General features: G+C 40.4%; 117 protein-coding genes and 11 pseudogenes (1 of these 128 running past the window's edge). 62 read left to right on the top strand and 66 right to left on the bottom strand.

Annotation, left to right across the window (positions count from 1 at the left end):
* Nucleotides 1–575, top strand: the 3' portion of a protein-coding gene (locus tag HEQ19_22590) for an aminotransferase class IV (GenBank protein ID WYM01885.1). Its footprint begins 217 nt before the window's first position; 575 of the gene's 792 nt are visible here — the last part of the coding sequence; its start codon lies off the left edge, out of view; its stop codon occupies nt 573–575.
* Nucleotides 576–660: 85 nt separating this feature from the next.
* Nucleotides 661–2,499, top strand: coding sequence for an ATP-dependent zinc metalloprotease FtsH3 (gene ftsH3 / locus HEQ19_22585; protein ID WYM01884.1), 1,839 nt, complete (start codon nt 661–663; stop codon nt 2,497–2,499).
* 163 nt (nt 2,500–2,662) lie between these two features.
* Here ftsH3 and HEQ19_22580 read toward each other — a convergent pair whose 3' ends face one another.
* From HEQ19_22580 to smpB, 3 genes are all read right to left on the bottom strand, one after another.
* Nucleotides 2,663–3,268, bottom strand: a complete 606-nt coding sequence (locus tag HEQ19_22580) for a hypothetical protein (protein WYM01883.1) — start codon at nt 3,266–3,268, stop codon at nt 2,663–2,665.
* A gap of 116 nt (nt 3,269–3,384) precedes the next feature.
* Nucleotides 3,385–3,678 (bottom strand): helix-turn-helix domain-containing protein, encoded by a 294-nt coding sequence (locus tag HEQ19_22575; protein WZI66986.1) that lies wholly within the window; start codon nt 3,676–3,678, stop codon nt 3,385–3,387.
* Nucleotides 3,679–3,874: 196 nt separating this feature from the next.
* A complete protein-coding gene (gene smpB, locus HEQ19_22570; protein WYM01882.1) occupies nt 3,875–4,342 on the bottom strand; it encodes an SsrA-binding protein SmpB in 468 nt (155 codons plus the stop codon).
* A gap of 944 nt (nt 4,343–5,286) precedes the next feature.
* On the opposite strand from smpB, the gene HEQ19_22565 reads away from it, so the two are divergent.
* Nucleotides 5,287–5,970: a response regulator transcription factor gene (locus tag HEQ19_22565; GenBank protein WYM01881.1), complete on the top strand. Its 684-nt coding sequence runs from the start codon at nt 5,287–5,289 to the stop codon at nt 5,968–5,970.
* A 115-nt stretch (nt 5,971–6,085) separates the two neighbouring features.
* Here HEQ19_22565 and HEQ19_22560 read toward each other — a convergent pair whose 3' ends face one another.
* Nucleotides 6,086–6,658: a Uma2 family endonuclease gene (locus HEQ19_22560; GenBank protein WYM01880.1), complete on the bottom strand. Its 573-nt coding sequence runs from the start codon at nt 6,656–6,658 to the stop codon at nt 6,086–6,088.
* Between the two features lie 207 nt (nt 6,659–6,865).
* On the opposite strand from HEQ19_22560, the gene thiL reads away from it, so the two are divergent.
* Nucleotides 6,866–7,879: a thiamine-phosphate kinase gene (thiL, locus tag HEQ19_22555; GenBank protein ID WYM01879.1), complete on the top strand. Its 1,014-nt coding sequence runs from the start codon at nt 6,866–6,868 to the stop codon at nt 7,877–7,879.
* A 53-nt stretch (nt 7,880–7,932) separates the two neighbouring features.
* Here thiL and HEQ19_22550 read toward each other — a convergent pair whose 3' ends face one another.
* Both HEQ19_22550 and nadD read right to left on the bottom strand, forming a co-directional pair.
* The gene (locus tag HEQ19_22550) at nt 7,933–8,946 is read right to left on the bottom strand and encodes a type I glyceraldehyde-3-phosphate dehydrogenase (protein ID WYM01878.1); all 1,014 of its coding nucleotides are present in this window, start codon (nt 8,944–8,946) and stop codon (nt 7,933–7,935) included.
* 116 nt (nt 8,947–9,062) lie between these two features.
* Entirely contained in the window at nt 9,063–9,689 is a 627-nt protein-coding gene (gene nadD / locus HEQ19_22545) for a nicotinate (nicotinamide) nucleotide adenylyltransferase (GenBank protein ID WYM01877.1), read from the bottom strand.
* A gap of 404 nt (nt 9,690–10,093) precedes the next feature.
* Between nadD and murC the strand changes: the two genes are divergently transcribed.
* From murC to HEQ19_22530, 3 genes are all read left to right on the top strand, one after another.
* A complete protein-coding gene (gene murC / locus HEQ19_22540; GenBank protein WYM01876.1) occupies nt 10,094–11,554 on the top strand; it encodes a UDP-N-acetylmuramate--L-alanine ligase in 1,461 nt (486 codons plus the stop codon).
* Between the two features lie 124 nt (nt 11,555–11,678).
* Complete coding sequence (gene murB, locus HEQ19_22535) at nt 11,679–12,677, top strand: UDP-N-acetylmuramate dehydrogenase (GenBank protein ID WYM01875.1); 999 nt, start codon at nt 11,679–11,681, stop codon at nt 12,675–12,677.
* Nucleotides 12,678–12,840: 163 nt separating this feature from the next.
* Nucleotides 12,841–13,188, top strand: coding sequence for a YbaB/EbfC family nucleoid-associated protein (locus tag HEQ19_22530; protein ID WYM01874.1), 348 nt, complete (start codon nt 12,841–12,843; stop codon nt 13,186–13,188).
* A gap of 664 nt (nt 13,189–13,852) precedes the next feature.
* On the opposite strand, the gene HEQ19_22525 is transcribed toward HEQ19_22530, so the two are convergent.
* Nucleotides 13,853–15,007, bottom strand: a complete 1,155-nt coding sequence (locus tag HEQ19_22525; GenBank protein ID WYM03549.2) for a peptidylprolyl isomerase — start codon at nt 15,005–15,007, stop codon at nt 13,853–13,855.
* Nucleotides 15,008–15,388: 381 nt separating this feature from the next.
* Between HEQ19_22525 and efp the strand changes: the two genes are divergently transcribed.
* From efp to HEQ19_22500, 5 genes are all read left to right on the top strand, one after another.
* Nucleotides 15,389–15,946: an elongation factor P gene (efp, locus tag HEQ19_22520; GenBank protein ID WYM01873.1), complete on the top strand. Its 558-nt coding sequence runs from the start codon at nt 15,389–15,391 to the stop codon at nt 15,944–15,946.
* 61 nt (nt 15,947–16,007) lie between these two features.
* Entirely contained in the window at nt 16,008–17,156 is a 1,149-nt protein-coding gene (locus HEQ19_22515) for a transposase (protein ID WYM01872.1), read from the top strand.
* Nucleotides 17,157–17,274: 118 nt separating this feature from the next.
* On the top strand, nt 17,275–17,817 hold the full coding sequence (gene accB / locus HEQ19_22510) for an acetyl-CoA carboxylase biotin carboxyl carrier protein (protein ID WYM01871.1): 543 nt from the start codon (nt 17,275–17,277) through the stop codon (nt 17,815–17,817).
* A gap of 396 nt (nt 17,818–18,213) precedes the next feature.
* Nucleotides 18,214–19,497 carry a transposase gene (locus HEQ19_22505; protein ID WYM01870.1) on the top strand — a complete coding sequence of 428 codons (1,284 nt, stop codon included), beginning with the start codon at nt 18,214–18,216 and terminating at the stop codon, nt 19,495–19,497.
* A 105-nt stretch (nt 19,498–19,602) separates the two neighbouring features.
* Nucleotides 19,603–19,950: a metalloregulator ArsR/SmtB family transcription factor gene (locus tag HEQ19_22500; GenBank protein ID WYM01869.1), complete on the top strand. Its 348-nt coding sequence runs from the start codon at nt 19,603–19,605 to the stop codon at nt 19,948–19,950.
* A 233-nt stretch (nt 19,951–20,183) separates the two neighbouring features.
* Here the strand turns inward: HEQ19_22500 and HEQ19_22495 are convergent, their stop codons facing one another.
* Nucleotides 20,184–20,792, bottom strand: a complete 609-nt coding sequence (locus tag HEQ19_22495) for a GerMN domain-containing protein (GenBank protein ID WYM01868.1) — start codon at nt 20,790–20,792, stop codon at nt 20,184–20,186.
* A 340-nt stretch (nt 20,793–21,132) separates the two neighbouring features.
* Complete coding sequence (locus HEQ19_22490; protein WYM01867.1) at nt 21,133–22,941, bottom strand: proline--tRNA ligase; 1,809 nt, start codon at nt 22,939–22,941, stop codon at nt 21,133–21,135.
* Nucleotides 22,942–23,096: 155 nt separating this feature from the next.
* Here HEQ19_22490 and HEQ19_22485 point away from each other — a divergent pair, with 155 nt between their 5' ends.
* Nucleotides 23,097–24,488 carry a 1-acyl-sn-glycerol-3-phosphate acyltransferase gene (locus HEQ19_22485; GenBank protein WYM01866.1) on the top strand — a complete coding sequence of 464 codons (1,392 nt, stop codon included), beginning with the start codon at nt 23,097–23,099 and terminating at the stop codon, nt 24,486–24,488.
* Between the two features lie 273 nt (nt 24,489–24,761).
* Here HEQ19_22485 and HEQ19_22480 read toward each other — a convergent pair whose 3' ends face one another.
* The 8 genes from HEQ19_22480 to cysE all read right to left on the bottom strand — a co-directional run bounded on the left by HEQ19_22480 (nt 24,762) and on the right by cysE (nt 30,443).
* A complete protein-coding gene (locus tag HEQ19_22480) occupies nt 24,762–25,337 on the bottom strand; it encodes a Uma2 family endonuclease (GenBank protein ID WYM01865.1) in 576 nt (191 codons plus the stop codon).
* A 777-nt stretch (nt 25,338–26,114) separates the two neighbouring features.
* Complete coding sequence (locus HEQ19_22475; GenBank protein ID WYM01864.1) at nt 26,115–26,654, bottom strand: (2Fe-2S) ferredoxin domain-containing protein; 540 nt, start codon at nt 26,652–26,654, stop codon at nt 26,115–26,117.
* Nucleotides 26,655–26,848: 194 nt separating this feature from the next.
* The gene (gene nifT, locus HEQ19_22470) at nt 26,849–27,052 is read right to left on the bottom strand and encodes a putative nitrogen fixation protein NifT (GenBank protein ID WYM01863.1); all 204 of its coding nucleotides are present in this window, start codon (nt 27,050–27,052) and stop codon (nt 26,849–26,851) included.
* Complete coding sequence (locus tag HEQ19_22465) at nt 27,027–27,314, bottom strand: nitrogen fixation protein NifZ (protein WYM01862.1); 288 nt, start codon at nt 27,312–27,314, stop codon at nt 27,027–27,029. The genes nifT and HEQ19_22465 overlap by 26 nt, the downstream gene beginning before the upstream one ends.
* Complete coding sequence (nifV, locus tag HEQ19_22460; GenBank protein WYM01861.1) at nt 27,301–28,434, bottom strand: homocitrate synthase; 1,134 nt, start codon at nt 28,432–28,434, stop codon at nt 27,301–27,303. The genes HEQ19_22465 and nifV overlap by 14 nt, the downstream gene beginning before the upstream one ends.
* 489 nt (nt 28,435–28,923) lie before the next feature.
* Entirely contained in the window at nt 28,924–29,121 is a 198-nt protein-coding gene (locus HEQ19_22455) for a DUF2949 domain-containing protein (protein ID WYM01860.1), read from the bottom strand.
* Between the two features lie 310 nt (nt 29,122–29,431).
* Nucleotides 29,432–29,677 (bottom strand): Asr1405/Asl0597 family protein, encoded by a 246-nt coding sequence (locus HEQ19_22450; GenBank protein ID WYM01859.1) that lies wholly within the window; start codon nt 29,675–29,677, stop codon nt 29,432–29,434.
* A complete protein-coding gene (gene cysE, locus HEQ19_22445) occupies nt 29,667–30,443 on the bottom strand; it encodes a serine O-acetyltransferase (protein ID WYM01858.1) in 777 nt (258 codons plus the stop codon). Before cysE ends, HEQ19_22450 begins: the two co-directional genes overlap by 11 nt.
* 773 nt (nt 30,444–31,216) lie before the next feature.
* Here cysE and HEQ19_22440 point away from each other — a divergent pair.
* From HEQ19_22440 to HEQ19_22425, 4 genes are all read left to right on the top strand, one after another.
* A complete protein-coding gene (locus tag HEQ19_22440; protein ID WYM01857.1) occupies nt 31,217–31,363 on the top strand; it encodes a hypothetical protein in 147 nt (48 codons plus the stop codon).
* A 945-nt stretch (nt 31,364–32,308) separates the two neighbouring features.
* A complete protein-coding gene (nifB, locus tag HEQ19_22435) occupies nt 32,309–33,751 on the top strand; it encodes a nitrogenase cofactor biosynthesis protein NifB (protein WYM01856.1) in 1,443 nt (480 codons plus the stop codon).
* Between the two features lie 31 nt (nt 33,752–33,782).
* Nucleotides 33,783–33,947: a hypothetical protein gene (locus HEQ19_22430; protein WYM01855.1), complete on the top strand. Its 165-nt coding sequence runs from the start codon at nt 33,783–33,785 to the stop codon at nt 33,945–33,947.
* A 2-nt stretch (nt 33,948–33,949) separates the two neighbouring features.
* Nucleotides 33,950–34,267 (top strand): 4Fe-4S binding protein, encoded by a 318-nt coding sequence (locus tag HEQ19_22425; protein WYM01854.1) that lies wholly within the window; start codon nt 33,950–33,952, stop codon nt 34,265–34,267.
* 154 nt (nt 34,268–34,421) lie between these two features.
* On the opposite strand, the gene HEQ19_22420 is transcribed toward HEQ19_22425, so the two are convergent.
* The 15 genes from HEQ19_22420 to HEQ19_22350 form a co-directional block, all read right to left on the bottom strand.
* Complete coding sequence (locus HEQ19_22420; GenBank protein WYM01853.1) at nt 34,422–36,527, bottom strand: protein kinase; 2,106 nt, start codon at nt 36,525–36,527, stop codon at nt 34,422–34,424.
* Nucleotides 36,528–36,609: 82 nt separating this feature from the next.
* Nucleotides 36,610–38,811 (bottom strand): dynamin family protein, encoded by a 2,202-nt coding sequence (locus tag HEQ19_22415; protein ID WYM01852.1) that lies wholly within the window; start codon nt 38,809–38,811, stop codon nt 36,610–36,612.
* Between the two features lie 28 nt (nt 38,812–38,839).
* Nucleotides 38,840–40,696 (bottom strand): protein phosphatase 2C domain-containing protein, encoded by a 1,857-nt coding sequence (locus HEQ19_22410; protein WYM01851.1) that lies wholly within the window; start codon nt 40,694–40,696, stop codon nt 38,840–38,842.
* Between the two features lie 197 nt (nt 40,697–40,893).
* Nucleotides 40,894–41,466, bottom strand: a complete 573-nt coding sequence (locus HEQ19_22405; protein ID WYM01850.1) for an FHA domain-containing protein — start codon at nt 41,464–41,466, stop codon at nt 40,894–40,896.
* Between the two features lie 172 nt (nt 41,467–41,638).
* A complete protein-coding gene (locus HEQ19_22400; protein WYM01849.1) occupies nt 41,639–42,922 on the bottom strand; it encodes a VWA domain-containing protein in 1,284 nt (427 codons plus the stop codon).
* Nucleotides 42,923–42,944: 22 nt separating this feature from the next.
* Complete coding sequence (locus HEQ19_22395) at nt 42,945–43,340, bottom strand: hypothetical protein (GenBank protein ID WYM03548.2); 396 nt, start codon at nt 43,338–43,340, stop codon at nt 42,945–42,947.
* A 24-nt stretch (nt 43,341–43,364) separates the two neighbouring features.
* Nucleotides 43,365–45,146, bottom strand: a complete 1,782-nt coding sequence (locus HEQ19_22390; GenBank protein WYM01848.1) for a vWA domain-containing protein — start codon at nt 45,144–45,146, stop codon at nt 43,365–43,367.
* 58 nt (nt 45,147–45,204) lie between these two features.
* A complete protein-coding gene (locus tag HEQ19_22385; GenBank protein WYM01847.1) occupies nt 45,205–46,131 on the bottom strand; it encodes an IMS domain-containing protein in 927 nt (308 codons plus the stop codon).
* Between the two features lie 7 nt (nt 46,132–46,138).
* A complete protein-coding gene (locus HEQ19_22380; GenBank protein WYM01846.1) occupies nt 46,139–47,413 on the bottom strand; it encodes a vWA domain-containing protein in 1,275 nt (424 codons plus the stop codon).
* Nucleotides 47,355–48,413, bottom strand: coding sequence for a hypothetical protein (locus HEQ19_22375; GenBank protein WYM01845.1), 1,059 nt, complete (start codon nt 48,411–48,413; stop codon nt 47,355–47,357). Before HEQ19_22375 ends, HEQ19_22380 begins: the two co-directional genes overlap by 59 nt.
* 64 nt (nt 48,414–48,477) lie before the next feature.
* Nucleotides 48,478–50,937: a hypothetical protein gene (locus HEQ19_22370; protein WYM01844.1), complete on the bottom strand. Its 2,460-nt coding sequence runs from the start codon at nt 50,935–50,937 to the stop codon at nt 48,478–48,480.
* Between the two features lie 103 nt (nt 50,938–51,040).
* The gene (locus tag HEQ19_22365; protein WYM01843.1) at nt 51,041–51,961 is read right to left on the bottom strand and encodes a hypothetical protein; all 921 of its coding nucleotides are present in this window, start codon (nt 51,959–51,961) and stop codon (nt 51,041–51,043) included.
* Nucleotides 51,951–52,772, bottom strand: coding sequence for a hypothetical protein (locus HEQ19_22360; protein ID WYM01842.1), 822 nt, complete (start codon nt 52,770–52,772; stop codon nt 51,951–51,953). The genes HEQ19_22365 and HEQ19_22360 overlap by 11 nt, the downstream gene beginning before the upstream one ends.
* Before the next feature lie 8 nt (nt 52,773–52,780).
* A complete protein-coding gene (locus HEQ19_22355) occupies nt 52,781–53,533 on the bottom strand; it encodes a hypothetical protein (GenBank protein WYM01841.1) in 753 nt (250 codons plus the stop codon).
* Nucleotides 53,534–53,581: 48 nt separating this feature from the next.
* Nucleotides 53,582–54,922 carry a hypothetical protein gene (locus tag HEQ19_22350; GenBank protein WYM01840.1) on the bottom strand — a complete coding sequence of 447 codons (1,341 nt, stop codon included), beginning with the start codon at nt 54,920–54,922 and terminating at the stop codon, nt 53,582–53,584.
* A 380-nt stretch (nt 54,923–55,302) separates the two neighbouring features.
* On the opposite strand from HEQ19_22350, the gene HEQ19_22345 reads away from it, so the two are divergent.
* On the top strand, nt 55,303–55,905 hold the full coding sequence (locus HEQ19_22345) for a hypothetical protein (GenBank protein ID WYM01839.1): 603 nt from the start codon (nt 55,303–55,305) through the stop codon (nt 55,903–55,905).
* A gap of 211 nt (nt 55,906–56,116) precedes the next feature.
* On the opposite strand, the gene HEQ19_22340 is transcribed toward HEQ19_22345, so the two are convergent.
* Entirely contained in the window at nt 56,117–56,323 is a 207-nt protein-coding gene (locus HEQ19_22340; GenBank protein ID WYM01838.1) for a hypothetical protein, read from the bottom strand.
* Nucleotides 56,324–56,569: 246 nt separating this feature from the next.
* Here HEQ19_22340 and HEQ19_31255 point away from each other — a divergent pair, with 246 nt between their 5' ends.
* Nucleotides 56,570–56,698, top strand: a complete 129-nt coding sequence (locus tag HEQ19_31255) for a hypothetical protein (protein ID WZI66985.1) — start codon at nt 56,570–56,572, stop codon at nt 56,696–56,698.
* On the opposite strand, the gene xisF (HEQ19_22335) is transcribed toward HEQ19_31255, so the two are convergent.
* Nucleotides 56,695–58,239, bottom strand: coding sequence for a fdxN element excision recombinase XisF (gene xisF / locus HEQ19_22335; GenBank protein WYM01837.1), 1,545 nt, complete (start codon nt 58,237–58,239; stop codon nt 56,695–56,697). The genes HEQ19_31255 and xisF (HEQ19_22335) overlap by 4 nt on opposite strands.
* A 419-nt stretch (nt 58,240–58,658) precedes the next feature.
* Between xisF (HEQ19_22335) and nifS the strand changes: the two are divergent.
* Nucleotides 58,659–59,865, top strand: a pseudogene (nifS, locus tag HEQ19_22330) (cysteine desulfurase NifS).
* 59 nt (nt 59,866–59,924) lie between these two features.
* Here the strand turns inward: nifS and HEQ19_22325 are convergent.
* Nucleotides 59,925–60,116 carry a hypothetical protein gene (locus HEQ19_22325; protein ID WYM01836.1) on the bottom strand — a complete coding sequence of 64 codons (192 nt, stop codon included), beginning with the start codon at nt 60,114–60,116 and terminating at the stop codon, nt 59,925–59,927.
* Between HEQ19_22325 and nifU the strand changes: the two genes are divergently transcribed.
* From nifU to HEQ19_22310, 3 genes and pseudogenes are all read left to right on the top strand, one after another.
* Nucleotides 60,115–61,011 carry a Fe-S cluster assembly protein NifU gene (gene nifU, locus HEQ19_22320; GenBank protein ID WYM01835.1) on the top strand — a complete coding sequence of 299 codons (897 nt, stop codon included), beginning with the start codon at nt 60,115–60,117 and terminating at the stop codon, nt 61,009–61,011. The genes HEQ19_22325 and nifU overlap by 2 nt on opposite strands.
* Before the next feature lie 211 nt (nt 61,012–61,222).
* The gene (locus HEQ19_22315) at nt 61,223–61,579 is read left to right on the top strand and encodes a group 1 truncated hemoglobin (GenBank protein WYM01834.1); all 357 of its coding nucleotides are present in this window, start codon (nt 61,223–61,225) and stop codon (nt 61,577–61,579) included.
* Between the two features lie 337 nt (nt 61,580–61,916).
* Nucleotides 61,917–62,351: pseudogene (locus HEQ19_22310) on the top strand (AAA family ATPase).
* Between the two features lie 320 nt (nt 62,352–62,671).
* Here the strand turns inward: HEQ19_22310 and HEQ19_22305 are convergent.
* On the bottom strand, nt 62,672–63,274 hold the full coding sequence (locus HEQ19_22305) for a hypothetical protein (protein ID WYM01832.1): 603 nt from the start codon (nt 63,272–63,274) through the stop codon (nt 62,672–62,674).
* 253 nt (nt 63,275–63,527) lie between these two features.
* Here HEQ19_22305 and HEQ19_22300 point away from each other — a divergent pair, with 253 nt between their 5' ends.
* Nucleotides 63,528–63,674, top strand: a complete 147-nt coding sequence (locus tag HEQ19_22300; GenBank protein WYM01831.2) for a hypothetical protein — start codon at nt 63,528–63,530, stop codon at nt 63,672–63,674.
* A gap of 553 nt (nt 63,675–64,227) precedes the next feature.
* On the opposite strand, the gene HEQ19_22295 is transcribed toward HEQ19_22300, so the two are convergent.
* A complete protein-coding gene (locus HEQ19_22295; protein ID WYM01830.1) occupies nt 64,228–65,655 on the bottom strand; it encodes an integrase in 1,428 nt (475 codons plus the stop codon).
* 110 nt (nt 65,656–65,765) lie between these two features.
* On the opposite strand from HEQ19_22295, the pseudogene nifH reads away from it, so the two are divergent.
* The 4 genes and pseudogenes from nifH (at nt 65,766) to HEQ19_22275 (ending at nt 68,649) form a co-directional block, all read left to right on the top strand.
* Nucleotides 65,766–66,239: pseudogene (gene nifH / locus HEQ19_22290) on the top strand (nitrogenase reductase).
* 182 nt (nt 66,240–66,421) lie between these two features.
* Nucleotides 66,422–67,213: pseudogene (locus HEQ19_22285) on the top strand (nitrogenase component 1).
* A gap of 564 nt (nt 67,214–67,777) precedes the next feature.
* Nucleotides 67,778–68,011 (top strand): hypothetical protein, encoded by a 234-nt coding sequence (locus tag HEQ19_22280; protein ID WYM01829.2) that lies wholly within the window; start codon nt 67,778–67,780, stop codon nt 68,009–68,011.
* A 38-nt stretch (nt 68,012–68,049) separates the two neighbouring features.
* On the top strand, nt 68,050–68,649 hold the full coding sequence (locus tag HEQ19_22275; GenBank protein WYM01828.1) for a hypothetical protein: 600 nt from the start codon (nt 68,050–68,052) through the stop codon (nt 68,647–68,649).
* 412 nt (nt 68,650–69,061) lie between these two features.
* Here the strand turns inward: HEQ19_22275 and HEQ19_22270 are convergent, their stop codons facing one another.
* The 3 genes from HEQ19_22270 to HEQ19_22260 are packed head-to-tail and all read right to left on the bottom strand — an operon-like array spanning nt 69,062 to nt 71,167.
* The gene (locus tag HEQ19_22270; protein ID WYM01827.1) at nt 69,062–69,445 is read right to left on the bottom strand and encodes a hypothetical protein; all 384 of its coding nucleotides are present in this window, start codon (nt 69,443–69,445) and stop codon (nt 69,062–69,064) included.
* The gene (locus HEQ19_22265; protein ID WYM01826.1) at nt 69,442–69,591 is read right to left on the bottom strand and encodes a hypothetical protein; all 150 of its coding nucleotides are present in this window, start codon (nt 69,589–69,591) and stop codon (nt 69,442–69,444) included. The genes HEQ19_22270 and HEQ19_22265 overlap by 4 nt, the downstream gene beginning before the upstream one ends.
* 37 nt (nt 69,592–69,628) lie before the next feature.
* Nucleotides 69,629–71,167, bottom strand: a complete 1,539-nt coding sequence (locus HEQ19_22260) for a transposase (GenBank protein ID WYM03547.2) — start codon at nt 71,165–71,167, stop codon at nt 69,629–69,631.
* Nucleotides 71,168–71,251: 84 nt separating this feature from the next.
* On the opposite strand from HEQ19_22260, the gene tnpA reads away from it, so the two are divergent.
* Nucleotides 71,252–71,671 (top strand): IS200/IS605 family transposase, encoded by a 420-nt coding sequence (tnpA, locus tag HEQ19_22255; protein WYM01825.1) that lies wholly within the window; start codon nt 71,252–71,254, stop codon nt 71,669–71,671.
* Nucleotides 71,672–71,940: 269 nt separating this feature from the next.
* Here the strand turns inward: tnpA and xisF (HEQ19_22250) are convergent, their stop codons facing one another.
* On the bottom strand, nt 71,941–73,233 hold the full coding sequence (gene xisF, locus HEQ19_22250; GenBank protein ID WYM01824.2) for a fdxN element excision recombinase XisF: 1,293 nt from the start codon (nt 73,231–73,233) through the stop codon (nt 71,941–71,943).
* Nucleotides 73,234–73,334: 101 nt separating this feature from the next.
* On the opposite strand from xisF (HEQ19_22250), the pseudogene HEQ19_22245 reads away from it, so the two are divergent.
* Nucleotides 73,335–74,000 (top strand): annotated as a pseudogene (locus tag HEQ19_22245) (nitrogenase component 1).
* A gap of 296 nt (nt 74,001–74,296) precedes the next feature.
* Here HEQ19_22245 and HEQ19_22240 read toward each other — a convergent pair.
* Nucleotides 74,297–75,502 (bottom strand): ISL3 family transposase, encoded by a 1,206-nt coding sequence (locus HEQ19_22240; GenBank protein ID WYM01823.1) that lies wholly within the window; start codon nt 75,500–75,502, stop codon nt 74,297–74,299.
* 594 nt (nt 75,503–76,096) lie between these two features.
* Here HEQ19_22240 and HEQ19_22235 point away from each other — a divergent pair.
* The 4 genes from HEQ19_22235 (at nt 76,097) to HEQ19_22220 (ending at nt 77,377) form a co-directional block, all read left to right on the top strand.
* A complete protein-coding gene (locus HEQ19_22235) occupies nt 76,097–76,336 on the top strand; it encodes a CopG family transcriptional regulator (protein WYM01822.1) in 240 nt (79 codons plus the stop codon).
* Nucleotides 76,336–76,695: a type II toxin-antitoxin system PemK/MazF family toxin gene (locus HEQ19_22230; protein ID WYM01821.1), complete on the top strand. Its 360-nt coding sequence runs from the start codon at nt 76,336–76,338 to the stop codon at nt 76,693–76,695. The genes HEQ19_22235 and HEQ19_22230 overlap by 1 nt, the downstream gene beginning before the upstream one ends.
* A 140-nt stretch (nt 76,696–76,835) precedes the next feature.
* Nucleotides 76,836–77,066 carry a hypothetical protein gene (locus tag HEQ19_22225; GenBank protein ID WYM01820.1) on the top strand — a complete coding sequence of 77 codons (231 nt, stop codon included), beginning with the start codon at nt 76,836–76,838 and terminating at the stop codon, nt 77,064–77,066.
* Nucleotides 77,063–77,377 carry a PIN domain-containing protein gene (locus tag HEQ19_22220; protein WZI66984.1) on the top strand — a complete coding sequence of 105 codons (315 nt, stop codon included), beginning with the start codon at nt 77,063–77,065 and terminating at the stop codon, nt 77,375–77,377. The genes HEQ19_22225 and HEQ19_22220 overlap by 4 nt, the downstream gene beginning before the upstream one ends.
* Here the strand turns inward: HEQ19_22220 and HEQ19_22215 are convergent.
* The 4 genes from HEQ19_22215 to HEQ19_22200 are packed head-to-tail and all read right to left on the bottom strand — an operon-like array spanning nt 77,367 to nt 78,973.
* Nucleotides 77,367–77,762, bottom strand: a complete 396-nt coding sequence (locus HEQ19_22215) for an ACP S-malonyltransferase (protein WYM01819.1) — start codon at nt 77,760–77,762, stop codon at nt 77,367–77,369. The two genes, HEQ19_22220 and HEQ19_22215, sit on opposite strands and share 11 nt — an antisense overlap.
* Nucleotides 77,759–78,133 carry a DUF433 domain-containing protein gene (locus tag HEQ19_22210; GenBank protein WYM01818.1) on the bottom strand — a complete coding sequence of 125 codons (375 nt, stop codon included), beginning with the start codon at nt 78,131–78,133 and terminating at the stop codon, nt 77,759–77,761. Before HEQ19_22210 ends, HEQ19_22215 begins: the two co-directional genes overlap by 4 nt.
* 54 nt (nt 78,134–78,187) lie before the next feature.
* The gene (locus HEQ19_22205) at nt 78,188–78,346 is read right to left on the bottom strand and encodes a hypothetical protein (GenBank protein ID WYM01817.1); all 159 of its coding nucleotides are present in this window, start codon (nt 78,344–78,346) and stop codon (nt 78,188–78,190) included.
* Nucleotides 78,347–78,394: 48 nt separating this feature from the next.
* Nucleotides 78,395–78,973, bottom strand: coding sequence for a hypothetical protein (locus HEQ19_22200; GenBank protein ID WYM01816.1), 579 nt, complete (start codon nt 78,971–78,973; stop codon nt 78,395–78,397).
* Nucleotides 78,974–79,510: 537 nt separating this feature from the next.
* Here HEQ19_22200 and HEQ19_22195 point away from each other — a divergent pair.
* Nucleotides 79,511–80,050, top strand: coding sequence for a DUF2267 domain-containing protein (locus HEQ19_22195; GenBank protein ID WYM01815.1), 540 nt, complete (start codon nt 79,511–79,513; stop codon nt 80,048–80,050).
* Between the two features lie 164 nt (nt 80,051–80,214).
* On the opposite strand, the gene HEQ19_22190 is transcribed toward HEQ19_22195, so the two are convergent.
* From HEQ19_22190 to HEQ19_22175, 4 genes and pseudogenes are all read right to left on the bottom strand, one after another.
* Nucleotides 80,215–81,012 (bottom strand): hypothetical protein, encoded by a 798-nt coding sequence (locus HEQ19_22190; GenBank protein WYM01814.2) that lies wholly within the window; start codon nt 81,010–81,012, stop codon nt 80,215–80,217.
* Nucleotides 80,975–82,114: an AAA family ATPase gene (locus HEQ19_22185; GenBank protein ID WYM01813.1), complete on the bottom strand. Its 1,140-nt coding sequence runs from the start codon at nt 82,112–82,114 to the stop codon at nt 80,975–80,977. Before HEQ19_22185 ends, HEQ19_22190 begins: the two co-directional genes overlap by 38 nt.
* Nucleotides 82,115–82,227: 113 nt before the next feature.
* Nucleotides 82,228–82,557, bottom strand: coding sequence for a UPF0175 family protein (locus HEQ19_22180; GenBank protein ID WYM01812.1), 330 nt, complete (start codon nt 82,555–82,557; stop codon nt 82,228–82,230).
* A gap of 98 nt (nt 82,558–82,655) precedes the next feature.
* Nucleotides 82,656–84,074 (bottom strand): annotated as a pseudogene (locus HEQ19_22175) (site-specific integrase).
* Between the two features lie 627 nt (nt 84,075–84,701).
* On the opposite strand from HEQ19_22175, the gene nifK reads away from it, so the two are divergent.
* Nucleotides 84,702–86,006, top strand: a complete 1,305-nt coding sequence (gene nifK, locus HEQ19_22165) for a nitrogenase molybdenum-iron protein subunit beta (protein WYM01810.1) — start codon at nt 84,702–84,704, stop codon at nt 86,004–86,006.
* Nucleotides 86,007–86,252: 246 nt separating this feature from the next.
* The gene (locus HEQ19_22160) at nt 86,253–86,402 is read left to right on the top strand and encodes a hypothetical protein (GenBank protein ID WYM01809.1); all 150 of its coding nucleotides are present in this window, start codon (nt 86,253–86,255) and stop codon (nt 86,400–86,402) included.
* Nucleotides 86,403–86,517: 115 nt separating this feature from the next.
* Here HEQ19_22160 and HEQ19_22155 read toward each other — a convergent pair whose 3' ends face one another.
* The 6 genes and pseudogenes from HEQ19_22155 to xisF (HEQ19_22135) form a co-directional block, all read right to left on the bottom strand.
* Nucleotides 86,518–86,694 carry a hypothetical protein gene (locus HEQ19_22155; protein WZI66983.1) on the bottom strand — a complete coding sequence of 59 codons (177 nt, stop codon included), beginning with the start codon at nt 86,692–86,694 and terminating at the stop codon, nt 86,518–86,520.
* Nucleotides 86,681–87,017: pseudogene (locus tag HEQ19_31250) on the bottom strand (transposase). The gene HEQ19_22155 and the pseudogene HEQ19_31250 overlap by 14 nt, the downstream one beginning before the upstream one ends.
* Nucleotides 87,018–87,420: 403 nt before the next feature.
* Entirely contained in the window at nt 87,421–87,852 is a 432-nt protein-coding gene (locus tag HEQ19_22150) for a hypothetical protein (GenBank protein ID WYM01808.2), read from the bottom strand.
* A gap of 145 nt (nt 87,853–87,997) precedes the next feature.
* Nucleotides 87,998–88,795, bottom strand: a complete 798-nt coding sequence (locus HEQ19_22145; protein WYM01807.1) for a toll/interleukin-1 receptor domain-containing protein — start codon at nt 88,793–88,795, stop codon at nt 87,998–88,000.
* Between the two features lie 26 nt (nt 88,796–88,821).
* Nucleotides 88,822–89,319, bottom strand: coding sequence for a hypothetical protein (locus HEQ19_22140; protein WYM01806.1), 498 nt, complete (start codon nt 89,317–89,319; stop codon nt 88,822–88,824).
* A gap of 729 nt (nt 89,320–90,048) precedes the next feature.
* Nucleotides 90,049–91,596, bottom strand: a complete 1,548-nt coding sequence (gene xisF / locus HEQ19_22135; GenBank protein WYM01805.1) for a fdxN element excision recombinase XisF — start codon at nt 91,594–91,596, stop codon at nt 90,049–90,051.
* A 220-nt stretch (nt 91,597–91,816) separates the two neighbouring features.
* Here xisF (HEQ19_22135) and HEQ19_22130 point away from each other — a divergent pair.
* The 16 genes and pseudogenes from HEQ19_22130 to HEQ19_22055 all read left to right on the top strand — a co-directional run bounded on the left by HEQ19_22130 (nt 91,817) and on the right by HEQ19_22055 (nt 103,299).
* Nucleotides 91,817–92,083, top strand: a pseudogene (locus HEQ19_22130) (nitrogenase component 1).
* Between the two features lie 350 nt (nt 92,084–92,433).
* On the top strand, nt 92,434–93,813 hold the full coding sequence (gene nifE, locus HEQ19_22125; protein WYM01804.1) for a nitrogenase iron-molybdenum cofactor biosynthesis protein NifE: 1,380 nt from the start codon (nt 92,434–92,436) through the stop codon (nt 93,811–93,813).
* The gene (nifN, locus tag HEQ19_22120; protein ID WYM01803.1) at nt 93,813–95,132 is read left to right on the top strand and encodes a nitrogenase iron-molybdenum cofactor biosynthesis protein NifN; all 1,320 of its coding nucleotides are present in this window, start codon (nt 93,813–93,815) and stop codon (nt 95,130–95,132) included. Before nifE ends, nifN begins: the two co-directional genes overlap by 1 nt.
* Before the next feature lie 109 nt (nt 95,133–95,241).
* Nucleotides 95,242–95,655 (top strand): nitrogen fixation protein NifX, encoded by a 414-nt coding sequence (nifX, locus tag HEQ19_22115; GenBank protein WYM01802.1) that lies wholly within the window; start codon nt 95,242–95,244, stop codon nt 95,653–95,655.
* Nucleotides 95,652–96,125, top strand: coding sequence for a NifX-associated nitrogen fixation protein (locus HEQ19_22110; GenBank protein ID WYM01801.1), 474 nt, complete (start codon nt 95,652–95,654; stop codon nt 96,123–96,125). Before nifX ends, HEQ19_22110 begins: the two co-directional genes overlap by 4 nt.
* A 20-nt stretch (nt 96,126–96,145) precedes the next feature.
* Nucleotides 96,146–96,346 (top strand): hypothetical protein, encoded by a 201-nt coding sequence (locus tag HEQ19_22105; GenBank protein WYM01800.1) that lies wholly within the window; start codon nt 96,146–96,148, stop codon nt 96,344–96,346.
* Between the two features lie 73 nt (nt 96,347–96,419).
* Nucleotides 96,420–96,620 (top strand): CCE_0567 family metalloprotein, encoded by a 201-nt coding sequence (locus HEQ19_22100; protein WYM01799.1) that lies wholly within the window; start codon nt 96,420–96,422, stop codon nt 96,618–96,620.
* Complete coding sequence (nifW, locus tag HEQ19_22095; GenBank protein ID WYM01798.1) at nt 96,617–96,934, top strand: nitrogenase-stabilizing/protective protein NifW; 318 nt, start codon at nt 96,617–96,619, stop codon at nt 96,932–96,934. The genes HEQ19_22100 and nifW overlap by 4 nt, the downstream gene beginning before the upstream one ends.
* 10 nt (nt 96,935–96,944) lie before the next feature.
* Nucleotides 96,945–97,745, top strand: coding sequence for a HesA/MoeB/ThiF family protein (locus tag HEQ19_22090; GenBank protein ID WYM01797.1), 801 nt, complete (start codon nt 96,945–96,947; stop codon nt 97,743–97,745).
* Nucleotides 97,746–97,900: 155 nt separating this feature from the next.
* Nucleotides 97,901–98,272: an iron-sulfur cluster assembly accessory protein gene (locus HEQ19_22085; protein WYM01796.1), complete on the top strand. Its 372-nt coding sequence runs from the start codon at nt 97,901–97,903 to the stop codon at nt 98,270–98,272.
* 180 nt (nt 98,273–98,452) lie between these two features.
* Nucleotides 98,453–98,752 carry a 2Fe-2S iron-sulfur cluster-binding protein gene (locus HEQ19_22080; protein ID WYM01795.1) on the top strand — a complete coding sequence of 100 codons (300 nt, stop codon included), beginning with the start codon at nt 98,453–98,455 and terminating at the stop codon, nt 98,750–98,752.
* Between the two features lie 24 nt (nt 98,753–98,776).
* Nucleotides 98,777–99,109: a FeoA family protein gene (locus HEQ19_22075; GenBank protein ID WYM03545.2), complete on the top strand. Its 333-nt coding sequence runs from the start codon at nt 98,777–98,779 to the stop codon at nt 99,107–99,109.
* Nucleotides 99,110–100,117: 1,008 nt separating this feature from the next.
* The gene (locus HEQ19_22070) at nt 100,118–100,714 is read left to right on the top strand and encodes a CBS domain-containing protein (protein ID WYM01794.1); all 597 of its coding nucleotides are present in this window, start codon (nt 100,118–100,120) and stop codon (nt 100,712–100,714) included.
* Nucleotides 100,715–101,168: 454 nt separating this feature from the next.
* Nucleotides 101,169–101,657, top strand: a complete 489-nt coding sequence (locus HEQ19_22065; GenBank protein WYM01793.1) for an ankyrin repeat domain-containing protein — start codon at nt 101,169–101,171, stop codon at nt 101,655–101,657.
* Nucleotides 101,620–102,906 carry a nitroreductase family protein gene (locus HEQ19_22060; GenBank protein ID WYM01792.1) on the top strand — a complete coding sequence of 429 codons (1,287 nt, stop codon included), beginning with the start codon at nt 101,620–101,622 and terminating at the stop codon, nt 102,904–102,906. The genes HEQ19_22065 and HEQ19_22060 overlap by 38 nt, the downstream gene beginning before the upstream one ends.
* An 18-nt stretch (nt 102,907–102,924) precedes the next feature.
* Nucleotides 102,925–103,299: a hypothetical protein gene (locus HEQ19_22055; GenBank protein WYM01791.1), complete on the top strand. Its 375-nt coding sequence runs from the start codon at nt 102,925–102,927 to the stop codon at nt 103,297–103,299.
* 22 nt (nt 103,300–103,321) lie between these two features.
* Here the strand turns inward: HEQ19_22055 and HEQ19_22050 are convergent, their stop codons facing one another.
* Nucleotides 103,322–103,789, bottom strand: coding sequence for a hydrogenase maturation protease (locus HEQ19_22050; protein ID WYM01790.1), 468 nt, complete (start codon nt 103,787–103,789; stop codon nt 103,322–103,324).
* A 242-nt stretch (nt 103,790–104,031) separates the two neighbouring features.
* Between HEQ19_22050 and HEQ19_22045 the strand changes: the two genes are divergently transcribed.
* The 3 genes from HEQ19_22045 (at nt 104,032) to HEQ19_22035 (ending at nt 104,829) form a co-directional block, all read left to right on the top strand.
* Entirely contained in the window at nt 104,032–104,238 is a 207-nt protein-coding gene (locus HEQ19_22045) for a hypothetical protein (protein WYM01789.1), read from the top strand.
* A 151-nt stretch (nt 104,239–104,389) separates the two neighbouring features.
* Nucleotides 104,390–104,614, top strand: a complete 225-nt coding sequence (locus HEQ19_22040; protein ID WYM01788.1) for a type II toxin-antitoxin system HicA family toxin — start codon at nt 104,390–104,392, stop codon at nt 104,612–104,614.
* On the top strand, nt 104,611–104,829 hold the full coding sequence (locus HEQ19_22035; GenBank protein WYM01787.1) for a type II toxin-antitoxin system HicB family antitoxin: 219 nt from the start codon (nt 104,611–104,613) through the stop codon (nt 104,827–104,829). The genes HEQ19_22040 and HEQ19_22035 overlap by 4 nt, the downstream gene beginning before the upstream one ends.
* Nucleotides 104,830–104,904: 75 nt before the next feature.
* On the opposite strand, the gene HEQ19_22030 is transcribed toward HEQ19_22035, so the two are convergent.
* Nucleotides 104,905–105,327, bottom strand: a complete 423-nt coding sequence (locus HEQ19_22030) for a hypothetical protein (protein WYM01786.1) — start codon at nt 105,325–105,327, stop codon at nt 104,905–104,907.
* A 307-nt stretch (nt 105,328–105,634) separates the two neighbouring features.
* On the opposite strand from HEQ19_22030, the gene HEQ19_22025 reads away from it, so the two are divergent.
* Entirely contained in the window at nt 105,635–106,324 is a 690-nt protein-coding gene (locus HEQ19_22025) for a cold shock and DUF1294 domain-containing protein (protein ID WYM01785.1), read from the top strand.
* A gap of 56 nt (nt 106,325–106,380) precedes the next feature.
* Here the strand turns inward: HEQ19_22025 and HEQ19_22020 are convergent, their stop codons facing one another.
* The 3 genes and pseudogenes from HEQ19_22020 to HEQ19_22010 all read right to left on the bottom strand — a co-directional run bounded on the left by HEQ19_22020 (nt 106,381) and on the right by HEQ19_22010 (nt 108,340).
* Entirely contained in the window at nt 106,381–106,959 is a 579-nt protein-coding gene (locus HEQ19_22020) for a Uma2 family endonuclease (GenBank protein ID WYM01784.1), read from the bottom strand.
* 5 nt (nt 106,960–106,964) lie between these two features.
* Nucleotides 106,965–107,147 carry an antitoxin family protein gene (locus HEQ19_22015; GenBank protein ID WYM01783.1) on the bottom strand — a complete coding sequence of 61 codons (183 nt, stop codon included), beginning with the start codon at nt 107,145–107,147 and terminating at the stop codon, nt 106,965–106,967.
* 92 nt (nt 107,148–107,239) lie between these two features.
* Nucleotides 107,240–108,340 (bottom strand): annotated as a pseudogene (locus HEQ19_22010) (nickel-dependent hydrogenase large subunit).
* Nucleotides 108,341–108,454: 114 nt separating this feature from the next.
* On the opposite strand from HEQ19_22010, the gene HEQ19_22005 reads away from it, so the two are divergent.
* From HEQ19_22005 to HEQ19_21995, 3 genes are all read left to right on the top strand, one after another.
* Nucleotides 108,455–109,915: a site-specific integrase gene (locus HEQ19_22005; GenBank protein ID WYM01782.1), complete on the top strand. Its 1,461-nt coding sequence runs from the start codon at nt 108,455–108,457 to the stop codon at nt 109,913–109,915.
* A 393-nt stretch (nt 109,916–110,308) separates the two neighbouring features.
* Nucleotides 110,309–111,145: an EcoRI family type II restriction endonuclease gene (locus HEQ19_22000; protein ID WYM01781.1), complete on the top strand. Its 837-nt coding sequence runs from the start codon at nt 110,309–110,311 to the stop codon at nt 111,143–111,145.
* Nucleotides 111,146–111,157: 12 nt separating this feature from the next.
* Nucleotides 111,158–112,186, top strand: coding sequence for an adenine-specific methyltransferase EcoRI family protein (locus tag HEQ19_21995; GenBank protein ID WYM01780.1), 1,029 nt, complete (start codon nt 111,158–111,160; stop codon nt 112,184–112,186).
* Nucleotides 112,187–112,239: 53 nt separating this feature from the next.
* On the opposite strand, the gene HEQ19_21990 is transcribed toward HEQ19_21995, so the two are convergent.
* On the bottom strand, nt 112,240–112,428 hold the full coding sequence (locus HEQ19_21990) for a DUF433 domain-containing protein (protein ID WYM03544.1): 189 nt from the start codon (nt 112,426–112,428) through the stop codon (nt 112,240–112,242).
* Between the two features lie 81 nt (nt 112,429–112,509).
* Here HEQ19_21990 and HEQ19_21985 point away from each other — a divergent pair, with 81 nt between their 5' ends.
* Nucleotides 112,510–112,710, top strand: a complete 201-nt coding sequence (locus HEQ19_21985; protein WYM01779.1) for a hypothetical protein — start codon at nt 112,510–112,512, stop codon at nt 112,708–112,710.
* Nucleotides 112,710–112,970: pseudogene (locus HEQ19_21980) on the top strand (hypothetical protein). The gene HEQ19_21985 and the pseudogene HEQ19_21980 overlap by 1 nt, the downstream one beginning before the upstream one ends.
* Nucleotides 112,971–113,191: 221 nt before the next feature.
* Here the strand turns inward: HEQ19_21980 and HEQ19_21975 are convergent.
* The 4 genes and pseudogenes from HEQ19_21975 to HEQ19_21960 form a co-directional block, all read right to left on the bottom strand.
* Nucleotides 113,192–113,560: a hypothetical protein gene (locus HEQ19_21975; GenBank protein WYM01778.1), complete on the bottom strand. Its 369-nt coding sequence runs from the start codon at nt 113,558–113,560 to the stop codon at nt 113,192–113,194.
* Nucleotides 113,561–113,584: 24 nt separating this feature from the next.
* The gene (locus HEQ19_31245; protein ID WZI67239.1) at nt 113,585–113,797 is read right to left on the bottom strand and encodes a papain fold toxin domain-containing protein; all 213 of its coding nucleotides are present in this window, start codon (nt 113,795–113,797) and stop codon (nt 113,585–113,587) included.
* Nucleotides 113,798–114,066: 269 nt separating this feature from the next.
* Nucleotides 114,067–114,291: a hypothetical protein gene (locus tag HEQ19_21965; protein WYM01777.1), complete on the bottom strand. Its 225-nt coding sequence runs from the start codon at nt 114,289–114,291 to the stop codon at nt 114,067–114,069.
* A gap of 69 nt (nt 114,292–114,360) precedes the next feature.
* Nucleotides 114,361–114,524: pseudogene (locus HEQ19_21960) on the bottom strand (ATP-binding protein).
* Between the last annotated feature and the right edge of the window lie 572 nt (nt 114,525–115,096).

Raw genomic sequence — 115,096 nt, 5'->3', positions numbered from 1 at the left:
AAGGTGCCCAAATTCTCTTGGCACATTTCCCGGTTCTGCGAATTACTCTCTTTCCTGATGGACGAGAATGGATAATTGGCAGGTTTTTACCACCCAATTTGACACAATTACAAAAAAATGGTATAATGTGCGCCGTTTCTAGCTGCGAATTAACTCGCAATTTACCGAGTCACAAAACAGGCAACTATTTGAGTGCGTGGTTAGCAAAGAATAGCGCTCACAAGTTAGATGCTCAAGAGGCGATTTTAGTTGATACTGGGGGAAATTGGCTAGAAACTAGCACAGGCAATCTTTGGGGATGGCGGGATGGTTGTTGGTGGACACCGCCGGTAGCAAATTCAATTTTGCCAGGAATTATGAGAAAGCAGATTGTAAATTGGTTAAGAATCCAGCAACACCAGGTAAAGGAGGAACCTTGGACAATGGAGTTAGTCAAGGGATTGGAAGCGATCGCCTACACTAATAGTGTGGTGGAAATCATCCCCATCCATACCGTTAAGCACCCCACAGGGTCGCTAGAATATAATCCCGACCATGCTAGTTTTCAGCAACTCAGGAAGCTTTTTCTACCATAAACGACACAATATTATGTTATACCTTAAGATAAGTTAACATAATTCTTAATAATGCCCGCGCACAAATACAGGAGGATTGACCTCAGTGAATAAAAGATGGAGAAATGCGGGGCTGTACGCGCTGCTATTTATTGTTGTCATTGCGCTAGGAACAGCATTCTTTGACAAACAACCCCAAAGTAGAGAAACATGGCGATACAGTCAATTTATCCAAGAAGTGGAAAAAGGCACAGTAGATAAAGTCAGTCTGAGTGCAGACCGTACTACAGCCCTGGTAACATCCAGAGACGGTAACAAGAAAATAGTAACTTTAGTCAACGACCCTGACTTAATCAACACGCTCACCGCAAAAGGTGTTGATATCTCTGTTTTGCCCCAAACCGACGAAGGATTTTGGTTTAAAGCACTTAGCAGCTTATTTTTCCCTGTATTGCTTCTAGTTGGCTTATTTTTCTTGCTCCGCCGCGCTCAAGGTGGTCCAGGTAGCCAAGCGATGAACTTTGGTAAGTCTAAAGCCAGAGTGCAAATGGAGCCACAAACCCAAGTAACCTTTGGTGATGTCGCTGGTATTGACCAAGCTAAATTAGAGCTAAACGAAGTCGTAGACTTTCTCAAAAATGCCGATCGCTTTACCGCAGTTGGTGCAAAAATTCCTAAAGGTGTCCTGCTAGTAGGTCCTCCTGGTACTGGTAAAACCCTCCTCGCTCGTGCTGTCGCAGGTGAAGCAGGTGTACCCTTCTTCTCCATCTCCGGTTCTGAGTTTGTAGAAATGTTCGTCGGTGTCGGTGCTTCCCGCGTCCGGGACTTGTTTGAACAAGCCAAATCTAATGCTCCCTGTATCGTCTTCATCGATGAAATTGACGCCGTAGGTCGTCAACGGGGTGCAGGTTTAGGCGGTGGTAACGATGAACGGGAACAAACCCTCAACCAGTTGCTCACCGAAATGGATGGTTTTGAAGGTAACACTGGTATCATCATTATTGCTGCTACCAACCGTCCCGATGTCTTAGACGCAGCATTATTGCGTCCTGGTCGCTTCGACCGTCAAGTTGTCGTAGACCGTCCCGACTACGCAGGGCGCAGTGAAATCCTCAAGGTACATGCCCGTGGTAAGACCTTAGCCAAAGATGTAGACTTGGATAGAATCGCCCGTCGTACCCCAGGGTTTACCGGTGCAGATTTGTCCAACCTGCTGAATGAAGCCGCAATTTTAGCAGCACGGCGAAACTTAACCGAAATCTCGATGGACGAAATCAACGACGCTATCGACCGGGTATTAGCAGGGCCAGAAAAGAAAGACCGAGTAATGAGCGAAAAGCGCAAAACCTTAGTAGCTTATCACGAAGCTGGTCACGCCTTAGTTGGTGCCTTAATGCCCGACTATGACCCAGTACAAAAGATTAGCATCATTCCTCGTGGTCGTGCAGGTGGTTTAACTTGGTTTACCCCCAGCGAAGACCGCATGGACACCGGTTTATACAGCCGCGCTTATCTCGAAAATCAGATGGCTGTAGCTTTAGGTGGTCGCATCGCTGAAGAATTAATCTTCGGTGAAGAAGAAGTCACCACAGGCGCTTCCAACGACCTACAACAAGTAGCCCGTGTTGCTCGTCAGATGATAACACGATTTGGCATGAGCGATCGCCTAGGCCCAGTTGCCCTTGGTCGTCAGCAAGGTAATATGTTCCTCGGTCGCGATATCATGTCAGAGCGTGATTTCTCCGAAGAAACCGCCGCAGCCATTGATGAAGAAGTCCGCAAACTAGTAGATGTCGCCTATACACGCGCCAAAGAAGTGCTAGTTAATAACCGTCATATTCTTGATCAAATCGCGCAAATGCTGGTTGATAAAGAAACCGTAGATGCAGATGAATTGCAAGAAATTTTGGGAAATAACGACGTGAAAACCGCTGCGTTTGCCTAATTAAGTCAGGAGTTAGGAGTTATTAATTCCTAACTCTTTAAATATCACAACGAAATCATGATATAGCACTTCCTATTCAGATGAGGTACAAAATTGTATCACGCGATGTAGGGGCACGGCAGTGCCGTGCCCTTACCGATGTACCTCACTAGGGCGAGAAACGCTATAGCCAACTTGCTAATATGCCAAGAATTACAGATATGTTATTTAAAGAATATTCTTCTAAATCAATTTTAACGGTCTGAGCATTTAAAGACAAAAACTGCCAAACAGTTCCTGTTGTAACTACACCATAAACTATCTCAATCTGATTTTGTCCCCGCTGATTAAAAATTTGTGCAGCCAACATTTCTCCTAAACATTGTGCTAGTCCTGATTTGAGATTATCATTTTTAGCTTCTACTAAGGTAATCACAGGTGCTTGGACAAATAACTGCTCCGCAGAAAGACTAATGAGAAAATCACAAACCCCTATTAATCCTTTTTCTGGTTCTATATTAAATTCAATTCCTGAAAATAAACTAATTTGTTTCTGGAAATGTTTTCTTAAAGCCACTAATACAGGAGCGACAATTAATTCAGAACGAGCTTTTTCTGTGCCAATAGAAATAGCTAAAGGGACATTATCTATTAAATTTTCTTGGAGTAAATTAGAAGGCTGAAGTTCTGGTATATTGTGAAATATACCAACTTCTTCGATAAAAACGGCTCTTGCGTGTGTAGCGTGCTTAATTATTAATGAAAGTCGATTAAATTGCTTTAATAACAAGGCTTACAGGCGTTTATAATTTGATTTTTAGTAACAGTAGCTCAAATACAAAAAATAATGGCTTTTATCGGAGCCACACAAGGGTTTCAAACTTATTTTTTAACAAATTCAGCACGCTAAGTACGGAAGAGCCGTTTTTCAAAGAAATTCAAAAACGCACTAGACAAGTCCAAAGCTACTTGTTGTAAACATTGAGAGGGGGGTTCTGTTAACCATTCATGTTCTTTTTTCAATGACGGTAACAGATTAATGATGTCATTACGACTTAACCCCTTACCTGTTGCTTTATATGTTTCGCTAGTTAAGTTAAGCGCATAGTTGTAAAACCAGCGTACACATCCAAACGACTTGGCAAGCAATATCGCTTGCTCACTGGTTGGATAGATTCTGTACTTGTAGGCTTTTAACATTGTGCTTACCAAACTACATTGACTATGGTAAGCTAAAGCCGTACTAATGTAAAGTCCCCATAGAAGGGGGAGGTTTTAAACCCATTTTTCTGATAAGACATTTAAATCACCTGCCTTTATTAACTCTGGGCTACTTTGTGTTTGAGCCGCCGAATAAAGACGCTATAGTAGCCGTGAGGTTTCTGACTCCGATTAATTAATAATTTTTCATTGCCCGTTGCATATCCCGTTTATCTTGGCGTTTTTTCAAGTCTTCTCGCTTATCGTGGAGCTTTTTACCTTTACCAAGGGCTATAACCACTTTTACTCTACCGCGTTTGAAATACATCTTCAAAGGCACTAGAGTTAAACCCTGTTGTTCCACTTTACCAATGAGCTTGCGGATTTCTTGGCGATGCAACAACAGTTTACGCGTGCGGCGTGGTTCATGATTAAAATAGCTTCCACTAGCATTGTAAGGGGAGATATGCGCGTTAATTAACCATGCTTCACCATCGCGAATCAAAGCATAGCCATCTTGGAGATTGACCTTACCCGCACGAATTGACTTCACCTCGGTTCCTACCAACTGAATTCCAGCTTCGTAGGTTTCCAGGATTTCATACAAATAACGGGCTTGACGATTTTCGCTAATAACTTTGTAACTTTCGCTCTTGTCGCTCATGGAAAATTATACGTATATTAAATATTTTTATTTACACTGATGTGACTTCGATTCAGGAGATTCTACATTCATCAGAGTCTTCACTTCGTGACGCTACGCGAACGCGCTGTGGAAGCCCCTGCATTTATGCATGGGGGTAAGGCGTATTTGCGTATTTATTCGCTGTGAGTAGCCTAAAAGGCTATGGGATTCTCGGACTGAACTGGCCTCCGTCGGCTTGCCCCTATTATAGGTCTTATGGTTCATCAAACTCTTTGGGTCTGAAACCCCGTCCTTATAGGACGGCTTTATATTGAATGAATTTAGATACCATTATCGCCTTGGGATTGGTTAGTTCGGTGTGCTTTTGTGTTGCACTTTCAACGGGACAGTTACCGTTTCAAACGTCCCAATCCTGTACGCATAATGTTTGGACTTTCGTCCCTCCCTTTCGGGGTAATGTTAGCTTCGCCAATGTTTTAAGAGCTTTTTAGACTAGCAGCACTGTTCCAGTGACCTTAGAACTGTTTAACCACTAATGACAGAGCGAGGAACTAGCTTCGCATTCTCCGGTGTCGTGACTCAAAAAACGTAGTCAATTAAGACATAGGCTGGTCAGGACGGCTTGCTTGATTTCTCTTACAAGCCTCATGCCTTTAGGCTGAGGTTCCTGACGCTTGTCCGAGCCGAATAATCTAAGCAGTAAATGCTGTATTGTATCGCTTATTTGTTACGAAGTACAAATTTATTGGGATTTTCTACCCTCTAGGAGTTGAAGTTACGTTACACTTCGTTAACCGTTTCTAAAGATTTAAGATTTTCTTTATAAATCAACCCTCAGACAGTAATTAGCAGGTAATCCTGTCATAGTATGAAACATAAGGACACTATTCTTGCCTGTGTTCACTAATAGCGCTCAGAGAAAACAATATCTTAGTAACAAAAATGCTAGGGGTGTACTGTCCATGCCCTTGACGATCCTTGTAGTGGATGACGACCTGGGTACTCGTCTGTCAATTAGCGATTATCTTGAACTGTCTGGCTACTCAGTGATCACAGCTAATGATGGTCAAGAGGCGTTGATGATGGTAGAAGAGTATCGTCCTGATTTAATTGTCACCGATATTGTGATGCCGCAAATGAACGGCTATGAATTGGTGCGCCGGGTGCGTCAACAACCACCGTTCCGTTTATTACCTGTGATTTTATTAACCGCACGTACAAAGACCCAGGAAAGAATTCTGGGCTACCAGTCAGGGTGTGATTTATACTTGCCTAAGCCTTTTGAGTTAGAAGAATTAGCAGCAGCTATTCGCAATCTATTAGAGCGATCGCAAATTATTCAATCTGAGTATCGCTTTTCTCATCAAGGGAATGTGAACAATTCTCCCCAACCAAAAGCGGTGGAAGCACATCACCCTCAATATAATCATATTCAGCAATCGCAAATCATCTCATCCCTGACTACCAGAGAACAGGAAGTGCTAGATCTGTTGACTCATGGTTTTTCTAATGCGGAAATGGGTCTTCAGCTACACTTGAGTGCGCGGACAGTCGAAAAGTACGTTAGCAGTTTATTGAGAAAAACAGACACCAGTAACCGAGCCGAACTTGTCCGCTTCGCGATTAAGCATGGTTTAGTTGAATAGCAGTCAGCAATCTCCTAGACCACAGATCATCGTAGGGGCGCAAGGCCTTGCGCCCCTACCACGTTGTTTATTTACAGGAAGGTGAAGATTTTTTTATTTAATTAATTGTCAGTCCCTAGCCAAGATTCCCAGCGTTCAACACCTGCTCAACGGTAATACTTAACTCTGGAAACGTCCGCGATCTAATATTTTGGCTATTAGTAAAAACTGTTTCTTCGTACAGTCCTTCCTCTAGTAATAATACAGAAATCTTACCTTCGAGTGGGTCTACAATCCAATACTCAGGAACCTCTAACGCCGCATATTCAGACCGCTTATAGCGATAGTCCCGTTTCACAGACTCTGGACTGACCACTTCGACAATTAGTAACGGGGGCGACTGAAATACTGCTGACACCTTCATCAATTCTTTTGCTTGTTCCAGCGTCACCACACACAAGTCCGTCAACCTAGATTTATTTTGCCCCGTTCTCACGCCACTCTCTCGAAAAGATAGCCAAGGTAAATTTAACCGCTGGATTTCTCCATCCAGTAATTGTTCAAGCCATTTGGTAATCAGAAAATGTTCAATAGTAGGTGGATTCATTAGTTCTAGTCTGCCATCCACCAGTTCATAATGGAACCCTGTACCATCATCATAAGTTAGGTACTCCGCAAACGTGACGCTGGTTACTGGTGTTGTTAGCATCCCCACAGCCTCCTAGACGATACTCTTATCCTAACCTCAGTGAGTGCTGAGTTAAGAGTCAAGGGTCAAGAGTCAAGAGTCAAGAGTCAAGAGTCAAGAGTCAAGAGTCAAGAGTCAAGAGTCAAGAGTCAAGAGTCAAGAGTGATGTTGCTTGACAAATGACAAATGACAAATGACAAATGACAAATGACAAATGACAAATGACAAATGACTAACCAAGTTAAAGATATTGGCGAACAAGGTCTTTTAGAAAGATTACAACGCTTTTGTCCCCCAGAAATTATTGGGGATGATGCAGCGGTATTGTTAACAGCACCAGGGACATCTTTAGTAGTGACGACAGATTTACTGGTTGATGGGGTGCATTTTAGTAATGCTACCACTTCCCCAGAAGATGCAGGCTGGCGAGCTGCTGCTGCTAATTTATCTGATTTAGCAGCAATGGGTGCTTCTCCTGTGGGAATTACTGTCGGATTAGGACTACCTGGAGAACTTAGCGTGAGTTGGGTAGAACGTTTGTATCAGGGCATGACAGAATGCCTGCAAAAGTACAATACCCCAATTGTGGGGGGAGATATTGTGCGATCGCCTATAACTACTTTGGCAATCACCGCCTTCGGTCAAGTTAGCCCTAATCATATTATCCGCCGTGGATCTGCTCAAGTTGGGGATGCGATTGTGGTTACGGGTATTCATGGAGCCTCCCGTGCGGGCTTAGAACTGCTGTTAAATCCCACATTAGGACAAAACCTTAATGATGCAGAAAAGGCGGCTTTAATCGCAGCACACCAGCGTCCCCAAGCACGATTAGATGTCTTACCCATCCTCTGGCAAATTTTTGATTCCTATTCTCCTTCCCCCCCTCATATAGCTGGTATGGACAGCAGCGACGGTTTAGCAGACGCAATTTTACAAATTTGTCGCGCCAGTAGTGTTGGGGCTATTATCGAATACAGGAAAATTCCTTTACCAAAAGTTTTTGAAAGCTTACTGACAAAACAGCAAACCCTAGAATATGGTTTATACGGTGGCGAAGATTTTGAATTAGTGCTGTGCTTGCCACAACAGCCAGCATCTGAGTTAGTCAAACAATTAGGTCAAAGTGCAGCAATTGTAGGAAATATAACAGCAAGCTCAACCGTACTGTTATACGATGAGAACAGAGAAATCCCCGACCAAGTTCTCAACCTTAGCCAGGGATTTCAACATTTCCAGAGTTAGGAGTTATAAGTTATGAGTTATGAGTTTTAATTCCTCACTCCTAACTTGATCGTTTAAACCCACTTTTGGGCGACCAATTCTGCTAAATCCAGAACTCGCTGGCTGTAGCCCCACTCATTGTCATACCAAGCCATAACTTTTACCAGGTCATTACCCAAAACTAAAGTCAAGGAGGCATCAACAATCGAAGAAGCGTCAGCGCCTTGATAATCAGATGATACTAATTGAAGTTCGCTGTAGTCCAAAATGCCTTTTAGAGGGCCTTCTGCGGCATCTTTGAGTGCTTGGTTAACTTCTTCAGTAATAGTACGCTTCTCAACTTGTACCACGAAATCTACCATTGAGACGTTGGGGGTAGGTACACGTAAAGCAACACCATTTAATTTACCTTTGAGGTCTGGGATGACCAGTGCTACTGCTTTTGCCGCACCAGTGGAGGTGGGGACAATGTTGATGGCGGCTGCCCTTGCCCGACGCAAATCACGGTGAGAAGCGTCTAGTAAACGCTGGTCGCCGGTGTAGCTGTGGGTGGTGGTCATCGTACCTTTGATGATACCAAATTTCTCGTGCAACACCTTAGCGATGGGAGCCAAGCAGTTGGTAGTACAGCTGGCATTACTGATGATGTGGTGTATGTTGTGGTCATAGTCGTGATGATTCACACCCACGACAAAAGTGCCATCTTCATTTTTACCAGGAGCGGTGATCAGAACCTTCTTGGCGCCTGCATTCACATGCTTGAGTGCCCCTTCTTTGCTGGTAAATACCCCGGTTGCTTCGATAATTAGGTCAATCCCCCAATCTTTCCAGGGCAAGTTTTCTGGATTGCGGTCAGATACGCATTTAATGGTTTTACCGTTAACCGTTATCGAGTTATCATCGGCCTTAATGTCAACATCCTTTAACTTCCCTAGCATCGAGTCATACTTGAGCAGGTGAGCATTCGTTTTTGGATCTGATGTGTCATTAATAGCCACCAGGTCGATATTGCTATTCTGTCTACCTACCCAGCAACGTGCAAAGTTACGCCCGATTCGCCCGAAACCGTTGATTGCAACTCTAATCACAGTATCTTGCCCTCTGTATTTATGCTTATAAGTTGATATCGTTGACCCCAATCATATCGCAAAGGGGGGAAGTATTCATAACCTTCAAGTGATGTAGCTAGAAAAAAATACATGATTTATTCAAGATTGTTGAGGTAGAGATTGTGGGCAGTAATGTACAACCTCACAGGTTCGGGGACTAAATAACGAATTGACCGACCTTCGCGAACAAATTTGCGAATTAGACTTGACGAAACCCCTAGTAAGGGTATATGCAGGTATTGCCAGTGAATGGTAACTGACTGTTTCTGCAGTTGTTGTTCCACTTGCTTGCAGATCAGCTCACTTTGAGCTATAGTCTCACCACCTACAAGTCTGGGTGCAATTAACCAATCACACATTTGTGCTAGTTCGTGTCCACGGTACCACCGGGGTAAGGTTTGGAATGTATCCAAACCAACAATGTAGTACCAGTGAGTGTTTGGGTAAAAAGCAGATAAGTCGATTAAGGTATTGATGGCATAGGATATTCCAGAGCGATTTTCCTCAATTAATGAGACAGTAAATGCAGGGTTGTCTTTTATAGCTTGTTGCAGCATTTCTAAGCGATGCCTAAACAAAGCTGTTTGTTTGTGTGGAGGATTGAGCGATGGTACCCAAATTATCTTTTCTAGGGATACTTGATGCAATGCTGTCTCAGCGACAAGCAGGTGTCCCCAATGAATTGGATCAAATGTGCCACCAAATATTGCTAGTTGCTGCATCCAGTTACAAAATGGGTGTATTCAATTGCAAAATATTTTTACTACGAATGTACTATTGTAGTCAATTCTAGACTAGACTTGATGCAATTAAAAATCTGTTTGACGACAAATCTACTATTTAAGCCAATTTTTAGTCAGGGAATGCAAAATATGTATTTGACACTACAAGAATTTCTTTCCCGATGTGGCAGAAATTTTCAGAATAGTCAAATGATACCGCTCAGAAATAGTAAAAACCTCTAACCAAGGTAAAATCTTTCTGAACAAGGACAACAAGAGAGGTAAAATCGACGAAATATCCGATGATAAATGATACAGGAGCAGTTCCAGTAATAATCAAATTCCTGTTATGATACGCGTGTCTATTGTGATTATGGTGTGGTGTGGTTTAAGAGGAGTAGTCAATGAGTAATTCTATAGATTTTAGCGGTAGACCATTTCATTTCATTGGGATCGGCGGCATAGGGATGTCCGCCCTGGCATATGTTCTGGCCAAACGTCAATTGCCAGTTTCTGGTTCGGATCTTCGTCCTAACCACATTACCCGAAAGTTAGAATCTATCGGTACTAGAATTTTTAGTAGACAAGAGCCAAGTAATCTCGAATTCTTTCAACCCAACCTATCGGCTGGGCTAACATCAAATTCAAAAGTAGAATTACCTGTTGAATCTAAGTCAATACTACCCCAAGTAATTTGTTCAACAGCAATTAATACAAATAATTTGGAATACAAAGCAGCAGTGGAATTGGGTTGCCCAATTTTACATCGTTCGGATGTCCTAGCTGCTTTGATTGCTGATTACCACAGTATAGCTGTTGCTGGAACCCACGGAAAAACTACAACAAGTAGTATGATCGGTTATATGCTACTGGAAGCTGGTCTAGACCCAACTATCATTGTCGGTGGCGAAGTGAATGCTTGGGAAGGTAATGCTCGACTAGGAAAAAGTGAGTATCTAGTGGCAGAGGCAGATGAATCAGATGGTTCTTTGGTGAAACATGCCCCTGAGATTGGCATCATCACCAATATAGAACTAGATCATCCAGACCACTATCAGACATTAGAAGAAGTGGTTGATATCTTCCAACAATTCGCCAAGGGTTGCAAAATTTTGGTAGGTAGCATTGATTGTGCAACAGTACGCGATCGCCTGAAACCAACAATTAGCTATAGTCTACACTCAGACACCCAAGCAGACTACTACGTGACCAACGTAGAATATAGTGCCGATGGCACCAAAGCTGCTGTTTGGGAACGAGGTAAAGCCTTGGGGGTGTTGAAGTTACGTTTGTTAGGTCAGCATAACCTCAGCAATGCCCTAGCTGCAGTGGCTGTTGGTCGAGCTTTAGGCTTAGAATTTGGAAAAATCGCCGAAGGTATTGCCAACTTTGACGGCGCAAGACGCCGCTTTGAGTTTCGGGGTGAAGTCAATGGCATTACCTTCATTGATGACTACGCTCATCACCCAAGCGAAATTCGTGCTACTCTAGCTGCAGCCCGCCTCCAGGCTAGACCAGGGCAAAGGGTCGTTGCTATCTTCCAACCTCATCGTTATAGCCGTACACTTACCTTTTTAGCAGAATTTGCTGAATCCTTTATTCATGCTGATTTGGTGGTGCTGACTGATATTTATAGTGCAGGGGAAGCCAATTTAGGGCAGATCAGTGGTGAAATGTTAGCAACAGCTATTGCCAAACATCACCCACATGTGGTTTATCAACCAACCATGCCTTCGGTCTGTGAATTCTTACTGCAAAAGCTAAGTCCTGGTGACTTAGCGCTGTTTTTGGGTGCTGGGAACTTGAATCAGGTGATCCCCGAAATTATCGCCACACTTCGCGAATCGGCAAAAGCCACATCGTAAGTGAACTTACAGGCGTTGTTTCGGTGCTGAACAAAGTAACCGTAGAGCCACGGTTCCATTGATTCACGCATTGCCATATTGTTACGACCGAATAAATGTAAAAACTTCACCCATTGACCTAAAGATGACAATCTCCCAGGCCGCTGGAAACGTCAGCACAATTCCTACTTTGGCTGTAAAGGAACAGGAAACGGCTAATTCCTTGAATAGTCAGATAATTTACTTACCAGGCACTGATTGTGTGATTAAAGCCCATGCTTCTCTGTCAGCGTTTACTTCCTATAGAGTTGGTGGCGCAGCTGAATTATACGTTGCTCCGCGTAACTTAGAAGCCCTGCAAGCAGCTAGTAGGTATGCACAAGAACATAGCACTACAGTAACAGTACTGGGAGCCGGGTCTAACTTATTAGTGAGCGATTGCGGTCTACCAGGCTTAGTCATCAGTACTCGTCATCTCCGTTATAGCTACTTTGACCAAGCTACAGGGCAATTAACAGTTGCTGCGGGAGAATCAATCCCTGGCTTGGCATGGCAAGCAGCAGATCTGGGATGGGAAGGATTAGAGTGGGCTGTAGGTATCCCTGGAACCGTCGGCGGGGCTGTGGTAATGAATGCTGGGGCACACCATAGCTGTATCGCAGATATGTTAGTCAGCGCCCAGCTACTTTCACCCGATGGTACACTGGAAACTCTGACTGCTGGTGATTTAGGTTACAGCTACCGAACTTCATTATTGCAAGGGGGCGACCGGATAGTTACCCAAGCTACCTTCCAACTCCAACCAGGCGCCGATCCAGCACTAGTTTTGGCAAGAACCAAACAACACAAACAGCATCGGCTGACTACCCAACCCTACAACTTCCCCAGTTGTGGTAGTGTGTTCCGTAATCCCAAACCTTACTCCGCTGGCTGGTTAATTGAAGAAACAGGACTCAAAGGCTTCCAAATCGGTGGAGCGCAAGTAGCACAACTTCATGCTAATTTTATTGTTAACCGTGGAGGGGCTAAGGCTAGCGATATTTTCTGTCTCATTCGTCATATCCAACATCAGGTACAAAACCGTTGGTCAATTTGGTTAGAGCCAGAAGTGAAAATGCTGGGCGAATTTCAACCTGCTTGTTAATGGAGTGGCGACTGGGGACTGGGTAGGACAATTCTTCCCCAATACCCAACAGCTATCTTCTAGCAAAGGGTGTATTAATTATGAGTAAAAAAACGGGCAAATTGCCCACTGCATCTATAATTGAATTTGATTTGTAATTCAACGCACACGCGAACAATCCATTATGACAGAAAAAGGACAGGGATTCGGCTTTGGCTTGGGAAAAATGAAAGAACTAGCCGAAGCATTCAAAAAAGCGCAGCAAGTTCAAGAAGGTGCGAAGCGACTCCAAGAAGAATTGGAGGAAATGGAGATTATCGGCGAGTCTGGCGGTGGTCTAGTCAAGGTGATTGTCAGCGGGAACCAAGAACCCAAACGGGTGGAAATTTCAGCGAATGCGTTAGGAGAGGGTGCAGAAGTCCTGTCCGATCTCGTAACAGCAGCAATGAAAGACGCCTATACCAAGTCCACAGCAACAATGCGGGAACGCATGGAAGATTTGACCAGTGGGTTGGAACTACCAGGGTTTTAGTCAGTTGTCAGTTGTCAGTTGTCAGTGGTAAAAAACTACTAACGACTAACTATTGACAACTGACACGCAAAGTGAAAGCATTTATTCCTTATGACTTACCGAAAGTTTGGGTCTAGAGCCACCGTGCTTCTAGGACGGCTTTTTGGTAAAATAGTGGCAACAGGCAGGGCATTGTCTGTCGTTGCTCAGTGATGTAAGACGGGCTATGCCTGCTATTGCTGTTTGAATCCAGAATCCCTGAACTTTCAGATCAGGGAGTGTGTCAATCGTCGATGCTTGTGAAGGTCTGCTGAAATACGTTATCACTCAGCAACAAAGGGTGTGAAACTGTAACTTAATTTCTGCCCAGATATGTACAAATATTAATGATTGTCACAAGAGGCAGGGGAGCGGGGAGCAGGGGGCAAGGGGGAGGTAGTAACGGAGCTTGTACTCCGACCAATCGAGAACGCCCTCTTATGGGCGGGGCTTGATACCCATGTTCCGCTCCGCTTCACGGCTTCTCTACGAGACGCTCCGCGAACGGGACAGGGATTGCTCCCCCTGCTAAGATCCCCCTGCCCCTCCGCCTCTTCGGTCATCCTCAGACCACTGTGAAACAGGAAGTTAACACCAAAACTACCAATGTCCAGTTAAGTCTAGACTTGGGTAGTTTTGGGTAAGTTTAACCGAGCGGCTGAACTAAATTTTCTATTCCTTGGACTACGGTTGCGGATTCAATTTTGTCACCAGCTTTGAGTTGATCCAAAATCTCTTGTCCCTCGGTAAGATAGCCAAAAACGGCGTAACGACCATCTAACAGGTTGCGTCCAGCGGGGGTGAGTTCCGGTTCAAACAGGAAGAAGAAAAATTGCGATGAACCGCCATTTGCTTCGCTTTCGGGACGAGCCATGACTACTGCACCAAAGGAAGAAAAAGGCAGAACTGGCAGATCAAGGTAACGGCCAGCATCTTCTAGAGTAATGCCGTAGGTAGGTTTTTTATCGCCTTCAGCGAGAATTTCTAAGGGAATGGCGCGGTATTTACCAGTATTGGGGTCAATGAATCCGACTTCCTTACCTGGTGGATCTCCAGTTTGCAAGAAGTAAGATTCTTCAGAACGGGTGAATTCGATACCGTTATAAAAACCGCGTTGTACCAAATCCACAAAATTACCAGCGGTGACAGGGGCGCTGTAACCGTCTAGCACAACCCGGAGGTTCCCTTTGTTAGTTTTGATGTCTACAGTAGCACGACCTTTAAGTTGGGGCAAATTACTGTATTCTGGAGGCACTTCAAAGGGGAAAGCCTTCACCATAGCTTCTTCCAACTGGCTGACGCGATCAAGCAGTTTATTTCGTTCTTCCAGGATTTTGGCTTTATCCTTGACTTTCACCAATTCTTGGACTGCAGTCACACCAGATTTCAAATCAGCAATCCAAGCTTCGGCTTGGGGTTGGCGTTCTTTAGGAACGCTTGCTAGGATTTGGGAGGGTTTATCGAGAACCCGCGATGCTTTGCTCAGATCTCTGGAGATAGCGCCCCAACGCCGATTTGCTCGCAGTTGGTTAGAGATATCTTCTAAACTGGCTTGTAGCTCCCGCACAGGTTTATTGTCTATCGGGAGTGCATACCGCAAAAGCGCTCTACCCTCAGTAATCGCATTCCCAGATGGTAGGCTAGCGCTACTGGAGGGAGTCCACCCAGCTGTACTTATGCCTAAAAATATTGTTACCAGCAGTATTGCCATGAGGCTGTTCTTCAGCCAGGATTTTAATAGGTTCATGGATTGGCTCAAATGCAGCATCAAATTGTTGACTGGGCGTAACCCATCTATCATCTTCCCACAGTAGGAGTGCTGAGTGAGGAGTCAAGGGTCAAGACTCAAGAGTCAACCGATTTTGGATTTGGGATTTGGGATTTTGGATTGACCCCGACCACAAGGGTACCTTGCTCAAGGATTTTGGATTAAATCTAAAATCTAAAATTCTGCGGAGCCTGCAAGGTATCGAAACCACCTAAAATCTAAAATCTAAAATTGGCTTGGGTCATAGGTCATGGGTCATGGGTCATGTTGGTGAACTAATGACTAATGACCATTGACTCTTGACTAATGACCATTGACTCTTGACTAATGACAACTGAGTAAAAGACAAATAACCAATGACTCCTCTGGAGGGGTACAATAAATGCCGATTGTCTTCCAAAATTTTAAAGCTTCATGATCTCCAGTAACGACTTTCGACCCGGTGTTTCAATTGTATTAGATGGGTCTGTATGGCGAGTGACTGAATTCCTCCACGTTAAGCCAGGTAAAGGTGCGGCTTTTGTGCGGACAACACTAAAAAATGTCCAGAATGGTAAGGTTCTCGAAAGAACTTTCCGCGCTGGGGAAACAGTACCGCAAGCGACTCTTGAGAAAATCACGATGCAGCATACCTATAAAGAGGGTGATGAATTCGTGTTTATGGATATGGAATCTTACGAAGAAGGCAGATTGAGCGCAGCACAGATTGGCGATCGCGTAAAGTACCTCAAAGAAGGTATGGAAGTTAACGTCATCCGTTGGGACGAACAAGTGCTAGAAGTAGAACTGCCCAATTCTGTGGTTCTGGAAATTATCCAAACAGATCCAGGTGTCAAAGGTGACACAGCTACTGGTGGTACTAAACCAGCAACTCTAGAAACAGGGGCAATTGTCATGGTTCCCTTGTTTGTAGCTCAAGGCGAACGTATCAAAATTGATACTCGCGAAGATAAATATCTAGGCAGGGAATAATTTACCAAAGAAATGGGTTTAAAGCCTCGCCCTTCTAGGGCGACTTTGATATAATATTGCCATGATTACACTAAAGTTTAAGCTGTACGAACACAAAAGGAATAGACACCTGAAACGGATGATCAACGCCGCAGGGGTGATCTATAACCATTGTATTGCTCTACATAAACGGTACTATCGCATGTGGAGCAAACACTTAAACTGTGCAAAACTCCAGTCTCATATTGCCAAATTAAGAAAACGTCATCAATTTTGGCAATCAATAGGTTCTCAAGCAGTGCAAGATATCTGTCAACGCATAGAGAAAGCCTACCAATTATTTTTTAAACATAATAAGAAAGGAGTCAGACCACCGAATTTTAAAAAGGTTAAAAAATACAAATCATTCACGCTTAAACAAGCAGGTTATAAACTTTTAAATGGGAATAGAATTAAAATTGCCAATCGAGTTTATCAATTTTGGAAATCAAGAGATGTAGAGGGAAAAATCAAAACATTAACCATTAAACGCACTGCACTAGGTGAGTTATTTATGGTGATTGTAGTTAATAATGAGTTAGAACCAGAAATTAAATCAACGACTGGTAAAATAGCGGGGTTTGATTTCGGATTGAAGACATTTCTAACTTGCTCTGATGGAACTTTAATTGATTCTCCACAATTTCTCAAGCAATCTCTGAATGCTATTAGGAAAGCTAGTAAGAACCACTCCAAAAAGGTAAAACGGTCAAATAATCGTGAAAGAGCTAGAAAAAATTTAGTTCGTCAACATGAAAATGTTTGTAACCGCCGACGTGATTGGTTCTGGAAATTAGCTCATGAATTGACAGACAAATTTGATGTTTTATGTTTTGAAACCCTAAACCTCAAAGGTATGCAACGTCTTTGGGGTAGAAAAATATCAGATGTGGCTTTTGGAGAATTTCTCCAAATATTGTCATGGGTAACTAAAAAGAAAAACAAACAACTTGTTTATATAGATCAATGGTATCCATCTAGTAAAACTTGTTCTCATTGTGGGCATATTTTAGAAAATCTAGATTTATCCATAAGACAGTGGCGTTGTCCATCTTGTCAATCAATTAATGGACGTGATGAAAACGCCGCGAGAAATATTCAAATGGTTGGGGCATCAACCATTGGGTTAGGTGATGTTAGACTGGCAAGAGCCAGCAATTGCTGTTTGACTCCAGAATCTCCGCCCTTTTAGGGCGGGGAGTATGTCAAATCTCATCTGAGTGCAAATCCTGATTTCAATCCCTTTATAGGGATTAAATCCCTGCCAAACTTAAAATTCTTTTTACGGACAGGTTGAGGTAATAAAAACTGTGCCATTGGACTTTAATGAAATCCGCCAGCTGTTGGCAACGATCGCCCAAACAGATATTGCCGAAGTAACGCTCAAAAGCGACGATTTTGAGTTAACGGTACGTAAAGCTGTTAGCTTCAACAATCACCTTGTGTCAGCGAGTCCAACAGCCTTCGGCGGTGTAGTTGGTTCGGGATTGACATCTGGTTCACCGATTGGAAACCAGATAGTATCGACTGCGGGAACGGAAACACGCATTTCAGATAATGGGGGCGCTGGCGTCCAGTTGTCAGGTAATGCTCCCTCCACGATTGACAAGAGATTAGTAGAAGTACCTTCGCCGATGGTAGGAACGTTTTATCGCGCTCCAGCACCGGGAGAGGCGCCATTTGTGGAAGTGGGCGATCGCGTCCGCAATGGTCAGACGGTCTGTATCATAGAAGCCATGAAGCTGATGAACGAAATTGAAGCCGAAGTATCGGGACAAGTGATGGAAATTTTGGTGCAAAATGGTCAACCTGTAGAATATGGTCAACCTTTGATGAGAATAAACCCTGATTAAGTATGATAAAACTTTAAACAAAATATAGTCTAGCATAGTCAGATATAGTCTAAAAGACAGTCCTAATGAAATTATCTGATTATGCTAAAACCTTGGGGATTTCGTACCTTACCGCTTGACGACATTACAAAGCAGGTAAAATACCATAACAGAGCAACTGCCCACGGGTACGGTAATTGTTGATTACGACCCGAAAAAGATATCAGGGGGTGTTGTTAGGGTGGCAATTTATGCTCTTTGTATCAAGCGCTGAAAACAAAGATAATTTGGATAGGCAAGCTACTAGGCTAACTCAATATGCAATTGCCAAAGGATATCAAATCTTACTGTATCTTGAATGATATACTAATTTCATTGCCAAAGTTGATCAATACTTTGACTACGCTCAGTATAAATATGCGTCAAGTAGAAAAGCACATAATCAAAGAAGGACATGACTGGTTTGATTATTGTAGTGACATTACCACTATTTCCCGACAGCTTTATAACACTGCTCAATTCACTCAGCGTCAAAGTTTTTTCTACGGATGGGGAACTCAATCACAAGCTAGCTTAGACACTTTATTTAAACAAAACGAGAACTACAAAGCAATAAGCGCAAAAGTAGCTCAACTCGTATTAAAACAGAATGCAGATGCGTGGATTGCTTACTACAAAGCATTAGTGGCTTATAAACTTGAACCAACTAAGTTCACTGGTAGACCAAAACCACCTAATTATGTTGATGATAAGAACCTGATTAAGTTTAACAATCAAGCCATTGGCAAAAAAGAATTTAGTAAAGGTTCGGTTGTCCCGTCAATGTCGCCAATCAGAATCCCGATAAAGCCTGGACTAAGATTTGACGACTTGTGCGAAGTGCGAATTGTCCCAAAGACGGGATGTTTTGTGATCGAGGTAGTCTATGAAATTCTGCAAAAAAATGAGTTCTTCTGTAGTTTGAATCCTGAACTTAATGCGGCGATAGATATTGGTTTAGATAATCTAGCGACGATTGTTTTCAATGATCTAGCAATACAACCAATTATTGTAAATGGTAAACCATTGAAATCAGCCAACCAGTTTTATAACAAGCAGATTGCCAAGTTTCGAGGTTTTCTGCCTCATGGTAAAGGTAAATCAAGGCGAATCGCAAACATCGTCCGCAACCGTAATCAATTTATAGATTCATATTTGCATCAAGCCACAAAAATGATTGTGGATGAACTTCTATCTCTTGGTGTAACTCACGTCTCAATCGGGAAAAACGAACAATGGAAAACACGTCTTAATTTAGGTAAACGTACAAACCAAAGCTTTATTCAAATACCACATGCTAAATTTATCGAGATACTGACTTATAAATTAGTTAGAGTCGGTATTACCGTTAAGGTAGCAGAAGAATCTTACACAAGTAAGGCTTCAGCGATTGATTGGGACATCATCCCAACTTATCAACCTAACAACAAGATCAAGCATGTATTCTCAGGAAAACGTGTCAAACGTGCGTGGTATATCAGTAAAAATGGTTTGAAGATTCATGCCGACGTGAACGCAGGGTACAACATCGGCAGAAAAAGTAATCCTGAAGGATTTGACTGTCTCCAGTCTATTCTAAGGGATAGGGGGTGTCTGGTAGTACATCCAAGGCGGATAACTCCACTATTTAAGCGTGTCCATGCTGAAAGTAGAGTCGCTTAAAGCTAAATTGCATAAGTCTGACCATATTTGACTATGTGATTTGGAACTATTAATGTTATGAGATGACTAATTGTTAAACTTGTCAGATCTCGCGGGTTAATCCTGATGAAACAAACGTTGCCTGTGCCTCCAGAAGTTGTGCAACAAGTAGCTGAATACTTCAGCCTGTTAAGCGAGCCGATGCGTCTGCGGCTGTTGCACTTACTACGGGATGAAGAAAAGTGTGTGCAAGAATTGGTAGAAGCCACACAAACTTCCCAGGCTAACGTGTCAAAACACCTGAAGGTAATGTGGCAAGCTGGAATTCTCAGCCGTCGTAGTGAAGGAACTTGTGCCTATTACCGGGTGGAAGATCAAATGATTTTTGAATTGTGCAATCGGGTTTGCGATCGCCTCGCTACTAGGTTAGAACAGCAAGCCCGTAGTTTTCGGGTGTTGAATGGTAAGAATTAGTCAAGAGTCAAGAGTCAAGAGTCAACAGTCAACAGTCAACAGTCAACAGTCAACAGTCAAGGGTCAACAGTCAACAGTCAACAGTCAACAGTCAGAAATATGCAATACTTTTGACCTTTGACCTTTGACCTTTGACCCTTGACCCTTGACCCTTGACCCTTGACCCTTGACCTTTGACCCTTGACCCTTGACCTTTGACCTTTGACCCTTGACCTTTGACCCTTGACCTTTGACTAAAGTGGATAATTTTTGTGAAACTTTTCACGGGTTAATGGCTGTTCTAATTCCACGCCTTCACCACCTAAAACATCCAACTGTTTACCGTTAACCTCAATGTAAACTTTGGCATTGGGATTTAAGGTTGTAGCTGTGTAGACAACTTGGCCAATACGACCCAGCATGGAGCTACTACCGCCCCCGCTGGTAAAATCTTCAGATAAATTAACATGAACTTCATCTCCATCTACCTTCAATCCCAGCAGCTGGGTTCCTTTGGGGATAGTGGTAGAGTCGGTTCCTTCTGTGGGGCCTGCTAACAAACTTTGTAAAGCTTTTTCTAAAACTTGGTTGGGTTGGACTGCGGCTATTTTAACTGGATGGGGAACTAAATCAAAACTTTTATCGGTTGGTTTGAGCCAATAAATATTAGCGCTTTGTTCGTTACCTTGCTGGGCTGTAGTTGTATTCCCCGGTTGTTTGATGGTTTGAGAGGGGTTTGAGGGTGTGGGAGCGCCGGAGTTCCATGTCACCCAAGCTACGCCCCCACTGACGGCGACAACAGCAGCAGAGACGGCTGCTATTACACTTGAAGAAATCCTGTTAGATCCTTGTTGGTCTTTCATTTTCCAAACCTTCCTGACTTAGGGCTGAGATCGTTTTTGTGTGAAGAGCAGCCTGTTTATAGACGATACTTACAATTAGAGAGTTTCCAAACACTTACAGTATGGCTATTTTAGTGAAAATACTGCCATTGTTGATTCTGTATTTCTCATCTTCAATTTTAGAATTTAAATTTCTAGTCCGTCAGCATTCAACTGATGTATCTTTAATCTTTGATGGAGATGATTAAAATATGAAGTTATATCACGCAGAGGCACAGAGGCGCAGAGAGTAACAGAGTGTAGAAGTCAAGTATTTCTCTGCGAACCTTTGCGTTACCTTTGTGTCCCTCTGCGTTTAATTTTACACCTTTATCGCTGCGGTAATCCACTGTTTGAGCGTGGTTGTCACTTCTTGAATGCCAATTTCTTGAGTTTTGCGGGTGGCTCGTTCTACGACTTCGACTTTACCATTGGCGATCGCTCGTCCGGTGACTATTCTGTAAGGTATGCCGATTAAATCGGCGTCTTTGAATTTTACTCCCGCCCGTTCATCTCGATCATCAAGTAAGGTTTCGATTCCGGCTTGATTTAGTTCTTGGTAAAGTTTTGTAGCAATTTCCACTTGTTGTGCATCATTTATGTTAGGGATTGTGACGATAGCGTGATAGGGGGCGATCGCGACTGGCCAAATTATGCCGTCTTTGTCGTAGGATTGCTCTACGGCTGATTGTGCCAAGCGTGAGACGCCGACGCCATAACAACCCATGACTAGGGGTTTTTCTTCTCCCTGTTCGTTGGTATAAGTGGCTCCCATTGCTTGGGAATATTTTGTACCTAGTTGGAAAATATGTCCTACTTCAATTCCACGGGCACTTTTTAAGGTTTGTTCTGGGTTGTGGATGGCGCGATCGCCTGGTCTGGCTTTCCGCACATCTACTACTAAGTTTTGTATTTTAAATTGCTCACCCCAATTTGCCCCGACTACGTGATAGCCCGTCTCATTCGCGCCTGTAATGAAGTTTTTTAACTCAGCGGCTGTTTGATCGACCAACCGCAAAAACTGGGAATGTATCTGTTTATCGGCTTTAATATACTCATCGGCAATATCAGGGGAAATATAGCCTAAAGGCAGAGATTTGGCTGCCCATGTTTGCTGTGCTTCGGCATTGGGTACATTTAAAGCGATAATAGATTTACCACCGTATTGGGGAGCTACTTTGGTCAATTCATTTTGTAATTTGACCTCATTAACTTCCTGGTCGCCTCGGATGCTCACGAGAACCAAGAGGGTGCCACCATTGTCATAAACTGTCTGATAAAGGACGTTTTTCACGACTTGGGTGCCAGAAGCATTGAGAAACTGGGTCAAGGTTTCTATTGTCTCTGTTCCTGGTGTATGACGTTTCTCGTAGGTTGTAAACGGTGAGGGGACTGCATCAGCAGGTAAAGAAACGGCTTTTTCGACGTTGGCAGCGTATTTGCCATCTTCAGTATACAGTACTTCGTCTTCTCCAGCTTCCGCCAGCACCATAAATTCTGTGGAACCTGAACCGCCAATAGCGCCAGAATCAGCTTCTACTGCGCGAAAAGCTAAACCAGAACGCCGCAGCATATTGCTGTAGGCTTGGTACATATCTTGGTAAGTGGCTTTGAGGCTTTCTTGATCGGCATGGAAGGAATAACCATCCTTCATGATAAATTCTCGTCCACGCATTAAACCAAAGCGGGGACGAATTTCATCGCGGAATTTGGTTTGAATTTGGTAGAGATGTAGAGGTAATTGACGGTAGGAGCGAATCATATCACGTGCGATGACGGTGATGACTTCCTCATGAGTCGGACCTAATCCCAATTGTTGCTCACGACGGTCAATTAGGGAAAACATAATTCCCTCAGCTTTGGTGTAGGTGTCCCAGCGTCCTGATTCCTTCCACAGGTCAGCAGGTTGTAATTGGGGTAACAAAGTTTCTTGTGCTAATGTGGCGTTCATTTCTTCGCGCACAATTTGGGAAACTTTTTGTAACACTCGCCACATCAGGGGGAGATAAGCATATATACCACTACCGATGCGACGAATATAACCTGCACGTAGTAATAATTTATGGCTGGGAATTTCCGCATCAGCCGGATCATCTCGCAGTGTAACGAATAACATTTGTGACAGTCGCATTTTTGATTCCTATAGGAGAATTGCTAATTTTTATCTGAGATAAACAAAACTATATTGCAAAACGTAAATATACCTGAAACCTTTACCAATGACAAATAACAAATGACAAATGACGACCAACGCCTGTACACTTTATTTTTGCCCACCTATTTATCATGTATCAACCACAACCCCCCCTAGAATTTATTCCTCCGGCGTTTAACCCGTTGTTTCTACGATTTGTCCATCTGTTGCTACCGAGTTTTATTAAGTGGCAAACAGCGATTACTCAAATTGAAGCAGACAACGTGGAGGTTTTGGCGGATCTTTATCGCCAGTTTCAGGATAATAAAATCCGTTTTTTGCTAGCATTTCGCCATCCGCAAACGGAAGATCCATATTCTTTGGGCTATTTGCTGTCTCAACTCGTGCCCAAGGTAGCACAAGAGCGGAACATAGGGCTAGAGTCTCCGATCCATGCTCATTTTATCTATGATCGCGGCATTCCTCTATGGGCTGGTAGCCATATCACTTGGGTTCTTTCTCGTTTAGGGGGTACTCCCATTCAGCGGGGTAAGGCTGACTGGACGGGATTACGTTCGGCGCGAGATTTGTTCGCCAATGGAAAATTCCCGATAGCGGCGGCGCCAGAAGGTGCTACCAATAGTTTATCGGAGATTATCAGCCCCTTAGAACCTGGAATTGCCCAATTAGGCTTTTGGTGTGCGGAAGATTTGCTCAAAGCAGGACGCTCTGAGCAAGTTTTAATTGTACCAGTTGGGATTAAATATAGTTACGTTCATCCTCCTTGGAATGCGATCGCCCAGCTTTTGGGTGAGTTAGAAGGGTCTGCTGGTTTACCTGTGAATGCAGCTGGACAAGGTAATCCTACATTAGAGTCGCTATATCCCCGATTATTGACTTTAGCAGAACATTTGCTGTCTTTGATGGAACAATTTTACACGCGATTTTATCATCAAAAACTGCCAGATAGCAAAATTACCTCTGGAGAAATCAGCGATAGAAATGAAGCTTTAGCAGTTCGTTTACAAGCTTTGATGAATGTCGCACTACAAATATCAGAGCAATATTTTGGTTTACTATCAAAGGGACAATGGAATGACCGTTGTCGCCGGGTAGAACAAGCTGGTTGGAATTATATATTTAGAGAAGAGTATAAGGATATAAAATCATTATCTCCTATAGAAAGGGCGCTAGGTAATCGCATTGCGGAGGAAGCAAATTCTCGGATGTGGCACATGCGATTAGTAGAAAGTTTTGTGGCAGTTTCTGGCAATTATATTCGACAAAAACCAACAGCAGAACGATTTGCGGAAACTACTTTAATTTTATGGCAAATGATGGCTAAACTCAAGGGTGAAAAAACTTTTCCCCGTCCCCGATTGGGTCAGCAACGAGTTAAACTTACAGTGGGTGATCCGTTATCTGTTTCTCAGCGTTTTCCCTGTTATCAAGGAGGTCGCTTGGGCGCCAGACAGGCTGTGATTGATTTGACAAATGATTTACAGCAGGCGCTGGAAGGGTTGATTGTCAAGGGTAATGGGTAAGTAGGGGCACGGCAATGCCCATTGGTGTCAATTTACAGCAATTTTCGCGCAATAACCACAGATCTTCGTAGGGGCGCAAGGCCTTGCGCCCCTACAGAGTGGTCTATTTAGCGGAAAATGGCTGTAAACCGGAAGCATTGAAAAATCAACCTTTTGCGCCAAATATCAAAACCCCTCTGGGCTGAACCACAGATCCTCGTAGGGGCGCAAGGCCTTGCGCCCCTACAGAGTGGTCTACTTAGCGGAAAATGGCTGTAAACCGGAAGCGCAGCATCAACCTGGAAACACTTTAGATAAATCTAGAATTAAATCAGGAAAAGATGGTAATTTAACAGATTCATTAGGCAGAAAAATCGACTTGCGGCGATAACCAAATTTACTTTGCAAATATTGATAAGGCTCGGTGTAGCACTCCAGATAATTATCGGCTAAATTAAATATCCAATAATCAGAGATACCCGCTTGTGCATAAAGCGGTAATTTTACCTCTTGGTCATATTTTAAAGAAGAATCGGCAATCTCAATTAACAATAATATATCTTCTGGGCTGGGATGAGCAGAAAGGTAGTTATCATCGACATTACGAGCGATCGCTAAATCTGGTTCAGGTTGACTGTATTCAGGGATGATAACTGGTTGTTGTCCTCTTACTAGAGCGCGATCTCCCAAAAGCTTGATCAGATCTCTAAATAAAAGAGTTTCACAAACAGAATGCGGTGTACCTTTGGCTACCATATTGACGATTTCACCCTTGATTAGCTCAACTCGGTTATCTTCCGCAAAGAAGCCGAGTTCTATGAGACGGTGATATTCATCTATGGTGAAGCGTTTAGCAGTGGTCAGGCTCATAGAACCTCGCGGGATGTGGGAAACTCAGTGACTTTAGTGCTGAGAGGGAAACCGCACGGGGGGTTTTAACCGCAGTCAGTCTTTTTTGTTCATCTGTTACCGCCTTGGAGTTGTTCGATTTGGTGTGCTTTTGTATTGCACTTTCAATGGGACAATTACCATTCCAAATTCCACAACCCTGTACGCATAACGGTTTCGCTCAGTTCGCGCAGCGTGGCGCAGCCAAGAGCCTCCCTTTCGGGGTGATGTTAGCTTCGACCTGTTATAAGAGCTTGTTAGGCTAGCAGCACTGTCTCAGTGACCTTAAGACTGTTTAACAACTAGCGACAGAGCGGGGAACTAGCTTCGCATTCCGGGGTGTCGTGACTCAAATAACGGCTACCCTTCTCTTCGAGACGCTCACGCGAACGACTACGCTCAGGGTGGTCTGGTCAGCACAGCTTGCTTGATTTCTCTTACAAGCTCAGTCCCTTAAGGGCTGGGTTGCTGACAACAACTACGGGAATGCAGAGTTATTTGTATCTTACAGTAGTTTTCCAGCAATAACCACATATATTGTCAGGGTACGGCGATGATGGTGCGTTACGGATTTCATCCTAACGCACCCTACGATACTAAAGTTATGAACAAATGTCGTAGCGTTATGAACAAACGTCGTAGCGTTATGAACAAATGTCGTAGCGTTATGAACAAATGTCGTAGCGTTATGAACAAATGTCGTAGCGTTATGAACAAACGTTATAATTTTTGTAACACTTGATACAATTTACACTCCGGTTAAGCAAAGTGATTTTCTAACAAAGATGCGATCGCCTGTGGATGGACTTTTTTATATTGCTTTTTACCAATATGTAATATACAGTTAGGTGCGCTGCTACAGCGTTTTTGACAGTCGGTATGCTCAATTGTCACTTTGTCTAACAAACCGCGATCGCACAAAGTCTTCTCTAAATCTGATAATAATCCTTTACCACCCCGCTTGAGGCAACCAGATTTTTGACAAATTTGAATCTTAGCTTTAGGTTGGGATGGCAAATTTTGAATTGGGCAAAATCCAACTTGTTGCACTCCATCAGCCTTGAGTTTAATTTTACCTGTTTGCGGGTTTAACTTACAAATACCATCAACACGAATTTGTTCACCAGGTACTAAAGATAAACCAACAGAAACGCGCAATTCCTGAGAAAGTTTAATTTTCACCTTTCCGGATGGAGTCGCCAAATGCATGTATTTAAATTTTTGGGGTTTATCGCCTACAAAACCCAGAAATTGTCCCTCAAAGTTCAATTCCGACAACTTCAGATATTTTTCGCCCATGTTAGGAGTGAGGAGTGAGGAGTGAGGAGTGAGGAGTGAGGAGTGAGGAGTGAGGAGTGAGGAGTGAGGAGTGAGGAGTGAGGAGTGAGGAGTGAGGAGTGAGGAGTGAGGAGTGAGGAGTCAGTTAAATATACCACGCGGTCGGGGGCACGGCAGTGCCGTGCCCCTACAATATATGTGGTTCAATACTCTAATTACGAGAGGCGTTTAGCTTCTACAGTTTGGGGTAAATTTTGGGGTTCTGGTAAATTGGTAAATTCCAGTTCCCAACCATTTGCTAATGTTAAAACCTTCCCTGCATCGCTGTCTGTTTGTTTGACTACTTCTTCCTCAAGGTCTTTTTTAGCAACGTAAACAACCAAATGTCCAGCATCATTCATCCGCAGCATTACTTTCATGCGTTTCCTCAACAGATTCTAGTTCTTTTTTTCGACAACCGATGACAAACCCCGTGTCCAAGAAATGCACAGCATAGATATAAAACCGCTGCAAATATGTGCCGATACTAGCAACGTAACCAACCTCTCCCTTTCTCGCTAAAACTACCCCAATTTCTTGACCGGGAAATGTACCATCATTTTTCACCAGCTTACGAAGTCGGACTTTTTCGCCAATTTCAAAAACGGGTGGTAAGTCAACTTCTAATTCATCGGGTTGCATGAGAATACCTCTGTTCTCGTACTAAATTCAGCAGTTCTTCTGTAGTCAAGCTGCGTTTTTTCTCGATGGATGTGTGGCGCACAGCGTTTAAAACAAATTGGGTTTCTTCCGAGTCTAGAAAAATACCGTGCTGTTCTAAAACGTTAGAAACTACATGGCGACCAGAATGTTTACCAATTACTAAACGCCGTTCCCAACCGACTTCTTCTGGAGCAAATGGTTCGTAGGTGACAGGGTTTTGTAGCACGCCATGAGCATGAATACCAGATTCATGAGCGAAGGTATTTTCTCCCACAATTGCTTTCCAGGGTGGTACATTGCAACCTGATGCGGATGCGACAATTTGAGATAGTTCTAGTAAGCGAGGAGTGTCAATACCCAAATCTATACCGTAGATGCGTTTGATGGCCATGACAACTTCTTCTAAAGCTGCATTACCTGCTCTTTCACCCAAGCCGTTAACGGTGGTATTTACTGATGATGCTCCTGCTTTAATACCAGCAAGGGCATTAGCAGTTGCTAGACCGAAATCGTTGTGGGTGTGGATTTCCAGGGGAATCATCAAAGCTGAGGATAATCGCTTGACTTTATTGTAAGTAGTAAATGGATCAAGAACCCCGACGGTATCGCAGAAACGAAACCGCGATGCACCCCAGTCTTGAGCATAAAGCGCTACATCTAAGAGAAAGTTTTCATCAGCTCTTGAAGAATCCTCTCCCCCGACTGCTACCCAAAGACCGCTATCAACGGCGAAACTGACGCAATCTTTGAGTTTTTGTAAACTTACCCGCCATTGTCCATGAAATTTGGCGGCGATTTGGATACCAGAGACAGGAATTGCAATATGTACCCGCTGTAAACCACAGGCGATAGAAGCCTTAATATCTGACATCACAGCGCGGTTCCAGCCTAGGAGTTTAGCTTCTAAACCTAAGTTAGAAATTGCCGAAATCGCTCTTATTTCTTCCTCTCCCATCGCTGGGATACCAACTTCTAATTCCGGGACGCCGATAGCATCGAGAAATTGTGCGATCGCTACTTTTTCCTCTAAGTTAAAAGCAACACCAGCGGCTTGTTCGCCATCACGTAATGTAGTGTCATTAATTAGGATTTGACTCATTTCAAGTAACTCTCTATGGGAATTATTCTTAATATCGTTCTTGATTGCAAACCAATAGGAATGCAATACCTGGTAAGGGTAAATGCTTATATAAATTCTGAAATTAAACGGTAAATGCTAAAGAATCTCATAACTCACGATTCTTGATATTTCATTATGACTGAAACAATGCAATTATATCTGTATGAAAGCGAACAAAAATCAGGTATAAATTACAAATGCTCTGAACCCTTGTCAATTGACATGTTTTCGAGTAAATAGCCATCATCAACTGCGTACACCAGGACACATGAAAAAAAGTTCGCGCTTCCCCTCTATCTCGTGGTGGAGGGGTTAGGGATGGTGTCTTATTTTTCAGTCAGTTGCAATCGAAACAAATCAAAGTCATTGGTTATTGCTAAAGGACAAATGACAAATGACAAATGACAAATGACTAATGACAAATGACTAATGACAAATGACAAATGACTAATGACAAATGACTAATGACTAAATTTGCTCGTCTAGCCAATCTAAAATTTGCTCAAGTTGCTGTAAGTCAACTAGACCATATTGCCAGAGAAGCATCGGTAAAGGTCCATTTTTTAACTCCCGGTGTCGGAGGGCGACAGAAATATCTGCTGTAGAAAGTTTGAGTTCATTTTGCAAAAAATTGAGTAATTCTATATTGCTGTTACGGATTACCATAATCTAATTTTCAACTTCTTGGTGCAGAAAAGAAGTAAAGATTTGAAATTCCCATTTTCGCTGGGTAATTTCGCATTTTTAATTGCTGGGATATGTCAGGAAACCTTTATATAAGTAGGTCGCCTATTGAACCATACTGGCGTTCTTCGTCATTGGTCATTGGTAAGCATGTGGGGCATATTTACGTTTCGTAATATAGTTTTGTTTTTTCGCGCCGACTTACTTAATATCAGGCTGGAATTAACTCCAGATAATATCATTACACTTTGATATTGATAGAAACTGTTAGTACAAAGCAAGAGAAAAGAAATCAGTAAAAATAATTGGTATCCCAGCAACGCTCTAACCAATCGAGTAATTCTTGGCGAGAAGCGAGAAATTGCATAAGCGTGCTGCGGATAAGAATTGCTTCTACCGAACTATTCACCTGTACCCGCAAAGAACCATCACTGGGACAGGAACACTTAATTTTTAACTCTTGTAATCGGCGATAAATTAGCCAGCGATCGCTCACAGGAATCTGCAATACTTGATAGCCTAAGAAGTCATTTGTCATTTGTCAGTTGTCCAATAACTGTTGACTGTTGACTGTTAACTTTTAAGTTTTGCAGTTGTTGTTCGAGTTGTTCAATGCGGGATAACAAGGAGCGAATTACGGTAGCTTCGACATCGGGTAACTTTGCGTGTTCTAGGGGAGAAAGTGGATCTTTCTGTTTACGGGAAATAATTCGTCCGGGAATTCCCACAACCGTAGAATCTGCGGGGACATCGCGCAAGACAACCGAACCAGCACCAACACGGACGCGATCGCCAATTTGAATATTTCCTAAAACTTTTGCACCCGCGCCGACAACAACGTTTTGACCTACTGTAGGATGGCGCTTACCACTTTCTTTCCCTGTACCGCCGAGAGTAACGCCCTGATAAATTAGCGTATGGTCTCCTACTATAGCAGTTTCGCCAATAACAACACCCATGCCGTGGTCAATAAACACGCCTTTTCCAATTTCTGCACCTGGGTGAATTTCAATTCCCGTCAAAAATCGCCCCAGATGAGAAATTAAACGGGGAACGAAAACTACTCCCCGACATTGTAACCAGTGAGCGAGACGATGCAAACAGATGGCGTGAAATCCAGGGTAGCAAAACACCACTTCTAGCCAATTACGTGCTGCTGTATCGCGCTCAAAAATGATGCGAAAATCACTCAATAATGGCTCAAAAAAAATGCCGGAAACTAGATTTTCGACCAAAGATATATTTGCAGAATCCGGCTTGATTGCTGACTTTGGATTCCTGATACTGTCTAATGACTGTTGCATCGGTACTGTCTGGTTAAGAGAGGCGTGTGTTATTTTTCTGCTTATATCAGGTAGCTCCCAAGCCCACAGTAAATTGGATGTCTATTGAATTTATTGGAATGATTAAGGCTGTACTCAAAGCCCCTAACCTCGATAGCAGCCCAATTTACAATTAATCTAGGGGTAGGGGTGCTAGCTTTGAAAGATAGGGGTACTAGCATTTCTGGGGTAGGGGGTTAAGCATTTGTGTACTCACCTCAAAACCCTTAGCCTTTGGGACTTTGCAGGCATATCAGCCAGATATTTTGAGATATATTAAGCTGTACTCAGCTGTGCTGAAAAATGCAGTCAACGAGGCGACAAATGACCTTTCTGTATCTCCAGCTACGTTTATTATTGTATTATTTTGCTAGCAAAAAATGCAGTTTCTTCATCTTGTTTTATGGTTTGTCTTCTGGATGAGATTAAATACTCAAAAGCTTCAGATCTCCGATTTATCAAAGGATACCGCTCGCGAATGGTAGGTTTAACCCCTCATCGCACGGCAAGATAAGGGTTTTTGGCGTGGTTCAATGATCTTCCGGGGCGCAAGGCCTTGCGCCCCTACCCTTTTAATATTTAGGAAATTGTAATATAAATGTAAATAATTTGACCATAAAAATAGTCGTAGCCAAAAATTGCCAAAAATTGCAAATATATTTTACGAAAAGTTGCGATTTTCGCTTTAAGGCAAAAACCTTAGTTAGGATTAATGTGCCGGAGGTCGGAAACTAAATGAGAAATAAAGTCAATTCATGAACAAAATTTCTGCTCTTAGTTTCTGGTACACGCCAAAGGATAAACAAGGTAGCCACAATGCCTTCACCAGCCCCAACAAGCCACCTGAAGTTAATATCTTGGGTTCGACCTTACCCGATAACTCATACTCGTTACCAGGTTGATTCTGGTGATGGCTGCCTGGAACTATTGCCCCTGTTCACAGTAGGTATTTATCTACAGAGCTTGGGAAGAAAGAAACAAAAATTAAATATTTTCAAATCCAATTTGTCGCCATTTATTCATATCCTGGCAGAGGCTTGTCTTTCCCATCAGATAAGCATTCTAAGCAAATTTGAATGTCATCACAATCACAAAAATTAAAAAAATATGAATTACATTTTTTCCCTAAAAAAAATGATATGTTGGATACAGAATTGAATTTCGCACGTATCTGGAGTAGCACATCGTAGCCTACTCCAGTTTTTCCCCCTTTAATTCCCTAGCAATGGTTGTTCAGGGCAAGATTTAGGGGGTAGTTGAGTACAGCCGCGAAATGCCTAAAAACTAGCTTAAATAGACCTTAAACCCTTTTTGGTATTGGGTTTCAACTGAGTACAAATAAATCCTGCACCCCAGTCCAAAAATACTCGTACCCTGACTAGAAAATACTAGAACCCCTACCCGGAAAAAAAATTGCTAATTCTTGTAAACCATGAAGAATTAGCATTTAAGATTTTGAGTACAAGCTTAATAAATCCAATAAATTCTATCCTTGAGAAACATGTCGTTGACCTGGGGAACAACTGATATAAATCTTTTATCGCCAATCACTGAATGCTCCAACACAAAACGAAGCAAAAAGTGAATGGAGGGATGAGATAGCACCATGCCTTACGTGAAGAGAAGTCGCGGCTGTACGCATAAATTCTACCCACGACCCAAAAGTTGACACACACCAGCCGAAAATCAAGGATTGTATAGCCTGCCTACTCTGCTTTGATCTGCCTTCACCGGCAGAGAGAGTAACTAAACGCGGGCAGAGTATAAGACGCGACTTCGATTCCCAGGCATCAAGAGTAGCAACGGCATCTCTCGGCATCCAGTCCACCGACCTTTTGCGAAATTCAATGACACTACCGGCTACAGGACTCCTCACCTCTGAGAATCAGGAACCTACCATTACCCAAGCAAAATCAGGTGGTTGCGGATGCGACAGCAGCGCCACCGTGGAAATGGACGAAAAACTCAAACAACGCATCGCCCAGCATCCATGCTACAGCGAAGACGCCCATCACCACTATGCGAGAATGCACGTTGCAGTTGCACCAGCTTGCAATATTCAATGCAACTATTGCAACCGCAAATATGATTGTGCTAACGAAAGTCGCCCTGGAGTAGTTAGCGAACTGCTAACCCCAGAAGAAGCAGCCCACAAAGCTTTGGTGATTGCAGGCAAAATTCCCCAAATGACTGTCTTGGGAATTGCAGGTCCTGGCGATCCACTGGCGAATCCAGAAAAGACTTTCCGCACGTTTGAGTTGATTGCTGACAAAGCACCAGATATTAAGCTTTGTCTCTCAACCAACGGTTTGATGCTAACTGAATACATTGATCGCATCAAACAATTAAATATAGATCACGTAACTATTACTTTTAACACCATAGACCCAGAAATCGGCGCTCAGATTTATTCTTGGGTTCACTACAAGCGCAAGCGCTACAAAGGCGTTGAAGGTGCTAAAATCCTCCTCGAAAAACAGATCGAAGGATTGCAAGCCCTCAAAGAAGCCGACATCTTATGCAAGGTCAACTCGGTAATGATTCCGGGAATTAATGACCAGCATTTGGTGGAAGTGAATAAATTTATTCGTGAGAATGGCGCATTTCTACATAACATTATGCCGCTGATTTCTGCACCAGAACACGGCACACATTTCGGCTTAACCGGTCAGCGTGGTCCTTCACCCAAAGAACTCAAAGCAGTTCAAGACAATTGCGCCGGTAACATGAAAATGATGCGTCATTGCCGCCAATGTCGAGCAGATGCGGTAGGATTATTAGGAGAAGACCGCAGCCAGGAATTTACTAAAGATAAATTCTTGGAAATGGCTCCCGAATATGACTTGGAAAAACGCCAAGAAGTTCACGAAGGAATCGAGAAATTTAAACAAGAACTTAAAGTAGCCAAAGAAAAGGCACAAGCGGGCAAGAAACTTGCCAACAGTCCCAAAATCTTAGTTGCAATCGCAACCAAAGGTGGCGGATTAGTTAACCAACACTTCGGTCATGCGAAGGAATTCCAAGTTTACGAAGTTGAAGGTAACGAAGTTCGGTTTGTCAGTCATCGCAAGATTGACCACTATTGCCAAGGTGGATTTGGAGAAGAAGCCACACTCGACAACATTATTAAAGCGATCGCAGATTGCAAAGCGGTTTTAGTCTCCAAAATTGGGAACTGTCCCAAAGAAGAATTGCACAAAGCTGGCATACAGACTGTTGAAGCTTACGACGTGATTGAGAAGGTTGCTTTGGACTTTTACCAGCAATATGTAGAGGGATTAGGGAAATAGGGCATGGGGCATGGGGCATGGGGCATGGGGAATGGGGCATGGGGCATGGGGCATAGCGCATCCAGACCAAAAAGCCCAAAGCTCAAAGCCCAAAGCCCAAAGCTCAAAGCCCAAAGCTCAAAGCCCAAAGCCCAATGCCCAATGCCCAATGCCCAATGCCCAATGCCCAATCCCCAATCCCCAACAAGGAGAATAGTCATGGCTTACAAAATTACTAGCCAATGTATTTCCTGTGATCTTTGTCTGTCTGTATGTCCCACTGGCGCAATTAAAGTAGTTGACGGAAATCGTTGGATTGACCCCGAACTTTGCACAAACTGCGTTGGTAGTATTTATACAGTGCCTCAATGTCAAGCCGGTTGCCCCACCTGCGATGGTTGCGTTAAGCAGCCCAGCGATTATTGGGAGGGTTGGTTTGCCAACTACAACCGCTCTTTAGCTAAGTTAACCAATAAACAAGATTATTGGGAGCGTTGGTTTAACTGTTATTCTCAGAAGTTTATATTATCAAACTAAAAAGCGGAATGTGGGTTATATCATATCCGCTTACTCCCGAACCGCTGGAAGATTACCGATGTGGCCCAAGCCACACAATCGTTTCACGGAACTTAAAAGTTCCTACCGACTTATCCCCATGTCTAAAGCCAGGGGCTTGCGTCTCGCTTTTTGGTCAAGTTAAATCAATTCCAATCGCTTGAAAGGCTTTTTCAATACCTTGGGCGAGTTGATGTTTTTGTTGTTGTGCATAAATTGCAACAGCTTGGCGATAAGCTGACTTCATTTGACGGAAGTTTGTCACCTGACCATTCTGGTCTTTAAGATTCAGTAAAACCCAAGCTAAATTATGATATGCTTCTGCATAATTAGAATTTAAATTAATTGCTTTTTCTAAAAAAGGTTGTGCTAATGACCATTGTCCTTGTATAGCCAATAGAGTACCTAAACGAAATTGGATAAAAGCATTATTAGGAAATTTATGATTACATTCTTCATAAGCATTGATAGCGGCAGAGATATTCTTTAGCTGTTCTTGTGCTATTCCTAAATTGATAAATATCCAAGCTGGCGCTTGTCCCTGACGTTGTGCTTGTTCAAAATCAGGAATAGCATCAGCCCAAAGTCCAAAAATTGCTTTTCTCCACCCTTTAAATCCCCAGACAAAAGAGCTATTATTTACCTGAGTTGCAAATTCTTGAATGCATCTGTCAACATCGGTAGCCTGTGTTGTTACTACTGCTTTGTCTAGAGCGATAGTTAAACAAGGATATACCCAGCGCTGTAATTCTTGTGAATTATAATTGTTATTTTGCTTAGACTTGGTAATTGCCAACCTTGCCGAACGAATGGCTGTTTTCCATTGGTTTTGATTGACAAAAATCCAGGCTTGTAGACCTAATGCAAAGATTGAATTACTATCAAGTTGCAATGCCTTAATAGCAGCAATTTGCGCCTGTTGCCAATCACCAGACTTTGCTAGCGCCCAAGCTAAATTTGCCTGTATCCACGATTGACTAGGGGATAAATTTGCTGCTTGTTGCAAGTATTTAACTGCTGCTGACCAATTGCTTTGACGACAGTTAACAAGTCCTAAAATTCCATAACCTCTACCATCATTTGGTTTGATTCGAATAGCTTTTTGGGCAGTAACTTTTGCTTGATGGTCATCAAAATAAATCTGCACTAGAGCTAATTCAACTGTAGCGTCACCATTGTTGGGTTCATTATTAAGAAATTGTTGATATGATTGAATAGCTTCTGATAGTTTGCCTTCCTGAACTAACTGACGCGATCGCTTGAAAATTGGCGAAACAAATTTACCATTTAAAGCATCGATTAATTCATCTGCTGTCTGGAACCTTTCTTTCGGCTCCATCTTCATTCCAGTCAAGATAATTTGTTCTATGGCTGGACTAAGATTTGGGACTAACTGTCTAGGAGGTTTTAAAATGTCTTGTGCTTTACGTTCTAGTGATGTTTGTGGTAGTTCTCCAGTTACCAGTTCATACATTGATGCACAAATAGCATAAATATCTGTGGATGCATTGGGTTTAGCTGTTTGTAGGTATTGTTCATAAGGTGCATATCCAGGGCTTACCAATCTTGTATGTCTTTGAGTTTTATCAATAGTGAATTCTCTCGCTGAACCAAAATCAATTATTATAGGATTATCACTTTTATCAATAATTATGTTGTCAGGTTTAATATCTCTATGTAAAAGTTGATGATCATGAATAATTTTTATAGCATTGGCTAGTTGGATGAAATATCTTTTTACTCTAATTTCTGGAAGTTTACCTTCTTGTTCAAGAATCTTGAATAATGTTTTACCTTCAATAAAATCCATAATTATATAGATAGTATTGTTTTCAGTAAAGCCATCATAGGCTCTGACAATATTTGGATGTAAGCATTTTTGTATACGCCTGACTTCGTTGACGACATTTTGAATTTCTTTTTGGCGTTGTTGTGGAGTGATATGAGATGACCAAATTATAGTTTTACCTTGTCTAGCAGCATTTTCTGGCCAATACTCCTTAATGGCGATCGCTTTGGAATTCGTTAAATCAATACCTTTATAAGCGATACCAAACCCACCCTGTCCCAAAAAATTTTCTACTCTATATTTTCCATTTTGCAGTAATGTGCCTGGAAGCAAATAGAGAGAAGAAATTTGGCTAGATTGTCCTGGATTCGGTGTTAAAGGAGAACCACAAACCTGACAAGTTAGTGTATTATCAGGATTATCGTGGAAGCAAGTTAAGCATTGAATAGACATATTTGCAATTAGCTAAATTTTTTTTACGCAACATTGCAAGAAAAGAATATAAAATGCACCCTGTTAGGAACTTTGATTTCAGTTAGTTTAAAAACCGCATCGATTGCGGTTTGTTAGTTTCTATAGCCTGTTGTACTACGTTCATCCACTGCTGCTGAATTTTCTTATATTCCTCCAGCTTTTGGAATTCTGGCCAAACTTTAGAGCGTAATTCTGGCTCATCATGAAAAAAGTTGTCCCACTCTTCTTCCATCCCATCTGCATAAAGAACGCGATCAACAAACTCAGCAATGATGAAATATCTCATCTTACTCGGTTCGCGTAGCCATTCATCTAAAGTTTGCTTGCATTTATTAACCACATCTTTATGAAGCACCTCAAGAGAATTTCTGACATCTTGTGCGTTGGACAAATCTGATTGAGGATTAGCAATATCAGGCATCAATAATTCATCAAAATGCTGGCGAATACTGGCTAAAATTAGCCCTTCGTATGAAATTTGAGACTCCCAAAGGTTTCGGAAACCTAACTCCAATTGATTCTGATTTTTAGCTAGTATATCTGTCATGACTTTGAGAAAATCAGCACCGCGAGCCTCTGTTATTCCTCCTAAATGCCCTTGGGTTACTAACACATCTGTAACGAGAGATTTTAATTCTCCTAAAGACTGTTTAAGTCCTTTGTTTAGAGCCAGAAAATGCTTAGATAGATGAGTTCGCATTTGGGCAACGTATACATGATAGAGAGCTTTGTAAGAACCCTTAAATTTTGGCGAAATACACTCGTCAGTTATCTTTTTTAAATCGGGAATTCCTGAATCGGTGTTACATGCTTTGAGAACTGCATCAACTTGAGCCTTGAAATGTTGGTCTTCAAGATCACGCTGACTTTTTAGAGTAGCAGACAATTTTACCAGTCCATTAGAGAGCTTATTTGAAAAATCTTTTAACCGTCTTTGAAAAATCCTGCCTTCATCAGCAAATTGTACTAGTGCCTTATTAGCTTTTTCTAATTCTTCTTCTAAGGAAAGCTGAAGTAATTCTAAATCTTTTTGATACTTATTGGCATATCTATTATCAAGATATTCAATCTTGTCAGCTAAATATTGGAGAACTGTATACAGAACATTGTTTGCTTTGTCGGGATTGGAACAGTCGGCGATTAAACAAGAAACTACGTCAATATGGTTTTCTTTAATAGTTTTCTGATGCTGTTCGCAGCCTTTAGAATTATCATTTTTGCCGTTTCCATTGCCCATTTGGTTGAGAACCATAAATGACCTGTCTGCAAGATCATTCAGCGCCTTCTTTGTTTTATCATATAAACTAGTATCCCGCTCATCCCAACCGTAACGTAAAGGATCTGGTCTACGAACAAAGAGAACCACATCTACTTCCCGCCCCAGAGTTTCTAGCATCAGCTTTTCATCACCTACTCTGAGATCGCCCAGTCCAGGTATGTCTACTAGTGCAATCTTTTCTACTTCGGATTTATTAAAAGGACAGAAAATTTCCACTTGCTTTACTGCCAAATGGTCACAACTGATGAGATTATTATTAGTATCGTACTGATGAACGACATAGTTGCCAATTTCCTCTTTGGGAACTTCGATAATGCGAGGAGAATCTGCTCGCAGTCGGCCTTGATACTTTTGAAAATTGGCATAATAATCATTGCGGAGTCTTTCATACATTGCCTTCTTGGTGGCTTCAGAAGGTGCGGGAGGAAGCGGTTCGCTAGCAAACTTATTCAGGTTTATTGGTTTCTTACCTAAGCCTAGTTCCTCGTAATAAGCACCAATTACCTCTGTAAGAAATGAGTTTTCATCATGAAATGTGACTTGGGCATAAGTCTGCTCTTGATGATGGTAAATGGTACTGCGAACGGCGGTGCAGGCTCCTCCCTCACGAGCAGGTATTTCATTATCAGAAAGTCCACTGAGGCTTTTGAGCAAAGTACTTTTTCCTTGACCCATTAGCCCCACTACGCCAATATTGAGAGTGCCACGATCAAACCGTGTTCTGAGTTTAGCAAGTTGCTTTTCCTGAAATTCCAGACGTTTTTGGAGTCCATGAATCTTAATTGTTTGCAGCTTTCCCACTACCTCAGCATTATCAGGTACTCTCATCAACTGCTGGCGGACAGCTTCCAGTTCACCTAGTTTAGAACTTAAAAACTGCAAATGAGCTTCTACTTTCTTGAGACGTTCAACAAAGGGTTTGCGCTTCTCAATAATGTTGGTAATACGTGCTGCTATATCGGTACTTCGATTATTAGTTGACATGGTTAAGTTTCTCCTTGTAGTTCTGCTGTTACTGGTTATCAGTTATTTTAACTCTTAATTTTAATGCCAGAATTGTGGCATTGTCATGCGCTCCACGTTCCAGAACTTTTTTAATAGTTAAATCAGCAGAGGATTGGAGAATTTTATCTCCACTAAAAATTTCTGCTAATTCATCTGCTGGCACTAAATCCCAAACTCCGTCAGAGCAGAGAATTAGAATATCTCCATCTTCTAGCAGCATTGATAAGCCTGCTCCAAAACGGTTTAGATCTTGTACATATCCTGGACTTAATTTGCGTTTAGAGCCAAGAGATTTAGTCAGCACATTGCGGTCAGGATGGTTAAGACTTTCTTCATAAGTTATTTCACCACTAGCAAATAGCATTGCTACCAATGAGTGGTCTTCACTCAACTGACATATTTGACCATTCCTTAACAAGAAAATTCGACTGTCTCCCACATGAGCTATCATTAATTCTCGTCCCAAACCCATAACTAAACTTATGGTTGTCCCTCCGTCTCGTACTTGCTGGGCTACAGAATTGTTAGCTTTTTCAACTAAAGAAATTAGCCAATGACCACGAATATTTTGATTGGTTAAATCTGCGGTAATCGGAGTTTCTAAGACTGTTTGCACAGCCAGTTTACTAGCTAGTTCTCCTTGAGCCATACCCCCCAAACCATCTGCTATTACTCCTAAAATGAGCGAATCTGAATTGTTTAAGTTATGTCGTCTGACTCCATAACTATCCTCATTGTGCAGTCGGCTAGTTGATAGCCCCACTATGGAATGGGTTGCTACTTCCCAATAGATTTGGGGTGTTTGTATTGATTTACGGATGTCTACTAAAAGACTCAATAATTGAGTCAAGGAAAATCGCTCTTCTGGAAAAGGAGAAAGAGACAGTTTGAGAATTTGATAGATAGAAGGAATGGGATTAATTTCTAATTCTTTACTTGATTCTTGAGGAGGAAGTTGGTGATGAATAGCCTCATATAATAAAGCACCGACAATATAAGTACTTATTTGCTCACTGATAACAAAATTACTGTCATAGGCAATTTCTGGAGCGCAGTATTCTCCCATCAAGCCAGAGGTGAGATGTCCATCAATTGGGTAAGCACCAGTTAAATCGAAAAACTTTACAGGTGTTCCCATTTGAATAAATTTAGGAAATATTTGAATAAAACACCATTGGCGCTGATAAATAAATTTAAAAAATTGGCAGACTTGGCTAGCAAGCAATAAAGAAGATTCTAAAGACTGATTTTTGGTTAGCCAATATTTTAAAGTTTCTTCTTCCTTTGGCAAATAACTCAACAATATATGCTTTGGTGTAGATGCATCAAAATCGGCATCTACTTCTTCCTCGTCATAAAACTCTTCATCTAAATATTCTGTTGCTTGCTCTAAATCCTCACTTTTATCTGGATCTGTTTGTTCAATTTGAGATAATACTGGTTCTCCTGCTATTTCCTGCTCAAATTCACTGAATTTGAATGGATCATCAGAGCTTTTACTGCTTGGTAATTCGTTGCTGAAAACCGAATTATCTGGGTTGGGTTGATTTTTTGGTAATGGTGAGTTAGAAGATAGATACACTGACTCCTTTTCGACACAAGCCAATAATTCAGACAGCATTTTGTGATTACCGAGAACTTTTCGCAGTTGCAATTCTCGACTCAGAGCGCCATCAATTGCGCCTACCCGCAGTAATCCTAATTTTGCTTCTTGCTCAGGATTGTGGATAGTGACTTGGAAGTAATGAACGTCTGCAAATTGACCCAAATGTGATTCGATTTGAACTTTAAATTTATCTATTTGGCAGCAAGTTGCTGTTTGGATAGTTAAAGAATCATTTGAGTTAGTATCTAATAACTTCATATGTTAACTATTGTCGCTGATTGTTTATAACAAATAATGGATTTAGAATGTACACACTGGAAACAATTTTTTTGTGACATTTTATTAAAAATTACGATATTGTCACAATCAAATGATGGTGCGTGACGCCAAAAATCGCTAATCTTCGCACAAAAATAATCGTAGCGTCACACACCCTACAATAACTGAATTATTATTTATGGACTTTGAAAAAGGAAGCGAATTTTGCCAAATGCAATTTCGTCTCCAGAGTTTAATGTTTCAGGAGTAGTAATTCTGGCGCTAAATCGAGATTGACCTGCACGTTTAATGAAAACACCGTTTGTGGAACCTATATCTTTGATTTTCCACTGACCTATTTCATAATAAATTTCTGCATGAGCGCGAGAAACCGTGTCTTCTCCAGGAAATCCTTCTAAATCAACCTCTACAGGACCTGAATCTGTATCAAATCGCCCAACTATTGCATTACTACCATCTAAATGGAATTCTGGAATAGGTGAATTAGGTAATTTGGAAATTAGTTTGGCAGTACTTGCTGAAATTGTTGGGGTAGAATCAGGATAAATTGGGGTGATTATTGGGGGAGGATTTTCTATAGGTTCTTGATAAGAAAATTGATTTGGCTCTGGTGGTAAAACTATTGTTGGGACTTCACTAATGTAATTAGGGGTGGTTGATGCTGTTGTTAATTCAGAACCACAGGCTCCACAATATTCTGATTCTGGTGGATTTTCATCATAGCCACAAGCTTGACAAGTAATAGACATTGATACTACTCCTTATTTTGGTGTTAGTAATTTAGTAGTCAGGTGTAGGGTGACTCAGAAGAAATTTTTTCGTAAAAATGAACAGATTTTTCACATCTGACGCACCCTAAAAAACACTTTTTAAAGTAGATGCCCATTATTTAATATCAATTCTTTTCAGAAGTAATAAATTTCAAAGTTCATCATTGATATCGTCGCTCATTTTGATGGTTTTACCTTTAGCACCAATTTTCACAGTTTTACGAGTTCCAGATGAAAGTTTACGAGTTTTACGTAACTCGTCTTGAGCTTTTTCTAGAGATACAGTCATGGCTTGATTACCAAGTCGCTGTGTCATTCGACGTGCGGTTTCTAATAACTCTTCTGCACGCTGGGGGTTTTGATCAGCTACTTTAGTTGCATCAGCTACAAGTTGAGCAATATTAGACTGCTGGACATAACCCATTACTTCTTGATCAACTTGTGCAGCCATTTGTCCGGCGACAAACTGAAGCACAACATTTTGTGGGGGAAGTTCTCCTCTTTTGTTTTGTCCAGGAACATCATAAGTTAATCCAAGTTGAGCAATTCTCACTTTAGCTGTAGGGCGAGAATCTATGGTGAATTCTAATATAAAAATAGTGTCATCATTAGCTATAACGTTGCCCATTTGATATGGTTGTTGTATTAAAGCAAATTCGGCTTGATCGGGATAAACACGAACAGTTCGTGTGAGTTTAACTCCAGCTACTGTTTTAATATTTAATGCTAAATTGGTGATAACTTCTTGCTGTGCTTGACTAAATTCTTGAAAGAGAGTATCGGGTAAATCAGTAATTGCAACCTGAGTACCAATAGGATTTCCTGGAACTACATGAAAACATCTCCCGCCACTAGCATCACTCAAACCTACAAGTAAGTCTTCGTTATAGTCTCCAACTCCTAATGCGGTAATAGGAATACCATTTGCTGCAAAATCTTGAGCTAATTCTTGACATTTATCTTCATCAAATGTTTGACCATCAGTGAAGATTAATATCCGCAGACTAGTCATATTTTCATTAGCAAGAAGATTCAGGGCTTGGTGCATCCCACGCCCCATCATTGTACCACCACTAAACTTTTTCAGTTGTGATATGGCACTCTTTAATTGATTTACTTCTGTTGCTGGTGTCAGTCCAATGATGGTAGATGCTGTGTCATCAAATTGTACAATGGCAATGCGATCGCTCTGACGTAAACTGTTATTACTAACTAATTGATTTAATGATTCTATCACAACATCTATCTTACTTTTCCCGGTTGTCACATCCTCGGTCATAGAACCACTAGTATCGATAACAAAGGCAAATGTAGTTGATGGACGAGTAGCAGAAACATCTTTTGCAGGTCGCAGCTTCAGCATCAAAAATAATTTTTGTTCAGGAGCATCTGCTGGTAAAAATTGCCTATGAGGTGTAATTGTAACATTTAACATTTTTCTTCTCATAATGTAATTTCTAAGAAAATACCAATGGTGGTAACATCCCAAAAGTCGGTTCTATATTCGATAAATCTGGAGGAATCGGTTTGGGGATTTCTTGATTACCTGTTTCTGTTAAGCCTTCAATATCATCTATTGTCATTGGTGGTAAATCAATGTCAATATTACTATTACGATATCCTTCTTTGATATCCTCTATCCAAGTTTTAACCATGAAGTTGAGATGGGAATCAGAAATCTTGCAACTGCTTTTTTCTTGCAGGTAATTTCGGATATCTTCCCGCATCTTAAGAGTGAAAATTTGCTCTGGATAATCCTCTTGATGGGAAGTTAAATCTAAAGAGTATGTATATTGCTCATGGGAGTTTTTGAGTTTGAGTGTCAATGTATACTTAATCATGTCATTTGTCATTTGTCATTTGTCATTTGTCAACCGTCAACCGTCAATTGAAATTTCCAGGATGATATTTCCTAGTTTGCGTTTATCATTATTCTTTAACTCTTGTTTTAATAATTTCATGCCTCTTTCTTTCATTAATTCGTTATATTCCATGATGATTTTTTCCCCTTCCATGTAAATTCTGGCGGTTTCAGGTGGGAATCCTTGGTCTTTGCGTAAGTAAATACTTGCTTCCTCAGAACTTCCTAAAATTACCGGATTTTTACCTAAAGAAAATGTTGTTTTTTCTGTGGGTGTCCAATGCACAATTAATGATGCTTCTCGACTCAACTCTTCAATCCAAGCAATCATCAGTCCGATAAAAAAGCCTAAAATAGCTGCACCTAATAATCGTCCTGTAAGTTCACCAAAAATTGCAGTAGCTAGAACAAATCCTACAGCACCAATCACACCACCAATACTTCCACCCAATAAAGCTTGCTGTAGCTTTAGATTAGGAACAAAATTGGACATTCCACCACCAAGTAATGCTCCCAAAATTGTCCAACCAGCTATTCGACGAATAATTTCTGCAAGGGTAATACCGGGTAGTTGTAAAAATAGAAATTGACTGGCTATTACTGCTATTAAACTAACTATAAAAATTCCCACAGTAGCAATACCAGATCGTTTTGGTGAGAGAGTCCGCAGACAAAAACTGAGAATAGCTGTTCCTAACAATAATCCCACAATATCGCCAAAAGCTGCAGTAGCTAACCAAAAAGTAACTCCACTGAAAATACCGCCAAGACCACCACGGAGTAAGATGCTGCGTAGTTGGAAATTACCGCTGAAGAAGGTGATAGTACCACCAAGTAACAATCCTACAATCACCCAACTGACTGTATTTTGGATGATTTGCACCCCTAAAAAAATCGGAATTGTGGTTTCTGGTAAATACAATAATTGACCTATTGAACCGGCTGTGAGTCCAGCTACCAGACCACCGCCAACACTAATACTACCTTCTTTAAAAGTGAGCAAACGGCGACGCCAGTAAGCATTTTGTCCGATAATCAGCGCCACAGAAGTTCCTAAACCTAAGATTCCTGTCCAAGCACCAATTCGCAACATTAAATATACTGGATTGTAATCACCAGTTAGTCCGCTTTCAACTAGGCTACCAATGATTTTTTCGGCTTTTTGAAATGCTTGTTGAAACTGACCAGAATTAGCATAAATGACTAGGGAAGGGTCGCCAGTAACTTGAGCTAAATAGCCTGTGTCAGCGTCACCAGTGGCGACGGCGATGATATTTATTCCCTGAATTCTGACCAATTCGGCTACGTTTTTGGTAGTAAATTGTGAATCAGGTAGTCCATCAGTAAATAAAAGGATATTCCGATTAAAAGCAGTAGATTTTAAGTAGTCAGCGGCGGCTGTAATTCCTTGATCCATACTAGTACCACCACCATTTGATAACCCGATAATTGCATTTTCAAGGGATGTTTTATCTCCCGTCAAATTTGCGGCTGGGTGAGCTTGGCTACCAAAACCGACAACTGCAATCTGATTTTTAGTCAGGTCTTGTTGTTGCACAAACTTTTGAGCCGCTGACTTGACTTCTTGGAGTTTACCGTTATCATTCATGCTACCTGAGCAATCTATTAATAACACAATCGCTTGCGGTAATGGTTGGTGAGAAGCTGGTAATTTTGTGAATGCTAATAGCATTTCACCTAATAAAATTGCAGCGAGAAAACAACCTATTGCTCCGTATAAACCAAAGAGTATAGGCTTAGGTATTTTTTGTTTTAACAGTCTAAAAAAACTCTGCATTATATCATTATCTCCATTACTTGTTTATGCTTGGTAGTTTTCAGTTAATTTACCTGGATTAATTTGCTTTTTGAGAATTAGAAATCTTCCATACGCCATTATCTTTTTGAAAATAATAGGTATAATCTGCTTTGTATGCACCAGAACTATCCTGATCAATTCCTGTAGGTGTATGAAGATAAAGCTCTTCTTCAATGCTGACAGTGAGTGCTGGTTTATCTTGGTCATCAAAAAATGAAATAACCTTTTTAATTCGAGAGTAATTATAGGTATAGTAGGCATTATTATTGCGAAGCCAAGCAATCGATCCGTCAGAATTTGTCAAATTATAATGAAAATTTCCCGTGACTAGTTCATTAATTAAACTGGTATTCAAATCCTTACCAAATATTTTATGTTTGGTATTTAACCAGTTTTGAACTATTTCAACTGCTTGCTTTTGGGACAATGATGAAGAAGTCGGTGAAGAAGTAGGGGAAGAAGTAGGTGTAGGAGTAGGTGTAGGAGTAGGTGAAGAAGTAGGTGAAAGAGTAGGTGTAGGTGATTGAGAAATATCTAATCCGATTTCTAATTCAAAGGTGGTAGTACCTTGACGACTAGATAATTGAATGGTGTATTTTCCTGTGACAGGTAAAACTTTACTAGTATCAAGTAATTGACTATCGGGAGTATATACCCAAATACAAATATCCTCCTTGGTTTGGTAACTCAATTTTTGACCAGACTCAGCTTCAAAGATGTATCCCACATTTTTACCAGGACTCACTACGCCAGATTGTTTAACAGTTTGACCAGTCAATGAAATAGATTTAACGTTATTGCTGGTAAGTGCTTCTTCAGGTTTTTCTGGGCATTTATTTACTGGTATCTTGACATTATTTGTGATTTTTTCCGAAGAATTACACCCATAAACGCTGAAAACTATTAACCAGTATAGCCCTGTTGTTTTTGCTATTGTTTTGGTAAATTCCCAGGGTGTAAACATTGGTAAATTATCCCTCCTCAGCTTCGCGTTTGAGTTTATCAGCCCAAATGGAGAAGGGAATAAACCCACCACCTACTAAGGCGATAAATACAAGCAATAGCATTACTATTCGCACTTGTAATGGTAAAGAATTTCCAAAGCCACCCATTCTATAAGGCTTTTCATCTGATATCACTTTGGAATCGACTTTGACACTAACATTGTGTACAGAATACCGTCTCGGATTTGGTTCGGTGTAGGTGATTTCATATTCACCCAGTAGAGCATCTAGAAAAATATTTAACTTTTCTGTAACTGCTTTAGCATCAGGAGAAAATGCAGCAATACCACCACTAGCGTTAGCAATTGCTGCTAAACGTTCGCGGTCAACAAATTCATCTTCTGGGACTGTACCTAATCCTTGACCGATGTCTGAACGTTTAGCAGGTCGGTTAAGAGCATATTTTCTTCCTAGTTGTTCTGGGGTTAAGCCATAACCCAAAGTATGAACAACTATTTGCGGATTTCGCTTTAATAAATCAATCAGTTGCTCAAAATCTTCGGCTTCATTTGGTTTATTGTGATAACCATCAGACAAGAGAATTACAGATAATCTTGGTTGCGGTTGATTAGAGTTTTTTTCTACATAAAAACGTTGATCTGTGGTATCACCCAAAAAGCGGATAGCTTTGGTTAGAGGTTGATAAATGTTAGTAGATGCACAAGGTATTTGATTAGCAAGATAGTCGAGGTTGTTCTTTATTTTGACATCACCAGCCGAGAAAAATTTATCAAGTTTCTGTTTGGTAACTGGATTACCATCACAATTAGTTCCCGGCTCGCCAAAGGGTACAATTGCTATGTGAGTATTACCACCACGTTCCGCTATGGCTTGATTAAATTCTCGAATCGCATTAATAGCACCTTGAAGTTTTGTCCCTCCCTGCTTATCACGGTTCCTCATGCTCCCACTGTAATCTAACAAAACAATAATCCAAGCTGGTGGAGGTACTGTTTCTTTAGCGCTTTTCCAATCTTGGCTATTAAAATTAACAGGCTGACGATCCACTAACAAGCTAAAATTAGTATCCTGTAAATCTATTACAGGTTTATCGTCCTTACCTTTGACTTTGACACGAATAGTTACTTGGTCATCTTTGACTATGGGATTATCAACAATTTCGGCTTTTTTGACTTGACCAAAGCTAGGACTACACAAAGAAATAACTAGCAATAGAGACAGACTAAGATTGCGGGTCAAGGAAGCGATTGTAGTAGACGAATCGGAATAATTGTTGTTCATTGGCTACCCTCTGTTGAGCGTAAAAAGTTAAAACGGAATTATGTTTTAAAGGAACTTTTCTGCGAGAACTTAAGCGTTCACCATTGACTTCTATCGTGTCGTAAACTCTAGGGTTGGGAATTAAAAATGTTTCACGAGGGTTCATTTCTATATCTGCTACGTGGAGGGCTAAATCAGGAATGCGGATGTGTGCTTTATCAGCAGAACCAATTCTGATTTTTCCTGTAGCTGGTAATTGAATTGACATCCCCTCTTCTATCCGACCGTCTTCATCCTCACCAACAAATTTTAATTGCGCTTCCTGTTGTTCAAGTGTTGGATATGTTGTGCTTGAATAATCAAGGCCAGTATATTCAAAACCAGCGCCGGCTCTGAGAGCTACCATGTAGCTAGGAGATGTGGTTTTGCTAAACACAAAACCAAGGAGAGTTCCCAAAATTATAAAACCGATTGGGTCTTCATAACCTTTGAAATTAGGCGGTAATTCACCTATACTTTGACGCATGATTTCAAATAACAAAGCTGCTGCTAAACTGGCAATAATACCTCCCTTGAAACTGGTATCGCGACGTTGTTCAAAACGTTTTGGGTCTCCAGCTTCAATACTGCGCCAACGCCATGTCACCCCTTCCGCTAATCCAGTGGAGCCACCGATAATCAACCAACCTATTGTCCTAATAATTCGTTCGTCTATGGGATTTTGTGGTAGTAACACAATTTGATAAATTCCACCAGCAATTAAACCTGCTAATAGTCCCAGTCCAGCAGCAATTAGCAGGGGACGCTTTGCAATTCGCAAGTTCAATTTTAGTCGCGTAGGAGTACTGATAAATATTTCAGTAACTACCATTCCAATTGCTAGGGAAATGGCTATACAGGGGAAGAGAATTATTTCGGGAAGTTGCTGGAGTAAGTTGAGGTCTGTTAGGAAGAATTGACCTAGGTTCCAGCCGATTAGCGCTGAGTTTATTCCTGCTAAAATATAGAGATATGTTCGCATTTTTGGGTTTCACCGCCATGTTATTTCTGGTATTGATTATGGTAATTTAATTCTAGATTTGTGGTTATGGTAGACAGATAATCCAGAGTAGACATTTTTCATTTTTTATACGTTCAGTTATATTTTGCTTTAATTTGTCATATGTCTGACCTTTTTCTAAAAAGCCAACAGCATTATTCTTCTTATCAAGATACTGGTATTTATAAATAGCTTTCACCCATTTTCTTTTTTCTGCTTCTAGATTTTGTGATTGGTTTTCTTCTTGAGTAATTACGCCTGCATATTTTAGATCTGGAGCTTGAAGAACATCCTTGAGTGATACCACTATTTTTGTTTCACCTTCCTTGTTTGGTAAGTTCAACTCAGTTTTTAGTTGTTCCACAAGTTCTTGAATTACTTTACTGGTATCTTCAAACCTTTTAAGTGCATCGTCCTCCTTCTTCTTCTGATCAATTTCAGTCGCCTGCATATCTTTTATATGTTTAGTTATATCTTCCTTTAATTTGTCATATGTCTGACCTTTTTCTAAAAAGCCAACAGCATTATTCTTGTTATAAATATACTGGTATTTATATATGGCGTTCACCCATTTTTGTTTTTCTAGATTTTGTGCTTGATTTCCGATTGGATATTGTAGTTGTTTATCTTGAAGAACATCCTTGAGTGATTCCACTATTTTTGTTTCACCGTCTTTATTTTCTAATTTCAAGTCAGTTTGTAGTTTTTTCACAAGTTCTTGAATTACTTTATTGGTTTCGTCAAACTTGCTAAGTGCAGTATTCTTTTTGTCATCAGGTATATCATTCGGCTGAGGAATAGGAGTAGGAGTAGGCGTAGGAGTAGGCGATAAGGTTGGTGTTGGTTGATTACCTTCAACATTAAACCCTAAACTCAATGGGCGAAAAACAGAGCCTAAGAACAAGCTAATCAAAATCAGAATAAGTAATAATGGCAAAGGTACATTTGCATTAAATAGATATTTAAATGCGTCAAATACCTGTTCATCAGGAGTTGTTTCCCGTTTAACTGTAATTCCATATATCTCATGTTCCCAATCATTAATTTGGAGTTGTTTAAATATACGTTTGGGAACTTTTCCATAACCTAATTGATAGAAAAAAGCTGCAATTATTGGTTCTTCTAAATTATCAAAAAACTTAGCTATAGGTTGATATTTATCCTTCGGTGAATGATTCAAATCACGCTGATTGAAGTAAAATTTTAATTCATTTCTTAGGGTTTGCCAAAATTGATCAGTTAGCTGGAAACTTAAAGATTGCCAGCTTACTTGTGAGTTATTGGAGATTAAAGTTAAATCATACTCTACATCTCGAATAAACTGCTCCGAAAACTTATACCAAGGTCCTTGTTTGAATAAAGTAATTCCCTGTCCCTGCATTACCAAATTTAGTAAAACCTGAAATCCTTCCTTTAGTTTGCCTTCAAACTTTGGTGCTAATTCCGAGTTTCCCTTTAACAAAGCGCGTATTTGATTTTGACAAGTATCAGCTAATCTATACGTTTGATACTGTTTATCACCCTTGTGTAACCAAGTCAAATACTCTGGTAAAGTCTCTGGAATTATAATTGCTCTCAACGTCAACAGATTCACAAATTGTGGAGTATATGTTCCTTTGATAGCACTATCAGCACCTTGTGCGTCAAAAATTTGTTGCCAGTATTTTTCAGTAACTTTATCATTTGATAAAGCATTAGCAATCGCTTCCACATGCTGAGGTTTAACCGCAGAAGGATTATTCATAAAAGCCTTAATTGCTGATATCAGCGCCTGTTCATCTGATACTACTGGTGGTAAAGCTTTAGGGCTACTATTTTTAAGTCTTTGGAAGAGTTCATAAGCTTGAGGACTAGCAGCTTGAATAATCTGAAATCGTCCCATCATTTCTAATGCTTCAACATTAAATGCCCATGCAATTGGTTGATTATTGGTTTTGGCTTTTTCAGTTGCTAGTTGATTAAGTTGTTCTAGATTGTATGTTTCTGCCTGAATTATCCAAGCTGTAGATTGTTTTTGTAGAGCAGATTGAACATCAGAACTTAACCCTTTTTCTATAGGAACAACAACTTGACTGCTGTTTGGTTCTCCCAATTTTTTTTGTTCAAAAGGATTAAAAACAGGCATCCGATGATGTTGCTGTTCATACTGTCTAATCCATGCTAAAATTTTTGGTAATCCATCTTCCCCCTCGCAGAGAAAATAGCGATATAAAGAGGGACTGCGCCCATAGTCATCCCGACCTCGTGTGACTATAGCAACAACTGACCAAGCAGATCCGTCACTTCCCACTACACGACCAATAATTGCTGGCTGATCCCTGGAAGCACCCTCAGCAACTTTAAATTCCTTATTCTCAATTGAGCGATCTACAACATGAGGAATTTGGTCAATTGTGGCATTCATATACTTTCCAGTAAATCCAGCGGATACCCACTTATCTCTATCTCCCAGGACATAAATCCCAGTGCTAAATTCATGAATTTGAACAAATATTTGTGAATCCATTAAATAACTCCTTTTTTCATTTTTGTCGGTTTGTAATCAGGACTTTAGTCATTGTGATATTTTTGGTAAATGAGAACTTCAGTCCTCAGTACAGATATTGTTCTTAATCTCTGTCTAGTTCCCTATGGCGTTCCCCTGTACATAACCAATAAATTGGCGCTACTAAACCGAAGGGTCGCCACCGTTTTGGATATTTGATAACTGAATGTACTCCACTACGTTCTCTAACCAGCACTGTAGAATTGGGTTCTGGATACTGATTCCCCAACATTCCAAAAGCTGACGTTGTAAAATAGTCAAAGCTTCCTCCTCCCCTTTCCATCCAAGAGTTTAACTTTCTGTCAACTTGAGGGAAACGAGCTGATGCTAAATATTTAGGTCTATGTCGATTTAGCCATAATTCTGACTGTTCACACTTTGTCAGCACTAAAGCAATTCGCCGCTTTTTTTCACTCATGTCAGTTCGGTCAAGACTTATGAAAAACCTATCTAGACCACTGGCATATTCTGCGTCTTTGCGATAAGCTGTACCATCAATCAAAAACATAATTCCTGTGGCTTGTAAACAATCCTCCAAGTAATCAATCAGTAATGGGTCATTGGTTCTGTTAACCAAGTCGCTAAAAAATTCTCCTGAGTAATCTTTGCAGCTAATATTCAGCCTCACCAGTTGGGAATTTAAGCTGGCTTGAGGATTTTTCCAAGAAAATTGACCCTTAAGAGTAATGCTGAGGCTATAATCTTTGACTTCTGAAGCATCAGCATTTAAGGGTGTTGGTTCTAATTCTGCTCCTTGTTCGAGAATATTCTGCGCTATATTAATCAGTTCCTGTCCATCTTGATTAATAGAAATAACACTCTGCACAGGACTGTTAGAATTAGCATTAGGCCAACGTGCTAAAGATGCCATATAAGTGGTTTTACCAGAAGACTTATCTCCAATTACCCTGAGTACGGCACTATTTTGCTGAGGCTCAGATGTTTGGTTTATTTTTGTCGTTAACCAATTCCAATTAGACTTCATATCTCATCCTCTTACCTGTACTCAGCCAATAGAGAGGGGAAATGACGCCATAGGGTTGCCATTTTTCTTTATCTCTTAAAAATGAAAATTTAGTACCCAATTCATCAACGCGATTCGGTCGAGGATCATTACGACGGAGAACACCAAAAGTTGATATGGCGTAAAATTGTAAATTATTGGGTGGAATTCTCTGTCTTAAAAGTGCTGTAGTTTCAGGAAAATGTCGGTCAAATAAATCGATTTCTGGTTCTAGACGACCAGGCCAGAGTTCACCTCGTTCACATTTACTCATTGCTATAGCCAGTCGTAAATTATTTCCTCGCCCGTATGATTCCATTAAATGAGTAAATCTATCTAAAACTCGCCTATAAAACTTATCAGTTCCACTCTTCCATTCATTCAGCAAAATCAAACAGCCAGCCACATCACCCACAAAACATTCATCAATAAACTCTTGATGTAATGGATTAGTGCTGCCTGAATCTAATTCTTCAAAAATTTCCCCTGGATAATCTCTCACAGCTAAAATAATTTCTTCTGGTTTACCAAGAGCAGGTTTAATTTCAATCTTAAAAGAATAAAAAGGTAATGTATCAATTCCTCCTATTACCTCATCAGGCTGTAATGTCAAGCCTTGTAGAATAATATCTTCAGATCTTCTTGCTAGTGTTTTTGTATCATCATTTAGAGGGTTAATCGTAAAATTTACTTTTTTACCTTCCTGTTTATTTTTATATTGCCAATATGCTAAAGCAGCTAGATAAGTTGTTTTACCAGAACCATGCTGACCAATAATGCGAATATTACCCATATTTTCTCCTATTTACCTAAATATGCGCCTAGATAAATCCAAGGCAATTCCAATAACGAACGATGATGAATACTCGTAATAAAACAGCGAACTGATAACCCTGAAATACTTTTATTGATTTCGGCAATTTGAGATTGAATAGGTTTAAAATACCGACTATTAATTACATAATGATGACGCTGCTGCCAATTCATTTGACTGCTATTGGGATTATAAGCAAGTCGCAATACTTCCTGGTTTAAATCACAAAACAAGTCAGCTTTATTTAAGCAAATCAGTATATGTCTGGCTTGAGGACATTCATACCTAAAGAAATCTACCCAGCGATTAAATCTGTTACACCATTGCTGTTGAGTCAGAAATTTATCTGGTTCTACACCAGCTTTTAAAATTTCCCGATAGGGAGGTAAAATTAACAATATACCTTCACTTAGACGAGCAGTATTCAAGAAATTGTTCCACTTGTCTGGATTATTTTGCTGCCATGTTTGCCTCCAAATTTCTCCGGTTGTATCTGTCCAATCTATAGTTACCTGTTTAAATCCAGTAGGTAATTTAACTTGGATATCTAAATAACGATGGTCAACTTCTTTAGCGGCCTCTGTTGGTTTTGTTCTGCCTTCATTATCATCATATAAAAGTGCTTTTAACAGTTGATAATCAGGACTAGTAACTTTTACATATTCGCCTCTAGGGTTAGCTAATTCCATTGCTAGACTTGTTTTGCCAGTTTCGCGATCGCCTATATAAATTACTCCCATTTTTTCAGATACTTGTTAATTATGTTGAATTTTGCACTTAGGCATTTATTAGGAGCAAATTATATCCAGAGCCTCTTTTATGCGTTCAGGACTTACCAAAATCTTTGTTTCTACGTCTTCATTTATCCTGACTTCGATAACTTTAGGAGATATTATTTCCCTAGTATTTGCTTGAATTTTTACATACAATTTAAGATTAGGATTATTCTGTTCTCTGACAGCATTAATGAAATGATTATGGATATTCTGGAAAATCCTTTCAGAGCTATGCTCTGTTTCTGGAGTAGTTATTAATTTAGTAGCTCCTAGTATCCCTAATCCCTGAGAAATATCATCTAAAACAATAATAAATTTATCAGGGTTATAAGGATTTTTTAGTCTTAATACAAGACTGGAACAACTATTTTCCTTTGTATTATAAAAATCAGGATTGATTTCTAGCTTCTTATAAAAATCTTTAAAATAATCTTTAAGTCCTGATTTAAGCCCTAAAATAACAACATTATGATCATTGTTAAAAGACTCACTTCTTAGTTTTCTTTGAGGTGCAAGTCGTTTTAATTCGATTTCCTCATTGGAAATTTTTTCTAAAAACCTAATTAATTTATAAATACTTAATACCAATGTATGTTTAATTGTGAGGTTCTGGGATTGTTGGTTTTCTGGCTCTTGATCATCTCCAAAATAAAATATTTGATATTTTTGGTCTGATGATGGATTATTGTGGAAATTAGGAATAAAAAATTTCTTCAAATTTCCATATTCTTTATATGTTCTCCGGTCCTGGATAAGTTCTTTGACACTTCTTAATTGTGAATAACCCAAAATTCCCAGTAATACAGAAGTAAAGATATTTAATGCAGCAGGTATTATTACTACATCTCTCAACCATTTTGAACGTTCACTCAATGCTTTTTTTTCGGGCGATACAGTAGATGCAACAACTTGAGTAGATGCTTGAATAAAGTTATTTCCAGAAGATTTAAAAGATGGCTGAGGCACATCTAAACCTACTTGTAAAGTAAAATTACTAACGCTTTTTTGACGCGCAGCAATTTGGAGTTGATATTCTCCAGTAATAGGTAAAGATTCAACATTTGTCGGGAGAATTTGATTATCTGGTGCGTAAACCCAGATACAAATATTGTCTGCTGTGTTGTAGCTCAGTTTTTGACCAGACCGCGCCTGAAAAGTATATCCTATATATTCATTATTCACAGCGCGATCGCGTAACTCTATCGGCTGATTACTTGCTAGAATAATGCTGGTTCTTCTACCAGCTAAGATTCCTTCAGGCTTGGCTGGACAGTTATCAACCACTAAATTTTTAGAAAGATTATTACATCCAGACAATGTGACAACAGCCAAACAGAGTAATAGTTTTTTCATGGTTTAGAGATTAAATAATTGCTGTAGCAGAAGAATATTTAAAAACAGGACTCCAAATAAAAGCTACTACATATTTACATTTTTGACATGAGTAATAATTTTATTATCAACAAGTTTAAATAGTTTTTATAGCTCAATACCCTGCACCATCCGGGTAAAGTCTCGTGTAGCCGCATCTAGAGCCACGGCTGGTATTACAGCAATTTTCAGGTAAATGTACCACATCTTTTTTTTCACGCAGAGACGCCCAGCCACAGACAGGAATCAAGAGTGTGGTCTAAATACATGAAAACTGCTGTAAATTAGACTTAGAAAACAATGTCTAAGACTCATGAAACAGGCGATCGCGCTAGCTTGAAAAATAGATTAGGAAAACCTTCATGCCTTATAGTAAATTTACTTTGAGTAAAGCTGTAGATGATTTTCAACTGACGATTGTTGAAGGCGATCCCTTTCTACCAGAGATTTCCCCAGTCAATCCGAGTTCTTTACTCAAAGATACCCTGAAAGAAACCCTCCCTTGGGCAATCGCGGTGAGTAGTGAAAAAGCGCGTTCTGAAGGCATTATCAATCCACTCTTGTTAGAAGTTAAACGTCAGCTTAAAGGACAAATTAGCGTCTTTTCGGGCGAAGAGTTCAACGTGCAGCCAGAGGTTGATTTGACAGGCTATGTCGATTTTCTCATTAGTCGCTCTCCAGAGCAGTTGTTTATTAAAGCGCCTGCTGTGGTTTTGGTGGAAGCGAAGAAAGAAGACCTGAAACCAGGACTGGGACAATGTTTAGCCGAAATGGTAGCAGCACAACGTTTTAATCAACAGAAACAGCAGCCCATTTCCACGATTTACGGAACAGTCACGAGCGGTACGGTTTGGCGGTTTCTCAAACTAGAAGGGCAAACTGTGACGATTGACTTGACTGATTATCCACTACCACCAGTTGAGCAAATTTTGGGCTTCCTAGTTTGGATGGTGCAGAATGGTTGATCTAGTCCATACAACAGCCAGGGGATGTTAGGCTCGAATGATATACACTTACAGCTATTTTCAGGTAAATAGACCACATTTGCCGTAGGGGCACAGCACTGCTGTGCCCTGAGAGTGTGGTTCAACTACGTGAAAACTGCTGTAATGACAATGTTATTCGTGCCGTGCCCCTACGACAATTTTCCTTACAAACCAAGTCCACCTGCGTGGACTAACGCAAACAAACGCGAGTGCGTCCGTCTACGACACGCACTCGCATTCGTAGAGAAGGTTTTTCGGCGTTGCATAAATGAGGAGCGATCGCACTTTGGTGAAAATGGCTTTGATGAAAGATAAGCGATCGCCTGATTTCCGCCCAAACCCGATAAGTCTGCGCCTTAGTACAGCCCTTAATTAATTCATAGCGAATTCTCTGCACCCCTCTGCGTTTACCTTCGCGCCCCTTTGTGTTGAAAATTCCCGCCCCAACTCGCTCTATGTATTACACCATCCGCGCATTTTGGCAACAGAATTTCTTTTTCCAGCGTACAACTGCCACATTACCATCTTTCACCAGTTTTAGCCCTTTTGTTCTCTCCAAACATTCTTATTACAACCAATTGCTTGCGATGAACAAAAAAAAATTCAATTTTCGCTATTCTCAAATTAACAAACAATGGTACTTATGGCTTACGAATCTTGGTCACAAGTGGTAATTCGCACAGTTCTGGAATGGGAGAAACGTAAAGCCGAGCTACAATCTACCTCGGCTATTCCAAAACGAAAAACAAAGTCCAAACAAAGAACTGCTTAGTAACGATACTCAATGGCTGTAACAAAGTTCCCATCTACGCATATCTTTTTAACACAGCCGTTGAGTATTGCTCGTTTATCTTGGGCTTCCAATCCTTGCCAGTAACTCTTATTAGCAAAAGCCTGTATAATTCGTTCTTTAGCAATCAATGATTGTCTGGATGCATTATTTGTGGTTCCCAGTGCGATCGCAATCTGTTCTTTGAGGTCATTTTTTATTTGTTCGATTGCATAACTTGGTGGCAAAGTTTCTAGAGTATTCAGCGATGCACGGAGAGTTTTGACTTCTGAGGGTTCCTCTACAATAGGTTGCTCATCTGTTTCCACCAAGTTTGCTAACCGTTCGGCTTCTTGTGCCAAGAAATCCACCACTTGGATGTCTAATATTTTTGACGAAATCATATTTTTATTACTACAATTACCAGCTTTATACAAACGGCACTGATAATAATAGATAGCTTCCCCATTCTTATTTACTCGTTTTGCATGGCGCGTCATTGAACCTCCGCAATGAGCGCATTTGATTAAATTAGAAAATGGATTGACTTCGCTATCTTCTCTGGAAGCCCATCGGTTATGTCGATTCCCTCGGATGATCTGTTTTATTTGTTCATGTTCGGCGCAGGTAATAATTGCCTCATCATCGTGGGTTCCCCATTTTACCTTCCATTCATCAAAATTTTTGCGCTTGCCTTTTGATTTAACATAAGTATCAAAAGGTAAGCCCCCTGCATACACAGGGTTGACTAATAATGCTTTTAAGCCTGGAATTGACCATCTCAGTCCACACCACGGATAACGCAATGGGTGGTTAGTTTTATTTGGTGTAAAGACAATTTTATCTAAGTCGTCTTCGTTCACAATCCGTGAAGTTTTTTCTGGCTTGTTCCAATCAAAAACCTTTGTTTCTATCCCAAAATCTGAGTGCAGTTTACGAACAGTAGCTGCAACTGAACCGCACTCAAAAAAAGTTGTAAAAATATACCGGGCTACATCAGATACAGTTAATTCTATTCTTCCCACCAACAAGCAAACGCATGGTGAGTCATCGCGCATATATTTATCCTTGTGGATACGATATCCTAATGGGGCAACTCGGTGACTTTTTCCTTGGTCTATTCGATGACGACGTTCACTTTTTAATCTCTCCGTCACCATTCTTACCTCAAATTTCGCAGCCGCAAGTAACATATCAATCGTTAATTCTCCGCCAAGACTGTCTGGATCAACTCCTTGATCTAGGGCTATTAGTTTAATCCCCTTGGAACGCAATACCTCCAACAATGAATAAAACAAACGCGATGATGAGCCGATACGATCAATCCGGGTAAATTGCAGAGATATTACCTTACCCTTTGCAGATGTCTTCAAGTCATTAATTAATTGTTGTAGTCCTTCCCTGACTTCCGTTGTCCGTGATTGAATATCCCAGTATACTTTTAAACATCCAGCATTCTGCAAGCGTTCTATTTGCTTACGCAACGCACCTTTATCTGTTTGCTGCTCCTCACCACTGACTCTTGCGTAACCCCAACTTTCCATAACAATGCATAGACACAACCTTTATTATATTTGATAGTGGATGCTTCTATTCTCAGAAGTTTGCTGAACAATTGCAAAAACGTCAGCAGCAAGTCGTAGGAGCAAGTTGACGATTGAAGGATTAAGTGTGAAGAATTAAGGATAAAACCTGAAACTTCGAGTTCAGAACACGAAACTCCGAGTTCGGAACACGAAACTCCGAGTTCGGAACACGAAACTCCGAGTTCAGAACACGAAACTCCGAGTTCAGAACACGAAACTCCGAGTTCCGAACAGGAAACTCCGAGTTCGGAACACGAAACACCGAGTTCGGAACACGAAACTCCGAGTTCAGAACCTGAAACCTCAAACTTTACACTTAATGCTTTATATTGCATTCTGTTCAAATTCTGGGCTAGTGAGAAATTAAATTGAAAGCCATGCAAAATAACTGCATCTATCTCGATAATAATGCCACAACAAAGGTAGATCCAGAAGTTGTAGAGGTGATGTTGCCCCTACCTGACAGAATATTACGGCAACCCCTCTAGTATGCACACCTTCGGCGGACAACTTGCCAAAGCCGTGAAAACAGCACGAGAACAAGTTGCAGCGCTTTTGGGTGCAGATGAATCAGAAATCGTGTTCACCAGTTGCGGGACTGAGGGAGATAACGCCGCGATTCGCGCCGCATTGTTAGCGCAACCAGAAAAACGACATATTATCACCACTCAAGTTGAACACCCAGCAGTTTTAAATGTCTGCAAACAACTAGAAACCCAAGGTTATAATGTTACTTATCTGTCGGTAAATAGTCAGGGGCAGTTAGATCTCAATGAACTAGAAGCCTCCTTGACAGGTAACACCGCCTTAGTAACAATTATGTACGCCAACAACGAAACCGGCACGGTGTTTCCAATTGAGCAGATTGGGTTAAGAGTAAAAGAGTATGGCGCTCTCTTCCATGTAGACGCGGTGCAAGCAGTAGGAAAAATTCCGCTGAATATGAAGACTAGCACCGTGGATATGCTGACCATATCCGGTCACAAAATACATGCACCCAAAGGAATTGGCGTCTTGTATGTGCGACGCAAAGTCAGATTTCGTCCCTTTTTGATTGGCGGACACCAAGAACGGGGACGCCGCGCCGGAACAGAGAACGTTCCCGGAATCATCGCCCTAGGCAAAGCTGCCGAACTGGAGATGCTACATTTAGAAGAAGCGACCAAAAGAGAAGCAAAACTGCGCGATCGCCTAGAAAAAACCTTACTCGCCAAGATTCCCAACTGTGAAGTTAACGGTGATCCTAGCCACAGATTACCCAACACCACCAACATCGGCTTTAAATATATCGAAGGTGAAGCAATTCTGCTTTCCCTGAACAAATACGGTATCTGTGCTTCCTCCGGTTCTGCTTGCACCTCCGGCTCACTGGAACCTTCCCACGTTTTACGCGCAATGGGCTTACCCTACACCACCTTGCATGGTTCCATCCGCTTTAGCCTTTGTCGCTACACCACAGAAGCCGAAATCGATCAAGTTATCGCCGTAATGCCCGAAATTGTAGAACGTCTACGCGCTCTTTCACCCTTCAAAAATGACGCAGCCAATTGGCTACAAGAACAGTCATTAGTCATTGGTCATTAGTCATTAGTCATTGGTCATTGGTCATTGGTCATTAGTCATTAGTCATTGGTCATTAGTCATTAGTCATTAGTCATTGGTGAGTAGTTAGTGGTTAAAACCAAAAAACAGCAAATGACAAAGAACAAATGACAAAAGACAAAGAACAAAGAACAAAGAACAAACAACAAATGACAAAAGACAAAAGACAAATGACAAATGACAAATGACAAATGACAAATGACAAAGAACATATGACAAAGGAAAAACTTCATGTGGGACTACACAGATAAAGTATTAGAATTGTTTTACAATCCCTTAAATCAGGGAGAAATCGAAGAGACTAGCGAATCTGGAATTAAAGTTGCCACTGGCGAAGTAGGTAGCATTGCCTGCGGTGATGCGCTGAGATTGCACCTAAAAGTGGAAGTCAAGAGCGACAAAATTCTGGATGCTCGGTTTCAAACCTTTGGTTGTACCAGTGCGATCGCTTCTTCTAGTGCGCTGACCGAGATGATTAAAGGTTTAACTTTAGATCAAGCCCTGAAAGTCTCAAATAAAGATATTGCAGACTATCTGGGTGGATTACCAGAAGCCAAGATGCATTGCTCGGTAATGGGGCAAGAAGCCTTAGAAGCTGCCATTTATAATTATCGAGGCATTGCTCGCGCTGCCCATGATGATGATGATGATGAAGGAGCGCTAGTTTGTAGCTGCTTTGGTATCAGCGAATCCAAGATTCGGCGCGTGATTTTGGAAAATAACCTTACCCATGCCGAAGATGTAACAAATTATGTGAAAGCCGGCGGCGGATGCGGTTCTTGTTTAGCTAATATTGATGATATATTAGCAGATGTAAACAGTCAGCGGTCAGTGATTAGTGGTCAGAAGCAGCAACAACAAAAAACTGACAACCGCCAACTGACAACTGTACAGAAAATCGCACTCATTCAAAAAGTTTTGGATGAAGAAGTCAGACCAGTTTTGATAGCTGACGGCGGAGATGTAGAACTCTACGACGTAGAAGGAGATAGAGTAAAAGTAGTGCTGCAAGGTGCTTGTGGTTCTTGTTCGAGCAGTACAGCCACGCTGAAAATTGCGATAGAATCGAGACTGCGCGATCGCGTCAGCAAAAACCTTGTAGTCGAAGCGGTTGAGCCATTGTTTTAGGACTTACGTACTCTACAAATACGCCCTAATAACCATCAGCCAGTAACATAAAGTAGGATTTGAAGTCCATACATTGTCTTCCCATCAATGCTGAATTCCTACTGACTACAAACAGCTAAATTAGCTGTGAATGCTAACAACACATAGGCGAAGATATTCAGCGCCTGGTTGCAAAATTCATCCAATTAACCTCGCTTCAAAGGAATCGGTTATGAGCACATTGTACGAAAAAATCGGTGGACAGCCTACACTTGAGAAAGTTGTTGATAACTTCCACAAGAGCATCTTGGCAGACAGCAGCGTTAGCACATTTTTCGCTCGTACAGATATGGCCAAGCAACGTACTCATCAAATTGCTTTCTTCTCTCAAATCCTGGATGGACCCAAGCAATATGCAGGTCGTCCAATGGACAAAACCCACGCAGGTATGAGCCTACAAGATCCACACTTCGACGTAATTGTTAAGCACCTGGGTGCAGCAATGACTGCAAGTGGCGTATCCGCAGATGACACCAAAGCAGCATTAGAAAAAGTTGCTGGCTTGAAAGGTTCTATTTTAGGCAAGTAATAGGACTGACCTATTGATAGGAAGACGAATAGTGACCTCAAGTCCTACTTGGTGTTTCCCACTGGCACAGATTATGACGTATTTGTAAATTGCGTAATTTCTTTGTTCTTTGTCAGCATCAATGGCAAAGAACAAAGAACAAAACCAAAAAAGAAAAAACTACAAAAAAACTCACAAACTACAACGAATAATTTATGTCTCCAATGTACACCTTCTTAACTGTGGAGCGAGCGCCCCCGGCGACGTTCTACAGAAGCTCACAGCCGTAGCTCAACAGGCGTGAGACTCTCACACAAACGCAAAGACCCACCAACCAAACAATTGCAGGAGAAAAATCATGGCTGTTGATGAAAAAATTAGACAGATAGCTTTCTACGGTAAGGGCGGTATCGGTAAATCTACCACCTCTCAAAACACCTTAGCAGCTATGGCCGAAATGGGTCAGCGCATTCTGATCGTCGGTTGTGACCCCAAAGCTGACTCCACCCGTTTGATGCTCCACTCTAAAGCTCAAACCACCGTGTTGCACTTGGCTGCTGAAAGAGGCGCAGTAGAAGACCTAGAACTCGAAGAAGTAATGTTGACCGGTTTCCGGGGTGTACGTTGCGTAGAATCTGGTGGTCCAGAACCCGGTGTAGGTTGCGCCGGTCGTGGTATTATCACCGCCATCAACTTCTTGGAAGAAAACGGTGCTTATCAAGACGTTGACTTCGTTTCTTACGACGTATTAGGCGACGTTGTGTGCGGTGGTTTCGCTATGCCTATCCGTGAAGATTAAGCTGTGTTGGTTTAGGGTTTTGTTGAGTAATGATGTTGCAGTTTTTGATTTTATATTTCCCTATTTTTGCCCTAGAAAAAGCAAAGTAAATTAGGAAAATGTTCGATATATTATAGTTTTTTACCCTAGATTATCCCTGTTGTCAATGGTGATACATGGTTTTTGATAAATTGTTTACAAATTAGTGTTTTGTTGATTACAATTAAATTAGCACATTTGATTCAAGTTATTTATATTACTTAATATGAATTTCAGAAATAAATTCCGCGTGTAGCTAGGTTTTCTCGCACTGACGCACCCTACATTAACGCCAATCACCCATTTTGCAGCATCCAAACTAACATACCTAGAATTTCCTCCACAGGTGGGAGCGGATAATCTAGCAAATCAATAGTCACAATATCACCCTCCAATTTCAGAAAACGCCATTGCGTACCACTGGTAATAGAACCATATACAGTCGAAAGCGGACGATTTTTTGCAGCATTGAATCTTTGCGCTGCTACCATTTCTGCAATACATTGTCCAAATCCAGTTCTTAAATCAGCCTTTTTTGCTTCCACAATCACCATTACAGGTGCTTCAATCTCCAAAACTTCCGGGGAACGACTCAACAAAAAATCACACATTCCATTAAGTCCCACAGCTTCATCAACTGTAAAATCTTCCCCAGAAAATAAACTAATTTGCCGATGTAAAATCCTTCTCACCTCTAATAAAATTGGGTAAATAATCCCCTCTGAACGGGCTTTTTCACTCGCAGAACTAGCCAGCGGTAAACTTTCTTCAAGATATGCCTTCAGTGTTACAGATGCTTCAATTTGTTCGATAGTAGGAATAAATCGTCCGCCTTCCTGTGTTTTTAACCCAAAAGCTTCTTTAACTTTGCCAATACTTGTAAACTGACTATAAGGCATATATTATAAAATTCCTTGTAATAATAATTCTATTTGCTGCATGATATCCATTCCTATTCTAACTCAAAATAAAAATTATCTGGGCATTTTCCGGCAATATTGTTTTGTCAAAGAGAGAAAAACATAAAGCAAAAATTGATATCGAATAAAATATGTTATATTTTTTGTATTATCAAGGATAACGCTAATGGAAATTCAAGAACTTAAAGCTCTAATCAAAGAGAGCATACGTGAAGTACTGCGAGAAGAACGAATGTTACTATGTCAAGTTCTCATATCCTATGTAAGTGAAGAAGAACAAGAAGAATTGAATGAAATGTTTGGTTCACCATCAGACTATGAAGATGAAGAATCAGTTGATATGACAGATTGGGTGAAACATGGTAATCAAATTTCGTAAAAACGCCATTAAGTTCTTAGACAAGGCAAATGTTGAAGATACTGAGAGGATTAGGGAGAAACTCAATCAAATCCTTATTTTTGTTGAGCAACAGGGGATTATTCCTTCACGGAACTTGACATTAAAAAAATGAAGGGAGACTGGGAAGGATTTTATAGACCAATACAGTTCAGTTAAGGAAAATTGTCGTAGGGGCACGGCACGAATAAAATTGTCGTTAGAAGAAAAAATTGTGGATGCCGTGCCCCTACAGTGTATATCATTCGAGCCTAACTGAACTGTATTGTTTTATAGACTGCGTATGGGCAAAATCCGAATTATCTTTACAGTTAATCTTGACTCTAGTGAAGTTGAAATTTACACTATTGGTGCAAGAGGAGATGTTTATAAATAAACTTTTTTAGGCTGGAATTGTAGATATATTGCAATCCGGTTCAGTTAGCGCCAAAAACCTTAACCTACGTAGGTTTGTTTGAGGAAATTAGACCCAACATTTCTGGTGTTTTGTTGGGTTTCACTACCTTCAAGAGAACCTAGATTAACGCAAAAACATTTAATTAATCATTCGCACCAAATCTTGATTTCCTATCTGTAACCTCAATCTTTCATTCTCAATTCTCAATCTCTCATTTTGCTGCTCAAGCTGAATAACCATCTCTTGCAACTCTTCCACCCTAGACTTTTTTTTAATCGCTTGTTCAATCGCCACTTTGCGATTTTCCAAACTAAACCACTTTTGATAAATGGATGTGTGCATATTCACCGAATGACCCAAATTATCAGCAGCAGCCTTAATTGGAATGCCCATTAAATGCGCTCTAATTGCCCAAGCATGACGTAAATCATAGGGTTGAAAAGGAATTTCCACAAATCTAAACCACCTGTCTGTACCATGTCGAGCAGAATTGAGTTGCTTACTGGTAATTTTATCTGCAATCTTCGCTGTTAATAACTCAATCGCTTCCCCATCTGTTTTTAAATTAAAAGTTTCGATCCAACGCGGATATAATGGTAATGCTTCTCGTTCTCCGGTTTTACATTCCTCATTCACACGCCATGTATTCATCGTATTTTCTGATGATAACCACCAATCAATATCAGGATTAACAAAGATTTCCCTTGGTCTTAATCCATAGGTAGATAACATCCCATATACCCAGCGCCAAAGTTTCCAGTTATTCCTATCTTCCCTAGTTGTCAATTTACTAGGACGGTTAATTGCATAGATTTCAAATTTTAGATATTCTTGCTCTATTTCTACATCAGTGGGTATATCTCGCTTACGTTTAGCACTTGGTTTTATTTTTAAATTACTCAACTCTGGAACTTCTAAACCAGAACACTTACACAGCACCCTAATTACTTTAATCAATTCATTTTTCACGCTATCTGATGAAGGGCAAATTTGCACAGCTTCAATAAAACTGGCATTTATTGCTGGCTTATCCTTTGGTAAGTGGGTTTGAGCAATATAGAAATAGCTATTAAATGTATTTTCACTTTTGAGATTGCGTTTTCTGGTTTGAAAATAGTTTTGTTCAAAATCGACAATCCAATCACCAATTGTTTTGGTTTTAATTTTATTGCGAGTTTTGCCTAAATATTTATCAGTCCATTGAAACTGTTTACGAGCAATTAAAGTTCCCAGTTCATAAGCTTCCTCTTCTGCAGTAGTTAACCCATCAAAATTAAATGGTATGCTCAAAGAAATATCGTATTGTTTTGTGCCTGTACCGGTTCTATCAATATCCCCTGGTTTGATGGGTAGGGTAGTTCTTAATTGTAGTGAATTACCAGAATTTCTGACAGAAACATTAACTCTAGCAGCTTTGAGTCTAGCATTAACTGCTTTTAATTCTGTTTCTAATTTTGCCGTCAGGTGATTTTCTTGATTTTTTACCGATTGCATTCTGCCTAAATATCCCCCATCGGTGATGGCTGTTTGGTGAAAATCGGCAAATGCTTCCTGTGTCTTGTTCATACCCTAGATTTACCCTAATAAAAAAACTGTTTATCCCAGACAATGATTGCGGCAAACATTGTTGAAAATGAACATTTTTCGGCTATTAGGATAATATCATTGCTCTTTCCCGTGAAGGTAAAGCACAAGAAATCTACATCGTTACCTCCGGTGAAATGATGGCGATGTACGCTGCTAACAACATCGCTCGTGGTATTTTGAAATATGCTCACACTGGTGGTGTACGCTTAGGTGGTTTGATCTGTAACAGCCGTAAGGTTGACCGCGAAATCGAATTGATCGAAACCTTGGCTGAACGTTTGAACACCCAAATGATTCACTTCGTACCTCGCGACAACATCGTTCAACACGCAGAATTGCGCCGGATGACTGTTAACGAGTACGCACCAGACAGCAACCAAGGTCAAGAATACCGCGCATTAGCTAAGAAGATCATCAACAACGACAAGCTAACCATCCCCACCCCCATCGAGATGGACGAACTAGAAGCATTGTTGATCGAATTCGGTATTCTCGAAAGCGACGAAGAAGCAGAAAAACTAATTGCTGCTGACGCTGCTAAAGCTGCAGCCGGCAAGAAATAAGACCCTAACAGCAGGAAAAAGGAAGAAGGAAAAAATTACATAATTTCCCTTTGACCTTTGACCTTCTCCCAACATTCCCTATATTCCCCAAGGGGACTACGAGTCCCCAACCCCACAGGGGACAAAAGCTGTAGTTCTACCTAGTCCCCCTATCCCGTTCCTTAGGCGCACGAGAGGCAAAAATGACTCCTCCAGAAAACAAGAACATCATCGAAGAAAGAAAAGAACTAATTAAAGAAGTTCTCGAAGCTTACCCCGAAAAAGCTGCAAAAAAACGGGAAAAGCACTTAAACGTATACGAAGAAGGTAAGTCTGACTGCGGCGTTAAGTCTAACATCAAATCACTACCTGGTGTAATGACCGCTCGTGGTTGTGCTTATGCAGGTTCTAAGGGTGTGGTTTGGGGTCCTATTAAGGACATGATCCACATTAGCCACGGGCCTGTTGGTTGCGGTTACTGGTCTTGGTCTGGTCGTCGTAACTACTACATCGGTACCACTGGTGTTGATACCTTTGGTACCATGCACTTCACCTCTGACTTCCAAGAACGTGACATCGTTTTCGGTGGTGACAAAAAACTTCTCAAGCTGATTCAAGAACTCGAAGTACTGTTCCCCCTCAGCCGTGGTATTTCTATTCAATCTGAATGTCCCATCGGTCTAATTGGGGATGACATCGAAGCAGTTGCTAAGAAAGCAGCTAAAGAAACTGGTAAGCCTGTTGTTCCTGTACGTTGCGAAGGCTTCCGTGGTGTTTCTCAGTCTTTGGGACACCACATTGCTAACGATATGATTCGTGACTGGGTATTCCCCAGAGCAGATCAAGCCAAGAAAGATGGCACACTCAAGTTTGATGCTACCCCTTATGACGTAGCAATCATCGGTGATTATAACATCGGTGGTGATGCTTGGGCTAGCCGCATCCTATTAGAAGAAATCGGCTTGCGCGTAGTCGCTCAGTGGTCTGGTGATGGCGCGGTTTGACTAACGGATTGGAGTCTAAGACCGCAAAGCTACTCAAAGCCTTACAGGATAAGGGTTATACGGATTGGAGTGCAAGTTTTAATGCAATGGTTTCACGGGTTCGACAGAGACAACCCTAGAGAAATTTTTCTAGGGTGTCTCTGTTTTTGTTCAAGCTAAACTAAACCGTTTAGTCAGAAGCCACCCTTTGGCTTGTACAACCGTTCGACCCCATCAAGCCTAATAACCAAAACCGCGCCACATTGAATACATTCCCAATTCTGGGGCGATTTCCCCCCAGTGGTTAGCTGCATTGTTAGGCGTTTGCAGTGGTTGCATGTTTTCAATTTAATTTAAGTTGCCCCCCTTGATTGACCTTAGAAAAATATTTCTATGGTTCCAGTATGTATAAATTACGGTACTATCAAGAACAACTGATACAACAAATCTTTGCAAATTTGAATATTTGTAGCATTAAACACTTGCTATATTCAATTCGAGGAAGTAATGTGATAAATATACTGAGAGAAATCAACGATTAAGAATGTAAATATTCTTGGTACATCTACTGATAAGTTGACTATTATTGAACTAAGTGAAGTGTCAGGCGCTTTTATAAATTTTAAGAAAATTGCTCGTGTGACAGGTTTAGCAGTTAGCGGAATAGTGGTTAGCAGTGTTTTTACTATTGGTAAAGTTGAAGCTGCAATTACTAATCAACAAAAGAATGTAGTACCCGCTGTGTTGTCGTTCGACACTGCAATAGCAACACTGGGCTTAGGATTTGGGATAGATTATATTTACACTTAATTGTCACTTATACGAGTATTAATAGACAAATGAGCATTTTGAAAAACTTTCTGGAAATTCATAAATCCGTACTGATAGCAATTTTTGGTATGGAATACTATACTTCTTTGATTAAGCTCATCAAGCAGAATAATAACAGAAATATTATTTCTTTGGATAATTTTGCAATCGAATATCCTGAGTTTAAGGATAGGTTAATAGAAATAGCTAAAAGGAAGTTGAAGAGTGAGTCTAAAGGTCTTGATCTAAAGTATGAAGAGTCTGCTACCAAAAAATTCATAAATTTTGACCAGGGATTAAAGTTTATTAAACCTCTTTTGAATAGTGTTACTATCAGTGGATTCGGAACTATACAGATAACTAATATGATACTTTCAACCTTCACAGATGCCGTGGGTACTACTAATGGATTTTTATCGTCTATAGAGTATCATAACAGCCGAAAGGCTCTTGAGTTATACAGAGTTGAGGCAGTTCAAAATTCAAATGGCTTCAAAATTTTCTATCTCAATATGGAGGTGGATTCAAAGAAAATTGAGAATTTCCTTTATAATGAAAGTGAAACCAAGCTTCAAGCAGAATGTAAAGTCAAAAGCTTCGCAAATCTACAGTCCTTACTCGAATGGTCTGCTAACTAATGACTTCTGCATATCAGTACAATATCTAACACCTGCTTGCACCCCAAATTCCGGCGACTACAGTATTGGCATGAAACCGAGATACTTGTAAAAACCTGCAAGATGGTCTGAAAACCCTTATTCTGTATGGTTTTGATAATTTGATACAGTAGTGTCAAAAAAGCCGTGTTCACTAACGAAAAATCAAGCCTTTTGGGGTCATCTTGCAGGAAAGGTAGGGTCGATGAGGAGCATTGCTGCATCTCACTTCCCATTCGGAACCGTGCTTGCCAGTTTCCCGGCACACAGCTACTCAATGTGTTTCCATGTTGTCAATATAGGACTTCAAGCTGCCATCATGGGCAGTAGTAGCGATCGCCAACTCGACAATTTGGAATCACAAAACCTTAGAAAATTTTTTCTAAGGTTCAATTCAACCTTCTGGAAATCTTCTGATCAGCTGCAACAATATCGCCTCAAGGCTTTGCAGTGCGGCGTTAGTGGTTTGCTGATTCACTTCAAAGCGTCGCTGATGTTCCTCGAACCTGATTTCGTGCTGTTCGTGACTTTGCTGCAATTCCAAAAGCACGTCGTTAAGCACTGCATCCCGGTTAAAAATGTTGGTTGCGGTGGTCAGCAGTTCATCAAGCTTTTCTTGGGTGTTAGCTTGGCGGTTTGCTAATTCCACTAATGCTGATTCCAGGGTAATTATTTGGTCTTGGGCAATGTTCTGTTTGTTGGACAATTCAGCCTGCTGGATTGCAACTCGCTCTAAAATCGCTTCGATGCGATCAAAGCGTGAATCGGCGTTAGTCATGATGCCTCCTTAGATGCGATCGCTTTATCCAGAAGCATGACTATCAGATTATTGACCGTCCGATGTTCATCCTCAGCCCATTTTTTTAAAGTCTCTAGTTTTTCTGGATCGAGATAAATCATTACTTTTGGCTTTTTGCTGGGCATAACAACTGAACTACCCCATGCATAAATGCAGGGGGTTCTAACTCACTACGCGAGTTTCGTTTACCCTCACAGGTTCCGACTCCTCCCTACGGGACGCTACGCGAACACGCGCTATTAGATTACTGGACACCCGCTCTGACCCACTATTGCTAATAGGTGACTTTGAACCAGTCGCAGTTCTCGCAGATTGATTTGACCCATTCTGCCAACCGTCCAGCAGGGATTGTTCCATCCCTAGCCAACCATTTCTAGCTGACTGGATTGACAAAAGTTCTGTTTTTGGATCGACGTGACGACTCAAGTAAGCAGACAAAATATCACGTTGCATCTTCAGCCCACAGACTGAGCAATGATGAACACGTTGCGATAATGATTTTTTCTGCTTGTTACCACACAAACAAGTTTGAGAAAGTGCAGTTTTACGAGTCGAAAACATTAGAACAGTGCCGCCAGCGTTTTCAGCTTTGCGTACTAGTTCTGATTGAAAACTTGATGGCGATTTAAAACCTATGGATTTACCATAATTTTTCTGCCATGCCTTGACGGATACTTTCTCGGTTTTGATATGCTTACCGAGTTTCAAAGTTTGGTTAACTAGCTTACCATGAGAAGATTTACGTTGAGCCGCTTGCTTGCGTTCAATCTCGCGTTTCTTGGCAGCAGTTTTTTGATAACGCTTGGATTTATGCCAACGTTTTGAACCCTTTTTAACAGTGCCGTTGGGATGAAAATTATCAGGATTATTGGCACGGCTCCCTCGTTCCATCTTGCGCTGTAGCTTTCTAATCTTCTTCTGCTTTGATTCTAATTCAGCAGCAAAAGGAGTCCAGATAGTTTCTTTATCCCCAACAATTGCAACGGTGGAAACTCCTAAATCAATACCAACAGTACCATCACCAACAATATTTTTAGGCTTTTGATATGGTTCACCCTCTCCTGACGGAGACGCTACGCGAACACAGACTAATTGAGCGAACCAATAGGTTTTTTGATTAAGAATACGACGCACTAAGCGCACATATTTAATCTTGGACGCTAAACTATGCAAGATTACAGCGTCGTTGGTGATGATGGCTTGCAGTCTTAGTTTTGACCATTCAACACCATTGCCAGTCCAACGTATGCCTTGCTTATTGGTTTTACCCTCTAGTGATGCGAACTGCCCTTTTTGTTTAAATCTGACCTTTTTAGCTTTACCAAAAGCCATTCTTTCTAAAGCTTTAAAAGCTCTAGTAGCGACTTTTTGAATAGTTTGAGCATCAAGGTGAGACTTAATCCAAACACTTGCAATTGCTGTTTTATTAGCAAAAGCTTGTAAGTCATAGTCACTAAAACGATAAGCCTCTCTAGCTTTCTGAAAAGCTGCGGATTTGGATTTTTTATCCTTTTTATCAATTAGCCTGGCTTGTTGGTAAAGGTCGGAATCCCTCATTAACTGAAGCCTACTTTTACCTTCAGACAATACAGCATTATATAGCTGCCTTCCTGCTGACAATCTGGCAGCGAGAATAGCCAAATCTTTAGATGTCGTTATTAACGGTACTTCTGTAACGAAACTAGACGTTTTTGCTGCCAAAATTGAATCACCTCCTTATGCTTGTTTATTAGTTGTCCTTACTCTAACATATAGATACAGGATAGTAAACTACTATTCCGGAAAATGACTGTTCGCGAAGCGTCACGAAGTGAAAAATTTAAATCCAACAATAATGTTGTCTACTCTTGCAAATATCATGTAATTTTTTGCCCTAAATATAGGAGAAAAGTCCTGGTCAATGCGATTGCATCTAGGCTCAAAGAGTTACTTGCTCAAATAGCTATTGATATTAAAGTTGAAATTTTAGAGATGGAAATAATGCCTGACCACATACATCTATTAATTGATGTAGACCCTCAGTTTGGAGTGCATAGAGCAGTAAAGAGATTTAAGGGTGCAACATCTAGATACTTGCGGTTGGAATTTCCAGAATTAAAAAGCCGACTACCTTCCCTGTGGACTAATTCCTACTTTGTATCCACAGTGGGAGGCGCGACTTTGGAAACGATTAAAATGTACATTCAAAACCAAAAAGAAACTTGACAGCGTTCGCGCAGCGTCTCGTAGAGAATAAATTCGCCTGCGGCTAGCCCCCATAAATAGAATTTAGGGGCTATCCCGCCGCAGTTATTCTGGTATGGCTAAGAGTTTGCACCTGAGTATTTGGTGGTGCGCCAACTTTGCGCTGGCGCTGCTGATACAGAAAAATTTTGATTTTTGATTAACGTTGAATTATCGCTTCAGGAGAGAAAAATGGCTAGGGAAGAATTTTTAAAGCGTCTGAGAAAGCTGGCAATTGAGTTCTATGACCTTCACCATCCAAATTCTATAGATGCAACGTTGCCTGAATCGTCCACAAATACCACCTCAACAAACGACCTGAATGCCTGCCTTAAATCGCCATCGTTAAGCGAGTACCAGAAACTAGCCTGAGAATACGACCAAGCTAGTTTTAGCCTGTCAGAGTCGATTCTAGAGGCAGATTTTAGGCGTACTTCCTCAGCATCTATCTGGGACTGGATATCGCGCACGGCCCCGATAATGGCAGGATTGTTTGAGCCAAGCGCTACCAATCCTGTCAACTGCTGCTTAAGCTCAATCAATGCTTCCGACTCTTCAGGGCTGCGATCGCCGATATTGGATTGCTCAGTAACTTCCTTTGACTTTTGGGTAATTCGTTGTATCACCTGTTTGGTTAGGGTGGTGAGCCTAGCATTGGTTTTGTTTGGGCAGAAATGAACGTTCTGGGCGTGCCTAGCGCATCTTATCCAGTGGGTCTCCCCAGATTTGTATTTGGAGATGACGCGGTACATCCCTCCGCCACAATGCGAGCATCTCAGAAGCCCCTTAAGCGGGTAATCCTTCTCTTTCTTAAGAGATAATCGCGGCTTAGTTTTGGCGTTTCGCTTAATCTGGCTGATTTCTGCCTCGGACGCGATCGCCTGATGAGTATTCCGGGTGATTTGGGGAGGTCGGGGATTGCGAGGATTACGCCGGTATTCCATCTCTGTAAAATATCGTGTATGCCCAAGGATTGCAGGATTGTTTACCCAATGCCTTAGCCCCGAAAGGGAAAATTCAATACCATATTCCTCCACCAAGAGCTTAGAAATGGCACCATAGCTGTAGCCTTCCAACAGTAAATCGATTATTTTCCTAGCTATGGGAAAGTTGGTCGGGTGCGGTTCTAGTTTGCGATCGCTGTTCAATTCATACCCAAAGCAGGCTTTTTGCAACTTGCCTTGTGAGCGAAAATAATTCATCCCGTGTCGGGTGCGCTCGCTCAAAAGCCGAGACTCAAAGTCAGCTAGTGCAGCCATTTGACTCGCACTGAATCGACCAAACGACGAACTAACGTCAATGGGTGCGTCCAGAATCCTCAGAATTACTCCACAATCATTAAACAGTTGAATGGTTTTAATCACGTCAATATCACTTCTGCCTAACCTGTCGATGCGCGTGATAATGACTTCCCGAACCTTCGCTTCCTTAACCAATCGCAAAAGCTTGTTAAACTCTTTGCGCTTGTCCGAGCGCCCGCTCTCCACATCTACCAGCACCACCTCAGCCCCAGCATCCTCTAGCCGCTTTACTTGCTGTTTCAATGCGTCATACTCTAGTGATTGTTCCACTGTGGACACGCGGGCATAACCGTAAATCATGGCGATCGCATTCAAACACAACCGTTAATCATACCTCGTCTTCATGGTCTGGTGATGGCACCATTAACGAAATGTTGATGACACCAAACGTGAAAATTAACCTCATCCACTGTTACCGGTCGATGAACTACATCAGCCGTCACATGGAAGAAAAATATGGTATTCCCTGGTTGGAATACAATTTCTTCGGTCCTACCAAGATTGCTGAATCCCTACGGGAAATCGCTTCTAAATTTGACTCGAAGATCCAAGAAAACGCTGAGAAGGTGATCGCCAAGTATCAGCCCACAATGGATGCGATCGTTGCTAAGTATCGCCCCCGTTTGGAAGGTAAGACTGTCGCCATGATGGTTGGTGGTTTACGTCCTCGCCACGTTGTACCCGCTTTCCAAGATTTGGGTATGAAGATGATTGGTACTGGTTATGAATTCGCTCATAATGACGACTACAAACGTACCACTCACTATATTGAAAATGGTACCATCGTTTATGATGATGTGACCGCCTACGAATTTGAAGAGTTTGTTAAAGCTCTCAAGCCAGACTTAATTGCTTCTGGTGTGAAAGAGAAGTATGTCTTCCAAAAGATGGGTCTTCCTTTCCGTCAAATGCACTCTTGGGATTACTCCGAACCTGGTCATCGGGTTTGGAAGTCAGGTAATGTAAGGTTTTTTTGTGGGGGGAGAAAAATGAGTCTATTTTTAGTCTAAATGCAATTTGTAGGGTTATCTAAAAATAATCTGTTTTTATGCTTTAAACAATATAACTCTTATTCTGTCTGGCTTTTAGGATTTGTTGGCATTTTGCTCAAAGAAAAACTGTAAAATGAAAGACTATTTATAATGACGATTTTTTAGATTAAATGGTGCGATCGCGTTTACCACTAGAGTTGCTTAATAAGTTTGGCTGCTAAATTTTCTGCTGAAGACAGTATATTAATGGTAGTCTTGACATCGTTTGAGTCAAAGGATCTACTGAAAGTATTAGTTTTACGGCTCTTGCGTACTTAGCGTGCTAAATTGATAGGATAATGCCAAGAAAGTAAAGCTCTAATCTCAAAATTACGAAAGTTTCTAAATCCAAATCCACTTCGCTTTATTAACTTCAGTTTATTATTTATTCCTTCTACTACTCCACTGGTAGTCCTTCGTTCAAAATATCCGACTATTTCTCCAAACCACCGTTTAATTGTCTGCACACTTCTTTGATAATATGGTTCAGCTTTTTTTAACCAATTGATTAATTCTAGCGTTCCCGTTACCACATTTTTATTGTCTTCAAATAAATTGTGAAAATCTTCTTTTAATGAATGCATTCTAGCTATTAAAGGAGAAGCTTGTTTAATTCTATTTAATTTATCTTTTTGCTTTTCGGTGAGCTTATTCTCGGCTTTTAGAATTGTAAATTTATTTCCTTTTAAACTTTCAAATACTTTTTTTCTTTCCGGGGCATTTAACTCAGATGCTATTTTCTTTTCTGCTATCCTAGCTCGATTTAATTCTTCATGTACTAATTTAGTAACATGGAACCTATCTACCGTTACAAGGGCGTTTGGACAAATCTTCTCAATTAAAGATTTATAATTGCCTGTCATATCAATACTTACTTCTTCTATTTGTGACAAAACTTTTTCTCCCCACATTCTCATGGTTTTTTTGATTTCAATTTGTTTTCTTTCTTTTACTAAACCTATCAATTTACCTGAATCTATATCTACTAGCACGACAATAAATTTTCCTTGTCCTTTGACCAAACTAATTTCATCTATTCCTAATCTTCTTAAATCTTTGACATCTATTGGCATCACATTTTTAGCTACATCTTCAAGCATTGATATGACTTCTTCATTAGTTAGTCCATTATTTCTTGCCACATTACTTACATTACTATTAATCACTTGTTTGATAATATATTCCGCATATCGGTATGTATACCTCTTTCTTGCTCCTAGAAAATCTAGCTTTTCATTAAATGTTTTTCGGCATTTTTTACACTTGAATCTTCGTCTATTGACATTCAGTATTACTTCAAAATCCCCCATCGGTAAATCTTTCACTAAACATTTTTGATTTTGATGTAAATGTCTTGAGTTTTGACCACAGTGTGGGCACGATGCACTTTTCGCTTTTTTACCTACTGATAGAATTAGGACTTGACCCTCTTGTAGGCTTGATTCTACTAATACTTCAGGCAAATTTAGGAGTTGAGTCATTATTCGTTTCATAATTTATTTTATTAAACATTATTAAAAAATATCTTAACATTTTAGCACGCTAAGTACCCAAGAACCAGAACCGCTCCCGGAATAAAAGATGGGTTTTCTTCAAAGAATTTCTGAAGCTCTTTTTCGGAGCTTGTAGTATCAAGCAGTATCTTGTACTTTTTATTGCGTTCTTCGCTATATGTATCAATATCAAATCCTTTTGGGCCTTTCTCTATAATGTATGTCTTTTCAAGAATCATATTTGGATAACTAGTTATTATGTGGAAAAATTTTAGTGTATATACCTTCGCAAATTGCATCATAACAGGATGTCAAAGTTTTGATTCATAGTATATATACGGTATTTTCTTAGACAACATCAATATCTAAGTACTAGACAGATTTTGTCCACAAGAAGTAGACCGTTGTAGCGATGTCTGCGACGGGCTACGCCTACGCCCTCACTCGATAATAAACTAGGCGATCGCAGTAAAAGAAGTAGACCATTGTAGCGATGTCTGCGACGATGCTCCCCCTACACCTTATTTTTATAAGATATGATAAATTAGTAAGATATTTTAGTAAGATTAAGGAGGAATACTCTTGACCAAGAAAGTTACTATCACTATTGATGATGAAATTCTTGCTTTTATCGATCGCAAGGCTGCATCAGTTGGAGATACGACCAACCGCAGTAGCTATATAAACTCTGTTTTAGCAAAACACCGTCGTACTGTTTTGGAAGCAGAAATGATTGCAGCACTCAAAGAAGATGCCAAAAATCCTGAATATCAAGCAGAGATAGCAGCTTGGGATTCTGTTGCTGGAGATGGTATTGAATAATGCCAAATGGTATTTTAGCTTATCAACGTGGGGAAATTCGCTGGGTAAAACTTGATCCAACAGTGGGTGCAGAAGCTCAAAAAACAAGTTCTTGTCTAATAGTTCAAAATGATGTAATGAATCAATATGGTTCTTTAACTATTGTGATGCCATTTCGACCTGGAACGAAAAATGCTCCTTATGTAGTAAATGTTAAAGCTACAACCAACAATTGTTTAGACCAAGACCGTTATATTGATGTTGCACAAATTCGCAGTGTTGACAATAGTCGGGTATTGGGGTTGATAGGGATTTTGGAAGATGAATATTGGGAAACAATTCGTGCTGCGTTAGATATAGTTTTGAATTTTGGCAGATAAAATTTGCATCCAACCAAGATATTTTGTCCGTTTGCTCCATAAAGTGTTAACCTGCTAGACTGAAGTGATTGGACGCACAAAAGGCGCATAAATAACCTCTGGAGGTTCCCTTGAGTATTATACAAACTGCCACTGAAAAAATGCGTAGGTGTAGCCCGCCGCAGGCATCGCTCCCGCCAGAGAAGCAACAAGAGGTGTTAAATTTTATTGAGTTTCTGCAAGGTCAGCTAGCACAACAAAATATAACCATTGAGCAAATTGAGCCTATTTCATTTTTAGCAGCAGCTCAACAATTTGCTGGTTGTGTTGATGGTGGTCCCGGTGATTTAGCGACGAACAAACAATATCTTGAAGGTTTAGGAACTGAATGAAGCAGCGAGTCATCATCGATACGGGGCCATTAGTAGCCTTTATTAATCGCAGAGAGCATCTTCATACCTGGGTAATTAACACCTTAGCTACAATTGAGCAGCCGTTACTCACTTGTGAGGCTGTGATTGTAGAGACTTGTTTTTTGTTGCGAAATATTTATGGTGGTCAGGATACGGTGATGTCTTTGCTGGACGAGGGAAAGATATTAATTTCGATGTATTTGAGTGAAGAAGCGGCAGTAATTAAAGAATTGTTACGGATTTTGCAGTTTAAATGCGTTGAGCTTGTAATTATCCACTTCATGGGATGAAAAGCCGACTCACACCCCTATAACCATCAATATCAAGTACGATTTCAACTAAACGAGTTGCACAACGCTGTCGATACTCAGGGTCATTCAACAGGCGATCGGCATCACTAATGGTAATCACAGGCAATGATGTAGGAGTAATTTCTTCACGCATAACTTGTTCCAAAGAGTTCTGGCCCTTCATACTCCGATTGGCTGTCAACAGTATCATCTGGTTTGATTGAGCCAACTGCCAGACTACGCGATCATCACTATTAACTGGCAATTTCATCTCGTCAAAAGTGACAAATCGAATGGGAACCCAATCTAGCCAACCGCCACTCAAAATACTACCAGCCAGAACTACGGCGTGTCCTTTCAAGTTATGGTCAACCAAAAAAATCATGACCGAGACTCAAACTTGGCTTTTGCGGCTTGCAGTTTTGCTCGAATAGCTTCTTGACCAGGTTTTGGTGGTTGTGCTGCAATTCGGGCAATTAGCTCACGATTTTTTTCCTCATAATACTGTCGAAGTTCTTCGGCTTCTTTGAGAACAAGCTCATATTCTGCTTCGACTTCGGGACGATTTGCTTCAATGTATGACAATGCAGCATTAATCTGATTATCTGTAAGCTCAAACAATCCCCGGATAAACTTAGGTGGATATTGAGCCGTCACATAGTCCATTACATCGTACAGAGTGATACGTGTACCTGCAATCGTCAGTCCACGCTCTGTGCGAATGATTGTCGATTGTCCATTTGATACTGTATTCATACCCATTTTTGGATTATCTCTTTCTATAGTAGCTTATATTCATGCTGGGTGAAATTAAGCGTAGACGCCCAGCGGATTGTCGTCAGACATCGCGTCTAATTCAGGAATGTGTTCAGTTTCGTAATTTTCAATTAAAACAAAGTTTGCATTATTCTTTCCACTTTCCTTGATCATCAAAGTTCTTGTTTCTGCGCGTGGTGCTGTTGCGACCATAGTAAAGTCTCCTTTATAGTCCGTGCGTCAGTCCTAAATTCTTGTGGTTTAGTCTGGGAAAGCCAGACCAGTCTGAGGGTCACGGATATACAGTCCTAATGTGAGACTACGCATAACTTCATCCCAAACAGGTATTAATTGCTCTGCTTGATCTGCCCAATAATCAAATGTAATTAAGCACTGAATATTTGACCCCAAACCAATGCAAGTCCGGGAAAAAGCTTCCCGTGGCTCTGTTTGGGTGTCGATAAACTTAATCTCTGTCCACACAATTCTGGCGGTTTGGCGCTTGACGGTGATGATTTCTCCCCTCTCAATCACGTTGCGACTGTCGTCTTCCATAACTTTCTTCAGGATGGCTTTTAGCGGAAAGACGCTCCAGTCGTTGGGTGGTAGGCGATTAAAAGATACTTCTAGACAACAATCATCCTTGGGCGGTTTTTTGTCCATGAACTTGAAGGATTTTTCTTGTGGCTCAAAAACCCACTTTTGGGGAACATTGAAGCGAACAGCCCCCCGATCTGCAACAAATATTTTGTAGCCTGATGGAGATTCCCAGCGATGGTCAGGTTTGAGTTCAAGGGTTTCTTTGATCCAGTCAAGATTGCTTTTTTTACGCTTTGCCATAGTGTTTTTGCTTTCTGTGCTAAAGACAGCTTAGGCTACGCTGTCTTTGTTAATATTATCAAATTGCTATGGGAATCATATTTGAATTTTGAAATAATACGTAGTTAGGGCTATGCCCAATACTGCGTAGGTTTTTTACGTAGTTGTTTTCTCGCTTTTAGCTTAAACCGATGGAAATGGGTTAAAAGCCTGCCTAGTAAGCTTTGTAGGGGCGCAAGGCCTAGATACCCTACTTTATCTATGAGCAATCAATTTATTGCAGGGCGGGGTTTCGGGCAAAACCTACGCAGTATTGCTACCACATCCCGGTTTTCTAAGCCATAGCCCTACCTAGGTATATTTCAAAAATTAAATAGGAGTTCTATAGTATGATTGGGGTAGTCTGTCGCAAAGTGCAATGGGGATGTTATCTGGTAAATTTCTAACTTTTGAATAGATAGCATCTCAAACTTCTGGATGATACTAAGCGTTTTTGATTTGTGCGACCTTACATGGGTAAGCATAAAGACCCAACATTAAGAAACGCAACAAAAAACAATGCCCGATCAAACATTCAGAAAAAACATTCCAGAGATTGACCCAACCGAGATAGAAGATTCTCGAATTGCGATCGCCGACGAACATCGCTCTTTCCTAGAAAAGGTCATGGTTAAAGGCGGATTTGCAGATCCCTATGACGCTAGAGACTTTAGCGAAGTAGTTTTTCGCGTCATGCGGGACTTAATGACGACCGCAGCCATCGATCGCGTTGAGGCGGAACTGCATCAAGAGGTTGTACCTACAAATGAGAAAGCACTCCAGATGGAAATAGCAGACCTCTGGAAAGACACTAATCCGATAGTAAGATTTTTAAGTCGAATACGTCAACCTTTAAAAGGTCCGGCTCCGATGGGAATTGATTCCAATCTATTTCTGACACGAATAGCCAATGAAGCAGGACTTCCAGGAACAATTAAACCAGAGCAAGCACTTAAAGCGGTGTTTTTTGCGACCAAAAACGAACTTTCCCAAGCGCGGATTCAGGAAATTGCTAGCTGTCTCCCTGACCGTATCTGTCAGCTTTGGAAGCAGGCTTAATTAGGGCTTGCTGAAAAAGTCCAGGATTCCTTGCTTATGTAGTCGGTAGGGTGCTTCAGCATTAATTCCTTTTCATGATGAAAAAATTTACCGAAGCTGACGCACCCTACTTACTATATTCTGTAGGGTGCGTCAGCATTAATTTCTTTGAAATATGAAAAATTTTACCCAATAATTGGAGCTAATCGTTGCTCAACTTCACAAATATAGTCTTTCAAACCCGTATGCACACCTCTTTGACGTAAAAGTTCTAAACTTGTTTCTTCCCAGCACTGCTGTTCGCGTTCCATATTTTGGCTCGTTAGCACCTCGACTACTACTTTTGGATTTCTAATTCGATCAGGTTCTTCCTGTGAAGTAGAGCGTAGTCTGTGTGACTCTATGCAAGGATCAAAACTCAATTTAGTTTTAATTTCTTCTATAATTTGTTCCTCTTGTTGATTAGAAGGAATAAACCCATTTAGAACCCATGCTTCACGTTTTGGAGCAGCCGCACCAATAACAATTTCTAATTTTGACTCTAGATTCGTATGTTGTAAGCGTGCTTGTTCAATCCCTTCCCTACGTTCTGGTTGATTGTCTAAATCACGTATCAAAATAACTGCTCTAATCTGTCGTGTTTTTTGCAAATAACGTATCAAATTAAGAACCTTGATAGATGCTGCTCCATCAGCTTTTAACGGTACACCAGGACTATGATGACCTCGATATCTTGGTAATCTTAAACCTGATAATTCCAATGATTCCAAAATTTTACTAATGTCTTTCCAGCACGAATATTCGGTTCCTGCTTGTAAACCACACCACTTAAAACAATACTGAAGATTATCATCCTCTAACCAATCAACTTTTTCTATCAAAATGCGCTCTGCTAATTTAGTAGCCGTTCGTGCATCTGCACCACTTTCCACTATCACAATGAACTCAATCACTACCTTCTCCTTCCACAACCCAATCTTCACCCTCAGCATCCCAAAACTCACCAGTTGTTAAGGTTTGCTTTGCCCATTCCACATCAGGATGTTCATCCAGGCGTTTGGAGATTGTGAACCCTGAATTACTGTTATTTAATATATGTACTTGAGAAGGAACAAGCTCATCAATAATATATGGCGAGTGAGTAGAAAAAATAATTTGCAGATTTGGATTATCTTGAATAATTTCTTTAAACACAGTCATCAATTCCCGTTGTGCTTTGGGATGAAGTCCTTGTTCTATATCATCTAGTAAAACTAAATTAGGTTGATTAGGGTTCATCAACACAGTTAACAATCCTAAAGTTAAAATTGTTCCTTCGCTAATTGCGTGGGCGGGAATACGTTCACCTGTATTCATGTCTAATATAACTTCTTGCCCTGTCATTTCCTGACTTTCGTCATAAGAAATAGATTTACCATCAACTTCTATTAAACGTTTGCGGACTAGTGGAACTTTTGCTCTTTTTATTCCAATTCTTCGTACATTTGGCACAATTTTACTCAATTTAGCCCCTATTAATTCAAATTTGTCTGGAGCTTCATTACGCAAAAAATCTAAAGTAGGTGCTAATAACGAACCATCAAACTCAACTCTTGGTGTCTCTTCATCGCTATAAGCTGCTTTGGCGAGATTGCTTGCTACTAACTTTAGGTAAACAGTATGCCTTAAAGATTTACGGATTATATCTGGAGAATCACTTAAAGAACTTGTCCATCCTTCTGAATAATTTTGCCTTTCATTCATATTCCATGATGCTGTCGGCTGCCAATAATCATTGTTTTGATACTGCCAACTATAAGCAGCTTGCCAATATTGGGAATGTCTAAATCCCCAAAAACCACTCGCAGTAACAGACATATTTTGTTTCCCAATTGTTGTAATGAATTGAGGAGATTTGTCATACTGAAATATTCTGGCAAATGATGAATCAAGTCCAGCAAGTCTACTGAGATTATGCAATGCTTGTAATACTGATGTCTTACCAGCACTATTTTTTCCTACGAGTCCATGCAATCGGGAGCCATCAAAATTAAGTTCTGTATATTTATGACTTTTATAATTATGAAGTATTACCTTTTCTAGCATTTGATTGTTGACATCCTTCTATCTAAAAGTAACCTTCTTTGATTTAAGCAGTTTATTAGTAAATCTGGGCAATCTGTTTAACTATTTTCTTCACAAAAGTATCCAAATCTACTTTACCATTCATTTGCGTCTTTCATTTTACCCCGTTCGATTGGGGTAGTAGTGGACCAGAGATGAGATCGCACTGTTAGGTTACGGATTGCTTGAATATCTTGTTCTAGGTCTTCTTCAGTGTAGGCCAAATAAGCTTGTTCACCTTTGAGGAATTCATAGGTTTCCCATCGAGAAGAAAAGTTCAGCATTCGGTGGACTTCGGCGGCTCCAATACGACCTTGGCGATAATTATCCGCTGCGATGAGTTCTAGAATTCTGCGGGAAATGTTGGTGGGTTGCACTTGTAATTGATTTGCGATATCGTCGGGAAGTTCAATGATTATTTGCATAAGTTATCCTCCAAGGTTAATTAATAAATCATACCAAATCAAAGGTAGGGTGTGTTGTCACAAAGAGTAAACACACCACATCAATTTTCAGATTCAATTCAACTCTGCTTATAAACCATCTCCATTCTCAACTTCTCAACTTCCATCCTCAACCTTTCATTCTCCCTCCTCAACTTCCCATTCTCCTCCCTAATTAACTCAACTTCATCCCGCTTATTCAAAGCCTGATTAATCGCTAACTTTCGCATATCTAACGAAAACCAACGCTGATAAGTTTGAGTATGCACCTGCACACTATGCCCCAAATTATCCGCCGCCGCTTTAATGGGAATTCCCAAAATATGCGCCCGAATTGCCCAAGCATGACGTAAATCATAAGGCTTAAAATCTACACCTATTTTCCGAAACCACCAACTAACTCGCTGTGTTAATGCCGTTATTTCTGCATGATTGGTATTATCTTTTTTCCTGATTGCTATACCCAACATCTCTAAATATTTCGGATTTGTCAAATCAAATTCCTCAATCCATTGTTTATATAATGGTAACGCTTGCCTTTCGCCAGTTTTGCAATCTTTATGGACTTTCCAAGTTAAATCTATATTCTCTTTGCTTAACCACCAATCAATATCAGGATTAATAAATAGTTCCCGTGGACGTAAACCAAAAACTGCTAACATGCCATAAGTCCAGCGCCAAAGTTGCCAGCTATCTTTCACATCTTGATTAACTTGATTTCCTCGGTTATTCAAGTAATCTTCAAACTTGAGAATTCCTACAGATATGTCCGCATCCGTCGGTATATTACGGGCATTATTTGCCGGCATTTTGGAATATTTAGATAAGTCAATGTCAATTTTGAATGTAAAGCAAAAGGCTGATATGGCTCTAGCTGCATTATATCTCGCCCATTCTTTATCGATTTTTTCAATTGAACTAATCAGATTTTCCGCCGTCGCGAAATCTTTGGGGTTGGTAAATCGCTTAGTGCGGGAAAAATAATAGAAAAAAGTATGCTCGCTTTTGGTTGTGCGTTTGTGAGTCTTAAAATACTCTTCGGCAAAATTTTCGAGTAATTCGCCTATGGTTTGTAAATCTTTTTTAATTGCTTCATTTCCTAAATACTTATCATTCCATTCAAAGGTTTTGCGGGCAATTAATTTGCCTAATTCATAAGCTTCTTCCTCAGCGGTCTTCAGTCCATCCAAGTTGGCGGGAATATTTAAACTGAGATTGTATTGCTTTCTCCCAGTGGCATTTTTGTCCGTGTCTCCTGGTTTAATTGGTAACGTCGCCCGCAATTGCAGACTGCCATTTGATTCGCGAATTGTTACCTTTGCCTTTGCAGACTTCAACCGCAGATTTATCTGTTCTAATTCCTGTAATATTTTTGCTCTCATGTGTTCTCTTTGCTGGTGTGCTTGCAGACTTGAGCCAAGAAAACTGCCGTCGGTAGATGAGACAGGCTCTAAGTCTGCAAAACCTTATTGATATTTGTCTTGACCCTGGTTATGTATAGCAACCGCCAAAGTGCTTAGGACATTAACTGATGATAAAACCTAGACACAATCAGACTTGTAACCCAGTCCCCAGTCCCCAGTCCCCAGTCCCGAGTCCCCAGTCCCCTGCTATATCGCTGTGTTTTTAGCCTAGGTTTAGCCTAAAAATAAATGTGTTATCAGTAAACAATGTTTATCTCTGACATTGCTTACTGCAAACATTAGAGTGTTGAAAGCCATTAAAGCATAAAAAGAATTACTCCGGTCCTTACCACGGTTACGACGGCTTTGCTATCTTCGCTCGTGACATGGATTTGGCGCTCAATAGCCCAACCTGGGGATTAATTGGCGCTCCCTGGAATAAGAAGGCTCAAGCTAAAGCTAAGGCTAAAGCTGCAGTCTAAGGAAACGGGAAAAAAATAAATAGGGATAGCCTGGGGCTAAAACCCCAGGGGGAAGTTGGGAATTCAAAATTCAAAATTAAAAATTCAAAATGGAATTTTGCTTTTTGCATTTTGAGTTTTGAGTCAAATTCCCAATCTCCACTCCCAACTCTCGTTACCCATATCTACCACGAATTCTCATTCCTCCTCAGGCCGGGATTCCCGCGCCTCTAGAAATTATAGCCAGCTTGGAGATCCAGAAATGCCTCAGAATCCAGATAAAATTCAAGATCACGTCGAACTATTCCACCAGCCGGAATACCAACAATTATTCCAAAACAAAAAGGAATTTGAAAACGGTCACGACCCCGAAGAAGTAAAGCGGGTTGCAGAATGGACCAAGAGTTGGGAGTATCGTGAAAAGAACTTCGCTCGTGAAGCTTTGACCGTTAACCCTGCTAAAGGTTGTCAACCTTTGGGCGCAATGTTTGCTGCTGTGGGTTTTGAAGGTACTTTACCTTTCGTTCAAGGTTCTCAAGGTTGTGTGGCTTACTTCCGTACCCACTTAACCCGTCACTACAAAGAGCCATTCTCTGGTGTGTCTTCTTCCATGACTGAAGACGCAGCGGTGTTCGGTGGTCTGCAAAACATGATTGATGGCTTGGCGAACTCTTACCAGCTCTACAAGCCAAAGATGATTGCTGTTTGCACCACCTGTATGGCTGAGGTTATTGGGGATGACTTGCAAGCCTTCATTAACAACGCTAAGAACGCAGGTTCAGTTCCTCAAGATTTCCCAGTTCCCTTTGCTCACACTCCTAGCTTCGTTGGTTCCCACATCACTGGCTACGACAACATGATGAAGGGGATTCTGACTACCTTGACTGCAGGTAAGAAGAAATCCACCAGCAACGGTAAAATTAACTTCATCTCCGGTTTTGACACCTACGTTGAAAACATCCGGGAAGTTAAGCGCATTGCGTCTCTGTTCGGCATTGACTACACCATTCTGTCTGATAACAGCGACTATCTAGATGCACCTAACACTGGTGAATTTGATATGTACCCAGGTGGTACTAAGTTAGAAGAAGCTGCAGATGCAATTAATGCTAAAGCTACAGTTGTGATGCAAGCTCACTCTACACCCAAGACCCGTGACTACATCGCCAAAGAATGGCAACAAGATGTTGTAGTTTCTCGTCCTTGGGGTATCAAGGCTACTGACGAATTCCTGCTCAAACTCAGCGAATTGAGTGGTCAGCCCATTCCTGAACAACTAGAAATCGAACGCGGTCGCGCAGTTGACGCCATGACTGACTCCCATGCTTGGGTTCATGGCAAGCGCTTCGCTATCTACGGCGATCCCGATCTAGTTTACAGCGTAGTTGGCTTCATGCTGGAATTGGGTGCTGAACCTGTACACATTGTGGTTCACAACTCCAACGACGTATTTGAGAAAGAACTGCAAGCATTGCTAGATTCTAGCCCCTTCGGTAAGGATGCAAAAATCTGGGGTGGTAAAGACTTGTGGCACTTGCGTTCTCTAATGTGTTTGCTATCAGGATAAATGGGGATTTATCAGTGGGGTCAATCCAAAATCCAAAACTTGTACTGAGCGTACCACTACGTGGAAACAAGCTACGCGCAGCGTCCCGCTCTTAAGTCGTTGGCGTAGCCTCTGTCTACGACGCCGAAGGCTACGTAGAGAAGTATCCAAAATTGTCTGACAGGGGAAGCGCAATAAAAAGCTCACAGATAACAGAAAATTTTAGCCGGCTAGCTATGAATGAAAGTAATGATGGAGCCGCTACAAATGAAACGACGTGAAACACTAGCCGAATTAGTCGCACGAACAGTAGTTGAATTTGAACAACGTGAACTCGAACTGCAAAGAGCGCAGATGCATCAGGTGCAACCACGGCAAACAAGCAGAACCAAGCGTAAATCTCAAAAAGTTGCTTAGTGCAGGTATAGCAATTTTACATCAATGGGGTAGCATCTACCAATATTCTGCGATCGCGCTTCATTGTTCTGCTCACTATGGTAATGGCACATATATCATGGCATCCTGACATAGGTTAGACTTCAAGCAGCACAGGGCTTGACCGCATTTCCTGTATGGGAGTATTTTTTAGGGCGGTGGATAATTGACGTAGGCGATCGCTTACTTCTAGGTTCGACTCTTGCGATCGCAATTCTGGTGGTATCTCTGCTAATAAAAGTGGATTTCCTTGCAACCATTCATTGAGAGCCACCCATGTCCATGTTCCTTGTTTTTCTGTGTTGAATTAAATAATTTGACAACAATCCATGCTTGATTTGATAAATTTTTTGATCACTTTTATAAGCTAAATTTTTTAGTCTAAGCCAGACCAAAATAGCGCAGGCAATATGGTTTCTTTGAATCCGACCTTTGCGACATTGACATGATTCAATACCAGTCAATTGTTTTATTTCTTGATGTTGGCAAAGCCTTTCCGAAGGGTAACTTCTCAATCTTCCAACGCACCTTACACACTTTTTGCACAATGGAAGTTGAGTCTTGAGATAAATCGTTGGTAGCGATAAAATCCGTTTTTCCACCAGCACGCTATTTGGCTTACCTGTTGGAGGCTTCGTTGGTGGAAGTAGCGGTTTTAACTTGTCCCAGTGTTCGTTACTCAAGTCTCCTCTATTCATCAATACAACCCTGCCTGCGATTGCGCGAAGCGCACTGCCGGAGTCAATCGCCTATTTCTTAGGATACAACCAGTTTGAAAACACGCCCTAGACCAAATGGCGATTTATAAGTTGTCCACTTGGCTAATGTTGACATCTGGCGTTAGTTATTTTTACTAAAGCGAGTGGTTTGAAGTACGTAACAACACGGTTTGAGTAACTACCTGTTACTCAGTGGTTAAATACAGTGGTAGAGCCATTTGTTCTAGCAAATTGTGATGGAAAGATTTGAAATAATAAATTTTACGATTTCTAATATATTGCTAATAAAATTGTTTTCTTTCCTGCTCATCACCTGATGTGATAACTAAATAAAGAGGAGAATTATAAGCATTACCCTTCCAAGTATATTTATAACTCCAATATTTTGTCTCGTTGAGAGAGATTGTTGTTCTTACTGTCGTCCCGCTTAGTCTATTACCATTCTCATCTTCTATGTCAATATCGAACTCAATATCGAAATTGGTATTAGTATCCAAAGGGGGCTCATCAATTTCAATTTCATACTTAAACTGAGCTTTGCTAAGTTTACTTTGTTTATTTGATTGCTTAAATGACAACTTTACAAAAGCTGCTAGAATTAAACCACTCGCCGGAAGGGAAAGTGAAAATAGATAATTCCATAGTATCTTTTGTGCAATTACACTATTAATATTCTTTAGAAAAGAAATTGAAAAGCCAATAGTTGTTCCCAAAAACATTGTCAAAAATTTTCTTCTTTTAGTTATGCAGCTATTATTCTTAGACATCATAAACTCTTACCTTATTTTAAATCATTTCCAGTTAGCAGACATATCCCAGCAAAAATATAAGCAAATTATGTTATCTTTAATTATGTTTTTAACAATCTCTAAGTAATTTATATTCTTTACCATCTACTTTCAAAAAATAGTTGACTTCGCTTAATTTTATATCAACAGTAATCTCAGCTATTCTAGTTCTCCCGTATTTCATACAAGTAAATTGACTCAATAATTTGTGTTTACCTATATGAACACGTTTGATAATAGGGGTGTTCTGATTAATTTGAAGTTTTAAATTGACAAGACCCATAATTAAATTTGTAGGATTCCAAAAATTTAGCGAGATATAATCCAATCTAATAGTATTTGTATCAACTAAAGCGTCAACAACTGCGCTAAATGTAGCTGCATTTTGTGTTGAATTATAATCATCAATAACTGAATGTTTTGAATCATCATCAACATGATTAGAATTTGACTGCGATGGATCAATAACTTCAACTATTTTGCTAACAACAGAACTCAAACCTTCGGAAGTCTTAACTCCGACTCTATCAGCAAGAGTAGGAGAGTAATGCACAATGTCTTTATACGATACATTATGCCAAAGAGGCAGTATACTTTTTACCCCTGTAATTTCCTTTGCATTCAGTCCATTTAGTTCTTTCTCAGTCCATACTTTTTTAAAAAAATTATGACTGAGTACAACAATTCCATATTTAGAATTGCTAAGACCTTTATCGATTGAACTACGTAGGCTATCTCCGAGTTTTAGAGAAAATTCATCATACCAAACACGATAATTTCTCTTTTGTAACTCTTGAGCTAGAGGTCTAACAAAGCTATCCTTATCTTCACTCGCATGACTAATAAACACATCATACTGATCAGTCATAATTACTTCGATCTAATATTATTTGTTTATTCTTCTACTCCAGCAATTACTGTTAACGCATTTGCATACTGCTCCAAATCTTTCCTCAGCGATTCCAGTTCTTCTCGCAATTTTGATTCTTCAGGCCATTTCTGCTCATGCTGTTTCGGACTCAAGTTAGGAGGGCGTTCTGCCTCCCATGTTTGCAATAAGGGATGCCACTTGGCAAGGAAAGGACGCAAGCCATTATTTAGCACTGCGATCGCAATACCCCCAACAGAATCACGGGATGCTCCAACATCCGGGCCAGCTTCTTTTAGAATCTGTCTTGTTACTGGAAACAAATTGTATAAAGATGTCAGAGCTTCTCGCAAAAGTCCTTGATCAGCTTCTAATGCTTGAACAGCAATGCGGGTTACAAGTTCAACGTACAGTGACCAAGCTGCTCTACGCTCTGTTGGATCAGCTTCCCATTCAACAGAACCAATGCCAAACGGAAGGCTAAAAGATACTTTTTTTAATTTTGCTGGGTCAAATCTAGGCATAAGTTCGTAGTGATTAGTACCTGTATTACTGAATAACTACATTATACAGGACTTACGCAACTGGCACAAGTGATCGCCTGCGACAAATAATATTGAGTAGCAAAAAATACACAGCAAGCATGGGAATATCTGGACGTTTTCTTTTAGTTAATTTTTAACTAAAATCGCCCGCGTTTTTTGCTTTACTATTTATTTATAATCTGGCAAAACCTCAAAAAGCTTACGTATTTATACTGTTTTTTACATACAACATACAAATATTAGATTGCTTGGATTAATCACAAACAGGAACCTCACCACTAAGGGCACGGCATTGCCGTGCCCCTACAAAATATGTGGATATGTGGTTCAATGAACTGAAAATTGGTGTAAGTTCAAACGCTTATACCGTTTCACTTTAAGTATGATACAAATACGTTGGTAGGGGCACGGCATTGCCGTGCCCTTACGCGAAATCTATATGTATCGGAGTTTTGGTGAAATGGTATTACCCGACATACATTTTACCCCACCCCTCAATCCCCTCCCCGCAAGCGGGGAGGGGACGTTTTGTCGTCAGACAAAACTGGGGTGGGGTAACGCGGATCTTTTAAAAGTATTATAGCTAACACCAAAACCTCAGAAACCTAACCCCCCTACCCCCCTTCCCTACAAGGGAAGGGGGGTTTCAAAGCCTCTCCCCTTGCAGGGGAGAGGTTTGGAGAGAGGTTTCAAATCAACATCCTCTAATTACAAATGCAGCAATTCCACTGCAGTCACCAACTTACCATCTACCAATATTCTTTTCACACACCCTTGAAGTAAAGTTTGTTTATCCTCCGCCTCTAAACCTTGCCAATATCTCTCGTTAGAAAATGCCACAACAATTCGCTCTTTGGCGATTAAATATTGTTTGGATGCATTATTAGTCAGAGAAATAGCAGTTGCAATTTGCATTCTGATATCTTCTTTAGCTTTTTCAATTGCAGGATTTGATGGTAATGCTTCTAAAGTATTTAAAGATGTGCGAAGTGTTTTGATTTCTGGTGCTTCTTCTGTAAAATTAACTTCTTGTTCTAGCAATCCAGCTAACCGTTCAGCTTCACTAATTAGATGCTGAATTACTTGTTGTTCTAATTCATCAGAAGCAATCATCCGTCCGTTATGACAAGCACCTGTGCGGTAAAAACTGCATTGGTAGTGATGACGAATAAACCCTTTGCGTTTAACTAACTTTTTGCATTGGCGACTATAAGCGGCGCCACAATGAGCGCATTTAACTAAGTTAGCAAAGGGATTAGTAGATTTTTGTTCTGTCGCCCAACGATTATTCCGATTATTACGAATCATCGCTTTTATGCGTTCGTGTTCCTCACGAGTAATAATCGCTTCGTCTTCGTGGGTTCCCCAAATCACTTCCCATTCATCAAAGGGTTTGCGATGTCCTTTAGGACGAACTACTGTGTTATATAGTGTCCCCCCGGCGTAGATAGGATTTACCAAAATGGAACGTAACCCAGAAACTGACCATTTCAATCCTGTGTGCGGATAACGAAGATTTAATCCGCTGCTGCGAGATTTGTTGATATTCTCTAACAAGATTTCGTCTTCCGCCTCTAGGAGGTTCATTCTGTTATCGGTAGCTTTGGACACTGCTTTGGCTTGAATACCTAAAATTTCATGCAGTAATTTAACTGTTTGTGACACAGTACCGACTGCCAAAAAAGTATCAAATACCAATCGCATCAATTGCGATCGCGTTAATTCTTCTTTCCCTTCAATCAAACAAACGCAGAGACGGTCATCGCGTTTGTATTTGTCATCTTCAACCATATACCCCAATGGTGCATTCCAATGGGGTTTTTTATTTGCTTTGCGGGTGTCGCGCTCTTTCTTAACTCGCATCGCCAGCATTTTCACCTCATACTTAGATGCTGCTAGTCTTACATCTATTGTTAACTCACCACCAATACTCGACAAATCAAACGGCTCATCTAAAGCATAAGGTTGTATACCTTTCTTTTTCAATGCATCCATCAAACGATAAAAGGTCATTGATGAAGATGTTAAACGATCAATCCGAATAAATAACAACTTTGAAACCTTACCAGGCGCAGATATGTTGATATCTTCAATCAACTGTAAAAGCCCTTTGCGCTGGTCACTGGTACGACTTTCCACGTCGTAATATATGTGTGTTGCTCCAGCACCACGCAACCGACGCATTTGTTTAATCAACGCGCCTTCATCTTCAGCCTGTTCATCTGTACTAACGCGAGCATATCCCCAAACATCCATATATCAAACCATAGAAGCGTTACAGCAATTTTCACGCAATAACCACATATCCTTGTAGGGGCGCAAGGCCTTGCGCCCCTACCGGGTGGACTTGCGCCCCTACCGGGTGGACTTGCGCCCCTACCGGGTGGACTTGCGCCCCTACCGGGTGGACTTGCGCCCCTACCGCGTGGACTATTTACCTGAAAACTGCTATAAATTAATTTAGCATGATAGCAAACACATTAGTTCACTGTTGTTCACAGAACCTGTTGACTTGCTCATCGGTAACACCTACGGTAAGTACCTGTGGCGTGACACCAAGATTCCCCTTGTCAGAATCGGCTATCCCATCATGGATCGTCACCACTACCACCGCTACAGCACCATCGGTTATCAAGGTGTGATCAACTTGCTCAACTGGGTAGTAAACACCGTCTTTGAAGAAATCGATCGCAACACCAACATTCCTTCTAAGACTGACATTTCCTACGATTTGATTCGTTAGAAATCAGATTACCTAAAACAGTGCTGAGTACAATTCTCAGCACTACTGAATTGTGGCGTGCCCCGAAAGTAAAAAGCAAAAAGTAAAAAGTAAAAAGTCATTCTTTTAACTTTTTACTTTTCATTTTTTACTTTGATCTGAGATATCTTTTATGGAAAGTATCATTCACAATTACTCTCGACTTAATTACCATTCACCTAACTACAAAAAGTCTAGTTTATTCGATATTTTCCATCCTTTGCTAGATATTAGTCATTAGTCATTAGTCATTGGTCATTGGTCATTGGTTATGCAAAGGACAAGTAACAAATGACAAATGACAAAGAACAACTTTCAGCAAGAGAAGAGAAATGAAAATCACCCAAGGTAAAATCAACGAGCTGCTTAGTGAGCCAGGATGCGAACATAATCAGCACAAACAAGGGGAAAAGAAAAATAAATCTTGTACCCAACAAGCACAACCAGGCGCGGCTCAAGGGGGTTGTGCTTTTGATGGTGCTATGATTGCCCTCGTGCCGATTACTGATGCGGCTCATTTAGTCCACGGACCGATCGCCTGTGCAGGTAACTCCTGGGGTAGTCGTGGGAGTTTATCTTCAGGCCCCCAACTCTACAAAATGGGTTTTACCACTGATTTGGGTGAAAATGATGTCATCTTCGGTGGCGAAAAGAAGCTCTATCAAGCGATTCTAGAACTAAATAAACGCTACAATCCGGCGGCGGTATTTGTCTACGCTACCTGCGTAACTGCGCTAATTGGCGATGATATTGATGCTGTTTGTAAAGCGGCTGCTGATAAAATTGGTACGCCAGTTATCCCCGTGATTGCTCCGGGGTTTATTGGTAGTAAAAATTTGGGGAACCGTTTTGGCGGTGAAGCTTTGCTGGAATATGTAATCGGTAAAGCAGAACCGGAATACACGACGCCCTATGATATAAATCTAATCGGTGAGTACAACATCGCTGGGGAAATGTGGGGAGTCACACCCCTGTTAGAAAAATTAGGCATTCGTGTCTTATCTAAAATTACAGGCGATGCTCGTTACCAAGAAATTACTTACGCCCACCGCGCCAAGCTCAATGTGATGATCTGCTCACGAGCTTTGTTGAATATGGCGAGAAAAATGGAGGAGCTTTACAGCATTCCCTACATTGAAGAGTCATTCTATGGTATTGATGACATGAACCGCTGTCTGCGAAACATTGCAGCTAAATTGGGTGATCCTGATTTGCAACAACGGACAGAAAAGCTGATTGCTGAAGAAACAGCGGCTTTGGATTTGGCCTTGGCTCCCTATCGCGCCCGCCTCAAAGGTAAGCGAGTTGTACTTTATACCGGAGGCGTCAAGAGTTGGTCAATTATTTCCGCAGCTAAGGACTTAGGAATTGAAGTTGTTGCTACCAGCACCCGCAAAAGTACAGAAGAGGATAAAGCGCGTATTAAGAAGTTGCTCGGCAACGACGGTATCATGCTAGAAAAGGGCAATGCCAAAGACTTATTGCAACTGGTTCAGGATACGAAAGCCGATATGTTGATTGCAGGTGGTCGCAATCAATACACCGCCCTGAAAGCGCGAATTCCCTTCCTCGACATCAACCAAGAACGCCACCATCCCTATGCGGGTTATATCGGCATGGTAGAAATGGCTAGAGAACTGTATGAAGCCCTGTATAGCCCAATTTGGGAGCAAATACGCAAGCCCGCACCTTGGGATCAGGAGGTAGTTTAATGGCGATCGTCACCGTTCCTAACAAAGCACTTACAGTTAATCCCCTCAAGCAAAGCCAAGCTTTAGGTGCATCCCTAGCCTTTTTGGGATTAAAGGGGACAATACCTCTGTTTCATGGCTCCCAAGGCTGTACTGCTTTTGCCAAAGTCGTCTTGGTGCGACATTTCCGTGAGGCGATTCCCTTGGCTACAACAGCCATGACCGAAGTCACTACCATTTTAGGTGGTGAAGATAATGTAGAACAGGCCATTCTCACCCTAGTAGAGAAGTCCCAACCAGAAATTATTGGTCTATGTACCACTGGGTTGACGGAAACTAGAGGGGATGACATGCAGGGAATTCTCAAAGAGATTCGCAAACGTCATCCAGAACTGTCTCATCTGGCGATCGTCTTTGCTCCCACTCCCGATTTTAAGGGTGCTTTGCAGGATGGCTTTGCAGCTGCTGTAGAAAGTATCGTTAAAGAATTGCCAAAAGCAGGTGCCATCAAAACTGAGCAAGTAACGATTTTGGCAGGTTCGAGTTTAACCCCAGGGGATGTACAAGAAATTAAGGAGATGGTAACAGCCTTTGGCTTAATACCTATAGTCGTACCTGACGTGAGCGCTTCATTAGATGGTCATTTAGAAGACTCCTATAGTGCCATTACAGCTAGTGGTACCACTCTCAAAGAACTACGAGAGATCGGCTGTTCTGCCTTCACTCTCGCCCTGGGTGAGAGTATGCGGGGTGCAGCAAAAATCCTGGAAGAACGGTTTAATACCCCCTTCGAGGTGTTTGGTGAATTGACAGGATTAGAACCTGTAGATGAGTTTCTGCAAGCCTTGGCGATTCTCAGTAGCAATAGTGTACCGGAAAAATACCGCCGTCAACGTCGCCAGTTGCAAGATGCAATGTTAGACACTCACTTTTACTTTGGTGCAAAGCGAGTATCTTTAGCATTAGAACCAGATTTATTGTGGTCAACAGTGCATTTCCTGCATTCAATGGGCGCTCAGGTTCATGCTGCAGTCACCACAACGCGATCGCCTCTCCTAGAAAAACTCCCCATTAAGAGTGTAACCATCGGTGATTTGCAAGACCTTGAAGAACTAGCTGTTGGGTCTGATTTACTGATTGGTAACTCTAATTTAACAGGCATTTCCAAACGGCTTTCCATTCCTCTCTATCGTCTGGGTCTGCCCATTTATGACCGCTTGGGTAATGGTCAATTTACCAAAGTAGGTTATCGCGGCACAATGGAACTTTTGTTTGGCATTGGCAACCTATTTTTAGAAGCAGAAGAAGAAAGAGTTAAACGCTTTCATGGTGATTGGTAATCGTCAAGGGTCAAGGGTCAAAGGTCAAGAGTTATCAATATTGACTATGAAATCTTGACTATGGACTCTTGACTCTTGACAAATGACAAATGACAAAGGACAAACTAGGATGAAAATTGCCTTCACGACAAGTGACCGGATTCATGTTAATGCTCACTTCGGATGGGCAAGAGAAATTGATGTTTATGAAATTTCAGATGAGGGATATTCATTCCTGGAAACTCTGAAATTTGAGGGAGACCTCAAAGAAGATGGTAACGAGGATAAAATTACACCCAAACTTGATGCATTAGTTGACTGCACAATTGTTTATGTTTTAGCAATTGGTGGTAGTGCTGCTGCTCGGTTAATCAAAAAAGGTGTCACTCCTGTTAAAGCAAAATCCGAAGAAGAAGAAATTGCTGATGTCCTAAATAAGTTAGTGCAAACTCTCAAAGGTAATCCTCCCCCTTGGCTGCGGAAAGCCTTACAGCAAAAAACCACAAACTTTGAAGATGAAATAGAAAATGAAGCAAAAGTATGAGCGCAGATAATAGTGTAAATGGAACCAGCAGCACAGCAGTAACCTCGCCTTTTCTCAAGGCAATAGTGCAACAAATCCGGGGTCAAGATAGCTATGGAGTTTACCGGAATTGGGCAGATGAATTAATTCTTAAGCCATATGTTGTCACCAAACAAAAGAAACGCGAAATTTCTCTAGAAGGTGAGGTAGATCCGATTACAAAATCACGGATTATGGCATTTTATCGGGCTGTAGCCGCCCGCATTGAACAGGAAACAGGTCTGATATCCCAAGTTGTAGTTGATTTGAGCCATGAAGGATTTGGCTGGGCTTTAGTGTTTTCTGGTCGGCTATTATTAGCTGTGAGAACTTTGCGGGATGCTCATCGGTTTGGTTTTGAATCCCTAGAAAAAGTTGCAGAAGAGGGAGAAGCTTTAGTACAAAAAGGCATTGATTTGGCGAAGCGCTTTCCTGAAGTAGGCAAACTTTAATTAATCATTAATCATTGAGCATGGGGCATGGGGCATTGGGCATTGGGCATTGGTCATTGGTCATTGGTCATTGGTCATTAGTCATTGGTCATTGGTCATTGGTCATTGGTCATTGGTCAAGGGTTATTGGTCATTGGTCATTGGTCATTGGTCAAGGGTTATTGGTCAAGGGTTATTGGTCATTGATCAAGGGTTATTGGTCATTAGTAAAGGACAAATAACAAATGACAAATGACAAATGACAAATGACAAAGGACAAAGGACAAATGACAAAGGACAAAGGACAAAGTAAAAATGACAATTGAGGAGCTAAAAGGTAAGATTAGACGCCTCAATAGTAAGGCAGGTCAAATGAAAATGGATCTGCATGATTTAGCAGAAGGGCTACCAACAGATTTCGAGAAACTTAAGGATGTTGCGGCTGAGACTTATGAGATCTATCGTCAGTTAGATGAACTTAAGAAACAGCTAAAAAAATTGGAGAATTGCGAATGACCGGAACTATTGAAGAATTCAAGCACCTTGTAGATGCAGAAGAATTTTTTAAATTTTTTGACCTGCCCTACGACCAAAAATTTGTCAATGTAAATCGTCTACATATTCTCAAGAAATTTTCTCAATACATCAGCGAAGTTGATGAAAATTCTGCTGGGTTAAGTTCGGAAGAACGGCTAAATAAATATGCTGAAGCTTTGCAAAAAGCCTATGAAGTATTTATGGAATCAACACCCCATGAACAAAAACTGTTCAAGGTGTTTAATGACAAGCCGAAAAATGTAGTCAAGCTGACAGAAATCACTTCTGATTAGGAGGTAAAAAGTGGTAAACCTGACGCCTACCGAATTAGAACGCTATCGTCGCCAAATGATGCTCCCAAATTTTGGCGAAGTAGCACAAAAGCGCCTGAAGTCAGCGACGGTTTTGGTTACAGGTGTGGGGGGATTAGGCGGTACGGCGGCGCTTTACCTAGCAGTAGCGGGCGTTGGGCGACTAATCTTGGTTCGGGGTGGTGACTTGCGGCTAGATGATATGAATCGTCAAATTTTGATGACGGACGATTGGGTAGGTCAGCCAAGGGTATTCAAAGCTAAAGAAACTTTGGACGCGATTAATCCTGATGTCCAAGTGGAAGCAGTTCATGATTACATCACCCCGGAAAATGTCGATTCGTTGGTACAGTCCGCTGATATGGCTCTTGATTGCGCCCACAATTTTACAGAGCGCAATTTGTTAAACGAGGCTTGTGTGCGCTGGCGTAAGCCTATGGTGGAAGCCGCTATGGACGGGATGGAGGCTTACCTGACGACGATTATTCCTGGTGTGACTCCTTGTTTGTCCTGTCTGTTTCCCGAAAAGCCTGATTGGGATCGACGCGCCTTTTCTGTATTGGGTGCGGTTTCTGGGACGCTGGCTTGTCTGACGGCGCTGGAGGCGATTAAGCTGATTACCGGCTTTAGTCAACCTTTATTGTCGCAACTGTTAACGATTGATTTGGGTCGGATGGAGTTTGCTAAACGCCGTTCTTACCGCGATCGCTCTTGTCCCGTATGTGGTAACACTGCGCCCTGGAGATACTCCCAAGCCAATTCTCTGGAAACCACCAGTAATTGCACAACATAAAGTAGCTTACTGCCAAGTTGCACATCGTTTCGTGAAGATAGTCAAAAGTCAAAAGTCCATAGTTTATAGTTCGTTTTTGGACTCTTGACTATGCATATCTCTGAAAACTCCCACCTGAAATCAAAACAAATAATCGCTACAAATCAGGAGACGTGATGACTGTTACTTTGACAGAAAAAGCTGAATTTCGTCTACGGGGATTCTTACGAGCTTCTGCTCCCGACGAAAATGGCGTAACTAAAGGTGTTCGCATCTCTGTAAAAGATGGTGGTTGTAGTGGCTATGAATATGGAATTGATATTACTAGCAACCCGCAACCAGACGATTTAGTAATCGAGCAAGGTAAGGTGCTGGTTTACGTCGATGCTAAAAGTGCGCCGTTATTAGAAGGGGTTGTGATCGATTTTGTTGATGGGGTGCTTGAAAGTGGCTTTAAATTTACTAACCCCAATGCATCTGATACCTGTGGTTGTGGTAAGTCCTTTAAAGCAGGTGACTGCACACCTACTGGTGTACCTTGTAGCTAAGACTATTTGCAACTGGGGAAGACATAAGTGTGGAGGTCTTCAACAGTTCTGTTAGCAGCAAGTTTGATTATAGAAGCGAACCGTAGACGCACTCCGCGAACTTTCTCGAAGTCAATCAAAAAGATTCCATAACTTCGGGAATTAAACCTACTTGTATAACAATTGAGGAGAATCGGAAAAATGGCTACATACCAAGTTAGATTAATCAACAAAAAGGAAGACCTCGACACCACAATTGAAGTGGATGAAGATACCACCATCCTAGATGCAGCGGAAGAAGAAGGTATTGAATTACCTTACTCTTGTCACGCTGGTTCTTGCTCTAGTTGTGTTGGTAAGGTAGTTGAAGGTGAAGTCAATCAAGATGACCAAAACTTCTTGGATGATGATCAAATTTCTAAAGGTTTCGCTTTACTTTGTGTTACCTATCCACGCTCCAATTGCACAATTAAGACACATCAAGAAGCATACCTGGTTTAAGGTTATTTTGTAGCTTTAACTAGGATGAAGAATGAAAATTTCTTCATCCTAGCTTTTAGCAAGCTGCTTGACAGATATCTATACAATTTATTTCGTATACTTTCAATGTTTACCCCCTTTAGCGTTACTGGTTGCTCATTAGAATTACTCAGAATAGGAGAGCAAGCTATTGTTACTTTCTGTAAAGTTCAGGATGAAACAATCAGGAAAAAACTGATTGCTATTGGGGTAACTATAGGAACTACTATCACTCTAGAACAGTGCTTTCCCTCTTTAATCGTGAAAGTCGGGAATACATCTTCTACAATAGATCGAGCAACCGCTAAGGCGATTTACGTTCGGATTATTAATAATTGATAGTATATATAAGTCAATACAGTTCAGTTAGGCTCGAATGATATACACTGTAGGGAACATCCAAAATTTTTTGTTCTAATGACAATTTTATTCGTGCCGTGCCCCTACGACAATTTTCCTTAACTGAACTGTATTGATATATAAGTAAGTCGGCTATTGAACCTTACTGGCTTTGGTCGTCATTTATCATTTGTCATTGGTAAGCATTTGGGACATACAGCAATTTTTATTTCTTTGAACCACATATCCTTGTATGGGCGCAAGGCCTTGCGCCCCAAAAGCGTGGTATATTTACCTGAAAATCATTGTAATATCTGTACCTCATTTACCTGCAATCTGCTGTATTTATATGTAGTAATATAGTTTTATTTTTTCGCGCCGACTTACTTAACAGGACTTACACAGGTGTCACACTCAACATATCTTGTAGGGTGTGTCATATTTGAGTTGTTCGTAATTTTCAACAGATTTTTGGACTCTGATTCAGACTACCATATAAGTCATGGATACCTTAAATTGCAAGAATAAACTGTAATTTTCATGACTTTTTCAGAGTTTTTTAAGCCTTTTAACCCAGAAATATATGGGGATCTTTATAAATCATTCATAATTTAAATTTATCAGAGTGATAATATATAAGTAAGCTAAATTGTTGCTGGTAAACCAAACTTCAACAAAAAGCGATTACAAACTTATCTAAGACATTCCTATCTTAATCCTGGTTCAACTTATAAATTGAGTAGAAAGTTAGATATCTTCTACAGAATATGCGGGTAAATGCGTAAGTCTCGTCACACAAAAAACCAGGTTTATTAAGGTGTGAAATATGTCCAATATTTTCTCATAGAGTGTCTAATTTCCGTAATAGCTTTTGATGAGATGCATCTATTTTATCAGATTTTGAATTCAATTTGATTCAGATGCATCTACTCAATGCAGTTTGGGAACAATTGCAGCAGTTTAGTAGAAATTCTCTTACTTGCAAAACAAATTTAAGGAGCAAGAGTTATGAAAGCTAAACAAATTATGACTCAAGATGTTGCTACTATTCGCGGTTCCGCTACTATAGCAGAAGCAGTCAAACTCTTGAAACTAAAAGAATTACGAGCATTAATTGTAGAACCTCGTAACAGTGGCGATGCTTACGGTATCGTCAGCGAAATGGATATTGTATCCAAAGTTGTTGCTTATGGACAAGATCCCGAAAAAGTACACGTTTATGAAATCATGACAAAACCCTGCATTGTTGTCAATCCTGACCTCGATGTGGAATATGTGGCGCGGTTATTCGCTAATACAGGTGTATGGCGTGCGCCTGTGATTCAAGGTGAATTATTGGGCATTATTTCTGTCACAGATATTATCACTAAGGGGGACTTTGTTGAAAAACCAAAACTAAAATTCTTGCATAAGGAATTGCAAAAGGCTATCTCTAATGCTCGTTCAACTGCTACTAATTATGGTGTAGATTCCAAAAGAACGATTGAAGCTTGGGATATAGTCGATGAACTGGAAGCTGAAGCTGGTTATTATGGGTCGCCAAAACCAGAAAAAACAGCCAGACAGCTATTCGCTGAAGGACGAGATTATGTGGCTATTGGTTAATAAGTTTGTTGGCTAATCTGTCTGGATAGAACACCAATTTACTATTCCAAAATGTTCCTAAACAGTTGCTTTTTTTACTTTCTAATACTGTCTTATTAGAAGATACAAACTGCAAAACTTGGTTTTCTGGAATGGCATAAATTTAGGTATTGAAGTTATTTCAAGTTTAGGAAATTGGCGTTCTTTTTCTATCTGCAATACTTGGTGAGTCTGGTGTCGTGACTGTTAACTGTTAATTTGAGCTAATCTGAGCAGTTAATAGTCACTATGAATTTTTACTCCTCTCATGGTGTCTATAGCTTTTTGAAAATGGTGGGTATTACCCACCATTACCTTTGTCAAATTTCTTGGTAAATTCCCAAAAATAACAGTTGATCGTTGACGTTTGACTGTTAATCTAAGCTCGTTGATACAGTGCAATAACTATTAGTTTTCACTACACTAGGAATGTTTTATGACTTTAAGCAATAGCCAAGATTTAAGTGCAACAACAAGAGAATGGTTTTTAGCTAAAGGCTACAATGCTAACGATTTAAATCAACGTGGCGAAAACGGCGATACAGCATTAATGAAGGCTACCAGAGAAGGTGTCTATGCTGTGGTCAAAGAACTGATTGATCTGGGTGCGGATATAAATATCAGAAACAATGATAGTAATAACGCTTTGTGGTTTGCTTGTTTTGGCAACCACTACGATTTAATTAACTTACTACTGACTGCTAATATCAACATTGATAACCAGAATGATAATGGTGCAACTGTTTTGATGTATGCCGCTTCAGCGGGCAAGATAGAAGTAGTTAATTTGTTGTTACAGTACCATCCTAACATAAATTTAAAAAATTTAGATGATTATAAGGCGATAGATTTTGCTAGCAATAGAGAAGTTTTAAGGATACTCAAAAATGCCACAAAGCAACAGGACAGGAAAAGTTTATCATGATGCTACCAAGCATTCCTACTTATCGGTACAACTTGATCCTAACTATGTAGCTGCTGCAACACAACCGTCTTCATTTAAAATTTATCCAAAATTTTATAGAAGACTGAAATTAAATGTCAATAATCCAATTCATGCTTTTATTAGCTTAACTAGTGCGATAACTCTCGAAAAGCTGTATAAAGATGGTTCGCAAAAATTGCGCGTAAATCCATCTGCAGGCGCTCTGTATCCTACAGAGCTTTACGTACAGATTCGCGGTATCGAAGGCATAGTCAATGGCTTATATCATCTAGAAGTTGAGAATAATTGTCTAACACTTATATATGAATTAATTGATGATGGTTTAGAAAGTTATATTATACCAGGTAAAAGTATAAACGGATTCATTTTTTTAATTAGTTGTGTTTATTATAGGTCTAGCTGGAAATACAAAGACAGGAGCATGAGATATTGCTGGTTAGATAGCGGGCACCATTTAGGTGCTATCGCTGCATCAGCTTATATTTACGACAAAGATGTACAATTAATTTTTGACTTTGATAAACTCTCTCTTAATGCAGATTTAGGATTTGAGAATAAAGAGTTTATTACTGCTTGTGCGATTTCTGGAGAGGTGCGAGAGCAAAAAATTAGGCGCTTGAGGCTGAAAGTTCCTTTTGTTTGTGGTACTGATTATTTTGAAGCAAATCAATTTATTGAAGATGGATATCAAATAACAGCTTTGCAGAAGAGTAGTCACCAAAAAGTAGAGCATCCTCATGGGAATTTTGACAAGGAGAAATTTCTGCAAACTGTTTGGAATAGACGTTCAATTAGGCGGTTTCAGAAACAGTCGATTTCTCAAGAAAATTATTTGCGGATCTTACAGCACGTTGAGCAACCGATACCGACAGAGAATTTTGAAGCAATAGAAATTTACTCTGTTGTTCATCGAGTCGAGGGGATGGCTCCTGGATTATATAAGGGAATGCATCTAATTAAGGCGGGCAATTTCAGTGAAAAAACAGGTTACTTATGCGTTAATCAAGCAATTGCTAGAGATGGCGCTGTAACTTTATTTTTTGTGTCCGACTATATAAATTACCAAACTGCTATGCAAATAGCTGGTTTTTTAGGACAAAGAGTTTATCTTGTTAGTAATTTTTGGGGAATTCATTGTAGTGGTATTGGTGCTTATTATGATGATGAAACCCAAGAATTTTTGGAAACTAATCAAGATGTTCTTTATGCAATGGCTATTGGACTATAAGTAGGAAAATCAGGCTATATGGCTAGAAAGAAGAATTACTCCAACCAAGATGACTCACACCCGATACAACTGACCTCAGCAGATATTATCCTGCGTCAGCAACTAGAGTATTCTATTAGTAAATACTTTTACGCAGCGTGCGATCGCCCAATCCAAAACCTCCTGTCTAACTGTCGCTGGTATGTCACAACCCACGCCAATGCGATGACTTTGGTAATTGAATGTCCTGATCAAGTTACAAATTGGCGGATTTTGCAGCAAATGGTGCCAATGGGGACTTTACTTAATACAATGGTCAGCAGCGCTAAAATCCGCGTTTGTCCTCCAGAAATTCAAGGTATCCCCTTTGAAATGAGGGTAGATGAATTATCAGTTTATCGCGATTTGGCTTGAAGGAAGAGTTAGGGGTCAGGAGTTAGGAGTTAGGAGTTAGGAGTGTGGTTAATTCCTCGAAAACTAGATTGGCTGAATGTTGGACAGCAGGACTTAATTCTAATCCAAAACCTAAATTGGCGGCTTCAATTAGGTAAACTGTCACATCTTGGGGAAAATCATCCTGAAAGATTTTTTTCCCAGCGAATAAAGCATTATCCCAACGAAAATCGTGCAAGTTATAACTAGGTTCCGGTAGGGTTTCTAGTTCTTTCCCTGGGACTTTAAATATAGCACCTGGTTGGGAACCTGTGGCACTAGCGTCAACAATTATTAATTTTTGGCTACCCCTAGCTTGAAACATCACTTCCATCCCGCCAGTACCACAGTCATAAACTTGGACATCACGATGAGGATGTGTGGTTAAATATTGCTGTAGGCGTTGGGCAATTATCACGCCTACAGCATCGTCATTGCGGTTAAGATTTCCGCAGCCAATGATGGTTAACATTTGTTGATTGAGTTGTTACAATAAATCTTATACTGAAGAAATATTCTTCGGTTAATCGGAAATTAGATGCCTAGCAACGCGCAATTGAGGGGTTTATATCGAATCAGCTACCAGTTGACATATTTAATGTTTCAGCCAATTCACCTCATTTGCATCGATAGTCGGACTCAGAATCTATACATTTTGGCGGGGGAAAATGAGGAAATCGAGTTTGAAATCACTCTAAACGGGGAGGTGCTTTAATGAGTCAAATTGATTATGCGGCTATGTCTGACCAACAGTTGAGAGAGTATTTCCTTGAGCATCGGGAAGATAAAGCTGCACTTCAAGCTTATTTAGAACGGCGTCGAGAACGTTCACTCGAAGTTATTACGACAGTGGATGATCCTGACTTTGATATCAAGATTCAAGCAGCTATTCGCCAGCAGATAAGTAAACATCAAAGTTAAGTGATCTCAGAGTAAGTAGGTCGGCGCAAATAAACATTACTGGCTTTGGTTGTCATTTGTCATTGGTTATTGGTCATTGGTAAGGATTTTAGGCATATTTACGTTTCATAATATAGTTTGGTGCAATTACCGACTTACTTAGACAAAATCCATGCCCAGAAAAATTCGGGAGTTCAAAGCTCAGATTACACGTGAAGGATTTGTTTATCTACCCAAGCGCGGTAAAGGTAGCCATGAGCGATGGCGACACCCTATCCTCCAAAAAACACTGACAATTTCAGGTAAAAATGGAGATGATGTACCACTTTACCTAGAAAAACAGTTAGAAAAGTTATTAGCTGAACTGGAAGAGTTAAGGGAGGATGAAAACTTATGAGTCAATATAGCATGATTGTTCAATGGTCTGATGAAGATCAGCTTTTTTTAGTCACAATTCCAGAGTTTGCAGACCGCGTGATTATGCCTTGTACTCACGGTAAAACTCGTGAGGAAGCAATTCGCAATGGCGAAGAAGTGATTGAAATGTACGTAGAAGCTTGGCAAGCAGAAGGTGAATCTATCCCAGAACCAAGTACACTTCAAATTGTCTGACTAAATATCAAATTTTCCTCTCTTATCCACGGTAGTAAGCACTTAATTACTTACTACGTGGCTATCAACTGTAAACTAAAACTTTATGCCATATTTTTCAGCAATTTGAGATAATTTCTCATACTGCTGTTGTGATGCTTGAGTTAATATCGCCTCTGCTTGCTCTGGACTTTTACCGTCTGGAGGCGTTAAATACTTGACATAAAGTGAGACAAAATCAACGGCGATCGCCAACCCAGATAAAGCGTGTTTATCAGCTTCATGTCCAGCCATTACTGCTACTAGTCCAGCTTTAATCGGGTCTGGTTTCACTTTCATAAATTGGTCAATTAATTTGGGAATATATTCTCCTGGTGGTAAGTTATTTAACTTTCTTGTATCGGGAGTCAATTTATATCCTGCTGCTTTTGCCTGCTCTAAAATACACCATTCTGTGAACTCTTGCAGTGCTATTTCGGGAAGGAGAGGAAGATATTTGTGTAGTTCTAAATCAGGCACAAGCTTACCTTAGAAATTAATGTTTAGTGAAGTGCATTAAAGCCAGACTAGCGCATCGTTTCTATAATTTTTGGTGTGTTAAGTTACGAATTTTGCATAAATAATTGAAATATTAAATTTTCCAAATAAAAATTCCCAACCGCAAACTTTTAAGCCCCCACCCCTAACCCCTCTACCACGAGATAGAGGGGAAATGCTAAGTTTTTCATCGGTTTTGGTGTACGCAGTTAATGATGCCTACTTAAGTGTTATGTTTCTGTATAGACATGGGTATAATATACAATAGGTATAGAAATACTATTTGTTTATGAAACCTGTTTCAAGTAAAGGTCAATTAATCTCATGGAAAGATGATCGGGGGTTTGGTTTCATACAACCCAGCGATGGTGGTCAACAAGTTTTTATTCACATAACTGGATTTAAAGACGTTAACTTTCGTCCCCAAGTTGGTGATTTCATTTATTATCAAGTCACAAATGATAAAAACGGCAAGGTACGTGCCTATAATGCTTTGATTGAAGGCGTTATCTCAAAACATACACCTGATTTTTCATCTGCTACTATATCCAAAAGCTTGAGAGCGAAATCTGTAGTCATATCTCCATCATTAGTATTAAAAACTTTTCTACTATCTCTATTACCTGGGTATGGTTCCATCCATCTTGCACTAAGAAGTGGTAATCTAATTCCTCTTATCCTTTATCCGGTCATGAGTTTACTGACTTTTGCACTCTACGCTGATGATAAATCTCGTGCCAAACAAGGAAAATGGAGAGTACCAGAGAATAATTTGCATTTATGCGAATTAATGGGTGGTTGGTTAGGTGGGTTTGTTGCCCAACAACAACTACGTCACAAAAGCAGCAAAACTTCTTATCAAGTTGTGTTTTGGGTCATAGCAATTCTTCATATTTGGTTTTGGTTTGATTGGCTATTTTTGGATAGATACTTCATAAATATGTTGATGAATCCGATAATCAATTATGTAAAATGGTAATTTATCATGCCTTTAGAGGCGCAGCCTCCCAGCCTGAGAACTAGTCAAATATAATTTTAGGGATTTAATCCAGCACGTTGAAAAATGGCGTTAGGGGTTATTTCTAATTCGGGTAGCAATTCATCAGTAATTACTTGATTACCTCGATAAGTAATAGGCAAAGAAGATGGCGCAAATACAGTTATAGTTTTAGCTTTTGTATCAACTACCCAAACACGAGAAACACCAGCTTTTAGATAATCTGTGGCTTTTTGGGTCATTTCCCCGAAAGTTTGCCCAGGTGAGATAATTTCAATAACTAATTCCGGTGCAATGGGACAAGCCTCATCTTCTAACCAATCAGCAGCAAGACGGTTATAAGAAACATATGTTAAATCAGGTACGGGTATCCAATCTTCATTTTCCAGTTGTAATTTAACAGCCCATTCAACTTCTAAACGACCTTGATTATGAAAGCATTGGTCTAGAAGAATCACTAAAGTTTTTTGAACCCTAGAATGAAAAAATTTAGGAGACATTTCATCATTTTTATATTTGGGAACAGCTTCACCGTTAACAAATTCGTATGTAACATCACCTTCGGAAAGGGCGAGAAATTCCTCCAAGGTTAGGCGTTTAATATAAGACTGAATCATAGGTTTTAGATAGTAGCTTCTATGGGCATGGCAGCAATTTTCGCTAGAATCTCTGCAGGAGTTTTTTTCTGTGATTTTGCTTCAGTTGAAATCACCGTGACTTCAACACGAGTTCCTTCGGCTAATGGAATTGGCTGTAATAACCTGAGTATTCCTTGTTCATAAACAGCCTCTATAGTTATAGTCATACACTATTCCCTCATGGCATAATATTTAACATTATAAAAAATACAGCTAATGACTAACTCAAAAATAATTAGCCATTAGCCATAATCATAGTCTAAGCAGTGCGGAAACGTGCCAGTTCTTCGCCTGTCTTCGCATCATGGGCGTGAACTGTACAAACCAGACACGAATCAAAAGAACGCGCTACGTGTCCTACTTCCACTGGATCTTTAGGATCGTAAATTGGTGTGCCTACCAAAGCCTCTTCAATCGGTCCGCGTTTACCTTCACCGTCACGGGGTCCGATATTCCATGTACCAGGGGCAATTACTTGGTAGTTCTTAATTTTACCGCCTTCTACGTCTACCCAGTGACACAATGCACCGCGTGAGGCTTCCGTTGCACCCCAGCCCCGTCCATCTTTTTCTTTGGGTTTGATATACCAGGGGTCGTTTAACTTAAATTCGCGCAAGCAATGTTCTGCTTGGCGGTACAACTTGACAAGTTCGTGAACTCGTGCTAGCTGACGGACATGAATGTTCGGTCCGCCCATTTGCTTGAATACGTCTAGAATAAACCCGTCGTAGTGTTGCCAAGATTCGCCATGCTTCCCACCAGCTACTAACTGACGGGCTAACGGACCTGCTTCTAAGCGTCCGAAGTCTTGGTGTAGGACTGCACTTGACCAAGAATAGGCGTTATCGAAGTCTTTTGTATTATTCTGGATGGGGTTGGTGGTGCGATCGCTTGGGTGAATATCCCCTGTGCCTTCATCATACCAGGCATGGGTCGTATTTTCACGGGCAAAACTTTGATCCATCAAGGTGTGACTATCACTAAAGCTGTCATACACACCACTTTTCATAATCAAGGCTGCATTTCGCCCTTCAATGGTGGGTTTTTGGTATTTATCTTCGTGGGGTATATATCCCCAAGTCACATATTTACCAACACCACCGCCATATCGATCCAGACCGATATCTAAACCCATGCGCCAATATAAACCCAAGTCGGAATCCCGATGTTTTCGGTCTTCTTCTAGCCACTGTATGAAGTCATCATAGGTCTGGATTTCTTCATAACGTTCTAAAGAACAACCTAACCACACGGGTTCTAACCAATTGGTGCGGAAATATTCCAGAATTGCCCAGGCGCGGGTGATGTCCGTTAACGTAGGGGCGCACATCACACCACCAGGCACCATATAACTGCTGTGGCAACTGGTGGTATGCTGAAAATGTTCCTGAGTAACTTATTTTGAAGTAATTTTGCTCGGCAATAACATTTTATTTTCACCATTTCAGTTTATAAATAAGGGAATATTTAGGGAATGAGCGGGCAAAATCAAAACCAGGGTAATTGCGATGGCTCCCCATCTACACATGAGTATGCAAACGCAGACTCAACGGACTTGTTCGCCGATATGTTTGCAGACTTTGAGCCGCACAACACCACAGACGGTAGCTACAGAGGAACAATGGCGAAAATTAAAGCAACAGAATTACAGTATCAAGAAGTTTTTGAGCAGAAGTTAGTCGAAGCTAATACTAATTTAAAAAGGGATAGAATTAGAGTTAGCATTAAACAAACTGGCAATTCTCTCCAGTTACGAGCTACCCTACCGTTAAAACCAGGCGATAGCAGCTTAGGTAAGGAAAAAAAGCAGTATGACTTGTCTTTAGGGATACCAGCAAATTTAGAGGGATTAAAAACTGCAATTGAAGAAAGTTACGAGTTGGGTAAATTAATCGCTCGTCATACTTTCCAGTGGAATGAAAAGTATTTAGGAATTAAATCTAGAGAGAAGCAAGAGATAAAAACAATTGGGGAATTATTAGATACATTTGAGGAAAAATATTATAAAACCCGTCAGAATACTATAACCAGTCAAAATACTTTTGCTAACTACATATCCGTTATTAAAAGAAACTTTCCTTTAAGCACTTTGGCTACAAAAAATAACTTTGAGGAAATTATTAATTCATTTCAGGGAAACAAAAAAAATGAACTGATTGCCGTAACTTCTGTTTTTATTAAAACCTTTCAGTTAGGATTTACACTCGATGTCACAAGGGATAATGTCACCCCAGCCCATCGACAAATCCCCGAAGATGATAAAATAGTATCTGCTTTTGAACTATTTGAAAAATTCGCCCTCAACCGCAAAAATACAAACATCAGTGATGAAATCGACACATGGGAAATGTGGCGTTGGGTATATGGAATGTTGGCGACTTATGGGTTAAGACCAAGGGAACTATTTGTGCAACCAGATATTAATTGGTGGATGTCTTCCCAAAATATAGACCATACTTGGAAAGTGAATAAAAATACAAAAACTGGATATCGAGAAGTTATTCCTTTTGTACCTGAATGGATAGAATTATTTGACTTACAAAATCCCAAGCCATTAAATATTTTAGAACAAAAGGTAGCAAAAATTGCATCTGTGCAAAATATTAATTGGATGCGGAGAGATATATCCAGATGGTTTAGAAAAGTGGGAATTGAGTTTCAACCCTACGATTTGCGTCATGCTTGCGCGATTCGAGCGCATCTGCAGGGAATACCGATTAAAGCCGCAGCAGACAATTTAGGTCATACTGTTGATGAACATACAAAAACCTATCAAAGATGGTTTGGGATTGAAAATCGGAAGAAAGCCTTTGGTGAGGTAATTAGTCAGAAGGCTTTAATTGAGTTGCAGAAGAATGAAATATTGGCGTTACGGATGAAGAATGAAAGGTTGAAGTTGGAGGTGGAAAAGTTTAAATTTTCGGATAATGTCTAACAATCCAATAGTGCTTAAGCCTGATCACATCTTGTACCAGAGCAGTTTTTTAGGACGTTGTTCCATAGGATATTATACGGAAAAATTCTGTATGATACTCTAAACAGGGGTATTACACAGAAAAATTCTGGATAATACCAAGGGATATACGGAAAAATTCTATATAATCCCACTTCACGGGTGTATTATAAGGAAAATTTCTGTATAACGCGCCAATAGGGATATTATGCAGAAAAATTCTGTATAACTTGACAAGAATCGCCTGTAATGTTTACTATATACCTGTATTTAAAAGTGTTATACAGAAAGTTTCTGTATAATATATAGTTATACATAAAGAGAACAAAGTACCGAAAGTTTTAAGTAAAAATGAGGTAATAGTAAGGAAACAATATGTCTAAAAAAAATCAATCAAAAAGATTAACGAATCAACATAAAGAGTCTCAAGGTGTAGTTAGTATATTTGGAAATGAAGCAAAGTCCCACGATATAGCAGTTAGAGAAATTTCATCCCGTGTAATTAAAAAGCTTGAAAAGGAATTTCCTCAATTATCTTTTAGATACAAAACAAGCATAAGTAAAAAAGAAATAAACGAAGCGTTACAGAAACTTGATTCAGAATTAGGACAAACACTTTTTGTGCCAAATTCAAGTATTAAACCTGATGGTGGAATAATTGAAGTAAAAGACGATAACGGTAATTGGAGGGTGGTGCTTGTAACGGAAGCTAAACATCAAGGGCAAGACATTGAAAATATCCAAAAAGGAAACCGAGTTGGTAAATATAATGATCAAGACTTGATGGCTGCTGGTAACGCAATAGAAAGATCTCATAAAAACATATCAGAAATTGCTAATTTTATGCTATCTGAATCCCATTTTCCCTACATCTTATTTCTGGAAGGGTCAAATTTTCTAACTGAAACTATTTCAATTAAAAGACCTGATGGAGGGGTGGTAACTCTTGATTATAATTCAGGGACGCTAAATAGATTAGATAGATTGACCTCTGCAAATTATGGAATGCCAATTAACACTAATTTGTGTAAAAATAAATTTGTTAAGCATCATGATAAAACAATTATGCTTCAAGCAGCTTCAATTTATACACAAGGAAATGGAGAAAAATGGGATGAACAAAAAATGTTTGATATTATGATTGAAGTGTCTAAGTCCTCTCTTAAGGCATTAGGTTGTGAAATATTTGACCAAATTACCAATAACGAATAATACGGGTTGATAATGGCAAGAAAAGTACAGCACTCTTTGTTGAAAAAAGCAAAACAAAACAAAAATGACGAGTTTTATACACAGCTTTCAGATATAGAAAATGAGTTAAAACATTATAAAAGTCATTTTCAAAATAAAGTAGTTTTTTGTAATTGCGATGATGCTCGGATTAGCAATTTTTTTAATTACTTCGCATCAAATTTCGCAGAATTGGGTATTAAAAAACTAATAACTGCTTGTTATAGAAAACAAGAAAAGGATTTGTTTAATACCGAAGAAGTTGAAAATGGTTTTTTCTTTGAATATACAGGTGTAGAGGGAGAAAGAATTAAACCAAGTTCAACTGACATCGTTCATTTTAAAGGTGATGGCGATTTTCGTAGTGCTGAAAGTATCGAACTATTAAAGCAATCCGATATTGTTGTTACTAATCCTCCATTTTCATTATTTAGGGAGTATGTGGCTCAATTAATTAAATACGATAAAAAATTCTTAATAATTGGCAATATTAATGCCATCACCTATAAAGAAATATTTAAGTTAATTAAGGAAAACAAGGCGTGGTTAGGAATAAACCTTGGCAGAGGTATTTCAGGTTTTATTGTCCCCGAATACTATGAACTCTATGGCACAGAGACTAGGATTGATAGCTCTGGAAATAGAATAGTTTCTCCAAACAATTGTCTATGGTTAACTAATTTAGACACTTTTAAACGACACGAATATATTACTCTCACAAAGAGATATTTTGGAAACGAAATTGAATACCCCCATTATGACAACTATGATGGTATTAATGTTAATAAAACACAAGACATACCATTAGACTACAAAGGATTTATGGGTGTACCTATAACATTTCTACATAAATTCAATCCCGATCAGTTTGAAATAATTAAATTCAGAAAAGGGAATGATGAAAAAGATTTGTCAATAAATGGAAAATGTCCATATTTTAGGATTTTAATCAAAAATAAACGAATATTGACTGAATTATCTAACAATAAAGGAATACCACAAGTGCGAGCGCCGATCTTGTAGGGTGCGTTAATGGAATGTAACGCACCTTATTACGTTTTCATCAAACACTAATTTCATGCTGATAATAGAGAAATCATCAGCCGACGTTCACGGTCAGCCGCATAAGCAATACAAGCTTTTAAATCTTCTCGCGTCAGATCGGGAAAATCATCCAGAATTTCTGCTTCGGTCATCTCGGAAGCTAGGTATTCAAGCACCTCATAAACTGTAATTCGCAAGCCACGTACACAAGGCTGTGGAATTTAGAGCATATGAAATCACGGAAGAGTTGATTCTCTCGGCAAAGCTATAATGTGACTGAAGTCAAAGAACTATAATCTGATATGTCAACCATTGAACAAATTGAAGCAGCTATTCTGAGGCTTCCACCAGAGCAGTTTCAGCGACTCCGGCAATGGATTTTAGAAGTAGACTACCAGCGTTGGGATGAGCAACTAGAACAAGACATCGCAGACTGCAAACTGGAGGCTTTGGCCCAAGAAGCGATCGCTGAGTTTAAAGCGGGACATTGCCGAGAACTCTGATGCATTACACAACGCGAAGATTTTGGAAGTGCTATGAAGATTTGCCCAAGAATGCTCACCAGACAGCAGATCAGTGTTACGAACTTTTGAAAGCTGATCCATCTCATCCATGATTATACTTCAAGAAGATCGGTAAAAAGTACTGGTCAGTTCGAGCAGGATTAGACTATCGCGCTTTAGGAGTTGAGGTGGAAAGCGGTATTTCTTGGTTTTGGATCGGAAATCATGCAGAATATGACAAGCTAATTGATAAGCTTTAACCAGCAGCCCAGTCGATCTTGTAGGCTGCTTTCCCCACAACATTCCTGATTAATCTGCTGATAAATTCCTCTTAACGCACCAAGATTGTGGACTGTAATCAAGCGATCGCATCTGTTAAACATCTTTGAGAAGTGCGATTACTAGGTCGCGCTTCGGTATCGCACTTGAAAAAATAATTGCAACAGAAACAACCAAGTACACTAAGAGGATGTGTTATTCTTCAGGCAGCTTTTTGAGAATTTTCAGAAGATGGTTCAGCCAGAATTGGTTCAATATCCTGGCTTTTGTCTCTTTGGATAAATTCATCTAGTAATTGAAAAAAGTAATCAAATGCAGCTTTTTCATCAATACAGGTGAGTAAAATGATTTTATCCCAAGCATTAACGGTATGGATAGATAAGCGGTTTTGTAGCCAAGGTTGAAAGTTTTTATGAAAATCACTTTCAGTTTCAGTATTAGTAATACCTAATTCAGAGCGAGAAAAGCGATATCCCAAGATAAACATCCGTAAATTACTGATAGATGCTGTTCCCAAATATAAGCCTGGTTTGGTTTTAATTTTTTCGAGTAAGTTAAATAATGTACTCATTGAGTTTAACTCCATTAAAAATTTTCAAAATTCTTCTATTACTTCTATTTTAAACTCATTAGATAGAGAGGTAAAATCTTGAATCCAGTCATCTGGGTATAGTCCTTGTCGGGAAAGGTTGTCGAAAATTTTGCCAAAAACTTCAACACCGTAATGAACGCCATTTTCCGTAATAGTTTCAAAGCAACCTTGTTTTTCTAAGCGATCACTCAAAATAAAGTCTTCATTGTCGTATATGGTCGAAAGTCGCCAAAGTTTACCGGGAATTTTACGTTGTTTTAGCCACTATTTGAGTGTTTTGGCACATTCTTGGCAATGAAGTAATGGAAATCGAATGACAAGATTACCAATTGCTTGATGAATTTCGGCAATGGCTAAATCATCCGGTAAATTATTCAGAAACAGCACCTCCTAAAAAATGTTTATCTTATCTTATTTTAGTCTTGGATAAACTACTCTTAAATGCGATAGCGCAAGCGCTGACTTGTCAGTTCGCTAATATCGAGTTAGTGCGATCCATGAGTAGATGCCTCTTGTCTATCCTGAATCATCTGCATGAGGATGTTTGCAGCTTCCGTTGCGTCGTAGGGCGACCAAATCGGGTACTCTGATGCAGAAAAGATGACTTGTAGTTCAGCGTCTGGGATTTGTGTGGCTAGGAGTTTGAAGAGTGATAATTTGTCTGACTGACTCAGATTGTTGACCAGAGGAATTAACTCAGCGAGTGACATGGTTTAAACTCCCAGACATACAAGAATACATTGATCATAAGCGATCGCTCAATATCCAAACAAAAATACTCACGCCCGAATCACAGTAATCGCACGTTGATTTTCGGTCACCACAACCTGGGTGGATAAACGTTCTTCCATTGGTAGGGTATTTTACGCCTGTCAAACACAAATAACCAACCAAAATCCAACCCCAAATGGGCTAAATAGGATTCTAATTGCTCAATACCCTCAGTATAGGCTAGCCTGTAGGTTGGGTTGACAAAAGGAAACCCAACCAATGCTTTTTGTTCCCTGACCTTAGTTCAGCCATTGTATAGCGATTCTCAGTTAAGTGAGGTACAAAATTGTATCACGCGGTGTAGGGGCACGTTTTGCCGGCGCCCTACGGGTGTACCTTACTAGGGCGAGAAACGCTATACAGGTTGACATACTCCCTGATCTGAAAGTTCAGGGATTCTGGATTCAAACAGCAATAGCAGGCATAGCCCGTCTTACATCACTGAGCAACGACAGACAATGCCCTGCCTGTTGCCACTATTTTACCAAAAAGCCGTCCTAGAAGAACGGCGGCTCTAGACCCAAGCTTTCGGTAAAATGGAGCAACAAAGTTGAAATCGAGGTTAAGCCTATGGCAATTCGACAGCCCCGCTACAGTAAAGAAGAATTTGCCCAACGAGGTGATTATCTCTATGAAAGTGTTAGATTTGCTGTTAAACATCTTTGAAAAGTGCGATCTTGCTTGTGCTTCCTTAACTGCGAACTGCTATCGATAATGTTGGGTTAGTGCGATAGCGTTCGCGGT

The organism is Gloeotrichia echinulata CP02, assembly GCA_038087035.1.
In the GTDB taxonomy this organism is placed as follows: domain Bacteria; phylum Cyanobacteriota; class Cyanobacteriia; order Cyanobacteriales; family Nostocaceae; genus Gloeotrichia; species Gloeotrichia echinulata.
This window is presented reverse-complemented; position numbering and strand designations above follow the sequence as displayed.

Excerpts from the sequence above, each read along its gene's own strand:
- nifU (WYM01835.1), top strand. The coding sequence starts at position 60,115 with ATGTGGGACTACACAGATAAAGTATTAGAATTGTTTTACAATCCCTTA.
- HEQ19_22350 (WYM01840.1), bottom strand. The coding sequence starts at position 54,922 with ATGAAAAAACTATTACTCTGTTTGGCTGTTGTCACATTGTCTGGATGT.
- HEQ19_22345 (WYM01839.1), top strand. The coding sequence starts at position 55,303 with ATGCCTTATAGTAAATTTACTTTGAGTAAAGCTGTAGATGATTTTCAA.
- nifE (WYM01804.1), top strand. The coding sequence starts at position 92,434 with ATGAAAATCACCCAAGGTAAAATCAACGAGCTGCTTAGTGAGCCAGGA.
- HEQ19_22240 (WYM01823.1), bottom strand. The coding sequence starts at position 75,502 with ATGACTCAACTCCTAAATTTGCCTGAAGTATTAGTAGAATCAAGCCTA.
- HEQ19_22145 (WYM01807.1), bottom strand. The coding sequence starts at position 88,795 with ATGACTGATCAGTATGATGTGTTTATTAGTCATGCGAGTGAAGATAAG.
- HEQ19_22400 (WYM01849.1), bottom strand. The coding sequence starts at position 42,922 with ATGTTAAATGTTACAATTACACCTCATAGGCAATTTTTACCAGCAGAT.
- HEQ19_22225 (WYM01820.1), top strand. The coding sequence starts at position 76,836 with ATGCGTAGGTGTAGCCCGCCGCAGGCATCGCTCCCGCCAGAGAAGCAA.
- HEQ19_22565 (WYM01881.1), top strand. The coding sequence starts at position 5,287 with ATGCCCTTGACGATCCTTGTAGTGGATGACGACCTGGGTACTCGTCTG.
- HEQ19_31255 (WZI66985.1), top strand. The coding sequence starts at position 56,570 with ATGGCTTACGAATCTTGGTCACAAGTGGTAATTCGCACAGTTCTGGAA.
- HEQ19_22200 (WYM01816.1), bottom strand. The coding sequence starts at position 78,973 with ATGGCAAAGCGTAAAAAAAGCAATCTTGACTGGATCAAAGAAACCCTT.
- HEQ19_22100 (WYM01799.1), top strand. The coding sequence starts at position 96,420 with ATGACAATTGAGGAGCTAAAAGGTAAGATTAGACGCCTCAATAGTAAG.
- HEQ19_22440 (WYM01857.1), top strand. The coding sequence starts at position 31,217 with ATGAACAAAATTTCTGCTCTTAGTTTCTGGTACACGCCAAAGGATAAA.
- nadD (WYM01877.1), bottom strand. The coding sequence starts at position 9,689 with ATGCAGCAACTAGCAATATTTGGTGGCACATTTGATCCAATTCATTGG.
- HEQ19_22370 (WYM01844.1), bottom strand. The coding sequence starts at position 50,937 with ATGGATTCACAAATATTTGTTCAAATTCATGAATTTAGCACTGGGATT.
- HEQ19_22205 (WYM01817.1), bottom strand. The coding sequence starts at position 78,346 with ATGGTCGCAACAGCACCACGCGCAGAAACAAGAACTTTGATGATCAAG.
- HEQ19_22365 (WYM01843.1), bottom strand. The coding sequence starts at position 51,961 with ATGAAGTCTAATTGGAATTGGTTAACGACAAAAATAAACCAAACATCT.
- HEQ19_22070 (WYM01794.1), top strand. The coding sequence starts at position 100,118 with ATGAAAGCTAAACAAATTATGACTCAAGATGTTGCTACTATTCGCGGT.
- HEQ19_22045 (WYM01789.1), top strand. The coding sequence starts at position 104,032 with ATGAGTCAAATTGATTATGCGGCTATGTCTGACCAACAGTTGAGAGAG.
- HEQ19_22105 (WYM01800.1), top strand. The coding sequence starts at position 96,146 with ATGGGGCATGGGGCATTGGGCATTGGGCATTGGTCATTGGTCATTGGT.
- HEQ19_22180 (WYM01812.1), bottom strand. The coding sequence starts at position 82,557 with ATGCAAATAATCATTGAACTTCCCGACGATATCGCAAATCAATTACAA.
- HEQ19_22455 (WYM01860.1), bottom strand. The coding sequence starts at position 29,121 with ATGGTAATCCGTAACAGCAATATAGAATTACTCAATTTTTTGCAAAAT.
- nifK (WYM01810.1), top strand. The coding sequence starts at position 84,702 with ATGCCTCAGAATCCAGATAAAATTCAAGATCACGTCGAACTATTCCAC.
- HEQ19_22430 (WYM01855.1), top strand. The coding sequence starts at position 33,783 with ATGGGGCATGGGGCATGGGGCATAGCGCATCCAGACCAAAAAGCCCAA.
- HEQ19_22055 (WYM01791.1), top strand. The coding sequence starts at position 102,925 with ATGGCTAGAAAGAAGAATTACTCCAACCAAGATGACTCACACCCGATA.
- HEQ19_22195 (WYM01815.1), top strand. The coding sequence starts at position 79,511 with ATGCCCGATCAAACATTCAGAAAAAACATTCCAGAGATTGACCCAACC.
- HEQ19_22355 (WYM01841.1), bottom strand. The coding sequence starts at position 53,533 with ATGGGAGTAATTTATATAGGCGATCGCGAAACTGGCAAAACAAGTCTA.
- HEQ19_22385 (WYM01847.1), bottom strand. The coding sequence starts at position 46,131 with ATGTTTACACCCTGGGAATTTACCAAAACAATAGCAAAAACAACAGGG.
- HEQ19_22425 (WYM01854.1), top strand. The coding sequence starts at position 33,950 with ATGGCTTACAAAATTACTAGCCAATGTATTTCCTGTGATCTTTGTCTG.
- HEQ19_22515 (WYM01872.1), top strand. The coding sequence starts at position 16,008 with ATGATTACACTAAAGTTTAAGCTGTACGAACACAAAAGGAATAGACAC.
- HEQ19_22490 (WYM01867.1), bottom strand. The coding sequence starts at position 22,941 with ATGCGACTGTCACAAATGTTATTCGTTACACTGCGAGATGATCCGGCT.
- HEQ19_22065 (WYM01793.1), top strand. The coding sequence starts at position 101,169 with ATGACTTTAAGCAATAGCCAAGATTTAAGTGCAACAACAAGAGAATGG.
- HEQ19_22575 (WZI66986.1), bottom strand. The coding sequence starts at position 3,678 with ATGTTAAAAGCCTACAAGTACAGAATCTATCCAACCAGTGAGCAAGCG.
- HEQ19_22015 (WYM01783.1), bottom strand. The coding sequence starts at position 107,147 with ATGACTATAACTATAGAGGCTGTTTATGAACAAGGAATACTCAGGTTA.
- HEQ19_22375 (WYM01845.1), bottom strand. The coding sequence starts at position 48,413 with ATGCGAACATATCTCTATATTTTAGCAGGAATAAACTCAGCGCTAATC.
- cysE (WYM01858.1), bottom strand. The coding sequence starts at position 30,443 with ATGCAACAGTCATTAGACAGTATCAGGAATCCAAAGTCAGCAATCAAG.
- HEQ19_22380 (WYM01846.1), bottom strand. The coding sequence starts at position 47,413 with ATGAACAACAATTATTCCGATTCGTCTACTACAATCGCTTCCTTGACC.
- HEQ19_22530 (WYM01874.1), top strand. The coding sequence starts at position 12,841 with ATGACAGAAAAAGGACAGGGATTCGGCTTTGGCTTGGGAAAAATGAAA.
- HEQ19_22020 (WYM01784.1), bottom strand. The coding sequence starts at position 106,959 with ATGATTCAGTCTTATATTAAACGCCTAACCTTGGAGGAATTTCTCGCC.
- HEQ19_22560 (WYM01880.1), bottom strand. The coding sequence starts at position 6,658 with ATGCTAACAACACCAGTAACCAGCGTCACGTTTGCGGAGTACCTAACT.
- HEQ19_22270 (WYM01827.1), bottom strand. The coding sequence starts at position 69,445 with ATGACTAACGCCGATTCACGCTTTGATCGCATCGAAGCGATTTTAGAG.
- HEQ19_22390 (WYM01848.1), bottom strand. The coding sequence starts at position 45,146 with ATGCAGAGTTTTTTTAGACTGTTAAAACAAAAAATACCTAAGCCTATA.
- HEQ19_22160 (WYM01809.1), top strand. The coding sequence starts at position 86,253 with ATGAAACGACGTGAAACACTAGCCGAATTAGTCGCACGAACAGTAGTT.
- HEQ19_22085 (WYM01796.1), top strand. The coding sequence starts at position 97,901 with ATGACTGTTACTTTGACAGAAAAAGCTGAATTTCGTCTACGGGGATTC.
- HEQ19_22475 (WYM01864.1), bottom strand. The coding sequence starts at position 26,654 with ATGGGCGAAAAATATCTGAAGTTGTCGGAATTGAACTTTGAGGGACAA.
- HEQ19_22505 (WYM01870.1), top strand. The coding sequence starts at position 18,214 with ATGCGTCAAGTAGAAAAGCACATAATCAAAGAAGGACATGACTGGTTT.
- HEQ19_22300 (WYM01831.2), top strand. The coding sequence starts at position 63,528 with ATGTTACTATGTCAAGTTCTCATATCCTATGTAAGTGAAGAAGAACAA.
- nifX (WYM01802.1), top strand. The coding sequence starts at position 95,242 with ATGAAAATTGCCTTCACGACAAGTGACCGGATTCATGTTAATGCTCAC.
- HEQ19_22075 (WYM03545.2), top strand. The coding sequence starts at position 98,777 with ATGAAGAATGAAAATTTCTTCATCCTAGCTTTTAGCAAGCTGCTTGAC.
- HEQ19_22210 (WYM01818.1), bottom strand. The coding sequence starts at position 78,133 with ATGAATACAGTATCAAATGGACAATCGACAATCATTCGCACAGAGCGT.
- murB (WYM01875.1), top strand. The coding sequence starts at position 11,679 with ATGACAATCTCCCAGGCCGCTGGAAACGTCAGCACAATTCCTACTTTG.
- HEQ19_22215 (WYM01819.1), bottom strand. The coding sequence starts at position 77,762 with ATGATTTTTTTGGTTGACCATAACTTGAAAGGACACGCCGTAGTTCTG.
- HEQ19_22060 (WYM01792.1), top strand. The coding sequence starts at position 101,620 with ATGCCACAAAGCAACAGGACAGGAAAAGTTTATCATGATGCTACCAAG.
- nifV (WYM01861.1), bottom strand. The coding sequence starts at position 28,434 with ATGAGTCAAATCCTAATTAATGACACTACATTACGTGATGGCGAACAA.
- HEQ19_22465 (WYM01862.1), bottom strand. The coding sequence starts at position 27,314 with ATGCAACCCGATGAATTAGAAGTTGACTTACCACCCGTTTTTGAAATT.
- nifB (WYM01856.1), top strand. The coding sequence starts at position 32,309 with ATGACACTACCGGCTACAGGACTCCTCACCTCTGAGAATCAGGAACCT.
- HEQ19_22305 (WYM01832.1), bottom strand. The coding sequence starts at position 63,274 with ATGCCTTATAGTCAGTTTACAAGTATTGGCAAAGTTAAAGAAGCTTTT.
- HEQ19_22050 (WYM01790.1), bottom strand. The coding sequence starts at position 103,789 with ATGTTAACCATCATTGGCTGCGGAAATCTTAACCGCAATGACGATGCT.
- HEQ19_22415 (WYM01852.1), bottom strand. The coding sequence starts at position 38,811 with ATGTCAACTAATAATCGAAGTACCGATATAGCAGCACGTATTACCAAC.
- HEQ19_22005 (WYM01782.1), top strand. The coding sequence starts at position 108,455 with ATGAGCGGGCAAAATCAAAACCAGGGTAATTGCGATGGCTCCCCATCT.
- HEQ19_22035 (WYM01787.1), top strand. The coding sequence starts at position 104,611 with ATGAGTCAATATAGCATGATTGTTCAATGGTCTGATGAAGATCAGCTT.
- nifN (WYM01803.1), top strand. The coding sequence starts at position 93,813 with ATGGCGATCGTCACCGTTCCTAACAAAGCACTTACAGTTAATCCCCTC.
- HEQ19_22140 (WYM01806.1), bottom strand. The coding sequence starts at position 89,319 with ATGCCTAGATTTGACCCAGCAAAATTAAAAAAAGTATCTTTTAGCCTT.
- HEQ19_22410 (WYM01851.1), bottom strand. The coding sequence starts at position 40,696 with ATGAAGTTATTAGATACTAACTCAAATGATTCTTTAACTATCCAAACA.
- HEQ19_22000 (WYM01781.1), top strand. The coding sequence starts at position 110,309 with ATGTCTAAAAAAAATCAATCAAAAAGATTAACGAATCAACATAAAGAG.
- HEQ19_21995 (WYM01780.1), top strand. The coding sequence starts at position 111,158 with ATGGCAAGAAAAGTACAGCACTCTTTGTTGAAAAAAGCAAAACAAAAC.
- xisF (WYM01805.1), bottom strand. The coding sequence starts at position 91,596 with ATGGATGTTTGGGGATATGCTCGCGTTAGTACAGATGAACAGGCTGAA.
- HEQ19_22420 (WYM01853.1), bottom strand. The coding sequence starts at position 36,527 with ATGTCTATTCAATGCTTAACTTGCTTCCACGATAATCCTGATAATACA.
- HEQ19_22325 (WYM01836.1), bottom strand. The coding sequence starts at position 60,116 with ATGAAGTTTTTCCTTTGTCATATGTTCTTTGTCATTTGTCATTTGTCA.
- nifT (WYM01863.1), bottom strand. The coding sequence starts at position 27,052 with ATGAAAGTAATGCTGCGGATGAATGATGCTGGACATTTGGTTGTTTAC.
- smpB (WYM01882.1), bottom strand. The coding sequence starts at position 4,342 with ATGAGCGACAAGAGCGAAAGTTACAAAGTTATTAGCGAAAATCGTCAA.
- HEQ19_22395 (WYM03548.2), bottom strand. The coding sequence starts at position 43,340 with ATGACAAATGACATGATTAAGTATACATTGACACTCAAACTCAAAAAC.
- HEQ19_22185 (WYM01813.1), bottom strand. The coding sequence starts at position 82,114 with ATGCTAGAAAAGGTAATACTTCATAATTATAAAAGTCATAAATATACA.
- HEQ19_22315 (WYM01834.1), top strand. The coding sequence starts at position 61,223 with ATGAGCACATTGTACGAAAAAATCGGTGGACAGCCTACACTTGAGAAA.
- HEQ19_22110 (WYM01801.1), top strand. The coding sequence starts at position 95,652 with ATGAGCGCAGATAATAGTGTAAATGGAACCAGCAGCACAGCAGTAACC.
- tnpA (WYM01825.1), top strand. The coding sequence starts at position 71,252 with ATGACTGTTCGCGAAGCGTCACGAAGTGAAAAATTTAAATCCAACAAT.
- HEQ19_21965 (WYM01777.1), bottom strand. The coding sequence starts at position 114,291 with ATGTCACTCGCTGAGTTAATTCCTCTGGTCAACAATCTGAGTCAGTCA.
- murC (WYM01876.1), top strand. The coding sequence starts at position 10,094 with ATGAGTAATTCTATAGATTTTAGCGGTAGACCATTTCATTTCATTGGG.
- HEQ19_22295 (WYM01830.1), bottom strand. The coding sequence starts at position 65,655 with ATGAACAAGACACAGGAAGCATTTGCCGATTTTCACCAAACAGCCATC.
- HEQ19_22500 (WYM01869.1), top strand. The coding sequence starts at position 19,603 with ATGAAACAAACGTTGCCTGTGCCTCCAGAAGTTGTGCAACAAGTAGCT.
- HEQ19_22265 (WYM01826.1), bottom strand. The coding sequence starts at position 69,591 with ATGCCCAGCAAAAAGCCAAAAGTAATGATTTATCTCGATCCAGAAAAA.
- HEQ19_22480 (WYM01865.1), bottom strand. The coding sequence starts at position 25,337 with ATGAGCCTGACCACTGCTAAACGCTTCACCATAGATGAATATCACCGT.
- HEQ19_22040 (WYM01788.1), top strand. The coding sequence starts at position 104,390 with ATGCCCAGAAAAATTCGGGAGTTCAAAGCTCAGATTACACGTGAAGGA.
- HEQ19_21985 (WYM01779.1), top strand. The coding sequence starts at position 112,510 with ATGTCAACCATTGAACAAATTGAAGCAGCTATTCTGAGGCTTCCACCA.
- HEQ19_22360 (WYM01842.1), bottom strand. The coding sequence starts at position 52,772 with ATGGGTAATATTCGCATTATTGGTCAGCATGGTTCTGGTAAAACAACT.
- HEQ19_22405 (WYM01850.1), bottom strand. The coding sequence starts at position 41,466 with ATGTCTATTACTTGTCAAGCTTGTGGCTATGATGAAAATCCACCAGAA.
- nifW (WYM01798.1), top strand. The coding sequence starts at position 96,617 with ATGACCGGAACTATTGAAGAATTCAAGCACCTTGTAGATGCAGAAGAA.
- HEQ19_22080 (WYM01795.1), top strand. The coding sequence starts at position 98,453 with ATGGCTACATACCAAGTTAGATTAATCAACAAAAAGGAAGACCTCGAC.
- HEQ19_22450 (WYM01859.1), bottom strand. The coding sequence starts at position 29,677 with ATGACAAATGACTTCTTAGGCTATCAAGTATTGCAGATTCCTGTGAGC.
- HEQ19_22230 (WYM01821.1), top strand. The coding sequence starts at position 76,336 with ATGCCAAATGGTATTTTAGCTTATCAACGTGGGGAAATTCGCTGGGTA.
- HEQ19_22220 (WZI66984.1), top strand. The coding sequence starts at position 77,063 with ATGAAGCAGCGAGTCATCATCGATACGGGGCCATTAGTAGCCTTTATT.
- efp (WYM01873.1), top strand. The coding sequence starts at position 15,389 with ATGATCTCCAGTAACGACTTTCGACCCGGTGTTTCAATTGTATTAGAT.
- thiL (WYM01879.1), top strand. The coding sequence starts at position 6,866 with ATGACTAACCAAGTTAAAGATATTGGCGAACAAGGTCTTTTAGAAAGA.
- HEQ19_21975 (WYM01778.1), bottom strand. The coding sequence starts at position 113,560 with ATGAGTACATTATTTAACTTACTCGAAAAAATTAAAACCAAACCAGGC.
- HEQ19_22495 (WYM01868.1), bottom strand. The coding sequence starts at position 20,792 with ATGAAAGACCAACAAGGATCTAACAGGATTTCTTCAAGTGTAATAGCA.
- xisF (WYM01837.1), bottom strand. The coding sequence starts at position 58,239 with ATGGAAAGTTGGGGTTACGCAAGAGTCAGTGGTGAGGAGCAGCAAACA.
- HEQ19_22525 (WYM03549.2), bottom strand. The coding sequence starts at position 15,007 with ATGATAGATGGGTTACGCCCAGTCAACAATTTGATGCTGCATTTGAGC.
- HEQ19_22025 (WYM01785.1), top strand. The coding sequence starts at position 105,635 with ATGAAACCTGTTTCAAGTAAAGGTCAATTAATCTCATGGAAAGATGAT.
- HEQ19_22485 (WYM01866.1), top strand. The coding sequence starts at position 23,097 with ATGTATCAACCACAACCCCCCCTAGAATTTATTCCTCCGGCGTTTAAC.